Source organism: Microtetraspora sp. NBRC 13810 (assembly GCF_030268685.1).
Taxonomy (GTDB): domain Bacteria; phylum Actinomycetota; class Actinomycetes; order Streptosporangiales; family Streptosporangiaceae; genus BSRQ01.
Genome location: NZ_BSRQ01000005.1, coordinates 283,199 through 396,734 on the forward strand (window position 1 = coordinate 283,199; position 113,536 = coordinate 396,734).

108 protein-coding genes and 1 tRNA gene (2 of these 109 cut by a window edge) are annotated in these 113,536 nt (G+C 72.0%); 66 read left to right on the forward strand and 43 right to left on the reverse strand.

The features are described 5' to 3' along the window. On the reverse strand, positions 1-290 hold the 5' portion of the coding sequence (locus tag QSK26_RS13100; RefSeq protein ID WP_285775356.1) for a DUF1003 domain-containing protein. Its footprint begins 196 nt before the window's first position; 290 of the gene's 486 nt are visible here — the first part of the coding sequence; its start codon is at positions 288-290; its stop codon lies off the left edge, out of view. Next, complete coding sequence (locus QSK26_RS13105) at positions 280-1,515, reverse strand: magnesium transporter MgtE N-terminal domain-containing protein (protein WP_285775357.1); 1,236 nt, start codon at positions 1,513-1,515, stop codon at positions 280-282. Before QSK26_RS13105 ends, QSK26_RS13100 begins: the two co-directional genes overlap by 11 nt. A gap of 104 nt (positions 1,516-1,619) precedes the next feature. Here QSK26_RS13105 and QSK26_RS13110 point away from each other — a divergent pair, with 104 nt between their 5' ends. From QSK26_RS13110 to QSK26_RS13120, 3 genes are read left to right on the forward strand one after another with little or no spacing between them, the layout of a single operon-like run. Further along, positions 1,620-2,210 carry a carboxymuconolactone decarboxylase family protein gene (locus QSK26_RS13110; protein WP_285775358.1) on the forward strand — a complete coding sequence of 197 codons (591 nt, stop codon included), beginning with the start codon at positions 1,620-1,622 and terminating at the stop codon, positions 2,208-2,210. Continuing rightward, positions 2,197-3,063: an RNA polymerase sigma-70 factor gene (locus QSK26_RS13115; protein ID WP_285775359.1), complete on the forward strand. Its 867-nt coding sequence runs from the start codon at positions 2,197-2,199 to the stop codon at positions 3,061-3,063. The genes QSK26_RS13110 and QSK26_RS13115 overlap by 14 nt, the downstream gene beginning before the upstream one ends. Positions 3,064-3,117: 54 nt before the next feature. Next, entirely contained in the window at positions 3,118-4,080 is a 963-nt protein-coding gene (locus tag QSK26_RS13120) for an EamA family transporter (protein WP_285775360.1), read from the forward strand. On the opposite strand, the gene QSK26_RS13125 is transcribed toward QSK26_RS13120, so the two are convergent. From QSK26_RS13125 to QSK26_RS13135, 3 genes are all read right to left on the reverse strand, one after another. After that, positions 4,064-4,426 carry a hypothetical protein gene (locus tag QSK26_RS13125; protein ID WP_285775361.1) on the reverse strand — a complete coding sequence of 121 codons (363 nt, stop codon included), beginning with the start codon at positions 4,424-4,426 and terminating at the stop codon, positions 4,064-4,066. The genes QSK26_RS13120 and QSK26_RS13125 overlap by 17 nt on opposite strands. Then, a complete protein-coding gene (locus QSK26_RS13130; protein WP_285775362.1) occupies positions 4,423-4,779 on the reverse strand; it encodes a response regulator transcription factor in 357 nt (118 codons plus the stop codon). Before QSK26_RS13130 ends, QSK26_RS13125 begins: the two co-directional genes overlap by 4 nt. Before the next feature lie 207 nt (positions 4,780-4,986). Beyond that, entirely contained in the window at positions 4,987-5,565 is a 579-nt protein-coding gene (locus tag QSK26_RS13135) for a biotin transporter BioY (RefSeq protein ID WP_285775363.1), read from the reverse strand. Positions 5,566-5,733: 168 nt separating this feature from the next. Between QSK26_RS13135 and QSK26_RS13140 the strand changes: the two genes are divergently transcribed. The 6 genes from QSK26_RS13140 to QSK26_RS13165 all read left to right on the forward strand — a co-directional run bounded on the left by QSK26_RS13140 (position 5,734) and on the right by QSK26_RS13165 (position 17,539). Continuing rightward, complete coding sequence (locus QSK26_RS13140; RefSeq protein WP_285775364.1) at positions 5,734-6,672, forward strand: HpcH/HpaI aldolase/citrate lyase family protein; 939 nt, start codon at positions 5,734-5,736, stop codon at positions 6,670-6,672. Positions 6,673-6,901: 229 nt separating this feature from the next. Continuing rightward, positions 6,902-8,461, forward strand: coding sequence for a lanthionine synthetase LanC family protein (locus QSK26_RS13145; RefSeq protein ID WP_285775365.1), 1,560 nt, complete (start codon positions 6,902-6,904; stop codon positions 8,459-8,461). 766 nt (positions 8,462-9,227) lie between these two features. Further along, entirely contained in the window at positions 9,228-10,163 is a 936-nt protein-coding gene (locus QSK26_RS13150; RefSeq protein ID WP_285775366.1) for a CPBP family intramembrane glutamic endopeptidase, read from the forward strand. 3,468 nt (positions 10,164-13,631) lie between these two features. After that, positions 13,632-15,908, forward strand: coding sequence for a hypothetical protein (locus QSK26_RS13155; RefSeq protein WP_285775367.1), 2,277 nt, complete (start codon positions 13,632-13,634; stop codon positions 15,906-15,908). A 134-nt stretch (positions 15,909-16,042) separates the two neighbouring features. Beyond that, positions 16,043-16,321 carry a hypothetical protein gene (locus QSK26_RS13160; RefSeq protein WP_285775368.1) on the forward strand — a complete coding sequence of 93 codons (279 nt, stop codon included), beginning with the start codon at positions 16,043-16,045 and terminating at the stop codon, positions 16,319-16,321. A gap of 45 nt (positions 16,322-16,366) precedes the next feature. After that, positions 16,367-17,539, forward strand: coding sequence for a hypothetical protein (locus QSK26_RS13165; RefSeq protein ID WP_285775369.1), 1,173 nt, complete (start codon positions 16,367-16,369; stop codon positions 17,537-17,539). Positions 17,540-17,568: 29 nt separating this feature from the next. On the opposite strand, the gene QSK26_RS13170 is transcribed toward QSK26_RS13165, so the two are convergent. Beyond that, on the reverse strand, positions 17,569-17,964 hold the full coding sequence (locus QSK26_RS13170; RefSeq protein WP_285775370.1) for an NUDIX hydrolase: 396 nt from the start codon (positions 17,962-17,964) through the stop codon (positions 17,569-17,571). Positions 17,965-18,037: 73 nt separating this feature from the next. Between QSK26_RS13170 and QSK26_RS13175 the strand changes: the two genes are divergently transcribed. The 3 genes from QSK26_RS13175 to QSK26_RS13185 all read left to right on the forward strand — a co-directional run bounded on the left by QSK26_RS13175 (position 18,038) and on the right by QSK26_RS13185 (position 20,519). Next, positions 18,038-18,679, forward strand: coding sequence for a DUF6758 family protein (locus tag QSK26_RS13175; RefSeq protein ID WP_285775371.1), 642 nt, complete (start codon positions 18,038-18,040; stop codon positions 18,677-18,679). 92 nt (positions 18,680-18,771) lie between these two features. Further along, positions 18,772-19,470: an MBL fold metallo-hydrolase gene (locus tag QSK26_RS13180; protein ID WP_285775372.1), complete on the forward strand. Its 699-nt coding sequence runs from the start codon at positions 18,772-18,774 to the stop codon at positions 19,468-19,470. 92 nt (positions 19,471-19,562) lie between these two features. Beyond that, positions 19,563-20,519, forward strand: coding sequence for a RecB family exonuclease (locus QSK26_RS13185; protein WP_285775373.1), 957 nt, complete (start codon positions 19,563-19,565; stop codon positions 20,517-20,519). Here the strand turns inward: QSK26_RS13185 and QSK26_RS13190 are convergent. The 5 genes from QSK26_RS13190 to QSK26_RS13210 all read right to left on the reverse strand — a co-directional run bounded on the left by QSK26_RS13190 (position 20,489) and on the right by QSK26_RS13210 (position 27,804). Further along, a complete protein-coding gene (locus tag QSK26_RS13190; protein WP_285775374.1) occupies positions 20,489-21,415 on the reverse strand; it encodes an oxygenase MpaB family protein in 927 nt (308 codons plus the stop codon). The two genes, QSK26_RS13185 and QSK26_RS13190, sit on opposite strands and share 31 nt — an antisense overlap. Positions 21,416-21,472: 57 nt before the next feature. Then, positions 21,473-22,819, reverse strand: a complete 1,347-nt coding sequence (locus QSK26_RS13195) for an extracellular solute-binding protein (RefSeq protein WP_285775375.1) — start codon at positions 22,817-22,819, stop codon at positions 21,473-21,475. After that, entirely contained in the window at positions 22,816-24,846 is a 2,031-nt protein-coding gene (locus tag QSK26_RS13200) for a vWA domain-containing protein (RefSeq protein ID WP_285775376.1), read from the reverse strand. The genes QSK26_RS13195 and QSK26_RS13200 overlap by 4 nt, the downstream gene beginning before the upstream one ends. 149 nt (positions 24,847-24,995) lie before the next feature. Further along, positions 24,996-25,874 carry an alpha/beta fold hydrolase gene (locus QSK26_RS13205; protein ID WP_285775377.1) on the reverse strand — a complete coding sequence of 293 codons (879 nt, stop codon included), beginning with the start codon at positions 25,872-25,874 and terminating at the stop codon, positions 24,996-24,998. 163 nt (positions 25,875-26,037) lie between these two features. Next, positions 26,038-27,804, reverse strand: coding sequence for a DEAD/DEAH box helicase (locus QSK26_RS13210; RefSeq protein ID WP_285775378.1), 1,767 nt, complete (start codon positions 27,802-27,804; stop codon positions 26,038-26,040). A gap of 388 nt (positions 27,805-28,192) precedes the next feature. Between QSK26_RS13210 and QSK26_RS13215 the strand changes: the two genes are divergently transcribed. Further along, the gene (locus tag QSK26_RS13215) at positions 28,193-28,858 is read left to right on the forward strand and encodes a ferritin-like fold-containing protein (RefSeq protein WP_285775379.1); all 666 of its coding nucleotides are present in this window, start codon (positions 28,193-28,195) and stop codon (positions 28,856-28,858) included. Between the two features lie 389 nt (positions 28,859-29,247). Here the strand turns inward: QSK26_RS13215 and QSK26_RS13220 are convergent, their stop codons facing one another. The 5 genes from QSK26_RS13220 to ligD (QSK26_RS13240) all read right to left on the reverse strand — a co-directional run bounded on the left by QSK26_RS13220 (position 29,248) and on the right by ligD (QSK26_RS13240) (position 32,429). Then, complete coding sequence (locus QSK26_RS13220) at positions 29,248-29,478, reverse strand: DUF3107 domain-containing protein (RefSeq protein WP_285775380.1); 231 nt, start codon at positions 29,476-29,478, stop codon at positions 29,248-29,250. Positions 29,479-29,632: 154 nt separating this feature from the next. Beyond that, complete coding sequence (locus QSK26_RS13225; protein WP_285775381.1) at positions 29,633-30,253, reverse strand: TetR/AcrR family transcriptional regulator; 621 nt, start codon at positions 30,251-30,253, stop codon at positions 29,633-29,635. A 62-nt stretch (positions 30,254-30,315) separates the two neighbouring features. After that, positions 30,316-30,549, reverse strand: coding sequence for a hypothetical protein (locus QSK26_RS13230; RefSeq protein WP_285775382.1), 234 nt, complete (start codon positions 30,547-30,549; stop codon positions 30,316-30,318). Between the two features lie 60 nt (positions 30,550-30,609). Continuing rightward, the gene (ligD, locus tag QSK26_RS13235) at positions 30,610-31,491 is read right to left on the reverse strand and encodes a non-homologous end-joining DNA ligase (RefSeq protein ID WP_285775383.1); all 882 of its coding nucleotides are present in this window, start codon (positions 31,489-31,491) and stop codon (positions 30,610-30,612) included. After that, entirely contained in the window at positions 31,488-32,429 is a 942-nt protein-coding gene (gene ligD, locus QSK26_RS13240; protein ID WP_285775384.1) for a non-homologous end-joining DNA ligase, read from the reverse strand. The genes ligD (QSK26_RS13235) and ligD (QSK26_RS13240) overlap by 4 nt, the downstream gene beginning before the upstream one ends. 117 nt (positions 32,430-32,546) lie before the next feature. Here ligD (QSK26_RS13240) and ku point away from each other — a divergent pair, with 117 nt between their 5' ends. Beyond that, positions 32,547-33,461, forward strand: coding sequence for a non-homologous end joining protein Ku (gene ku, locus QSK26_RS13245; protein ID WP_285775385.1), 915 nt, complete (start codon positions 32,547-32,549; stop codon positions 33,459-33,461). 170 nt (positions 33,462-33,631) lie between these two features. On the opposite strand, the gene QSK26_RS13250 is transcribed toward ku, so the two are convergent. Next, positions 33,632-33,826 carry a CsbD family protein gene (locus tag QSK26_RS13250; RefSeq protein ID WP_285775386.1) on the reverse strand — a complete coding sequence of 65 codons (195 nt, stop codon included), beginning with the start codon at positions 33,824-33,826 and terminating at the stop codon, positions 33,632-33,634. Positions 33,827-34,303: 477 nt separating this feature from the next. Here QSK26_RS13250 and QSK26_RS13255 point away from each other — a divergent pair, with 477 nt between their 5' ends. The 10 genes from QSK26_RS13255 to QSK26_RS13300 all read left to right on the forward strand — a co-directional run bounded on the left by QSK26_RS13255 (position 34,304) and on the right by QSK26_RS13300 (position 46,179). Further along, positions 34,304-34,636, forward strand: coding sequence for a hypothetical protein (locus QSK26_RS13255; protein WP_285775387.1), 333 nt, complete (start codon positions 34,304-34,306; stop codon positions 34,634-34,636). A 509-nt stretch (positions 34,637-35,145) separates the two neighbouring features. Beyond that, positions 35,146-36,072, forward strand: a complete 927-nt coding sequence (locus QSK26_RS13260) for an alpha/beta fold hydrolase (protein WP_285775388.1) — start codon at positions 35,146-35,148, stop codon at positions 36,070-36,072. A gap of 86 nt (positions 36,073-36,158) precedes the next feature. Continuing rightward, positions 36,159-37,340, forward strand: a complete 1,182-nt coding sequence (moeZ, locus tag QSK26_RS13265; protein ID WP_285775389.1) for an adenylyltransferase/sulfurtransferase MoeZ — start codon at positions 36,159-36,161, stop codon at positions 37,338-37,340. Positions 37,341-37,530: 190 nt separating this feature from the next. After that, complete coding sequence (locus QSK26_RS13270) at positions 37,531-38,313, forward strand: hypothetical protein (protein ID WP_285775390.1); 783 nt, start codon at positions 37,531-37,533, stop codon at positions 38,311-38,313. Continuing rightward, positions 38,307-39,623, forward strand: a complete 1,317-nt coding sequence (locus tag QSK26_RS13275; RefSeq protein WP_285775391.1) for a S8 family serine peptidase — start codon at positions 38,307-38,309, stop codon at positions 39,621-39,623. Before QSK26_RS13270 ends, QSK26_RS13275 begins: the two co-directional genes overlap by 7 nt. 631 nt (positions 39,624-40,254) lie before the next feature. After that, positions 40,255-41,124, forward strand: a complete 870-nt coding sequence (locus QSK26_RS13280; RefSeq protein WP_285775392.1) for a hypothetical protein — start codon at positions 40,255-40,257, stop codon at positions 41,122-41,124. Next, positions 41,118-42,347, forward strand: a complete 1,230-nt coding sequence (locus QSK26_RS13285; protein WP_285775393.1) for a S8 family serine peptidase — start codon at positions 41,118-41,120, stop codon at positions 42,345-42,347. Before QSK26_RS13280 ends, QSK26_RS13285 begins: the two co-directional genes overlap by 7 nt. A gap of 122 nt (positions 42,348-42,469) precedes the next feature. Further along, positions 42,470-42,838 carry a hypothetical protein gene (locus QSK26_RS13290; RefSeq protein ID WP_285775394.1) on the forward strand — a complete coding sequence of 123 codons (369 nt, stop codon included), beginning with the start codon at positions 42,470-42,472 and terminating at the stop codon, positions 42,836-42,838. After that, positions 42,826-43,146: an MGMT family protein gene (locus tag QSK26_RS13295; RefSeq protein WP_285775395.1), complete on the forward strand. Its 321-nt coding sequence runs from the start codon at positions 42,826-42,828 to the stop codon at positions 43,144-43,146. Before QSK26_RS13290 ends, QSK26_RS13295 begins: the two co-directional genes overlap by 13 nt. A 126-nt stretch (positions 43,147-43,272) precedes the next feature. Further along, a complete protein-coding gene (locus tag QSK26_RS13300) occupies positions 43,273-46,179 on the forward strand; it encodes a CDP-glycerol glycerophosphotransferase family protein (protein ID WP_285775396.1) in 2,907 nt (968 codons plus the stop codon). A gap of 21 nt (positions 46,180-46,200) precedes the next feature. Here QSK26_RS13300 and QSK26_RS13305 read toward each other — a convergent pair whose 3' ends face one another. Beyond that, the gene (locus QSK26_RS13305; protein WP_285775397.1) at positions 46,201-46,851 is read right to left on the reverse strand and encodes a putative glycolipid-binding domain-containing protein; all 651 of its coding nucleotides are present in this window, start codon (positions 46,849-46,851) and stop codon (positions 46,201-46,203) included. 83 nt (positions 46,852-46,934) lie between these two features. Between QSK26_RS13305 and QSK26_RS13310 the strand changes: the two genes are divergently transcribed. Together QSK26_RS13310 and QSK26_RS13315 are read left to right on the forward strand one after the other, a co-directional pair. Then, the gene (locus QSK26_RS13310) at positions 46,935-47,501 is read left to right on the forward strand and encodes a CGNR zinc finger domain-containing protein (protein WP_285775398.1); all 567 of its coding nucleotides are present in this window, start codon (positions 46,935-46,937) and stop codon (positions 47,499-47,501) included. A 122-nt stretch (positions 47,502-47,623) separates the two neighbouring features. Next, complete coding sequence (locus tag QSK26_RS13315) at positions 47,624-48,547, forward strand: aldo/keto reductase (RefSeq protein ID WP_285775399.1); 924 nt, start codon at positions 47,624-47,626, stop codon at positions 48,545-48,547. 384 nt (positions 48,548-48,931) lie between these two features. Here QSK26_RS13315 and QSK26_RS13320 read toward each other — a convergent pair whose 3' ends face one another. Beyond that, complete coding sequence (locus tag QSK26_RS13320) at positions 48,932-49,339, reverse strand: TetR-like C-terminal domain-containing protein (RefSeq protein ID WP_285775400.1); 408 nt, start codon at positions 49,337-49,339, stop codon at positions 48,932-48,934. Positions 49,340-49,575: 236 nt separating this feature from the next. Between QSK26_RS13320 and QSK26_RS13325 the strand changes: the two genes are divergently transcribed. The 5 genes from QSK26_RS13325 to QSK26_RS13345 all read left to right on the forward strand — a co-directional run bounded on the left by QSK26_RS13325 (position 49,576) and on the right by QSK26_RS13345 (position 58,290). Beyond that, positions 49,576-52,992: an ATP-dependent helicase gene (locus QSK26_RS13325; RefSeq protein ID WP_285775401.1), complete on the forward strand. Its 3,417-nt coding sequence runs from the start codon at positions 49,576-49,578 to the stop codon at positions 52,990-52,992. A gap of 26 nt (positions 52,993-53,018) precedes the next feature. Beyond that, positions 53,019-56,486, forward strand: a complete 3,468-nt coding sequence (locus tag QSK26_RS13330; RefSeq protein ID WP_285775488.1) for an ATP-dependent helicase — start codon at positions 53,019-53,021, stop codon at positions 56,484-56,486. Positions 56,487-56,615: 129 nt separating this feature from the next. Beyond that, complete coding sequence (locus QSK26_RS13335) at positions 56,616-56,999, forward strand: YbaB/EbfC family nucleoid-associated protein (protein WP_285775402.1); 384 nt, start codon at positions 56,616-56,618, stop codon at positions 56,997-56,999. Continuing rightward, positions 56,996-57,346, forward strand: a complete 351-nt coding sequence (locus QSK26_RS13340) for a hypothetical protein (RefSeq protein WP_285775403.1) — start codon at positions 56,996-56,998, stop codon at positions 57,344-57,346. Before QSK26_RS13335 ends, QSK26_RS13340 begins: the two co-directional genes overlap by 4 nt. Positions 57,347-57,348: 2 nt before the next feature. Then, on the forward strand, positions 57,349-58,290 hold the full coding sequence (locus tag QSK26_RS13345) for a hypothetical protein (RefSeq protein WP_285775404.1): 942 nt from the start codon (positions 57,349-57,351) through the stop codon (positions 58,288-58,290). On the opposite strand, the gene QSK26_RS13350 is transcribed toward QSK26_RS13345, so the two are convergent. The 3 genes from QSK26_RS13350 to QSK26_RS13360 form a co-directional block, all read right to left on the reverse strand. Continuing rightward, positions 58,268-59,947: an IucA/IucC family protein gene (locus QSK26_RS13350; RefSeq protein WP_285775405.1), complete on the reverse strand. Its 1,680-nt coding sequence runs from the start codon at positions 59,945-59,947 to the stop codon at positions 58,268-58,270. The genes QSK26_RS13345 and QSK26_RS13350 overlap by 23 nt on opposite strands. Positions 59,948-59,964: 17 nt before the next feature. Continuing rightward, positions 59,965-61,593, reverse strand: coding sequence for an IucA/IucC family protein (locus tag QSK26_RS13355; protein ID WP_285775406.1), 1,629 nt, complete (start codon positions 61,591-61,593; stop codon positions 59,965-59,967). 61 nt (positions 61,594-61,654) lie between these two features. After that, positions 61,655-62,818, reverse strand: a complete 1,164-nt coding sequence (locus QSK26_RS13360) for an ATP-grasp domain-containing protein (RefSeq protein ID WP_285775407.1) — start codon at positions 62,816-62,818, stop codon at positions 61,655-61,657. Between the two features lie 241 nt (positions 62,819-63,059). Here QSK26_RS13360 and QSK26_RS13365 point away from each other — a divergent pair, with 241 nt between their 5' ends. The 5 genes from QSK26_RS13365 to QSK26_RS13385 all read left to right on the forward strand — a co-directional run bounded on the left by QSK26_RS13365 (position 63,060) and on the right by QSK26_RS13385 (position 66,661). Next, a complete protein-coding gene (locus tag QSK26_RS13365) occupies positions 63,060-63,398 on the forward strand; it encodes a hypothetical protein (protein ID WP_285775408.1) in 339 nt (112 codons plus the stop codon). 2 nt (positions 63,399-63,400) lie between these two features. After that, positions 63,401-64,807: a sensor histidine kinase gene (locus tag QSK26_RS13370; RefSeq protein WP_285775409.1), complete on the forward strand. Its 1,407-nt coding sequence runs from the start codon at positions 63,401-63,403 to the stop codon at positions 64,805-64,807. Further along, entirely contained in the window at positions 64,804-65,463 is a 660-nt protein-coding gene (locus tag QSK26_RS13375; protein ID WP_285775410.1) for a response regulator transcription factor, read from the forward strand. The genes QSK26_RS13370 and QSK26_RS13375 overlap by 4 nt, the downstream gene beginning before the upstream one ends. Before the next feature lie 104 nt (positions 65,464-65,567). Beyond that, complete coding sequence (locus tag QSK26_RS13380) at positions 65,568-65,810, forward strand: hypothetical protein (protein WP_285775411.1); 243 nt, start codon at positions 65,568-65,570, stop codon at positions 65,808-65,810. 122 nt (positions 65,811-65,932) lie between these two features. Further along, complete coding sequence (locus QSK26_RS13385) at positions 65,933-66,661, forward strand: hypothetical protein (RefSeq protein WP_285775412.1); 729 nt, start codon at positions 65,933-65,935, stop codon at positions 66,659-66,661. Positions 66,662-66,859: 198 nt separating this feature from the next. Here the strand turns inward: QSK26_RS13385 and QSK26_RS13390 are convergent, their stop codons facing one another. Both QSK26_RS13390 and QSK26_RS13395 read right to left on the reverse strand, forming a co-directional pair. Next, positions 66,860-67,957 carry a DUF1700 domain-containing protein gene (locus QSK26_RS13390; RefSeq protein WP_285775413.1) on the reverse strand — a complete coding sequence of 366 codons (1,098 nt, stop codon included), beginning with the start codon at positions 67,955-67,957 and terminating at the stop codon, positions 66,860-66,862. Next, positions 67,954-68,283, reverse strand: a complete 330-nt coding sequence (locus tag QSK26_RS13395) for a PadR family transcriptional regulator (protein ID WP_285775414.1) — start codon at positions 68,281-68,283, stop codon at positions 67,954-67,956. Before QSK26_RS13395 ends, QSK26_RS13390 begins: the two co-directional genes overlap by 4 nt. A 188-nt stretch (positions 68,284-68,471) precedes the next feature. Here QSK26_RS13395 and QSK26_RS13400 point away from each other — a divergent pair, with 188 nt between their 5' ends. The 11 genes from QSK26_RS13400 to QSK26_RS41790 all read left to right on the forward strand — a co-directional run bounded on the left by QSK26_RS13400 (position 68,472) and on the right by QSK26_RS41790 (position 80,713). Next, entirely contained in the window at positions 68,472-68,612 is a 141-nt protein-coding gene (locus QSK26_RS13400; RefSeq protein WP_285775415.1) for a hypothetical protein, read from the forward strand. Further along, positions 68,609-69,943, forward strand: a complete 1,335-nt coding sequence (locus tag QSK26_RS13405) for an amidase (protein ID WP_285775416.1) — start codon at positions 68,609-68,611, stop codon at positions 69,941-69,943. Before QSK26_RS13400 ends, QSK26_RS13405 begins: the two co-directional genes overlap by 4 nt. Before the next feature lie 309 nt (positions 69,944-70,252). Continuing rightward, positions 70,253-70,966 (forward strand): hypothetical protein, encoded by a 714-nt coding sequence (locus QSK26_RS13410; protein ID WP_285775417.1) that lies wholly within the window; start codon positions 70,253-70,255, stop codon positions 70,964-70,966. A 1-nt stretch (position 70,967) separates the two neighbouring features. Next, the gene (locus QSK26_RS13415) at positions 70,968-71,666 is read left to right on the forward strand and encodes a class F sortase (RefSeq protein ID WP_285775489.1); all 699 of its coding nucleotides are present in this window, start codon (positions 70,968-70,970) and stop codon (positions 71,664-71,666) included. A 270-nt stretch (positions 71,667-71,936) separates the two neighbouring features. Continuing rightward, a complete protein-coding gene (nudC, locus tag QSK26_RS13420; RefSeq protein ID WP_285775418.1) occupies positions 71,937-72,935 on the forward strand; it encodes an NAD(+) diphosphatase in 999 nt (332 codons plus the stop codon). Positions 72,936-73,038: 103 nt separating this feature from the next. Further along, positions 73,039-74,034, forward strand: a complete 996-nt coding sequence (locus QSK26_RS13425; protein ID WP_285775419.1) for a sugar-binding transcriptional regulator — start codon at positions 73,039-73,041, stop codon at positions 74,032-74,034. A 256-nt stretch (positions 74,035-74,290) separates the two neighbouring features. Further along, positions 74,291-75,373, forward strand: coding sequence for a substrate-binding domain-containing protein (locus QSK26_RS13430; RefSeq protein ID WP_285775420.1), 1,083 nt, complete (start codon positions 74,291-74,293; stop codon positions 75,371-75,373). A 54-nt stretch (positions 75,374-75,427) separates the two neighbouring features. Next, complete coding sequence (locus QSK26_RS13435) at positions 75,428-76,228, forward strand: ATP-binding cassette domain-containing protein (RefSeq protein ID WP_285775421.1); 801 nt, start codon at positions 75,428-75,430, stop codon at positions 76,226-76,228. Further along, positions 76,225-77,481 carry a sugar ABC transporter permease gene (locus QSK26_RS13440; protein WP_285775422.1) on the forward strand — a complete coding sequence of 419 codons (1,257 nt, stop codon included), beginning with the start codon at positions 76,225-76,227 and terminating at the stop codon, positions 77,479-77,481. Before QSK26_RS13435 ends, QSK26_RS13440 begins: the two co-directional genes overlap by 4 nt. A gap of 14 nt (positions 77,482-77,495) precedes the next feature. Then, on the forward strand, positions 77,496-78,983 hold the full coding sequence (locus QSK26_RS13445) for an FGGY-family carbohydrate kinase (RefSeq protein ID WP_285775423.1): 1,488 nt from the start codon (positions 77,496-77,498) through the stop codon (positions 78,981-78,983). Beyond that, entirely contained in the window at positions 78,980-80,713 is a 1,734-nt protein-coding gene (locus QSK26_RS41790) for an NAD(P)-dependent oxidoreductase (protein WP_352244321.1), read from the forward strand. The genes QSK26_RS13445 and QSK26_RS41790 overlap by 4 nt, the downstream gene beginning before the upstream one ends. A 197-nt stretch (positions 80,714-80,910) precedes the next feature. Here QSK26_RS41790 and QSK26_RS13460 read toward each other — a convergent pair whose 3' ends face one another. Both QSK26_RS13460 and QSK26_RS13465 read right to left on the reverse strand, forming a co-directional pair. Then, positions 80,911-81,180, reverse strand: a complete 270-nt coding sequence (locus QSK26_RS13460; protein ID WP_285775424.1) for a mycoredoxin — start codon at positions 81,178-81,180, stop codon at positions 80,911-80,913. A 115-nt stretch (positions 81,181-81,295) separates the two neighbouring features. After that, complete coding sequence (locus tag QSK26_RS13465; RefSeq protein ID WP_285775491.1) at positions 81,296-82,243, reverse strand: alpha/beta hydrolase; 948 nt, start codon at positions 82,241-82,243, stop codon at positions 81,296-81,298. 184 nt (positions 82,244-82,427) lie between these two features. On the opposite strand from QSK26_RS13465, the gene QSK26_RS13470 reads away from it, so the two are divergent. From QSK26_RS13470 to QSK26_RS13490, 5 genes are all read left to right on the forward strand, one after another. Continuing rightward, positions 82,428-84,491 (forward strand): ATP-dependent DNA helicase UvrD2, encoded by a 2,064-nt coding sequence (locus QSK26_RS13470; protein WP_285775425.1) that lies wholly within the window; start codon positions 82,428-82,430, stop codon positions 84,489-84,491. An 8-nt stretch (positions 84,492-84,499) separates the two neighbouring features. Continuing rightward, the gene (locus tag QSK26_RS13475; protein WP_285775426.1) at positions 84,500-85,372 is read left to right on the forward strand and encodes an acyl-CoA thioesterase; all 873 of its coding nucleotides are present in this window, start codon (positions 84,500-84,502) and stop codon (positions 85,370-85,372) included. A gap of 118 nt (positions 85,373-85,490) precedes the next feature. Further along, positions 85,491-85,808: a hypothetical protein gene (locus QSK26_RS13480; RefSeq protein ID WP_285775427.1), complete on the forward strand. Its 318-nt coding sequence runs from the start codon at positions 85,491-85,493 to the stop codon at positions 85,806-85,808. Positions 85,809-85,934: 126 nt separating this feature from the next. Next, on the forward strand, positions 85,935-86,204 hold the full coding sequence (locus QSK26_RS13485; protein WP_285775492.1) for a WhiB family transcriptional regulator: 270 nt from the start codon (positions 85,935-85,937) through the stop codon (positions 86,202-86,204). Positions 86,205-86,246: 42 nt separating this feature from the next. Then, positions 86,247-86,441, forward strand: coding sequence for a putative WhiB-interacting protein (locus QSK26_RS13490; protein WP_285775428.1), 195 nt, complete (start codon positions 86,247-86,249; stop codon positions 86,439-86,441). Between the two features lie 441 nt (positions 86,442-86,882). Here QSK26_RS13490 and QSK26_RS13495 read toward each other — a convergent pair whose 3' ends face one another. After that, positions 86,883-87,971, reverse strand: coding sequence for a zinc-dependent alcohol dehydrogenase family protein (locus QSK26_RS13495; RefSeq protein WP_285775429.1), 1,089 nt, complete (start codon positions 87,969-87,971; stop codon positions 86,883-86,885). A gap of 130 nt (positions 87,972-88,101) precedes the next feature. Here QSK26_RS13495 and QSK26_RS13500 point away from each other — a divergent pair, with 130 nt between their 5' ends. After that, a complete protein-coding gene (locus QSK26_RS13500) occupies positions 88,102-88,887 on the forward strand; it encodes a helix-turn-helix domain-containing protein (RefSeq protein ID WP_285775430.1) in 786 nt (261 codons plus the stop codon). Between the two features lie 319 nt (positions 88,888-89,206). On the opposite strand, the gene QSK26_RS42100 is transcribed toward QSK26_RS13500, so the two are convergent. Beyond that, positions 89,207-89,419, reverse strand: a complete 213-nt coding sequence (locus QSK26_RS42100; protein ID WP_502888697.1) for a zinc finger domain-containing protein — start codon at positions 89,417-89,419, stop codon at positions 89,207-89,209. A 650-nt stretch (positions 89,420-90,069) separates the two neighbouring features. Here QSK26_RS42100 and QSK26_RS13505 point away from each other — a divergent pair. Together QSK26_RS13505 and QSK26_RS13510 are read left to right on the forward strand one after the other, a co-directional pair. Next, a complete protein-coding gene (locus QSK26_RS13505) occupies positions 90,070-90,726 on the forward strand; it encodes a C39 family peptidase (protein ID WP_285775431.1) in 657 nt (218 codons plus the stop codon). Between the two features lie 17 nt (positions 90,727-90,743). Then, positions 90,744-91,328: a hypothetical protein gene (locus QSK26_RS13510; protein ID WP_285775432.1), complete on the forward strand. Its 585-nt coding sequence runs from the start codon at positions 90,744-90,746 to the stop codon at positions 91,326-91,328. 327 nt (positions 91,329-91,655) lie between these two features. Here QSK26_RS13510 and QSK26_RS13515 read toward each other — a convergent pair whose 3' ends face one another. From QSK26_RS13515 to QSK26_RS13525, 3 genes are all read right to left on the reverse strand, one after another. Continuing rightward, the gene (locus tag QSK26_RS13515; RefSeq protein ID WP_285775433.1) at positions 91,656-91,991 is read right to left on the reverse strand and encodes a DUF4158 domain-containing protein; all 336 of its coding nucleotides are present in this window, start codon (positions 91,989-91,991) and stop codon (positions 91,656-91,658) included. 117 nt (positions 91,992-92,108) lie between these two features. Continuing rightward, positions 92,109-93,431 (reverse strand): ABC1 kinase family protein, encoded by a 1,323-nt coding sequence (locus QSK26_RS13520; RefSeq protein ID WP_502888698.1) that lies wholly within the window; start codon positions 93,429-93,431, stop codon positions 92,109-92,111. Positions 93,432-93,602: 171 nt separating this feature from the next. Continuing rightward, positions 93,603-94,754, reverse strand: coding sequence for a ThiF family adenylyltransferase (locus QSK26_RS13525; protein ID WP_285775435.1), 1,152 nt, complete (start codon positions 94,752-94,754; stop codon positions 93,603-93,605). A gap of 302 nt (positions 94,755-95,056) precedes the next feature. On the opposite strand from QSK26_RS13525, the gene QSK26_RS13530 reads away from it, so the two are divergent. The 3 genes from QSK26_RS13530 (at position 95,057) to QSK26_RS13540 (ending at position 97,126) form a co-directional block, all read left to right on the forward strand. Then, the gene (locus QSK26_RS13530) at positions 95,057-95,842 is read left to right on the forward strand and encodes an enoyl-CoA hydratase/isomerase family protein (protein WP_285775436.1); all 786 of its coding nucleotides are present in this window, start codon (positions 95,057-95,059) and stop codon (positions 95,840-95,842) included. Between the two features lie 142 nt (positions 95,843-95,984). Further along, the gene (locus QSK26_RS13535; RefSeq protein WP_285775437.1) at positions 95,985-96,500 is read left to right on the forward strand and encodes a M48 metallopeptidase family protein; all 516 of its coding nucleotides are present in this window, start codon (positions 95,985-95,987) and stop codon (positions 96,498-96,500) included. A 20-nt stretch (positions 96,501-96,520) separates the two neighbouring features. Next, positions 96,521-97,126, forward strand: a complete 606-nt coding sequence (locus tag QSK26_RS13540) for a glycosyltransferase family protein (protein WP_285775438.1) — start codon at positions 96,521-96,523, stop codon at positions 97,124-97,126. 68 nt (positions 97,127-97,194) lie between these two features. On the opposite strand, the gene QSK26_RS13545 is transcribed toward QSK26_RS13540, so the two are convergent. From QSK26_RS13545 to QSK26_RS13555, 3 genes are all read right to left on the reverse strand, one after another. After that, a complete protein-coding gene (locus QSK26_RS13545; protein WP_285775439.1) occupies positions 97,195-98,202 on the reverse strand; it encodes an endonuclease/exonuclease/phosphatase family protein in 1,008 nt (335 codons plus the stop codon). A 140-nt stretch (positions 98,203-98,342) separates the two neighbouring features. Beyond that, positions 98,343-98,888, reverse strand: coding sequence for an NUDIX hydrolase (locus tag QSK26_RS13550; RefSeq protein WP_285775440.1), 546 nt, complete (start codon positions 98,886-98,888; stop codon positions 98,343-98,345). Next, entirely contained in the window at positions 98,885-100,150 is a 1,266-nt protein-coding gene (locus tag QSK26_RS13555; RefSeq protein WP_285775441.1) for a zinc-dependent metalloprotease, read from the reverse strand. Before QSK26_RS13555 ends, QSK26_RS13550 begins: the two co-directional genes overlap by 4 nt. Positions 100,151-100,280: 130 nt before the next feature. On the opposite strand from QSK26_RS13555, the gene QSK26_RS13560 reads away from it, so the two are divergent. The 6 genes from QSK26_RS13560 (at position 100,281) to QSK26_RS13585 (ending at position 106,609) form a co-directional block, all read left to right on the forward strand. Then, positions 100,281-101,354, forward strand: a complete 1,074-nt coding sequence (locus QSK26_RS13560) for an NAD-dependent epimerase/dehydratase family protein (RefSeq protein WP_285775493.1) — start codon at positions 100,281-100,283, stop codon at positions 101,352-101,354. A gap of 43 nt (positions 101,355-101,397) precedes the next feature. Further along, positions 101,398-101,823 carry a molybdenum cofactor biosynthesis protein MoaE gene (locus QSK26_RS13565; RefSeq protein WP_285775442.1) on the forward strand — a complete coding sequence of 142 codons (426 nt, stop codon included), beginning with the start codon at positions 101,398-101,400 and terminating at the stop codon, positions 101,821-101,823. 51 nt (positions 101,824-101,874) lie between these two features. Next, on the forward strand, positions 101,875-102,924 hold the full coding sequence (locus QSK26_RS13570) for a YlbL family protein (RefSeq protein ID WP_285775443.1): 1,050 nt from the start codon (positions 101,875-101,877) through the stop codon (positions 102,922-102,924). Positions 102,925-103,128: 204 nt separating this feature from the next. Beyond that, the gene (locus QSK26_RS13575; protein WP_285775444.1) at positions 103,129-106,083 is read left to right on the forward strand and encodes a UPF0182 family membrane protein; all 2,955 of its coding nucleotides are present in this window, start codon (positions 103,129-103,131) and stop codon (positions 106,081-106,083) included. A 55-nt stretch (positions 106,084-106,138) separates the two neighbouring features. Beyond that, a tRNA-Met gene (locus tag QSK26_RS13580) sits at positions 106,139-106,212 on the forward strand. Between the two features lie 262 nt (positions 106,213-106,474). Further along, positions 106,475-106,609, forward strand: coding sequence for a hypothetical protein (locus QSK26_RS13585; RefSeq protein ID WP_285775445.1), 135 nt, complete (start codon positions 106,475-106,477; stop codon positions 106,607-106,609). Positions 106,610-106,618: 9 nt separating this feature from the next. Here QSK26_RS13585 and QSK26_RS13590 read toward each other — a convergent pair whose 3' ends face one another. The 4 genes from QSK26_RS13590 to QSK26_RS13605 form a co-directional block, all read right to left on the reverse strand. After that, complete coding sequence (locus QSK26_RS13590) at positions 106,619-107,182, reverse strand: dihydrofolate reductase family protein (RefSeq protein ID WP_285775446.1); 564 nt, start codon at positions 107,180-107,182, stop codon at positions 106,619-106,621. 62 nt (positions 107,183-107,244) lie between these two features. Then, on the reverse strand, positions 107,245-108,201 hold the full coding sequence (locus QSK26_RS13595) for an RNA polymerase subunit sigma-70 (RefSeq protein WP_285775447.1): 957 nt from the start codon (positions 108,199-108,201) through the stop codon (positions 107,245-107,247). Further along, positions 108,198-108,383, reverse strand: coding sequence for a hypothetical protein (locus QSK26_RS13600; RefSeq protein WP_285775448.1), 186 nt, complete (start codon positions 108,381-108,383; stop codon positions 108,198-108,200). Before QSK26_RS13600 ends, QSK26_RS13595 begins: the two co-directional genes overlap by 4 nt. Positions 108,384-108,521: 138 nt before the next feature. Continuing rightward, positions 108,522-108,902, reverse strand: coding sequence for a winged helix-turn-helix transcriptional regulator (locus QSK26_RS13605; RefSeq protein WP_285775449.1), 381 nt, complete (start codon positions 108,900-108,902; stop codon positions 108,522-108,524). Between the two features lie 128 nt (positions 108,903-109,030). Between QSK26_RS13605 and QSK26_RS13610 the strand changes: the two genes are divergently transcribed. Further along, positions 109,031-109,435: a RidA family protein gene (locus QSK26_RS13610; protein WP_285775450.1), complete on the forward strand. Its 405-nt coding sequence runs from the start codon at positions 109,031-109,033 to the stop codon at positions 109,433-109,435. A 323-nt stretch (positions 109,436-109,758) separates the two neighbouring features. Here QSK26_RS13610 and QSK26_RS13615 read toward each other — a convergent pair whose 3' ends face one another. Genes QSK26_RS13615 through QSK26_RS13625 form a run of 3 tightly spaced genes read right to left on the reverse strand, consistent with a single transcriptional unit; the run spans position 109,759 to position 111,359 of the window. After that, positions 109,759-110,727 (reverse strand): NAD(P)-dependent alcohol dehydrogenase, encoded by a 969-nt coding sequence (locus QSK26_RS13615; protein ID WP_285775451.1) that lies wholly within the window; start codon positions 110,725-110,727, stop codon positions 109,759-109,761. Positions 110,728-110,738: 11 nt separating this feature from the next. Next, positions 110,739-111,008 (reverse strand): hypothetical protein, encoded by a 270-nt coding sequence (locus QSK26_RS13620; protein ID WP_285775452.1) that lies wholly within the window; start codon positions 111,006-111,008, stop codon positions 110,739-110,741. Next, positions 111,009-111,359, reverse strand: a complete 351-nt coding sequence (locus QSK26_RS13625; protein WP_285775453.1) for an ArsR/SmtB family transcription factor — start codon at positions 111,357-111,359, stop codon at positions 111,009-111,011. 366 nt (positions 111,360-111,725) lie between these two features. Between QSK26_RS13625 and QSK26_RS13630 the strand changes: the two genes are divergently transcribed. Next, positions 111,726-112,382 (forward strand): ankyrin repeat domain-containing protein, encoded by a 657-nt coding sequence (locus QSK26_RS13630; RefSeq protein WP_285775454.1) that lies wholly within the window; start codon positions 111,726-111,728, stop codon positions 112,380-112,382. A gap of 34 nt (positions 112,383-112,416) precedes the next feature. Here QSK26_RS13630 and QSK26_RS13635 read toward each other — a convergent pair whose 3' ends face one another. Then, complete coding sequence (locus tag QSK26_RS13635; RefSeq protein WP_285775455.1) at positions 112,417-113,235, reverse strand: ABC transporter ATP-binding protein; 819 nt, start codon at positions 113,233-113,235, stop codon at positions 112,417-112,419. 3 nt (positions 113,236-113,238) lie between these two features. Continuing rightward, positions 113,239-113,536, reverse strand: the end of a protein-coding gene (locus QSK26_RS13640) for a FecCD family ABC transporter permease (RefSeq protein ID WP_285775456.1). 803 nt of this gene lie beyond the right edge of the window; 298 of the gene's 1,101 nt are visible here — the last part of the coding sequence; its start codon lies beyond the right edge, outside the window — the gene reads right to left on this strand; it ends in the stop codon at positions 113,239-113,241.

A 113,536-nucleotide genomic window follows, 5' to 3' on the forward strand; every position in this document is an offset into this window, starting at 1 on the left:
TCGTCCTGCCGGTTCTGCGCGAGCAGGATCAGCGGCGCCGCGTACGACGCCTGGAGCGAGAGGATCAGCGTCAGGAAGATGAACGGGTAGGGGTCGAAGTGCAGGGACTCGGGCACCAGGGCGTTCCACACCACCCAGACCACGATGAATCCCGTCATGTAGACCAGGAAGCGCGCGGTGCCCAGGAACCGGGCGATCTGCTCGGACAACCGGCCGAACGCCTCGGGGTCGTAGTGCGGCCGGAGCGTGCGGCGCAGGTCACGCGGCTGGTCCAGCCGTTCAGTCGCCATGGCCGGCCTCGTCCGGTTCGCGCCAGTCGTCGGGCAGCAGGTGGTCCAGCACGTCGTCCACCGTGACCGCGCCCACCAGCCGGCCCAGCTCGTCCACCACCGGCGCCGCGACCAGGTTGTAGGTGGCGAGGTAGGAGGTCACCTCGGGCAGCCGCAGCTCGGGTTTGATCGGGTCGATCGAGTCGTCGAGCACGGCGCCGAGCAGCGTGGACGGCGGGTCCCGGAGCAGCCGCTGGAAGTGCGCCATGCCGAGATAGCTGCCGGTGGGCGTCTCGGTCGGCGCGCGGGTGACGTAGACCTGCGCGGCCATCGGCGGCGGCACCTCCTGCTGGCGGATGTGCGCCAGCGCCTCGGCGACCGTGGCGGTGGGCGGCAGGATCACCGGCTCGCTGGTCATCATGCCGCCCGCGGTGTCCTCCTCGTAGGTGAGCAGCCGGCGCACCGGCGCGGCCTCCCGCGGCTCCATCAGCGTCAGCAGGGCCTCGGCCTGCTCGGCCGGGAGGTCCTGCAACAGGTCGGCGGCGTCGTCGGGGTTCATCGCCTCCAGCACGTCGGCCGCCCGCTCGGCCTCCAGCACGCCGAGGATGTCGATCTGGTCGCTCTCCGGCAGTTCCTCCAGCACGTCGGCGAGCCGGTCGTCGTTCAGCGCGGCGGCGACCTCGCCGCGCCGCTTGCCGGGCAGCGAGTGCAGCGCGGTGGCCAGGTCGGCGGCGCGCAGCGACTCGAAGGCGGCCAGCAGGCTGGCCGCGCCCTGATCCCCCTGCACCACGCCGAACCCCTTCACCTCGCCCCAGTCGACGATGCGCGTCTCACCACGCCGCCGCAGCCCCAGCCCGATCGCGCCCTTGAGCACGGCCACCTTCGTGATCAGCCACTGGGACGGCCGCACCTCCTCCATCCCCAGGTCGAACACGGTCATCCGGGTGTCCGCCACCTCGACCGTGAGGTCGAGCAACTCGCCGATGACCAGCGTCTCTGCCGCGCGCTGCTCGAACCGGCGGGTGTTGATCTTGCCAGTGAAGATCACCGCGCCGGCCTCGATGCCGCGCACCCGGGTGATGGGCAGGAACACCCGGCGGCGCGGCTGCATCTCGATCACCATGCCGTGTACGGCGGGCGGCGCGGTGCCGCGCAGCCCGGCCACGATGTCGCGCACCCGCCCGATCTGGTCCCCGGCGGGATCGAAGACCGGCGTGCCGGCCAGCCGCGCGATGAAGACCCTCACCTCGCAAGCGTAGAACGCGGGCGGCCGGGGCCCCCTCCGGCCGCCCGGCGTGTCACGTTTTCTGGCGGCGGCTTGTCCCCCCTGGTGAGAAAGAGGAGGAGAACATGGCTCGCATCTCGCTGGACGTCCCCCGCGGCCCGTTGTGGCGGCTCGCCGAGTGGTACTCCCGGCACAGGTACGGCGCGGTGCTCGATCCCGGCCGCGCCTACGGGCACAACACCAGGGTGGCCGTGACCTACGTCCGGCTGGAGCAGCGCGTCGCGAAGTGGCGTGCCGCCGACCCGCTGCTCAAACACCTCGCCGTGATGGTCTCCGCGGTGCGGATCGGCTGCTCGTGGTGCGTGGACTTCGGCCACTGGGAGGCGAACGAGCTGGGCCTGCCCGCGGACAAGGTACGGCTGGCGCTCGACTGGCGGGAGTCCCCCGAGTCGTTCACCGAACTGGAGCGGCTGGTCATGGAGTACGCCGAGGCCATGACCGAGACCCCGCCCGCCGTCACCGACGACATGGTGACCCGGCTCCTGGACCGGCTGGGGGAGGCGGCCGTGGTGGAGATCACCGCGCTGGTCGCGGTGGAGAATCTGCGGTCCCGGGTGAACAGCGCGTTCGGCCTCACGTCCCAGGGCTTCTCGGACCGCTGTGCCGTACCGTTGGCCGGGCGGGAGCGGCGGGGGGCGGACGATGAAGCCGGGTGAGCGGACGCGGGTCTTCGAGGAGCACCGGCCGATGCTGTTCGGCATCGCCTACCGGATGCTGGGCTCCGTCACCGATGCCGAGGACATCGTGCAGGACGCCTGGCTGCGCTGGAACGACACGACCACGCCGGTGCGCGAGCCGCGGGCCTACCTCGCCAGGACCGTGACCAACCTGTCGATCAACCGGCTGCGTTCGGTGGCCGTCCAGCGGGAGTCCTACGTGGGGCCGTGGCTGCCCGAGCCGCTGGTCACCACGCACGACGCGGCGGACGAGGTGGAGCTGGCCGAGTCGATCTCCATGGCGTTGCTGGTCGTGCTGGAGAGCCTGTCGCCGCTGGAGCGGGCGGTGTTCGTGCTCAAGGAGGTGTTCGGGTTCTCCTATGTCGAGATCGGTCAGGCGCTGGGCCGTGCCGAGACGGCGGTGCGGCAGGTCGGCCGCCGGGCGCGGTCGCACGTGGAGGCCAGGAGGCCGCGCTTCGAGTCCTCCCCGGAGGTCAGGCGGCGGGTCACCGAGGAGTTCCTGAACGCCTGCCTGGGCGGCGACATCAACCGGGTGATGGAGATGCTCGCGCCGGACGTGACCGCCTGGACGGACGGCGGCGGCAAGGTGCGGGCGGCGCTGCGCCCGATGCGCGGCGCGGAGGTCGTGGCCCGCTGGCTCGTCGCGATGATCGACCAGGGGCGGGCCGCGTGGGGTTTCCGGCCCGCCGAGATCAACGGCATGCCCGGCCTGCTGATCACCACCGTCGGCGGCGTGGACTCGGTGAGCGCCATCGACGTCACCGATGGCAAGATCAGCACCATCTGGCTGGTGCGGAATCCCGACAAGTTCAAAGGTGTTGCCCACGTCTGATCCGGTATGACAGCATCCAACTCGTCATACGGTCATTACACGGGCGGATCTGTCATGAGAAAAACGGGGCTGGCCATCGCGGTCACGTCGGCCTGGTGCTTCGCGTTCTCCGGGCCTATGGCCAAGTTCCTCGGCGCGGCGGGGCTGGCGCCCATCGAAGCCGTCTGGATCAGGATGACCGGGGCGGGCCTGCTGCTCGTCGCCGTGCTCGCGGTCTTCCGGCCCCGCGCGCTGCGCATCCCCAAGGACCGCCTGCTGTTCACCGCCGCCTACGGGCTGATCGCCATCGCGGCGGTGCAGGCGCTGTTCTTCCAGGCGATCACGCGGCTGCCGGTCGGCGTGACGCTGCTGATCGAGTACACCGCGCCGGTCATGGTGGTGCTCTGGGTGCGGTTCGTCCGCCGGATCAGGGTGCCGCGCTCCGCCTACCTCGGAGCCGTGGTCGCCGTCGTCGGGCTCGGCATCGTCGTGGAGGTGTGGCAGGGGCTGCGGCTGGACGGCGTCGGGCTGCTGCTCGCCTTCGCCGCGGCGGGCTGCTGCGCCGGGTACTTCCTGCTCAGCGACGCCTTCGGGGACGACGTCGACCCGCTCGGGCTGATCGCCTGGGGTCTCGTCGGCTCCGCGGTGGTGCTCGTCCCGCTGTCCCGGCCGTGGAACATCGACTGGGCGGTGCTCAGCCGTACCGCGACCCTCGACGGGACCACGCTGCCGGTGGCGGGCGCCGCGCTGTGGCTCATCCTGGTGGCCACCGTGCTCGGCTACATCACCGGCGTCACCGCGGTCCGCCGGCTGTCGGCCGCCGTGGGCTCCACGGTGGCCACGCTGGAGGTCATCGCCGGGGCGATCGTCGCCTGGGTGCTGGTGGGCGAGGCGCTCGGCGGCTTCCAGATCGTCGGCGGGCTCATCGTGATCGGCGGCGCCCTGCTGGCCCAGACGGCCACCGCGAGGCTCCCGCACGCCGACGGGCCGGTGGTCGCGCCGGAGGCACAGCCCGCGATGCTCAAGGCAGAGGCGTGAGCCGTACGACCTGGGAGGCGGCGGCCCAGCGGCCGGTGAGGCCGGCGCCGTCCACGGCGTTGAGACGCTCCTTGGCGAGCGCGGCCACCGCGTCCGCGGCGGCCTCCTGATCGACCACCTCGACAGCCGCCTCGAACGCGACCAGCTCGGCGCCGTTGTCCTTGCTGCGCAGCGTCACCCGCACCCGGCCGGCCTCCGCCAGGCCGGGCAGCCGCTGCTCACCGCCCCCGGTGACCAGGTAGATCGACCCGTCGTGCCACGCGTGCCAGGCCAGCCTCGGCCGGTCCAGCCAGACCCACAGGACGCTCGACTTCTTGGCGCCCTCTTCGATCAGCGGCAGGCTCACCAGACGACTCTACGTCCGCCGCCCGGCCCGAGGGCGCGCACCTGGGCGATCAGTTCCGGGTAGGTGAAGGGCTTGGACAGGTACGCGTCGGCCCCGGTCGGGCCGGGGACGCTGCCCGCGGCGGCGACCAGGAGGATCCGCGCACTGCCCCTGGCCAGCTCGCGGCGTACCTGCTCGTCGCCGAGCGCCGGAGCGTCCCGGTCGACCACGATCACGTCGTAGGCGTAGGCCGAGGCGAGCAGTGCGCCCTTGTCGCGGTCACAGGCGACATCGGCGCTGATGCCCTCGTCGCGCAGGCCCTCCGCCACGATGCCGGCGGGCGAGGCTTGGTCTTCGACGATGAGGACGCGCATGGACGTGGCTCCCCCCATTCCGTGCGACGAGCATGACACCCGTCTGAAGCAGGCGAAACGCCCGCTCCCCCCACAATGCCGGACTCTTCGTCAAACCCCCGTTAGAAGATGTCCTGACATACTTGGCCGTATCTCTCGCAGCGTAGCCGCGGCCGGCGCCCCCGGCCAATGCGGGGGGCGCCGGCCGCGGCCACGGTGCCAGGGAGGTCAGGCGTCCGGCGCGCCCCTGCGCACCAGCTTCCACGCGGCGGGCAGCAGCCCGGCCGCGATCAGCACCTTGAGCCCGTCGCCGATCAGGAAGGGCACCACGCCCTGCTGGAAGGCCGTCCCGAGGTCCGCGCCGGTGGCCACCATCAGCCACGGCACGCCCACGGCGTAGATGAGCACGGTGCCGCCCGCGATCGTGGCCAGCGTGCGCAGCGGCGTACGGTCGCCGCCGCGCCCGGCCAGGGCGCCCACGACGGTCGCGGCCAGCACGAAGCCGACGATGTACCCGAGCGTCGCGTTGCCGCCGGACGGCGCGAACCACGGCAGGCCGATCTGGCCCATGACGAGGTAGAGGGCCATGCCGAGGAAGGCGCGCGTCGGGCCGAGCGCGGCTCCGGACAGCAGCACCGCCAGCGTCTGCAGCGTCATCGGCACCGGGGTCCCCGGCAGCGGGAAGCTAGCCTGCGCGGCCAGACCGGTCAGCCCCGCCGCGCCGGCCACGAGCACCACGTCGCGGGCCCACGCCCCCGGCAGCAGATCGGTCAGTACGGCACGCCGCGCCGCGTAGACATTTGCCATGTTCTTACTCCCTTGTCTGGCTTGAAGCCCATTTTGCTGCTCGCCGGGCCGAAGGCGAACAGGGTACGCACCAAGAACGTCGCGTTCGCTTTGTGGGGCTTTCACTACGGGGCCGTCCGGGCGGGGCGGGCTGTCCCGGTCCGTGCCGCCCCCGCTACCGTTGGGGCCATGCGCTCACGACGCTCGTGCCTCGCCGTGCCCGGCAGCAACCCGCGGTTCCTGGAGAAGGCGCAGGGGCTCCCCGCCGACGAGGTGTTCCTCGACCTGGAGGACAGCGTCGCCCCCTTGGCCAAGGAGGAGGCCCGCAAGAACATCGTCGCCGCGCTGCGCGAGGGCGACTGGACCGGCAAGGTCCGGGTGGTCCGGGTCAACGACCTGACCACGAGCTGGACCTACCGGGACGTGATCGAGGTCGTCGAGGGCGCGGGCGAGTTCGTCGACTGCGTGATGCTGCCCAAGGTGCAGGACCCCACCCAGGTGGTCTGGCTGGACACACTGCTCACCCAGATCGAGAAGACGATGGGCTTCGAGGTCGGCCGCATCGGCATCGAGGCCCAGATCGAGGACGCCAGGGGCCTGGTGAACATCGACGCCGTCGCCGCCTCCTCACCACGCCTGGAGACCCTGGTCTTCGGCCCCGCCGACTTCATGGCGTCGATCAACATGCGCACCCTGGTGGTCGGCGAGCAGCCGCCCGGGTACACCGAGGGCGACGCCTACCACTACATCCTCATGCGCATCCTGATGGCCGCGCGCAGCCACGACCTCCAGGCCATCGACGGCCCCTACCTCCAGATCAGGGACCTGGACGGCTTCCGCCGCGTCGCCGCCCGCGCCGCCGCCCTCGGCTTCGACGGCAAGTGGGTCCTGCACCCCACCCAGATCGAGGCGTCCAACGAGATGTTCTCCCCGGCCCAGGAGGACTACGACCACGCCGAGCTGATCCTCGACGCCTACGAGTACTACACGACCGTCGAGAAGCGGGGTGCGGTCATGCTGGGCGACGAGATGATCGACGAGGCGTCCCGCAAGATGGCCCTGGTGGTGGCCGCCAAGGGACGCGCCGCCGGCCTCACCCGCACCACCTCGTTCACTCCTTCCGCGTAGCGCCGGTCGCCCGCCGTCCCCGGTGTGTCCTCCGGGCGCGCTGTGTCGCCTGATGGATACAAGGAGTTACCATGGGGGCGGAGTCGGTTGCCGGGTTCCCCCGTCCACTGCTGGTCCTTCCGCCGGTCCTCGCCGCCCGGGGTGAAGGGCGCTGCCGTGAGGCTTGGACACGGCAGCACCCCTCCTCAGTCTGACATCTACCGATTCGCCGGATGCAGTGAGGAAGAGCATGCCGCCCACATTCGTCACGCCGACCGGCCGGTCCGGCGCGCCCCCGGCCTCGCGGGCACGCGAGTACGCCCGGCTGATCGTGGAGCGCACCGCCATCGCCCACTTGCTCGCGGGTGACCCTTCCCGCGCGTCCGGCGGGCGTTCGCTCCCGGCGGGCCTCGGTCACGGCCACGCCGGTCTCGCCCTGCTCCATCTGCACGCCGCGCGGGCCGGTATCGGAGACCACGCCACCGCCTTCGCCCACATCCGCGAGGCGGTGACCATCGCGCACCGGGAGCCGTACCCGGGTGCCGGGCTGTTCGACGGGGCCGGTGGCGTCGCGATGGTGCTGGCCGAGTGCGCGCGGGACGAGCCGCGTTTCCGGCCGAGCCTCGTCCGGCTGCACGAACGGCTCGCCCGCCAGCTGCTCGACACCCCCTTCCCCCAGGTGCTCGGCGTCCCCTCCCGCCGGGCCTCGGGGGCCCGCGCCGGCTACGACCTGCTGAGCGGTGCCGCGGGTACGCTCGTCCACCTCGCCTCCGTCGAGACGCCGGGCGCAGCCGTCACCGCCGCGCTCCACCACCTCACCGACGCCCTCATCCACCTGACCGCGACACTCCCCGGCACTCCGACTCCCGGCACCTCCGCCGCCTTCGGGTCCGACTTCGCCTCGGGGTCCGACTTCGCCTCGGGGTCCGACTTCGCTTCGAGGCTCGGCCGACCTTCGGCTGCCTCCGTCGCGTGCGGTCTGGCCGGGGTGGCCGCCGCGCTCGCCGCGGCCTGGCGGGCCGGTCACCGGCGTCCTGGGCACCGGCAGGCCCTCGACATCCTCACCCGGCGGATCCTCGACGCCGCCACCGTCGACCGGCACGGCCCGCTCTGGCCGGACGGCCTCCCCTGGCGGGCGAACGGCGACGCGTCGTCGCCCGGCGCGCTGTCCGGCGAGGGAGCGTGGGCCGACGCGTTGCCCCATGACGCGCCGGCGGCGTTCGCGCCGTCCCGTGAGGCGCCCGCGATCGGCGAGCCGGTTGGTGGGGAGCCGTCGGCAGGCGAGTGGGCTGGTGGGAAGCCGTCGGCAGGGGAACCGGTCGGTGGGGAGTCGGCGGTAGAGGGACCGGTTGGTGGGGAGTCGGCCGCGGGGGAGTCGCACTGTGGTCCGCCTGGCTGGTGTCACGGTGGTCCGGGGGTGTGCGGGGGATTGCTCGCCGTGGCCGAGGCGACCTGTGACGAAGGGGTGCGGAGGCGGGCGGTGGAGGGGTTCGAGGGCGTGTTGTGGCGGGCGCGTGACACGAAGATCCTCTCGCCTGCTCTCTGTCATGGCCTGTCCGGGATTCTGGCGCTCTGTCTGGAGTTCGCGGCCGTGAGCGGTGCGGCCCGTGAGGCGGTGCCCGAGCTGCTTGACGAACTCCTCGACCGTGGCGACCCCGGCCTGCCGTTCGTCTTCACCGATCCCGAGGCGCCCGGCGACTCCGCGGACGACCCCGGCCTGCTCACCGGCGCCGCCGGCGTGGCCCTGACCCTCCTGGCCGCCACCGCCGGCCAAAGAGCGGAATGGCCGCGCGCCTTCCTGACCCGTTGACCCGGACAACGCCGCGCTTCCGCCGAACGCGGCTGCTTCCCTCGAACGCCGCCGTGTCACCACCTCCCCACATCGGCGGTTCTCCGAAGTGCCGGGTTTCCCCCGGAGAACCCGCGCTGCCGTCGAATGCGGCCGGGCCATACTCCGGACATCGGCGACTTCCCCAGGCTGCCCCGGGCAGTCGCGATTGCCCAGTAGGGAACACGTGGAGTCCGCGTCCCGTCGCTTACTTTGGGAGCTTCGTTAGGTCTGGTGGATTACGGGGGGAAGTTTTTTATTCGTGCTGGTTTCCGGGCCCCGTGGTTTTCGGGGAGGTAAATGTCGGAGACCCGTTTCCGCCTGCGCACCTCTGACTGTGAGATCTTCTGTTGTCGTGCCCGCGGGCCGCCCCGCCGGGTTCTGATGCGTACTGCTGACCGTGGGAAGAATGGGCGATATGGGCGCACATGATGCATCTGACGAACGGCCGCCGGGCGAGCGGTCCGGGCAACCGTGGCACCCGCCCTCGGCCCCGCCCGTGATCCCGCCCGAGAGCCCGCCCCAGAGCCCGCCCCAGAGTCCGGCTCCGGGTTCGGCCGCTTCTCCTCGGTATCCGGGACCCCAGCCGGGCGCTCCCGGGCCTTACCAGGGTGCGCCCGGGCCGTACGGGCCTCCCGGGCCGTACCCGGGCGGCCCCGGGCCCTATGCGGGCGGTCCGGGGTCGTACCCGGGTGGTCCGGGGCCGTGGTACCCGGCGCCGCCGTACGGCGGTGTGCGCAGGTGGGCCGTGGGGCCGGTGGCGGGGGTGCCCTACGATCGGCTGGCGCGTACGCCGTTGCACCGGTGGTGGCGGCCGGTGGTGGGGACGCTGGCGGTCGCGGCCGGGTTCGTGGTGGTCGGCGTGGTGGTGCTGTTCCTCGGGGTGGCGGTGGCCGCGATGGCCGGGGTCCAGGTGTTCAGCCCGGTGTCGCTGGAGTTCGCCGATCCGGTGCTGGGGCTGGCGATCACGCTCGCCTCGATCGCGTTCACGCTCCCCGTCGTGTACGGCGTCGCGTGGCTGGTCCAGCGCCGGCCACCTGGCACGCTCTCCTCCGTGCTCGGCCGGCTGCGATGGCGCTGGCTGCTGCTGTGCCTGCCGGTGGCGCTCGGCGCCGGGCTGCTGGGGCAGTTCGCGGTGGTTCTGGTGCTGAGCCTGACCGGTGCGGACTCGTCGTCCGGCGGCTTCGGCTGGGTCGGATGGGAGAGGTTCCTGCCCGGGTTGCTCGTCACGCTGCTGCTGGTCCCCTTCCAGGCCGCCGCCGAGGAGTACCTCTTCCGCGGCTGGGTGCTCCAGGCGTTCGGCGCCTTCCTGCGTACGCCGTGGCCCGGGATCCTGCTCGGCGCGGCCGGTTTCACCGCGCTGCACGCCTACACCGACTGGGGCATCATCGACGTGTTCGCCTTCGGCGCGCTGATGGGCTGGCTCGCGATCCGCACCGGCGGGCTGGAGGCGCCGATCGCCCTGCATGTGATCAACAACGTGCTGGGGCTGGGCCTCAGCTCCGCGTCGGGCTCGCTCGGGGACGCGCTGCGCCAGGGGTCGGTGCCGTGGCAGTCGCTGGCGGGGACGCTCGTCCAGCTCACGATCTTCGCTGTGGCGGTGCTGGCGCTGGTCCGTCGGAGGAACATCGCCACCACCTCTCCGGAGGCCAGGGAGACGTACCCCCTCTCCGTGAATTCCTGACATAACGCCACAAAGGTCGCCTCTCTCCGAAAAATATGACTAGAGAGGTCTCGCCAGCGTGGGGGCGGGCATGCTGCTGTGGAGATACGGCTTTCGCGTCTTGACCCGGTGAGAGAGAGGTGATCGTTCTCGCTGACCGGGTATCAGTGGATAGTGCCGGGATCGGCGCACCACTGTGCAGCACGGTAAGGAACAACTGGAACGGTCCGGAATACCTCTTTTCGGGCCGGGCATGCCCCCGACGAGGAGGTGCTGAGCGTGGCCTCGGGCCCCCACGACGCGCGCTCACCACGGCGACCGCCGGCCCCACCCGGCGCCACCGAGCCGACCCCCGACCCCATCCCCCAGAACCCTCCGCCCACCCCCCAGAACCCTCCGAACTCTCCCCAGGATCCACCCCCCGCCCCATCCGCATCTCATCAGTCACCCCCACCGGACCGCCCAAACCCATCAGCCCCATCTGCCTGGGCAGTCCCATCGCACCCTCCGGTCCCACCAGGCCATCTGCCCTCATCGGACCGGCCGACCCCACCTGTACGGCCGCCGGCGCCCGTGTCGCCGGTGTCGCCGGTGTCGCCCGCCAGTCCGACGCTGCGGCACTTTCCGCCGGGGCCGTCGGAGCAGCGGGGAGCGAGTCTGCCGCCGGGGTCGCCGTGGGTCCTGCCGCCTTTCGGGGCACCCACGCCCGACGACGCTCCCGAGGCGTCCCAGGAACCTTCCGGTCCTCGACCGGCTTCAGGCGGTGCGCAGGGATCCGAGGTGCCGGGCTCGGGGACGTCCGAGGCGCCAGGCTTGGGGACGCCAGGCTCGGGGATGTCGGGCTCGGGGATGTCCGAGGTGCGCGGCCCGGGGGGATCAGAAGCGCGCGGCTCGGGAGGGTTCGAGGCGCAGGGCTCGGAGGGATTTGAGGCGCAGGGCTCGGGAGGGTCCGAGGTACAGGGCTCGGAGGGATTTGAGGCGCAGGGCTCAGGGCGCTTTGCGGCGCAGGGCTCAGGGGGAGTCGAGCCCGGTGGTCGCGGGGCTTCGGGACACCCGGATGCGAGCCAGCCCACACAGCCACGCCGCCGCCCGTACGCCCAGCCCTACGGCCGCTTCCGCCCGGCCCCTCCCGCAGGCCCGTCCTCCAGCCTCTCGCCGCCGGTTCCGCCCACGCCCGGCTACGGCGCCCCTGACCAGCCCCCGCCGGTCCCGGGATCACATGGGCCGGGATCACAGAGGTCGGGAGGCGCTGGCGGCCTAGACGGCCGTGACGTCCCAGGTACCCATGGCGGCACAGGCAGCCGTGGCGGCTCAGGTGACTATGGAGGCTCTGGTGCCTCGGGCGGTCGCTCCGGGGAGGGTGGTGCTTCGTCCGGTTCTCCGGGGCCGTGGTCATGGGGTGCGGCGGGGCCGTCCAGGGGCGGGTCGGACGACCCGCTGTTCGGCCCTCGCACCGGGGAAGGCGGCACATCGCCGACTCGCGGGGAAGGGGCCGTTCCTGGGGGAGGAGCGTCTCCGGTAGGAGGAGCATCTCCCGGGGGAGGAGCGTCTTCCGTGGGAGGGGCGTCTTCTGTGGGAGGGGCGTCGGCGTCCGGTCGTGGGGAGGGGGCGCTGCCGTTCGGTGGTGGTGAAGGAGCGCCGCCGCCGGGGCGGATGTCGCCCGGTACGGACGAGAGTGAGCAGAGGCCCCCGAGGCGGATCGTGAACAGGCCGGACAAGCTCGTCGCCACCGGCCCTCCACGCTCCCCTTCCCGACGCCCCAGCCCGCCCCCGGCCAGGCCACCGTTCCCTCCGAACGCACCGGCGGCCCCTCCGGCCCCGGTGCCCCCGAACGCACCGGCGGCCCCTCCGGCCGCCTTGCCCCCGATCCCCCCGGCGACCCCTCTGGCTCCTCCGGCCGCTGTGCCCCCGATGCCGCCGGCGGCACCGTCGGCTCCCACAGCGCCCGCCGGTACACCCGAGCACACGGACACCGGACTAGGCGGCCCGCACCATGCCGAGCCCGCGCGCCCCTCGTACGGCCAGCCCTCGCCACGCCAACCGGCACCGGGCCGCCGCCGCAAGCCGGACCAGCCCGTCGGCGAACCTCCCACCTCGCCGTGGGCAGGAGTCCAGTCCGGCTTCCGCGAGGAGAAACCCCCAACGCCGCCGGAGTCGCCGCACGAGGTTCGATCCGCCGATCCGCACGGGTCCGCGTACGGCGACCCGCTTGCCCCTCCACAGCGGCCCGTGTACGGGGCGGCACCCGCCCCCGCTCACCCGGGCGAGGACCGGCCTGACGGTCCGCAGGGGCCGGGCTCTGAGCAGGGTCGGTCCGCCGATCCGCACGGGTCCGCGTACGGCGATCCGCTTGCCTCTCCGCAGTACGGGGCGGCACCCAGTCCCGCTCACCCGGGCGAGGACCGGCCTCGTGGTCCGCAGGGGCCGGTGTCCGAGGAGGGGCGGTCTGCCGGTGCGCACGGGGTCGTGTACGGCGATCCGCTTGCCGGGGCGGCGCAGGAGGATCCGTATGCCGGTCCGCAGAAGCCCGTGTACGGGGAGGGGCGGTCTGCTGTCGCGGGGAGGCCGGTTTATGGCGGTCTGCCCGGTGGAGGGCACGGGCAGGGTGAGGCCGATTCCATTTCTGTGCTGGGACCCGATGGGGCGGAGGGCTCGGGGGGTGGTGTGCCGGGGCGTGATGCCGGTGGGGCCCAAGAGGCCGAAGGGGGAGGCGCGGGCCGGGAGGAGCCGGTTGGCGGAGCGGTGGCCTGGGGTGGGGGCGACGTAGCGGCTCCGCAGGCAGGGGCGGATGAGACGACGCATCGGGTCGGGCGGCCACCGGGGGGACGGCCTGCGCGGCCGGACCGGCTGGTGGCGCAGGGGCCGTCGCGCCGGCCGTACGGGGCTACGAGGGACGACGCGGACGCGGCCTCCCGCGGATCGGGCGGCCCCCAGACGGTAGGACGCGGAGACGACGGCGCCCGGGGGCCCGCAGACGCGGACGCGCAGGAGAGCCCTGTGGCCGGGCGCGAGAGGCGCGGCGCCTGGCACGAGGGGCGCGGCAGCGAGCACGGGAGCCACCCTGCCGGGCAGGAGGCACGTGATGCCGGGCAGGGAAGTGATGCCGGGCAGGGAGCACGTGGTGCCGGGCAGGAGGGGCCTGGGGGCGGGTGGAGGAGTGAGGGCGGGGGTGCGGCTTCCGGTCGCAGGCGGCTTGGCGGCGGGGAGGACGTAGGCAGCGGCCGGGGCGGTAGGGCGGCAGGCGGCAGCGGCGGATCAGGCGGCGGCAGATCAGACAGCGCCAGGGCAGAGAGCAGCGCCAGGGCGGAAGGCGGCGTCAGAGGAGAGGGCGGCGCCAGGGCGGAAGGCGGCGCCAGGGGAGAGGGCAGAGGTAGGGGAGTAGACGGTGGGGGAGACGACGGTGGGGGAGTTGCGCGGGGAGGTGTGGCGCCGGCGGGGTTGCGGCGGTCGAGTCCTACGCGGAGGCGTGGGCGCGGGCGTGGGCGGCGGATGGCCACGCCGTTGCTGCTGGTGATCGTGCTGGTCGCGGCGGTCGGGGCCGGAGTGGTGGGGTGGCAGTGGGTGAGCAGTCCAGTGACGGCCGGGTTGCTGCTCGCGGCGGGTGACGGTGGCTCCGGGGACGAGGCGTTCGCCGTGCCGGCGGGCGGGGCCGGGTCCAACCAGGTGCTCAACGCGGTCGCCTCGGCGGGCGACACGATCGTGGCCGTGGGCAGCGACACGACGAGCCCGGTGCCGCGCCCGCTGTTCCTGACCTCCGCCGACAACGGCGGCACCTGGCGGCTGGGCGACGTCACGGGGCAGGGCGGGCCGGTGGCCGGGCCGAGCACCGTGGGCCGCGTGGCGGGCGGTGAGGGCCGCTGGGTGGCGGTGGAGAACGGCGAGGCGGCGACCGCCACCCGTGGCGTGTGGACGAGCACCGACGGCCACGCGTGGTCGGCCGTGCCCGCGTCGGGGCTGACCGCGTTCCGCCGCGAGGACCGGGTGCACGACATCGCCCGGACCGGGACCGGGTTCGTCGCGGTCGGTTCGACCACCCTGGGCGACGGCACGGTGGGCCCGATGGCCTGGGTGTCCCCGGACGGCACGAGCTGGACCAGGCTGGAGAGCAGGAACATCGGCACCCCGGACAAGCTGCGCGGCATCAACACCGTGATCGCCAGGCAGGACGCGGTGGTGGCGCTGGCCGATCCGCCCGCGGGCACCTCCAGTTCGGTGGTCCTCCGTTCGCCGGACGGCGGGCGCAACTGGCTGCGCACCGGGGCCGAACTGGCGGGCGTGATGCCGCGGCCGGGCGCGCTCGCGGTGGTGCCGGACGGCTTCGTGCTGGTGCCGGCCCGGCAGCGTACCGACGAGGGCGAGGTGCGGGTCTTCTGCTCGCCGGAGGGCGCCGAGTGGTCGCGGTGCGGCTCGATCAAGGGGCTGCCGCGCGACAGCACGGGCGTGACGGGCCTGGCCTCGTCGGCGGCGGGCCTCGCGGCGGTGGCCGAGACCGGCTGGGACCGGTACGCCGTCTACACCAGCGGCGACGGGCGGAGCTGGACCAAGGGCACGGACCTCGGCGCGGTGCCCGGCACGGTGCGCGCGCTGGCCGTGTCCGACTCGGGGACCCTGGTGGTCGGCGGTGACCGGAGGGCCACCGACGTGGACAACCAGCTCGTCCTGATGACCGCCCCCAGGGGCCGCGCGGCCACACCGGTACGGCTGGGCGACATCGAGGGCCTGACCAGGGTGGCCCGCGAGACCACCAGGATCACCGCGGCCGACGGCCGGTACGTCGCCGTCGGGGCGGCGGCCGGGGACGCCGGCATCTGGACCAGCGGCGACGGCCAGAGCTGGGCGGCGGCCGGTGGCGGGGCGCTCGGCGGCCCGAACAAGCAGACGCTGAGCGACGTCGCCTACGGCAGGGCCGGCTGGCTGGCCGTCGGCGGCGCGATGCGCGACGCCTACTCGTCGGAGCCGCTGCTGGCCACGTCGGGCGACGGGGAGTCGTGGAACAGGGTCCCGGTGGCGGACGCGCTGGCGCCCGCGCAGGGGCACTACTTCCTCGTGCCGCACGCGGTCGCCGCGGGCCGGTCGGGGTACGTGGTGGCGGGTGAGGACCGGGACCAGGGCGGGGCGGTGCCGGCCATCTGGTTCAGTGCCGACCTGCGACGCTTCACCAGGGCGGCCAAGCTGCCCTCGGGCGGCACGGGCGTGCGCGTGCACGACGTGGCCGCGACCGGGCTGGGTTATGTCGCGGTGGGCGGTTCGAGCACGTCGGGCCATGAGAGCGGCGTCGTGTGGGTGTCGAAGGACGGCCTCAACTGGACGGCGCGCAAGCGGGTGACCCCGCCCGGCGTCAGCGAGGCCGGCCTGCGGCATGTCGTCGCGGTGCAGGACCGGATCATCGCCGTCGGCGCGGCGGTGGACGAGAACGGCGGGCGGCGGGCCTTCTCGGCGGTGTCCGAGGACAACGGGGAGACCTGGGAGTTCGGCCGGCTCCCCGCCGAGCAGGCGGCAGCCGTACAGGATCTCGCTGCGACGCCGGAGGGGATGGTGGCGGTCGGCTGGCACGGCGCGCCGGCCGAGAGTGACAGCGCGGCGTGGACCTCGGAGGACGGCCTGGACTGGCAGCGGCAGACCTTCGACCAGGACGGCCTGAGCGGGGCCGGGGCGCAGTGGCTGGGCGCGGTGGCCATCTCCGGCGGCGAGGTCGTGTCCACCGGCCGGTCCACCGGCTACAGCGTGGATCACCTCACGTTGTGGCGGACGACCTTCCGCCGATGATCGTTCGCTTGACGATCACTTGGCCCGCTTGCATGATATGTGCATGATCGTGGCGGTCCAGGAGGTTCCCGGCGTTATAGCTCATTGCGGGCGATGACATCGACGTCCACGCGAAGGAGCTCAGTGACGCCGCGTTGATCTGCGGCGCGGTCGCTCGCGTCCTCGGGCCGCCCGCGGAGACGTTCGCGGCGGACGCGAAGCCCGTCGAGGGCTGTTTCGGTCTCGTCGAAGGCGCGTCGGAGCAACTCGGCTCACATTACGAGACGTTCTACACCGAGGTGCGAGACTTCGCGGCCGACCTGCACCAGAAGCTGGGGAGCGTCGGCGCGGCCTTCATGGAGGTCTCCAGGGCCATGTCGGAGAGCGAGGCGCACAACGAGTCGGAGATGGCCCGGCTCAACGGCGGCGACTGATCGACTCCGACGACCCGCGGCCCGTCGTCGAGCGAGGGGAGAGCCATGGCCGACGTGTACGACGCCCCCCTGGACATGATCAAGCTGCTCTACCACGCGGTGCGCAGCTTCACGAGTGACGAGGACGTGCGCCGCCTGCGGACCATGGCCGAGGCGTGCCGGACGCTTCATCTGGGCATGTCGGCCGCGCACGAGCAACTCGCCCCGGTCGACGGCCTGCTGGTGAGGTGGGAGGGGGCGGACGCCGACCTCTTCAAAGAGAACTGGGGGCGACTGCTCGATCCCGCGTACCGGGTGGAGGCCATCGAACGGCTCGACCAGGCGGCGAACCTGCTGGAGGTCGCCGCCGACGTGTCGGCCGAGACCAGGAGGGCGTTCGAGAAGCTCCTGCAGGGCCTGGTCGCCTCGGTGGTCATCGGCGCGGCGGTCTCGGCCGCCTCCGCCGGTGCCGGTGCCTGGTGGGCGTGGGCGCGGACGGCCGACACGACCGTGAAGACGGGGTACTTCGCGGGACAGGCGATGGGCAGGTTCCGGAGCCTCTACACGACGGTCGGCGACCTCATGCGAACCGGTGCGGTCGATGTCGGCCGGTCGCGGTTGGTCCGCGGCCTCGGCCCGAAGGGTGCGGCGGACCTGACCTTCAAGGCGATGATGAAGGAGTCGCAGCGCGTCTACTGGCAGGTTTACCGGTGGAGCCTCGGCAGCAATCTCGCCGTCATCGCCGCCTCCAACAGGATCCGTGGCCTGGACCCGTTCGACCGGTCCCTGGCGTCGATCGCCCAGGCCGTCAACTCGGCCGCCGTCGGCGGCGCCGCCGGCATCACCGGCGGGACGTCCGCGCTCGGCGGCATGCCCGCCTGGCGGCGCAATTTCGTCGTGGGCAGCAGCGCCGGCGCGGTCTCCCAGTTCTGGAACGAGCGGACCGCAGGCAACTCGTGGGCCGAAACCGTCAGGAACACGGCCCAGGCGGCGCTCATGGCAGGCGGTTTCAACGTGCTCTACGTCGGTGTCGGCGCGAGCAAAACGGTGGGCGATGCCGTGTCGAAGTACGGCTCGCAGACGTTCGGAAGGTACTGGCACCGGCTGTCCCCGCAGGCACAGGGGAGTGCTGTTTCTCTGGCCCCGAACACCTCGATGCGGGTCATGCTGCCGTTCGTGGACAAGCCGGCCCCGCTGGACCTGCCCGAGACGGGACCGCTGCCCGGCGACGGCGGCTGACCGGGCGGCTGACCGGGTGGCCGGCCGGCTCAGCCGAGGACCCGCCAGCCGCGCAGGATGTCGAGGAGGCCGCCGGTGAGCGGTAAGGAGGCCAGTTCGGCGCCGTCGCACCAGCGGACGTCCGCGGCGTCGTCGCCCGCGGCCAGCGCGCCGCCGACGACCGTGGCGAGGTAGTCGCGGATCTCGTACGTCTCGCCGGGCCGGAAGCCGGGACGGTCCAGCGTGCCGGCGAGCCCGCCCACCTCGACCAGCAGGCCGGTCTCCTCCAGCAGTTCGCGCCGCAGGGCGTCGGCGTCACTCTCGCCGGGCTCGACCCGCCCGCCGGGCAGCGACCACAGGCCCTCGCCGGGAGGCCGGCCACGCCGCACCAGCAGCAGGCGGCCCTCGTCGTCGAAGACGATCCCCCCGACACAGAGAATGCGCATAGGACAACATTAAGGTCGGATAACGGTAAGCGCCCTTGACGGATCGGGTCATCTCGACGCACCGTGAATAGTCGTGAGAGCCGCGCCCATCTGCCCACGGTGTTTCGGTTCGATCCGGGCACCGAGTGCGTGGTCCAGCGCATGGCGCTGTGGCACGCACGGAGACGTCCTGCCACTTCAGCCGCCCCGCCCGCCGGCCCGCTGGGCGCTTGAGGCGGTCCGATCGAACGCCAGGGTGCCCGTCTGGCTGCCGTGGCCGCTGCCGCCGGGCTGGCTGGTGACCGGGTTCGCCGAGGCGGGGGACGAGCGCACCGGGACCAGGGCGAGCGTGGTGGCCCTGGCCGGCCCCTCCGTGACCCAGGGCCCGGCCGACCTGCTCGTCGTGGCCGAGGAGCCGGGCGTGGGGCTCGGCGCGGCGCTCGCCGGGCTGGACGGCCCCGACCCCGGCGAGGGCTTCGACAGGGGACCGGCGCACGCCAAGGTGCACATCCTCGGCCACCCCACCCCGCTGTGGTGCGTCGGCGGCCCGCAGGACCGCGCGGTCTACGCGGGCGAGGCGCTCGGCAACTGGCTGTGGACGGTCGCCTGGCCCGCCGAGGCCGGCTGCCTCATCGCTCTCTCCCAGCTCGCCCTGCGCGACCTGAGGGACAACGACCAGGAGCTCGACCTGCCCTACGGCGCGTCGTCTCCGAGGCTGCCCGATGACGGCGACTGAGCGAGGACGCGGCGACGTTGAACGCCGTGAGATTCGAATCTCCGGCCGGACGGGATAGGGTCTGCACCGTGACAGCGCGTATCGAGCGAGTGGTGACTGAAGGCGTCGTAGACGTCGACGGCGTCGAGCACAAGGCGGAGAACAACACCTGGATCATAGGCGACGACGAGGAGGTCATCGTCGTCGACCCCGCGCGTGACGCGGAGGCGATCTTCTCGAAGGTCGGCGAGCGGGAGATCCTCGCGGTGGTGTGCACCCACGGCCTGGCCGACCACGTGGGCGCGGCGATCGAGGTGGCGGCCCGGGACGAGGCCGTCGTCGCCCTGCACACCAAGGACCGCCGCCTGTGGCGGGAGACCTGGACCGAGACCTGGCCCGACATCGAGATGGAGGACGAGGGTCTCTTCGGGGTCGCCGACGTCGAGCTTGAGGTGATCGCCACCCCCGGGGTGACCCAGGGCGGCGTCTCCCTCTACTGCGAGGCGCTGGGCGTCGTCTTCAGCGGCAAGACGCTGCTGGCCGACGGCCCCGGCAAGCTGGGCGGTGAATACCCCGCCCTGGCCGACCAGCTCACCTCGATCGGCGAGCGGCTGTTCACCCTGCCGCACAAGACCAGGGTGCTGCCGGCGCACGGCGAGGAGACCACGATCGGCGACCTGGAGCGTCACTTCGACGACTGGATCTCCGGTTCGCTGCTCCGCGCCCCCGGCGAGGAGCCCGTGACGGACGCCGGACCCCTGAGCGACGGGACCCGCGCGGCCGGCATCAAGATCAATCTCGACGAGGACTAGCCTCTCCCCGCCGGACGGGCGGCGCGGACGCCCGCGCCGCCGCCGATCCTGTCGGCGGGGCGGCGTAGCGTGGAGATCTGTACGGGATCCTGATGCGGAAGGGGCGCCGGTTGGAGCAGCTCGGGCTTGAGGGGATGCCACGCCGGCTCTACTCCTGCACACCGTCCCGGCTCAACACGTGGCTCGACTGCCGCAGGCGCTACCGGTTCACCTACCTCGACCGGCCTGCGCCGCAGAAGGGCCCGCCCTGGGCGCACAACAGCGTGGGCGCGAGCGTGCACAACGCGCTGGCCGCCTGGTGGCGGGAGCCCTACGACCGGCGCACGCCGTCCATGGGCGGCATCCTGCTGTCGGGCGGGTGGATCACCGAGGGGTTCCGCGACGCCGAGCAGTCGGCCGCCTGGCGTGACCGTGCCCGCGAGATGGTGACGGGATACGTCCGGACCCTCGACCCCTCGGACGACCCGGTGGGCGTGGAGCGCACCGTCGCGACCCGCACCTCCGTGATCACCGTTTCCGGCCGGATCGACCGGCTCGACCGCCGCGGCGACGAGCTGGTCGTGGTCGACTACAAGACCGGCCGCCGGCCGCTGACCACCGACGACGCCCGCTCCTCGCTCGCACTGGCGATCTACGCGGTTGCCGCCTCGCGGATGATGCGCCGCCCCTGTCACCAGGTCGAGCTGCACCATCTGCCCACCGCCTCCGTGGTGACCTGGGAGCACACCGACGAGTCCCTGGGCCGGCATCTGGGCCGCGCCGAGGAGGTCGCCCTGGAGGCGTCCGAGGCCGACGAGCGCTACCGCGCCTGGTCGGGCGCGGGCTCCCGCACAGTCGGCGCGCGGTCCGGGCGAAGCGGGGGCCCGGCGCCCGCCGGGGCCTCCCGGGAGGCGGTCCGCACGCCGCCGGCCGTGCCGGCCGAGGTGGACGCGCTCTTCCCGCCCAGCCCCGGGCCGGTGTGCTCGTGGTGCGACTTCCGGCGGCACTGCCCGGAGGGGCAGCTCGCCGGGCCCGCCCGTCAGTCCTGGGACGGCCTGGCCGACGCCTGAGTCGGCCAGCGGCGCGGGTCGGTCAGGCCCTTGAGCCCCTTCGAGGTGTCGTAGCCGGCCGCGGCCAGGCGCTCCCTGGAGGCGGTGAGCATGGCCCGGGTGGCGGGCATGAAGGCGTGGTCGTGCAGCGGCTCGGGCAGCGCGTTCAGGCCGAGCCGCCAGGCTTTCAGCGCCGCCGTCACCGCCGCCGAGGGGATCTCGGGCAGCACGCCGTACATGTCCCTGGCCCATCGTGGCAGCGTGAGGTAGCACAGGGCGCCGAAGGGGAAGTACAGCGGTTTGCCGGGGTTGAGGAACCGGAGGCGGGCGGGGAGGCGCGGCCAGAGCAGGAAGCGCACGGTGGCGGCGGCCTCGGGAGTGACCCGCAGCCGCGGGCGGACCTCGGCGAAATAGGCGGCCATCTCGGCCGCCGAGCCGGGCACGTCCTCGGCGTGCAGGCCGACGTAGGCGGCGCTGCGCCGCTGCTCGGCGAAGTACCGGTCGGCCTGCCGGTCGGTGAGGCGCAGGCCGCCGCGCCTGGCCACCTCCAGATAGGACGACACCTCGGCGCAGTGCACCCACAGCAGCAGCTCGGGGTCGTCCACCCGGTGCGTGCGGCCGGTGTCCGGATCCTTGATCCGCAGCCGCCGGTGGATGTCACGGACCCGCCTGCCGATCTCGTCGGCGTCCGCGGGCCCGCCGAAGGTGACCCGCCCCACGAAGTCGGCGGTACGGCGGAGCCTGCCGAAAGGGTCGTCCTGGAAGTCGGAGTTCTGCCAGACGCCGCGCATCGCCAGCGGGTGCAACGCCTGGAGCATGAGCCCCCTGACCCCGCCGACCCACATGGCGCGGTCGATGTGCACCCGGAACGTCACACTCCGCGGCGGCTGGACGACGAGGTCTTCGGTGCTCGGCATGGTGAGTCCGAGGATGGCACGCCCGCCCTCCGCCCGGTTCGCCGGGGCCGCGACCGGCTAGCCCCTGCACATGTCCTTCGCGGTCCGCCGTCCGGCCATGGCCTCGCGCAGGGCTTCGCCGTACCGGTCGAAGTCGAGCTCCTGGGGCGGCAGCGCCCCGCTGACCACCTGGTGGGCGCAGGACCTGAACACCTCGCTGAAGGTGATGTAGTGGGCCGCCCGCGGGCGTGGCACGGTGTTCCTGACGGCGACCGCGATGGCGTCCGCGAACTCCTGGAGCGCCTCGCGGGGGATCTCCAGGTCGGGATCGGTGGCCGCCTCCGGCCTGCCACACCGGGGGTCGGCCCGGTAGGCGTCGTAGACGGCCGGCAGCACGGGGAGGTAGCCGCCGCAGGCGAGCAGGTCGCGCTGCGACTCGGCCGAGACGAGGAACCTGATGAGGTCGTGCGCGGCGGTGGGGTCCGGCGACCGGGCGGCGACGGCGAGGTTGAAGCCGCCGAGGACGCCCACGCCGGGCAGCGGGCTCACCGTGAAGATCGGCCCCTCGTCGTCGCGCATCGAAGGATCCATGATCAGCCGGGGGAAGGCGAACGGCCAGTTGCGCATATAGCCGGGCCGCTTCCTGAACGCCTGGAGGCTGCTCTCCTCGCGCAGGTCGGTCGGCGACCCCAGGTCGTTCAGCACGGTGTTCCAGGCGGTGAGGGCGGAGAGCGCCTTCTCCCGGTTGCCCGGGCGGTCGAGGACCACCTCGTCGCCTTCCACGATCTTCGCGCCGTAGGAGAGGATCGTCTCCTGGAGGTTGACCGACCCTCCCTCGTAGTCGGCGAACTGCCCGGTGTACCCGTGCCGCCTGCCCAGCTCGGCCAGCCGCTGCGGCGTGCCGGGCAGCGGGAGGTCGCGGCGCCGGTAGAGCAGCGGGGCGTCGGCCGCGAACGGCACGGCGTACTGCCTGCCGTCGAACCGGCCGGTCTCCAGCATGTTCGGCAGGAATGGCCCGACAGATTCGAGAATTTTGGCGGGGATCTCCTGGAGATAACCGTTCGCGGCGAATTCGGCGGTCCAGGCGACGTCCACGACGTAAATGTCGTAACGGCAACTTCCCGACTGGGCCGAGGCCGCCATTTCGGCCCGTTCCTTATCGGTGTAGTCCGCGATTTCCACGAGTTCGGCCGGTACGACGTTGGGCCGCCGGTTCCACTGCTGGATGAGGTCGCGGCGGAAACTGCCCGCGCTCACGTCGCTCCCGGTGGCCAGGGTGATCTTGTTGTCCGAGGCGCACTCCGCGACCTTCGCGGGCAGGCTCCGGGCCACGCCGACCGTGAGGGTCACGAGCAGGCTCGCGACGAAGGCGGTCACCGCCACCAGGCGCCTCGCGGAGCCCGGCCGCCGCGGGCGCCCGGTCATCGGGTCCACCCCCGGATCGTCGCGACCATCCTCGTCAGCGCGCTCTCCACGTCCTGGCCCGCCTCGGCGCAGACGATCGGCTTGCCACCGGCCTGCGCTCCGGCTGCCTGCGGTCCACCGGCCTCCGCCCCGCCTGCCTTCGGTCCGCGGGCCTGCGGTCCGCCGGGCGGGAACCTGTTCCCGCAGGAGCCGTCGCCGAGCACCAGGATGTAGAGACCGTGCACCCGCCCGGCCGAGCCCAGCGCCTTCGCGATGGCGTCGTCCGCCGTCTCGTCGTTGAACAGGCCGCCGTCGGTGAGCACGGCGACCGACGCGCCGGGCGGGTCGATGGCCGGGGAGAGCCGCCCGAGCATGTCGGAGACGCGGGCGTCCGACCCGTGCGGCAGCCGGTCGAAGCTCAGGGTCAGCCGGTGCAACTCGTCCCGCCCGGCCTGGCCGCCCGGCTCGGTGACCCGGAGACCGCCGCCGGCCACGGAGAACGCGCCGAGGGCGACACGGTCGTCCGGGATGAGGGTCCTGCGCATGAAGGGCAGCGCCTCCCTGGTCTTCAGCGCCAGCACCGACGGCGGCACCGACATCGACTCCGACCCGTCCAGCATGAGCGTCAGGGTGACCTCGGGCAGCACGTTGTCCAGCCGCTCCCGTGCCCTGTGCAGGGCGGCGTCGTCGCTGACCTGGGCCTGTCCCTGCGGCACCGGGGAGTGGAACAGCCCGTTCGCGGCCAGCCACCGCATGAGGTCGCCGAGCACCCGCCGGTCCGCCGCCGGCCGCGGCTCCGCCCGCCAGTCCACGGTGACGAAGGGGTAGTCCAGGGCCGACAGGTCCGGCGAGGCGAACTCGTGCAGGGCCTGCCCGCCGTACGGCACCGCCCCCGGGCAGCCCTCGTCCACCAGGCTCCGGCTGTTGTAGTCGTGCAGGCTGTGGGACGGCACGACCATCGCGATCTTCTCACGGTCCGGCGTGGCGGGGTCCTTGAGGCGGCACAGCATGGCGCTGACGTCGTCGTCGAAGGCGATGCTGGCGGCGGTGTCGGCCGACATGTCCAGCCCGGCGAACTCCGACAGGGCGATCAGGCCGGCGGAGGAGAGTCCCGGCTGGGGATAGCTCAGGAGCAGTTCCCTGGTCCCGCGGGCCACCTCGACCAGGTCGCCCAGCGGGTAGCCGCCCGGCTGCGGCTCGCCGAGCTCCACGGCGACCCCGTCGGCGACCGTGCCCAGCATCCCGACCACGAGCCGGTCCCGGTCCACCGAGAGCCCGCGGGTGAGCGTGACCTCGGCGGTGTTCACCCGGTTCCTGACGTACTCGGCCTCGCCGGTGCTGGACGGGATCCAGGCGGCCGGTCGCGGGCCGAGGAGCCGGACGAAGGGCTCGTTGTCCCCCCGCACGTCTCCGCGCCGCCAGTCACGCTGGAAGCCGTCGATCATCTCCTCCATCGAGGGCGCCGGTCCCACCGAGATCCGGTGCTCCGGGCAGCGGCCCCCTTCCCGCTCCCGCAGGAACCTCGCCACGGCGGTGCGCAACGCGTGCGTGTTCTCCGGCGCGGTGATGACCTGTAACTCCCTGGCGGGATCGCAGGGGCCCAGCCACGCCACGGCCCGCCCGCCTGCCCAGGGCAGCAGCAGCCCCGCGACCGCCCCGGCCACCACGGCCACGTATCCGATCGCCACCAGGGGCAGCGCCCGGCGCAGCCGCGACCTGGCTCGCTCGGTCCGCCCGCCGGTCGGCAGGAGATCCCTGACCAGATCGCCGGCGGAGGTGAGCGGGCCGGCCACCTTCTGCCAGAGCGGGGCGATCCTGGGCTGGCGCAATAGCAGGGTGAGGGCCAGGCCGATCGCCAGGGCCGGGACGAGCCAGCCGCCGGGGAGTGACGCGACCACCGTGTTGACCCCCGGCCAGAGGCTTCCGCCGATCCCCGCGACGACCGTGGTGATGACCGCGTCCCGGACCGCCAGAGCGAGAGAGGACCGGCTTGCGGGATTATCGGCCTCGGTGTTCTCTCTCGACGGTGAGGGGGACGGCGAGGTCATGGGAATTACCCATTCGACGATTTCGGCGAGAATTTCCTGACGTTACGGCCGGCCGTTGACACCGACGGTAATCATGATAGTTCGATCCTCGCCGGGAAATGCTTTCATTTCCATGACGACCTTGGTCGCCGGCTCGTTGTCCGATCTTGTTATGCGGCGGACGGCCGGCGGGATTCGGCGAAGTTCCAGAAACGGGTGAGGGCGGCGGCCGTGGTCTCCGGGGCCTCGACCGCCGGGGAGTGCGCGGCGCCGGGCAGCACGACGCAGTCGGCGCCGAGGCGGTGGGCCATCTCCGACTGGACCAGCGGCGGCCAGCCGTCGTCGTCCTCGCCGCACAGGACGAGGATCGGCAGCTCGATCTGGGCCAGGTCGTCGATCCGGTCGGGGGCGTTGAGCGCCTGGTCGGCCATCATGGTCAGGCCGACGACCGAGTTGGACAGGAGCCGCTTGCGGAGGAACGTCATGATCTCGTCGGGCACCCCGGCGGCCAGCGCCTCGGGCTCCATCCGGTTGACCCAGACGTACTCCACGCCGTGCTCGGGCACCTCGCGGACCATGACCCGGCCGGCCTTCTCCCGCGGCCCGATGATGCCGGCGGGTCCGGAGCTCATCAGCGTGTAGGAGGCGAACTTCGTGCGCCCGTCGATGACCGCCTCGCGGGTGACCAGCCCGCCGAAGGAGTGGCCCACCAGGTGCAGCGGCTCGTCGGGGGAGACGGCCTGGGCGAGCGCGTCCACGTCGGAGCCCAGCGCCGCGCACGTGTAGGCGGCGGGGTCGTCCGGGCCCGGGGTCTCGTACTGCCCGCGCATGTCGACGGCGATCACCCGGCGGCCGGACTGGGCGAGGGTCTGCATGACGGCGAGGAAGTCTTCCTTGCTGCCGGTGAGCCCGGGGACCAGGAGCGCGGGGAGGCGCTCGGGGAGGCCGGTGACGGGTAGCGCTTCCAGAACCGCGAACGGTCCGGCAGCGGTCTCGATCTGCTGCGCGCGGACGCCTGGAGGCATGGTCAGAAAACGCGGCGTGCTCACGTGGGACCACAATACCCAGCGGTTCCCGGATCGACACCGCCAAAGAGATTATGACGGTTCGGGGGATCATGTCCGCTCGCGAGGTTTTTGCGAAGCCTTGGCATCGAAAAGGGCCGTCCGGATCCCTCCGAACGGCCCTTCTGGTGGAGCTCGGGTCAGCGCGTCATCGGCGCGGACCGCGGGGCCGGTTGCCCGGCCTGCGCCGCTGCTGCGCGCGCTCGGTCGCCGCCGAGGGCGCGATTTCGTCCTCGTCGGTCGCCAGGTCGGGTGACTGGAAGATCACCGTGAACGGGCTGGCCGGGACGATGCGCTCGGGTTCGGGGCGAGTCTGTGTCCTCTGATCCACTTCGTCGTCCATCTCCTCGAAGGTCGGCTGGGTAAAGGTTCGGTCATCGCGTGACGGAACGTCGTTCGCGACGTCGCCGAGGCTCACCCGGGGGTTGAGCCCCGTCGAGCGGGTGCGCGCCGCGCGGGTGCGGGCCGCCGGAGCGGACCGCTCGACCGGCGCCCGCTCGACGACGGGCTCGGCCACGGGCTCCGCCGCCACGGGCTCGGGCGCCACGGACTCGTGCGTCACGGGCTCGGGCGTCACGGGCTCGGGCGTCACGGCCACGGCCTCCTGGACGGCGTCGCCCGGCTGGAGCTCGGCCTCGACCGGCTCGTCCGCGCTTCTGCCACCCCTGGTACGGCGGCGCTGGCGGGTCTTGGCCGGGCGCTCGCGACGGCGCTCGGTCTCCTCCTTGCGCCCGCCGCGGGTCCGGGTGCGGCCGGTCTCGCCGAGATCCTCGATCTCCTCGGCGGCGAGCCCGGCACGGGACCGCTTGGCGTGCGGCAGCACGCCCTTGGTGCCCTCCGGGATGCCCAGGTCGGTGAAGATGTGCGGCGAGGTCGAGTAGCTCTCCACCGGTTCCGCGAAGGCGAGGTCCAGCGAGTTGTTGATGACCTTCCAGCGGGTGAGGTCCTCCCACTCCACGAAGGTCACCGCCACGCCGGTGCGCCCGGCCCGGCCGGTGCGGCCGATCCGGTGCACGTAGGCCTTCTCGTCCTGCGGGCAGTCGTAGTTGACCACGTGCGTGACGTCGTCCACGTCGATGCCGCGGGCCGCCACGTCGGTGGCGACCAGGACGTCCACCTTGCCGTTGCGGAAGGCGCGCAGGGCCTGCTCACGCTGGCCCTGGCCCAGGTCGCCGTGCACGGCCGCGGACGCGAAGCCGCGCTCCTGCAGTTGCTCGGAGACCATGTCGCAGGCGCGCTTGGTCTCGCAGAACACCATTGTGAGCCCGCGTCCGTCGCACTGGAGCAGCCGGCCGAGGATCTCGATCTTGTCCATCCGGTGCACGCGCCACACGAACTGCGTCGTCTGCGGAGTCGCCTCCGCCTCGATGTCGTTGTTCTGGGCCCGCACGTGCGTGGGCCGGTTGAGATAGCGCCGGGACAGGGTGACGATCTCGCCCGGCAGCGTGGCCGAGAAGAGCATCGTCTGCCGGGTGTCCGGCACGAGCTTGAAGATCCGCTCGATGTCGGGCAGGAAGCCGAGGTCGAGCATCCGGTCGGCCTCGTCGAGGACCAGCATCGTGATCGCAGTGAGATCGAGATGCTTCTGCTTGACGAGGTCGAGGAGCCGCCCGGGGGTGCCGACGATCACGTCGACGCCGAGCTTGAGCGCCTCGATCTGCGGCTCGTAGGCGCGCCCGCCGTACACGGACAGGACGCGCGAGCCCAGCTTGCCGCCGGCGGTGATCAGGTCCTCGGTGACCTGGAGCGCCAGTTCCCGCGTGGGCACGACCACGAGGCCGCGTGGCTTCTTGCGGTTCTTCCTGGGTTTGCCGATGCGCTGCAGCATGGGGATGCCGAACGCGTAGGTCTTTCCGGTGCCGGTGCGGGCCTGACCGATTACGTCATGGCCGTTCACGGCTAGCGGAAGTGCCATCTCCTGGACGGGAAACGGCGTCGTGATGCCCTCTGTCGCGAGGGCATCGGCGATCTCTGGTATGACTCCGAGGTCTCGGAACGTCGTCAGCGTGGGCCTGCCTAAACTCTTCGTCGAAGGCGGGCCGCGCCGGGACCGGCCGTAAGATTCCCCCGTGCCGGGGTCCTCGCGGAAGGGCCTACCCTCATCAGTCTCAAAACGCGACCGCTAGAGCCAAGAACATGGGGGCATCCGGGAGCTGCCTCTCGGATATACACAGTGCGGTCGCACTCTCATCGGGTCCAGTGTACTCGATACCATAACAGAGAACAGATTTCTGTTTGTTCCCGATGATTCAGGCCGCGTTTCGGGGGCCGACGATCAGGCCCGATGCTCGTACGCTGCATGCATGAGTGATAGCCCTCCCGCCACGGGTGTCGCCGACCTCCTCGGCGTGCTCGCCTACGCGGAGCTGACCGCCTTCCTGCGTCTGGCCGAGGACGCCGCGCGCCTCGCCCCCTCGCTCACCGACCGCGCCGCGCTCAGCGGCCTCGCCGCGACCGAGTACGGCCACTTCCGGCTGCTCGGCGACCGGCTGGCCGAGCTGGGGGCCGACCCGGAGGCGGCGATGGCGCCGTTCGTCGAGGCGCTGGACGACTGGCACGTGCAGACCAGGCCGGGCGACTGGCTGGAGGCGCTGGTCAAGGCTTATGTGGGCACCGGGATCGCGCTCGACTTCTACCGGGAGGCGGCCAGGCACGTGGACCCCGTGACCCGCGGGCTGGTGGAGGAGGCGCTGGTGGACGAGGGGCGCTCGGAGTTCGCCGTGGAGCGGGTCAGGGCGGCGCTGAAGGAGGATCCCAAGGTCGGCGGCAAGCTCGCCCTGTGGGCCAGGCGCATGGTGGGCGAGGCGCTGAGCCAGGGGCAGCGGGTGGCCGCGGCCCGGCCGGCGCTGGCCAAGCTGCTGGTGAACGGCGGGCAGGAGGACCTCGCGGAGATCGGCCGGCTCTTCGCCAGGCTCACCGAGGCGCACGGCAAACGGATGGCGGCCCTCGGCCTCACCCCCGGCCCCTGACCCACCCCGCCCCCTGGACCCCACCCCTGCCCCTGACCCCACCCCTGCCCCTGACCTCACCCGGGCCTGACCCTTCACACCGGGCCTGACCCCAAAGGACCCGGACGGGACCGAAAAGGTATCTGGTCTGCCCATCGAGCGGCGCGAGGACGCCTGGCGGTTGTACCGTGCCAGACATGAGGGCCTCGCGCCGCTACGGCAGTTCCTTGACGAGATGTGGGCCGAATCGCTGGGTGTCACGCGCTGTGCTGAGAAGGGGAAGCGCGGGTTGTCCGACCATCAGCCGAAGACAGGCTGAGCAAGACCACGCCGAGCGGCCCCATCGCCCGCCCGGTTGCCTGCTGGGCGAGCGGGGAGCGTGCCCCGGAGGCTGACCCGTCAGGGACGTGTCAGAGTGTGCCGCCGAAACCGACCGGGCGGCTGTCTTCTTCGCCGATCTCCACGAATCCGAGAGCGGCGACGGGCACGATCACCTTGCGGCCCTTCACGTCGCTGATGCTGAACACGCCCCGCTCGGCCGCCAGCGACCTGCGGAGCTCTTCTTCGATCTGCTCGGCCGTGAGCTCGGTTTCCACCACGAGCTCACGGTGGAGGGACCGCACGCCGATCTTGATTTCCATTGTGCTGCCTTTCGACAGAGGGCTGCTCGTCCCATCGTCACCCCATCCGAGCGGTGACGCGCCCGTTGATCGCCTCAAGCGAACATCGCGTCAAGCGAACACCGGGCCGGGGCAGCCGGGTCGGGGCAGCCTGGGGTGGGGCAGCCGGGTCGGGTCAGCCGGTGCGCGGGAAGCCGCTGATGCCGCGCCAGGCGAGGCGGGCCATCAGCTGGGTGGCCGCCTCCTTGGGGATGGATCCGTCGCTGGTGAGCCAGTAACGCGCGCTCACCTCCGCCATGCCGACGAGGCCGACGCCGAGGAGGTGGGCCTCGTCGCTGGAACAGCCGGTGTCCTCCTGGATGACCTGGCTGATCATCTCGGCGCTCTCCTGGAGGGAGCGCTCCACCCGCTGCCGCACGGGCGCGACGTTACGCAGGTCGGACTCGAAGACCAGGCGGAACGCCTCGCCCTGGGTGGAGACGAAGTCGAAGAACGCGCCGATGGCCGCCTGCACCCGCTGCTTGTTGTCCGTCGTGGAGGCGAGCGCCTCGCGGCAGCGGGTCACCATGTCGTCCACGTGCAGGTCGAGCAGCGCCAGGTAGAGGCCGAGCTTGTTGGGGAAGTGCTGGTAGAGCACCGGCTTGCTGACCCCGGCCCGCTCGGCGATCTCGTCCATCGCCGCCGCGTGGTAGCCGTTCTCCACGAACACTTCCTGCGCCGCGTCGAGCAACTGGCGGCGGCGGGCCATCCGGGGCAGCCGGGTGCCCCGGGGCTTGGCGTCCGGGGAAGCGGTCACGGCGATCTCCTAGGCGGGGATGGTCGTAGGTCTCGCGACATCCTACGCGCGGGTAATTCGGCTCAGCGATAGTCGTCTTCGTCTAGATCGATGGTCCGACCCTGGTCCGCGGCGTCGGCGGGGTCCACGTCGAACGGAATCTCGCGATAACGCCACGTGTCGTTGCCCTCGCGGAGAGTCCTGTGCTGCTCGGCGCGATCCGCCTCGGCGGTCTCGATGCCGATCTCCCCGGGCGCCACGTCGTCGTCGTTCGCGCGCTCGACGAGGTCGTCTCCGCGCACGTCCATCTCTGACATCTGGCTTCTCCTCCATCAATGAACCGGACACGTCCACACTACGGCCCCTCGCCAGGGGCGCTAAGGGGCGAGGGGCGCGAAAAGGTCTCCGTGTCGCTCGACTCTGGCCAGTACGTCGGCCGCGGTGAACGAGAGCCTTTCCGCGCTGTCGCAGTCTTCCAGCTCTTCCCAGCTCAGCGGCGTGGAAACCGTGGGCGTCTCGCGGGCGCGCAGCGAGTAGGGGGCGACGGTGGTCTTCGCCGGGTTGTTCTGGCTCCAGTCGATGAACACCTTCCCGGTCCGCGCCTTCCTGGCCATCACACTGACGATCAGGTCCGGCTGCCGCGCCTCAAGCCGCCGCGCGAGCTCCTTGGCGTACGCGGCGGGCTCGGGGCCGCGGTCCCAGGGCGCGTAGAGCTGCATGCCCTTGCTGCCGCTGGTCTTCGGGCAGGCGGCCAGGCCGTCCCTGCCGAGCTCCTCGCGCAGCAGCAGGGCGACCCGGCAGCAGTCCACGATGGTCGCGGGCGCGCCGGGGTCGAGGTCGAACACCAGCGTGTCCGGGTCGTGCGGATTCCCTTCGGGGTCCACCCGCCACATCGGCACGTGGATCTCCAGCGCGGCGAGGTTGGCGTAGAAGACCAGGGTGGGCAGGTCCTCGATCACGGCGAAGTCGATGGTCTCGCGGTTCTTGGTGCTGCCGGGGCTGGGCAGGGTGACGACGCGGATCCAGCCGGGGATGTGGCCGGGGGCGTTCTTCTCGAAGAAGGAGGAGCCGGTCACGCCGTTCGGGTACCGCTTGACCGTGAGCGGCCTGCCGCGCAGGTGCGGGAGGAGCACGGGGGCGATCCGGGAGTAGTAGTCGAGCACCTCGGCCTTGGTGAAGCCGGTCTCCGGGTAGAGGATCTTGTCCAGGTTGCTCAGGGACAGGCTGCGGCCGTCCACCTGCACCGGCACGCGTTTCACAGGACGACCTCCGCGGGGATCTTGTCGGGGCGCAGGCCGCGCCAGACGGGGTGGCGCAGCCGGCGTTCCACGGTCCACATGGTGTAGGCGACCTCGCCCACGAGTTCGGGGCGGGCCCAGCGGGCGTGCCGGGAGATGTCGGCCGGCAGCCTGTCGGCGAACGGGCTCTGCCCGGTCTCCAGCGGCAGCAGCATGGCGTACAGCTCGTCCAGCGCCGCGTCGGTGAACCCGGTGCCGACGTGCCCGGCGTAGACGAGTCCCCGTTCGCCGAAGGCGCCGACGAGCAGCGAGCCGACGCCGCCGGCCCGGCGGCCCTTGCCCGGCCGCCAGCCGCCGACCACGACCTCGCGCACGTCGAGGTTCTTCACCTTGATCCACCAGTCCGAGCGCCGGCCGGGGCGGTAGGGCGCGTCCAGCCGTTTGGCGATGACGCCTTCGAGGCCCTGTTCCCTGGTGGCGTCCAGCAGTTCGACCGTGTCGCCGGGGAACCTGGGCGGAACGTCGAGCCCGAGGCCCTCCAGCAGCGTCCTGCGCCGGTCGTAGGGGAGGTCGAGCAGGTTCCTGCCGTCCAGGTGCAGCAGGTCGAACGGCATGTAGGTCACCGGTACCAGGGTGGTCAGCCGGGCGGCGGCCGGGTCGGTGACGTGCATGCGCCGCTGGAGCCGTTCGAAACTGGGCCGCCCCCGCTCGTCGAAGGCGACCAGCTCGCCGTCCAGGATGACGCGGTGTGCGCCGAGCAGGGTGCCGAATGCCGATATTTCGGGGTATCGCGGGGTGAAGTCGGCGCCGTGCCGTCCGGTCACCCGGACCGTGGGACCGGGGCCCTCCTTGTAGACGATGGCCCGGATGCCGTCCCACTTGATCTCCAGCGCGTACCGGGAGCCGTCCTGCGGGAGCTTGCCCGGCACGGCCAGCATCGGTTCGACTGGATATGGCATCGGATCCACCATGACGGGTATCTGCCCAAATGGTTAGTGATTCGATCCGAGCGTAGCATTTCGAACTTCAGTGCGAAAAAATGGCTAACGTTACTCGGCGGCAGTGAGAGGCAGCCAATGCGCAGCATCTGGAAGGGCGCGATCTCCTTCGGGTTGGTCACGATCCCCGTCAAGCTGTATTCGGCGACCGAGCAGAAGGACGTCAGCTTCCACCAGGTGCACCGCGAGGACGGCGGGCGGATCAGGTACAAGCGCGTCTGCACCGTCGACGGCGAGGAGGTGCAGTACGCCGACATCGCCAAGGGCTACGAACTGCCCACCGGCGACATGGTCGTGCTCACCGACGAGGACTTCGAGGACCTGCCGCTGTCCACGTCCAGGCGGATCGACGTCCTCCAGTTCACCCCCGCCGAGCAGATCGACCCGATCTACTTCGCCAAGTCCTACTACCTGGAGCCGGACGCCCAGGGCGCGAAGCCGTACGTGCTGCTGCGCGACGCGCTGGCCCGGTCGGGACAGGTCGCGGTGGTCAAGGTGGCGTTGCGGCAGCGGGAGTCGCTGGCGACGCTGCGGGTGCGCGACGGCGTCTTCGTGCTGGAGACCATGCTGTGGCCGGACGAGATCCGCGCCGCCGACTTCGCGTTCGTGGACGAGGAGGTGGACGTCCGGGCGCAGGAGCTCCAGATGGCCGAGTCGCTCATCGAGACGATGGCCGCCGACTTCGACCCGACCGAGTACCACGACGCCTACCGCGAGGCGCTCCAGCAGGTCATCGAGGCCAAGATCGCCGGCAAGGAGGTCATCCCCGCCGAGGCCCAGCCGGAGGCGCGGCCCGCCGGTGACCTGATGGCCGCCCTCCGCGCCAGCGTCGACGCCGCCAAGAAGGAACGCGAGGGCGCCAAGCCGCGCCGGGCTCCCGCCAAGACGGCCGCCAAGGCCGCCGCGAAGTCCGCGGGCGGCGGCAAGGACGCCGACGCCGCCAAGGACGAGAAGCCCGCCGCCTCCCGGCGCAAGCCCCGCAAGTCCGCCTGACTCCGTCTCCCTGTCTCCCCCCGCGTCCCCCTCCGCACACGGGACACCGGCCCGCGGAACACCGGCCCGCCGGAGACTGGCCCGCGGGACACCGGCCCGCGGGACAACAGGCCGAAGGGGGCGTCGGTGCCGGCGATGGGCCGGCCGTGCGCCCCCTTCAGTGGCCTGGGTCACTTCTTGAAGGTCTTCTTGACGTTGGAGGCGGCGTCCTTCACCTTCTCGCCGGCCTGCTTCATCGTGCCCTTGGCCTCGTCCCTGCGGCCTTCGCCCTGAAGCTTCGGGTCGTCGGTGGCGTCGCCCACGTTCTTCTTGACCTTGCCCTTGAGCTGCTCGGCCTTGTTGCGAAGCTTGTCTTCCGCGCTCATGGCGCTCCCTTCGTCGTCACACGCCGGTAACCCTTCCCCGGTCCAGAGGGGCAAACGTGCGGCGCCCGGCGGGGAGGCGGGAAGCGCTGCGTGGGCGGGGAAAGTGGTCGCCCGGCGCCTGTCCGCGATCCCGATCCCGAGGCTCTGGGACCGGCTGCGGTTCGATTTCGGGGGCCTGGGGACCGGCTGCGGTTCGATGTCGAGGGGCCTGCGGCTGGTCGGCTTCGACCGGCCGGTGGGCATCTTGTGCGCGGTCGCCTTTTACGGCGGCCCGGTGAGTGCGTTTCCGGCGAGTTCTCGGTGGGGCGTCGGCTCGTGTACGGCGGTGCCGCGCGTTAGTCCCGAACGCCTGGTTCCGGAATTCGCGCAGGCGGAGGCGAGGGCCTGGTGGATATCGGTTCCACCAGGCCCTCGCTGTGAACTCAACCTAGGTCAGGCGAATTCGCGACTCGGTTAGAAGCCGCCGCCGAAGCCGCCGTGGCCGCAGTGGTGGTGATGGTGGCCGCAGTGGTGGCCGCCGAAGCCGCCACCGAAGCCGCCACCGAACCCGCCACCGAAGCCGCCGTGGTGGCCGCAGTGATGGTGGCGGAAGCAGCCGCAGTGGTGATGGTGGCGGAAGCAGCCTCCGCCGCAGTGGTGACGACGGCCGCCCCACTCTCCACCGAAGCCGCCGCAGTTCGCGACGGTCACGCCGGCGTTCGCGGCGCTCGCGCTCGCCGTGCCGAGGGCGACGGCTCCACCGGTCAGAGCGGTGGTGAGGGCGACGGCTGCGGCGAGTTTCTTGATGTTGGGCATATCGATCCCCTTTGAATGGCATGGTGGCCCTTTTGGGGTGTTTGTCCGGACTGATGGACAATCACCCCGGGATAACTCTGCGAGCAGGTCATCCTGGTTGTGTAGTTTTCCGGCTGACCGTGCCGATAAACGGTAATCTCGCACCTTTACGCGCTAATAGAGGCCATATTGCTCTCGTTAAACTAATATCCATTGATTTATGGTGATAAGTCCTAAATGTCCGAATTGGATTTCGGGGTTGGCGGCCCGACGGGGCCCGACGAGGCCCGACGAGGTCAGGGGCGGTCAGGGGCGGTCAGGGGCGGTCAGGGGCAGACTTGCGGGGGGATGGCGGTGGAAGCGGATGGGGGGCGCGAGGTGCGGGGCTGTGGCGGTGGGGTGTCAGGGGGGCGGGGGTGCGGTTCTTGGCGGTGGGGGGCGTTCGGGGGCCTGAGAGGGGTGGGATCGGGCAGGGGATGTGGTCAGAGGGCGGGGTTATCGTCGGAACATGGGGTGGAACGCCGTGGGACGGGAGGGGGCGTGGGATGAAGGAGCCGATTCCCCACTGGCCGGGGCAGCTCATCGACCTTCCGGAGAAGCAACAGGTGTACGTGCGGTCGGCGCCGGGCTCCGGCACCGAGACGGCCTTCTTCGTGCACGGCCTCGCCGGATCCGCCACCAACTGGACCGATCTCATGGACCTGCTCAAGGGCGTCGCGGCGGGGCACGCCATCGACCTGCCCGGCGCGGGCTTCTCGCCGGCGCCGCCTGACGGCGACTACTCCGTGGTCGCGCACACGCGCGCGGTGGCGGCGTCGATCGAGCGGATCGCCGGCGGGCCGGTCCACCTCTTCGGCAACTCGCTCGGCGGCGCCGTGTCGGTGCGCGTCGCGGCCACCCGCCCGGACCTCGTCCGCTCCCTCACGCTCATCTCACCCGCCCTGCCCGACCTGTTCCCCAGGTACGGCCCCGCCCGGGTGGCCATCTCGGCGCTGCCGGTCATCGGGGAGTGGACGTTCGCCCGGCTGTGCGCCCTGCCGCCGGAGCGACGGCTCAAGGCCACGCTGGAGCTCTGTTACGCCGACGCGACCGGCGTGCACCCCGAGCGGTTCCGGGAGGCGGTGGAGGAGCTGCGCCGCCGCGACGGCCTGCCGTACGGGGGGACGGCGATGCTGTGCTCGGCGCGGGGGATCGTGGCCGAGTACTTCCGCAGGGGCGAGGAGAACCTGTGGCGGCTGGCGGCCAAGGTGGCGGCGCCCACGCTGGTGATCCACGGGCGGCACGACCGGCTCGTGCACCCGCGGATGGCGGCGCGCGCGGCGCGTACGTTCCCGCGGGTCCGGCTGGTGCTGCTGCCCTCGGCCGGGCACGTGGCGCAGATGGAGGACCCGGAGACCGTCGCCCGCGAGGCGCTGCGCCTGATCGGGGAGTCCGCCGTGCGCACCGCGTCCCGCGGCAGACGCGGCAGGTGAGGCACGCGCCGCCGGTCTTTGGGAATGCCCCGCCTCCCGGTTAGGTTGAGAAGCGAGAAGACCCCCTGAAACGGGAGCGTAAAACTGTGTCCTTGCCACCGCTGGTAGAGCCGGCAGCCGAGCTGTCCGTTGACGAGGTGCGGCGCTATTCGCGTCATTTGATCATCCCCGACGTGGGGATGGCCGGGCAGAAGCGCCTGAAGAACGCGAAGGTGCTGTGTGTGGGCGCGGGTGGCCTGGGATCCCCGGCGCTGATGTATCTCGCGGCCGCGGGTGTCGGGACCCTCGGCGTCATCGACTTCGACGTGGTCGACGAGTCCAACCTGCAGCGCCAGATCATCCACGGCCAGTCCGACGTGGGCCGGCCGAAGGCCGAGAGCGCCGCGGCCACGGTCAAGGAGATCAACCCGCTGGTCGAGGTGATCGTCCACAATGTGGCGTTGAGCACCGACAACGTCATGGAGATCTTCTCCGGCTACGACCTCATCGTCGACGGCACGGACAACTTCGCCACCCGCTACATGGTGAACGACGCGGCCGTGCTGCTCGGCAAGCCCTACGTGTGGGGCTCGATCTACCGTTTCGACGGCCAGGCCAGCGTGTTCTGGGCCGAGCACGGCCCCTGCTACCGCTGCCTCTACCCCGAGCCGCCGCCTCCCGGCATGGTCCCCTCGTGCGCCGAGGGCGGCGTGCTGGGCGTGCTGTGCGCCTCGATCGGCTCCATCCAGGTCAACGAGGCCATCAAGGTCATCACCGGTATCGGCGAGCCGCTGGTCGGCCGTCTGATGATCTACGACGCCCTGGAGATGCAGTACCGCTCGGTCAAGGTGCGCAGGGACCCGGAGTGCGTGCTCTGCGGTAAGAACCCGACGGTCACCCGGCTGCTCGACGACTACGAGGCGTTCTGCGGCACGATCTCCGACGAGGCCGCGGAGGCCGCCACCGGCGCCACGATCACGGCCGCCGAGCTGAAGGAGATGCAGGACCGCGGCGACGACATCTTCCTGATCGACGTCCGCGAGCCCAACGAGTACGAGATCGTCTCCATCCCCGGCGCCACGCTGATCCCCAAGGGCGAGTTCCTCAACGGGTCGGCCCTGGAGCGGCTGCCGCAGGACAAGAAGATCGTCCTGCACTGCAAGTCCGGTGCGCGCAGCGCGGAGGCCCTCGCCGTGGTGAAGAGCGCCGGTTTCTCCGACGCCGTGCACGTCGGCGGCGGCGTGCTGAGCTGGATCAAGACGGTCGACCCGAGCCTGCCGACTTACTGATCCCGGTCGGCGACTGTTCCAAATCTTGTCGCATATCCGCCGTTCCGTCGGCTTTGGCTGACCCGTTCAGCGGGAACCGCTTTCAGCACGGAACGGCGGATGCCCCCCGGCTGCCCGCATTAAGGTCGAGAAAGTTGTGGAAGCCGATGGGGACGTGCAGCCTGCGGTCGTGGCCGGCGAAGGAGGCCGTGTGAGCGAGCATCCGGGGGCCGGCCCAGGCGATCCTCCGGCCCGGCGGACCCGCACGTGGCCGGTCCTCCTGGTGGCCTCCGCGCTCACCCTGATCTGCGCCGCGGTGGCGGGCGTGGCCGCGAGCGCGGCCGGCGCCGAGCTGACCCGCGGTCCGAACCCCGGGGAGCTGGAGCGGGCCGCCAGGGAGGAGGTCGCTCGGCGCTGGGAGTCCTGGCCGACCGGCCGGATCTTCCCCGAGACGCTGCCCTACGCCGCCGAGCAGGGCGGCGAGGAGCGTGCCCGGCGGGTGGGCATCGCCACCGACACCCGCTGCGGCACGGCGGTGGACAAACGGCTGGGCGCCCCGCTGCGCGCGGCCGGCTGCCGGGCGGTGCTGCGCGCCACCTACCTCGACGCCCTCCAGGGCGTGGTGGTCACCATCGGCGTCGCCGCCTTCCCCGACGAGACCCACGCGATGCGGGCCGGGGCCGCCTTCCCCAAGGGGGAGCGGCCGAGCCCCGGCCTGCGCGCGCTGGCGTTCCCCGGCACGGTCGCCGACCGCTTCACCGCCGCCGGCCGCCAGGCGGGCCTGGTACGGCAGGCCGGGCCTTACCTGGTGATCGCCACGGTGGGGCAGGTCGACGGGCGTCCCGCGCGGATGGTCGGTGAGCAGCGGCCGACGATGTTCGCCTTCGCCACCGACATGGCGGAAAAGGTGCTCACGGACCTGGTCACGCCCAGCCTGCCGTACTGCCCCGAGGATTCCCCGGCGGCGCCCACACCCCTGGAGTGGCGGTGCTGAGGCGGCCGGGGGCGGTGCGCAGGGCCGGCGCGGCGCTCGCGGGCCTCGGCCTGGTCGCGGCGGTGGTGGCGGGGCCGGCCGGTCCGGCGGTCGCCGACCAGGTGCGCGGCAGCCAGCAGCCGGTGCTGCAGACCCTCCGGGTGGACGAGGCGTGGCAGGTCACCAGGGGCAAGGGGGTGACCGTGGCCGTGCTCGACTCCGGCGTGGACCCCTACCACCGTGACCTGGTGGGCTCGGTCCAGGAGGGCAAGGACTTCACCGAGGGGGCCAACCCGCCGGGCGTCCGGCCGAGGCGGCTGCACGGCACCTACATGGCCTCGCTGATCGCCGGGCACGGGCACGGCGTGGGCAACGGCGACGGCGTCATCGGGGTCGCGCCGGAGGCCAGGATCCTGTCGATCCGGGTGATCCTGGAGGACGAGGAGCCGGGTTTCAGGGTGTTCAACTCCGACGAGCGGTACGACAACGTGGTGGCCCGCGGCATCCGGTACGCCGTGGACCACGGCGCCGACGTGATCAACATGTCGATCTCCAAGGAGCTGGCGACCAAGGAGGAGCGGGCGGCGGTCCGCTACGCGATCGGCAAGGGCGTCGTGCTGGTCGCCGCCGCCGGCAACGAAGGGGCGGACAAGCCGGGGCCCGACGGGTTCGCGCCCTACTCCTATCCGGCGGCCTTCCCGGGCGTGGTGTCGGTGGGCGCGGCCGACCGGGGGCTGCGGCGGGCGTCGTTCTCCAACTTCAACCCCTCGGTGTCGGTGGCCGCGCCGGGAGTGGACATCCTCGGCGCGGGGCCGGGGGACGAGTACTGGGTGGGCAGGGGGACGTCGCAGGCGAGCGCCCTGGTGTCCGGGGTTGCCGCCCTGATAAAGGCGAAATATCCGAAGATGTCGCCGCCGTTGGTGGTGCAGGCGCTCACCGCCGGGGCCAGCAGGAGACCTTCCGGCGGCTACGACACCGGCATGGGCTTCGGCGTGGTCAGCGCCGCCGGCGCCCTGCACGAGGCGGCACGCGTGGCCAGGCACACCTTCACGGCCGCGGGCCGGGGCGTCGCCGACCCATCCCGTTCGCTGGCCGGTGAGGCGCTGCCCCCGGTCCAGGTGGTGCGCCGGGACCGCCACGCCATCACGGTCTACGGCGGCGTCGCCGCGGCGGCCGTCATCGCCGCGCTGACCTGCGTGGGCGTGATCGCCACCGTGGTGGGCAGGGTGCGCAGGACGGGCTTCGCCGGCCGGGGCGCGCACGCCGTACGGGCGGAGGCGGGGGACCGGTGGCCGTTCGAGGGGCCGGACCTGGACCGGCGCGCCTACTGACGGGATGGTGTCACCGGATGCTCAGGAAAGTGAGGAACCGCTGATGGGCGGCCCGGTCCGGCGACGTAACATCGGAGGTATGTCGCAGCCCGGGCGGTCCGAGAAGCCCGCGGGGCACCCGGAGATCGTTCCGGCGCCACCGGCTCCCGCGCCACATGGCACGCCGCCCCCGGCCGCGCGCCGGGGCGAGCCCCGCACGCGCGACGGCCTGCCACGCGCCGCAGCCGACGACGAACGCGAGCCCCCACCCGGGCCACGCCACCGCCCGGGGTCACCGGACGGGCAGGGCCGCTCCGGGCGGTCAGGCGGCGCGTCGGACGGCCAGGGCCGTTTCGGGCGGCCGGACCGTGCGCCGGACGGTCAGGGGCGTCCGGGCCGGTCGAGCGGCGCACCGGATGGTGACGGCCGTTCCGGCCGGTCGGGCGGTGCGTCGGACGGTCAGGGGCGTTCCGGCCGGTCGGGCGGTGCGTCGGACGGTCAGGGGCGTTCCGGCCGGTCGGGCGGTGCGTCGGATGGTCAGGGGCGTTTCGGGCGGTCGGGTGGGGCGGGGGCGCGGGGCGCAGGGGAGGGGCAGGTCCGGTTCGGGAGGACCGGTGGCGCGGCGCGGCCGTGGCCGGTGCGGCGCGGGGCCGTGGGCGGCCGGACGGGCGGCGCGGGCGGGTTCACGGGCGGCGTCTCCGGCGGCCGGATGCCGGGCCGGGTGCGGTCCTGGCCGGCGGCGAGCCGGGTGCGCCCGAGCGACCTGCGGGCCGCCGCCGAGCGTGACGAACTCGCCAGGGGCGTGCGCAACCGCAGCATCTTCCTCGCGATGGTGGGCACGATAGTGGCCGTGGCGGCGGTGACGGTCTTGATGGGCACGGTGGGGCTCCTGCGCGAGACCCGGTCGCGCCCGCTGACCAACGCCGAGCGCGCCACCTACGTCAAGGAGGACATCGCCCGCCGCTGGCAGGCGTGGCCGGCCGGCCTCGTCTTCCCCGACGAGCTGGAATACGTCGGCCTCACCCGCACCCAGCAATATGCCCGCAGGGTGGGCATCGCGCCCGAGGTGCGCTGCGGCGCCGGGGTGGACCGCCCGGTGGCCGGCGTCCTCGACGAGCACGACTGCCGCACCCTGCTCCGGGCGACCTACGTGGACCAGTCGAAGACCTTCGTCATCACCGTCGGCGTCGCCGTGCTCCCCAGTGAGGAGGAGCGCGAGCGGGCGGCGGAGAAGCTGCCGGTGGACGACCGGGTCGGCGTCCGGCCGGTGGCGTTCCCCGGCACGGTGTCCGACCTGTTCGGCGCGGCCCAGCGGCAGCGGAGCGCGTGGGTGGCGGCCGGGCCGTACATCGTGTTCTCCACCGCGGGCTACGCCGACGGGCGTACCCGGGAGTCGGTGCCGACCGAGGAGATCCTGCACAGCGAGCTGTGGCCGACCGCCCAGTCCATCGCGGGCCGGATCGCCCGCGCGCTCGGCGAGCCCCCCAGCGTCCCGCGTTGCACCCAGGGGAACGTGTGCTGAAGCCGACCCGGGGCCGCGGGAGGCCGATCGCGCTCGTCCTGGCGGCCATGCTGGCGCTGACCGGCACCGCCGCCGCCGCGCCCGAGCCGGCGCCCACCGAGCCGGTGAGCCTGCGCCAGCAGTGGGTGCTCCGGACGCTCAACGCCGAGCGCGCCTGGACGGTGACCAAGGGGGCGGGGGCGACCGTCGCGGTCATCGACAGCGGGGTGGACGACCAGGTGGCCGAGCTCCGGGGACGGGTCATCCAGGGCCCCGACCTGCGTCCGCCGATGCGCGACGGCAAGGTCAGGGTCGGCAACCACGGTACGGCGATGGCCTCGCTGATCGTCGGCTCCGGCGGGGAGGACCGGATCCAGGGCATCGCGCCGGAGGCCAGGGTGCTCGCCCTGCCGGTGCTCAACGACCAGCCGCTGGAGGGCGAGGACGCCGAGCCCGAGCTGCGGCGCGACACCGGCGACGACAACCTGCTGGCCCGCGCGATCAGGTATGCCGCGGACCGGCAGGTCGATGTGATCAGCATGTCCCTCGGCGGCTACGGCCCGCAGTCGGCCGAGCGGGAGGCGGTGTCCTACGCGCTGTCCCGCGGCGTCGTGCTGGTGGCGGCGGTCGGCAACGACGGCAACCTGGAGTCCAGCAAGGAGAGCGGCACCACCTTCTGGAACTTCCCGGCGGGTTACTCCGGCGTGATCGGGGTCGCCGCGGTGAGCCGGGAGGGGGCGTCCGCGTCGTTCAGCAGCGACAACCTGTCCGTCCTGGTCGCCGCGCCGGGGGCGGGCGTGCCGGTGGTGCTGCCCGGCGGCGGGCACCCCGCGGCGGAGGGCACCAGCCCGGCCACCGCCCTGGTCGCCGGCGTCGCGGCGCTCATCAAGGCAAAATATCCCGACCTGTCGCCCGCCCTGGTGGCCAGGGCGCTCACCAGCACCGCCAAGGAGGTCCCGGCCGCGGGCTACGACGACGAGGTCGGCTTCGGCGTGGTGGACGCGGCGGCGGCCCTCGACGCGGCGGGCCGCCTCGCGGGCCGGGACCGCACACTGGCGGTGCCGGAGGGCCGGCACTTCGGAGCCGGCCCGGCGGGCGAGGCCCCTCGGCCGCCCGGCCCCGATCTGTTGCGGCTGTGGCTTTATGCCGGTTCCACGGTGATCGGCCTGCTCATCTTCGGCGCCGCCGTGATGGTCCTCACCAGGCGGGCCGAGCAGAAGACCGGGGTCAGGCCCCCTAGTTGATCACGCGGTTGCGTCGGTTCGAGCGCGTTTCAGATGCGTTTTATACACAGTTCGGCTGCGGACGGCTGGATGTTGTGGTTTCCGGTCCCGGCGTCGTAGGGAGATCGCTACTCTCGCCCGTCATGGGGTACGAGTTGCGCGTCAAGCGTGAATCGCCGCTCGCCTACGCAGAACTCGCGAACGCCGTCGAGCGGGCGGGTTTCGAGCTGCGGGGGTCGCACGAGGCCGGCGAGGTTTTCGCGCGCCACGGCGAAGAGGCGCACGCCGTGGCGGCGTGGCGGGACGGCCTGGCCGGGGAGCCCGCGTCCGACTGGCAGGTGGCCCAGCTCATCCGGCTGTGCGAGATGGTCGGCGGCAGCCTGGTCGGCGAGGACGGCGAGGTCTACGCGGCCCGCGACGGCATCGTCGAGCAGGTGAACAACGGGACGAGCTACGAGTTCGGCAAGATGGACGAGATCCTCGCCGCCGGACCCGCACAATGGAGTCAGTGACCTCCTCTCCCACGGATCCCACCCCCTTCGCCGAGCGGGTGCTCGACCTGGTCGAGCGCATCCCTCGCGGCAGGGTCATGTCCTACGGCGACATAGCCGAATTCCTGGGTGAGGGCGGCCCGCGTCAGGTCGGCAGGGTGATGTCCCTGTGGGGCGGCGGCGTGCCCTGGTGGCGGGTCGTGCACGCGGACGGCACCCCGCCGCCGGGCCATGAGGAGCCGTGTCTGCGCAGGTGGCGGACGGAGAAGACGCCGCTGCGCGGGTCACGCGCGGACATGCGCACGGCCCGCTGGGACGGCCTCCCGTAACGATCGGATGACTCAGGCCCTTCTCAGGAGATCTTCAGCTTGCAGGGAGAGACCGCGTGACTCCCAGCCCATTACCATTGATTGGGACAGTGACGGCGACCCGTCTGAAAGGCGGTGCCCTCTCCCATGGCCACCGGCGCCATCCCGGAGCGCCCGAGCGGCGACTTTCTCAGCGACCGCCTGCGTGCCGTCGCGGACCTCTGCGAGCGAGGGGAACCTCTTGACGACGTCATGGCGCTCGTCAGGGCCGAGGGTCTGACCCCGGCCGATCGCCACACGTTGGACGCCGAGGTGCTGGGCGGGCCGCTGGGGTCCCGCTTCGACACGGCGGTCAAGCGAGGCCCGGCCCGCCGACGCGAGATGCTCTCCCATCTCATCCCTTATCTGCGTTCCGTCGACCCGCGGGTCAAGCGCGAGCTTCCCGTGGCCAGGCGCCTCGCCTACCACCTCGTCGAGACCCGTGACGAGGCCGAGCTCATCGACGGTGACGCGCTGGAGAAGGTCGTGCTGGCCGCGGCCGAGCCCTCCAAGCGGGTGCGCAAGGGGCTGCGCTGGTACGCCGACCTGCCCTTCCGCGGCGAGCTGCCGGAGGACCTCTACCGGCTGCGCCGCGCCGACCTGGTGCCGGTCACCCAGATCGACGACATCTCCTGGCAGGACGGCAGGCTGCGGATCACCGGCCACGCCTATCTCGCCGGCCTGTCGGTCCGGCGGCGCAGGTTCAACCGGGCCACCGTGGTGCTGCGCGGCCCGCGTTATCTGCCCCCGGTCCGGCTGCGCACCCGGCGGGTGCTCCGGCCGGAGGCCACGCACGGCGCGCGCGAGCCGGGGTGCAACTACGACTGGTCCGGGTTCGAGGCCGAGCTGCGGCCATGGGCGCTGCGCTGGCGCGCCGGGCTGCGGGCCATGGTCCGGGGCATGAAGCGCCTGCTGCGCCGCCGTCCCACCGTCAAGGACACCAGCACCTGGCGTGCCGACATCGTGATCTGGAGCCGCAGGGCCCGCGCGGTCGGCCTGCTGCGCGGCCCGGTCGTGGGCAGGACCGAGCGGCCGGGCGGCCTGGAGGTGAAGCCGCGCTGGTGGGTGCGCCCGGTGTGGACGTCCGACCGCGCGCTGCAGATCGTGCTGCAGCCCAACCGCGCCGAGCTGACCGGCGTCCGCCACCAGGGCGACCGGCTGGAGCTGACGGTCTTCCTGCCCGGCAGGGGGGTGTCCAAGGGGCACGCCCGGCTGGGGGGTCACCGCATGGCGGCCGACTTCACGCCGGTGGAGGGCGGCACCGAGGTCGTGGTCGCGCTGACCACGCACGCGCTGCTCGCCGAGAAGGACGGCAGGCGGCTGTGGGTCGAGCCCAAGGGCGACCCGGCGGCCACCGTCATGCTCGGCGGCGCGCAGGAGAGCCGCGCCCTGGTGGACGACAGGGAGATCACGGTCCTCGCCGACCGGCGCGACCGCCTGGTCATCTCCGCCCACCGCATCCGGCCGGTGATCAGCTCCGTGACCTGGGGCGACGACGGCGTGGTCACGCTCAGGGGCGACTACGCGGAGCCGGGCGACGACGAGCGCGCCTTCACCCTGCGGCACCGCACCGGGCTGACCTACCTCGTGCCGATGGAGCGCTCGGGATCGTCCTTCACCGCCCGCTTCGCGCCGGGCGCCATGCCCAGGTACGGCGCGGCCGTGCCGCTGGCGACCGGGACGTGGAGCATGTCGGTCCGGCACCCCGCGGGCGAGATCGTGCCGGTGCGCTTCGACCACGCCCTGCTGGCCTCGCTGGACGAGGGCGAGCACGTCAGGGACGGCCGGGAGTACCAGCTCGTGGCCACCCGCTTCGACGTGCCGATGCTGGTGGTCGACGAGGCCAAGCCCGACGACGAGAAGGGCGCGGCCGGCCTCTACGGCCTCCAGCGCGCGTTCTACCCGGCCCAGCGGAGCGAGACGTTGCGTGAGGCGACGGTCTACGTCGCGGGCGACGGCAGGCAGTACGAGGGCAACGCGCGCGCGATCTACGAGGAGCGGCTGCGCAGGGGCGACGACGGCCAGCACATCTGGGTGGTCAAGGACGGCGCCTTCGTCCCGCCCGGTCCCGCCGAGCTGGGACTGGGATCCGGCCCGGCGCCGACCGTGGTCCGGGCGGGCAGCAGGCAGCACTACGAGGTGCTCGCCCGCTCCCGGTACGTCGTGGCCGACGCCTTCCTGCCCGCGTGGTTCCGCGCCCGTGAGGACCAGACCGTGGTGCAGACGTGGCACGGCACCCCGGTGAAGAAGGTCGGCAACGACCTGGCGCACATGTCCCGTGACCCGAGGCCGCCGAGCTGGCACCGCCAGGCGGCCGAGGTGCGCGGCTGGGACCTGCTGGTCTCGCAGAGTTCGTGGGCCACGCCGGTGCTGCGCCGGGCCTTCGGCTACCAGGGCGAGATCCTGGAGTCCGGCCAGCCGCGCAACGACGTGCTGTCCGCGCCCGAGCGGGAGGAGCTGGCCGCCCGGGTGCGCCGCCGCCTGGGCCTGCCCGAGGGCGCCAAGGTGGTGCTGTACGCGCCGACCTACCGCGACTTCGACCGGAAGAACAGCCGGGTCAAGCTCAACCTCGCCCAGGCGAGGAAGCAGCTGGGCAAGGACCACCAGTTGCTGGTGCGGTTCCACTCGATGCAGGCCACACCGGTGGTCCCGGCCGACGGCTTCGCCCACGATGTCACGACTTATCCGGATATGGCGGATCTGTTGTTGATCGCGGACGTGCTGATCACGGACTACTCGTCGGTGATGTTCGACTTCGCGGTCACCGGCCGGCCGATCGTGCTCTTCGCCCACGACCTGGACCGCTACTCCGCCAAGCGCGGCATCTATCTCGACCTGGACGCCCAGGCGCCCGGCCCGGTGCTGAACACCTCGGCGGAGGTCCTCGACGCGGTCCGCAGGATCGACGCCGTCACCGCGGAGCACCGCGACCGGTACGACCTCTTCCGCAGCACCTTCATCCCGCGGGACGACGGCAAGGCCACCACCCGGGTCGTCGACCACGTGTTCAAGTAAGCCCCCTTCCCGGCGGCCGGCTCACCGACCGGCCGCCGGTTCCGTTTCCCGGTGGGCGGGGCCGCCGGTCGTGCGGTGGCCGATGCCGGGGTAGTCGGCGACGAGGCCGTCCCGGTCGAAGCGGATGGTTGCGGTGAAGTCGCCGGAGACGAAGCCGATCAGCGCGCCGCCGTCCGGGGTCGCCGTCCCGGCGGTGTAGCGCTGGGGTGACGCGTGCACGGTCAGGCCGGGCACCGACACCCACGCGGCGGTGATGGCGGCGGTGGCCCGCTCGCCGCGCCGGGCCGCGTCCAGCAGGCCGTGCCGGAGCACCGGCATGGTGTTGGTGAGCGGGCACAGGGCGAGGTCGCAGTCCGTGGCGCCGCGCAGCCAGGCCGGATCGTGCAGATCGCCGGGGATGTCCACCCCTTGCCCGTCGGCCTTGCCGTACCAGGAGCCGCCGGGGTCGCGGCGCAGCAGCAGGGAGCGCCACCAGCCCGCGCCGGTCGCGCGCACCGCGAGGTGGCGGGTGATCCAGCCCGGTCCGGTCTCCAGCTCGTAGGTCAGCACGTAGTCGCCGGTGACGCTGCTGCCGCGGGCGGTCAGGGCGTCGTCGCCGAGCGACACGGACACCGCCTCCAGGCGGTCGGGGTCCACGCCGAACCAGGACGGCAGCCGCTCTCGACTCGTCACGACGATCCTCCTTTGTTAACTTGCTAAACGCTTAGCAGGTTAACCAGGCTTCTTGTAACCGGTCAACGGTTATGCTGGTGAACATGTCCAGTGACGGTACGGCGCCCGGCGGCCTGGAAGTGGTCAGGGCGTTCCTCAACACCTGGGAGATTCCCAACGACACCCGTGTGCCGGTGGACCGCCTCGACGCGCTCGCCGCGGTCCCCGCCCGCTGGGAGGAGGCGCTGCCCGGCCTGCCCGCGCCCGCGCCGGAGTCGGTCGACGACCTGCGCCGGCTGCGCGCCGGCCTGCGCGAGCAGCTCGGCCGCACGCACCCGGCCGGGCTCGCCGCCCACCTCGACCGGCACCCCCTCGTCGTCACCCTGGGCGCGGCCCCGCCCGAGCCGCCCGTACGGCTCCGCCCCGCGACGCCCGGCACCGCCGGGGTGCTGCTCGCGCACGCCGTCGGCGCGATCGGCGACGGCCTGTGGCACCGCCTCAAGGCGTGCCCGGACTGCCGCTGGGTCTTCTACGACACCACCCGCAACGCCGGCCGCGTCTGGTGCGCCATGACCGCGGACGGCCCCGGCCGCCGTGGCTGCGGCGCCATCGCCAAAACCCGCGCCCACCGCGCCCGCGCCCGCGCGGCCCACTGGGAGGCCACCTCCTGAACCCGCCCGCGCGGCTCACTGGGACGCCACCCCCTGAACCGCCCGCGAGGTCCGTCGGGACGCGGTCGGCCGGTGGTGCGCGTGGCGGGGAATAAGCAGTGCCACGTCATGTTGCATGGGTCATGAGCAATACTGCGCCCCTCGGCTCCCTCCAGGTGAGCCGTCTCTCGCTCGGTGGCAACGTCTTCGGCTGGACCGCCGACGCCGACACCTCCGTCCAGATCCTGGACGCCTACCTGGCCGGCGGCGGCAACTTCGTCGACACGGCCGACCTGTACGCCGGCGGCCAGTCGGAGACGATCATCGGAGACTGGGTCGCGTCCCGCGGCAACCGGGACGACGTGGTCATCGCGAGCAAGGTCGGCCACCAGCGGAACGCCGTGCACCAGGGGCTGGCCCCCGCGACCATCCGGGCCGCCACGGACGAGTCCCTGCGCCGCCTGCGTACCGACCACATCGACCTGCTCTACACCCATATGGACGACGAGTCGGTCGAGGTGGGCGAGATCATCACCACCCTGGACGAGCTGGTCCAGGCGGGCAAGGTTCGCGAGATCGGCGCGTCCAACATCTCGCCGGCCCGCCTCGAAGCCTCGCTCGCCTTCTCCGAGGCCGAGGGCAAGGCCCGTTATGTCGCCCTCCAGCCGCACTACAACCTGGTCTCCCGGGACACCTACGAGGGCGAGCTGCAGGACGTCGCCGCGAAGTGGAACCTCGGCGTCGCGCCGTACTTCGCGCTCGCCATGGGCTTCCTGACCGGCAAGTACCGGCCGGGCGCGACGGTCGACTCCCCGCGCGCGGACCGGGCGAGCCAGTACCTGGGAACCGAGCGCGGCACGCGGGTGCTCGCCGCCCTGGAGCAGGTCGCCGCGGCGCACGGCGTCGCGCCGGCCTCCGTCGCGCTGGCCTGGCTCGACTCCCGCCCGCAGGTCGTCGCCCCGATCGCCAGCGCCCGCAACCTGGAGCAGCTCCAGCCGCTGCTGGCCGCGCTCGACCTGACCCTCACCGCAGCCGAACTCGCCGAGCTGACCGCCGCCTCCGAGTGACGCCCCCGGCGTCCGGTGTGTCGTGGCGCGGCGCCCTTTCCGGTGCGGTGGCGCGGCACACCTGGGCCGCCGGTCAGCCGCGTGCCTCGGTCCAGGCGGGGCTCTGCACGAAGTGGTTGTCGTAGAGGTCCTGGGAGTCGAGAAGCTCCTGGAGGGTGGCCTCGCCCTTATGATCTCGGCGTCCGCCGCGCGGATGACGGCCGCCGGCGGCGGGGTGTGGATGCTCAATGACATGGTGTCCTCCGTTATGTGATGGTCTCCGCACCGTGACGTCGTACGCCGGGGCGGTCGTACAGCGCGGTTTCTGGGCGTACGGCGGGGCCGTTTGCCGTATGGCGGGGCCTGCCGGGGGGCGGACCGGACGGGTTCGGTGTGCGGGTGTGGTCAGGGGGTCGCGCCGTCGAGGGCGGTGGCGACGAGGCGTTCGGCGTAGTCGCGGCCGACCGGTTGGCCGGTGATCAGCACGCGGTGGTAGAGGGCGCCGGCGAGCTGGTCGAGGAGCACGCCGGAGTCGAGGTCGGGGCGGAGGTCGCCGCGCTCCCTGGCGCGGTCGATCAGCGCGCGGGCGAGCGCGTTACGCCGGGCGTGGACCAGGCGCTCCAGCTCGCCGATGTCGTCGTGCCGGGCCGCCGCGGCGACCAGCTCGGCCACGGTGCCGGCCGACGGGCCGTCCTCGCCCGGCGGCCTGCCCGCCGACCGCATCCGGTTGAGCCCGGCGGCGATCTTCTCCATGTAGTCGGTCAGGTCGCGCCGGATGTCCCCGGTGTCGGTGATGGCGTCGTCGTCCTGCATCCGGGCCACCACCGCGATGGCGATGGAGGAGTGTGCGGCGTGTCGGGGGGTGGGGAGATCCGGGACTCGATAGCGTGACGTTTTCGCTCGTGGTACCGATGTCTGCCTTGTTGGCCGTCCACAGCACCGGTCAACTCGGCACGATCTCCCCTTGTGGTCTGATGGAATGCTGAGTTGTGAGTGGTCAGACCTGGCGATTGGTGCGTCGTGGCACACCGGGGCCCATCGCGGCTCCCGTGCTCGACGAGCATCAGCGTGCCGTGGTGGAGCATGAGAGCGGGCCGTTGCTGGTCCTGGCCGGTCCCGGCACGGGCAAGACGACCACGATCGTGGAGAGCGTCGTCGACCGGGTCGACCGGCGCGGGCTGGATCCCGAGCGGGTCCTCGTGCTCACCTTCAGCCGCAAGGCGGCGGGCGAGCTGCGCGAGCGCATCACCGGCCGGATGCGCCGCACCACCCGCACCCCGCTCGCCCTGACCTTCCACAGCTACGCCAACGCGCTGCTCCGCCGGGAGGCCGTGCTGGCCGGTGACCCGCCGCCGCGGCTGCTCACCGGTCCGGAGCAACTGCTCGAGGTCCGCCGCCTGCTGCACGGCGAGCTGGAGGACGGCGCGGTCGCCTGGCCCTCCGACCTGCGCGAGGCGCTGAAGACCCGCGGGTTCGCCGAGGAGCTGCGCGACTTCCTGTCCAGGGCCGCCGAGCGCGGTCTCGACGACGAGGGCCTGATCGAGCTGGGCCGGCTGCACCGGCGTCCCGACTGGACCGCGGCGGGCCGCTTCCTGCGCCGTTACCAGGATCGCTTCGACCTCGATCCGGTGCCCTCGCTCGACTACGCCGAGCTGATCCGCGCCGCCGCCGGCCTGCTCACCGACGGCGAGGTGCGCGCCCGTGAGCGGGCCGCCTACGACGTCGTCTTCGTCGACGAATACCAGGACACCGATCCGGCCCAGGAGTTCCTGCTGAGCCAGCTCGCCGGGGACGGCCGTGACCTGATCGCGGTGGGCGACCCCGACCAGTCCATCTACGGCTTCCGCGGCGCCGACGTCGGCGGCATCGTCGGCTTCCCCGAGCGCTTCCGCACCCGCGACGGCCGTGAGGCGCCGGTGGTCGCGCTCCAGGTCTGCCGCCGGATGGCCCCCGAGGTCCTCACCGCCTCCCGCCGGATCACCGAGCGGCTGCCCGCCGCCCCCCTGCCCAGCGCGGGCGACGGCGGCGGCAGAGGGCACCGGGACCTCCTGGCCCTGGACGACGCGGCGCCCGGCGAGGTCAGGGTGCTCCTCGCCGACAGCGCCAGCCAGGAGGCGGCGGTGGTGGCCGACACGCTGCGCAGGGCGCACCTGCTCGACGGGGTGCCCTGGGCGCGGATGGCGGTGCTGGTCCGCTCGGCGGCCCGGCAGCTCCCTTTGCTGCGCAGGGCGCTGACCACGGCGGGCGTGCCGGTGATGGTGGCGAGCGACGAGGTCCCGCTGGCGGCCGAGCCGGGCGTGCGGCCGTTCATCACGCTGCTCAGGATGGCGCTGCACCCGGCCGATCTGGACGAGGCGGTCACCGAGGAGCTGCTGACCGGCCCGCTCGGCGGCACCGACATGATCGGCGTCCGCCGGCTCCGCCGCGCCCTCCGCATCGCGGACAACGCCGCCTTCCCCATCACCGCCTCGCCGTCCGGGGAAGGGGATGGGAGCGACGCCCCGCCGTACCGGGAAGGGGGCGGCGCGGCGCCGTATGAGGGACAAGACGGCGCGGTGTCGTACGAGGGACGGGACGGCTCGGCGTCGTACGAGGGACGGGACGGGAGGGGGCCGTCCGGCGAGGAGGCGGCGTCGTACGCGGAGGGGGGCGGTGCGGAGGCCGGTGCGGCGTCGCGTGGGGGAGAGGGCGGCGGGGGAGAGGACGGCGAGCGGGCGGGCGCGGCGGATGTGGGGGAGGAGAGCGACGGGGAGCGGCGGCGGGCGGGAGAGCTGCTGGTCGCGGCGGTGCGGAATCCGGGGGAACTCGCCGGGGTCGAGCCGGAGCATGTCGCCGCGCCCGCCCGGCGGCTGGGCAGGCTGCTCGGCGTGGCCCGGAAGGCGATCGCGGCTGGCGGCAGCGCGGAGGACGTGCTGTGGGCGGTGTGGGAGGCCAGCGGGCTCGCCCAGCGGTGGAGCGAGGCGAGCGTGTCCGGCGGGGCCAGGGGCGCCCAGGCCGACCGTGACCTCGATGCGGTGGTGGCGCTGTTCGACCACGCGGCCCGGTTCGTGGACCGGCTGCCCAAGGCCGGCCCCGAGGTGTTCCTCGAAGACCTGGCCTCCCAGGAGATCGCCGGCGACACCCTGGCCGAGCACGCGCCCGAGGGCGACGCCGTGCGCATCCTGACCGCCCATCGCGCCAAGGGCCTGGAGTGGGAGGTCGTCGTCGTGGCGGGCGTCCAGGAGGGCATCTGGCCCGACCTGCGGCTGCGCGGCTCCATGCTCGGCGTGGAGGACATGGTCGAGCTGACCCGCGGCTCGGAGCTGGCGGCGGCGGACGCCGCAGCGGCCGCGCTGACCTCCAAGCTGCTCGCCGAGGAGCGCCGCCTGTTCTATGTGGCGGCGACCAGGGCGAAGCGGCGGCTCGTGGTCACCGCGGTCGGCGGCGAGGACACCGACGAGCGGCCCTCGCGGTTCCTCAACGAGCTGCTCCCCGGCGCGGTCGAGGAGGCGGGGGCGCTGGATCGGGCGCGCTGGCTGAGCATGTCCGCGCTCGTCGCCGACCTGCGCCAGGCGGTGTGCGACGCGGGCCGCCCGGAGCCGATGCGGATGCGGGCCGCCCGGCACCTCGCCCGGCTGGCCGAGGCCGGTGTGCCCGGCGCGCACCCCGACGAGTGGTACGGCCTGACCCCGATCTCCGACGACCGCCCGCTCGGCTGGCCCGACGACATCGTGCGCGTCTCCCCGTCCGCCGTGGAGAGCTTCACCAAGTGCGGCCTGCGCTGGCTGCTGGAGACGTCGGTCGGGGCGGGCACCACCAGCGGCGCCCAGGGCCTCGGCAACGTCATCCACGCCCTCGCCGTGATCGCCGCCTCCGGCATGCCCGGCGAGGAGACCCTCGCCAAGCGCCTCGACGACGTCTGGCACGAGCTCGACTTCGGCGGCGTCTGGTACAACCGCAAGCAGCGGGTGATCGCCGAGCAGATGCTGGGCAAGTTCGTCCGCTGGCAGGAGGGCAACGGGCGGGAGCTGGTCGCGACGGAGGAGGCGTTCACCGTCTCCCTCGGCGAAGGCGTGCAGATCACCGGGCGGGTCGACCGGGTGGAGCGCGACGAGCGGGGCCGTGCCGTGATCATCGACATCAAGACGGGCTCCGCCAAGCCCGCCGACACCGATCTCGACCGGCACCCTCAGCTCGGCGTCTACCAGCTCGCCGCGCTGCTCGGCGCGTTCCGCCGCCACGAGCTGGCCGAGCCGGGCGGCGCGGCGCTGGTCCAGGTGGGCAAGGCGGCGGGCAAGGACGCCAAGGAGCAGTCCCAGCGACCGCTCGGCGACGACGAGAAACCCGGCTGGGCGCGTGACATGGTGGACACCGTCGCGCTCGGCATGTCCGGCCCCTTCTTCCAGGCCACGGTGAACGACGGCTGCCGCACCTGCGCGGCCCGCGGCAACTGCCCGGTCAACGACGACGGGGGGCAGGTGTGCTGAGCGGGGAGGACGGGGCGCGGCCGGGAGTGCTCGGCGCGGTCGAGCTGGCCGAGCGGCTGGGGATCCTGCCGCCGACGCCGGAGCAGGCCGCCGTCATCGAGGCGCCGCTCGAACCCGTGGTCGTGATGGCCGGCGCGGGGTCGGGCAAGAGCGAGACGATGGCCGGGCGGGTGGTGTGGCTGGTGGCGAACGGGCTGGTGCGCCCGGAGCGGGTGCTCGGCCTGACCTTCACCCGCAAGGCCGCCTCCGAGCTGGCCGCCCGGGTCCGCAAGCGTCTCGCCGGGCTGGCCGAGGCCGGGCTGGTCCCCGCCGAGCAGCTCGACGAGGAGCCCACGGTCTCCACCTACCACGCGTACGCCGCGCGGCTGGTCACCGACCACGCCCTGCGCGAGGCGCTGGAGCCGACCATGCGCCTGGTGCCGCCGGCGGTGAGCTGGCAGCTCGCGAGCAGGGTCGTCAGCCTCTACGACGGGCCGATGGAACAGGTCGAGTGGGGGCCGGCGACGGTGACCAGGGCCGTGCTGGAGCTGGCCGGGGAGATGTCGGAGCACCTGGCGGACGCCGCCGGCGTGCGCCGCGCGGGCACGTGGCTCGCCGACCGCCTCGCTGAGCTGAAGGGCCGCACGACGCTCGCCCAGCGCAAACCGGTCGCGACCCAGCTCGTCCGGGAGCAGCTGCTCCCCCTGGTGGAGGCGTACGGCAGGCTGAAGCGGTCCAGGGAGGTCATCGACTACGGCGACCAGATGGCGCTGGCCGCCCGGATCGCGGCCAACCACGCCGAGGTGGGCGCGATCGAGCGCGGCCGGTTCTCCGTGGTGCTGCTCGACGAATACCAGGACACCAGCCACGCCCAGCTCGTCCTGCTGCGTTCCCTCTTCGCCGGGGGGCATCCGGTGACCGCCGTGGGCGACCCGTGCCAGTCGATCTACGGCTGGCGTGGCGCGTCGGCGGGCAACCTCACCAGGTTCCCCCGCGACTTCCCCGTGGCGGGGGGCGAGCCGGCCCCGGTGCGGCAGCTCTCGGTCAGCTTCCGCAACGGCGACCGGGTGCTCGACGTCGCGGCCAGGGTGCAGCTTCCGCTGCGGATGGAGGCGCGCGAGGTGCCGGTGCTGGTGCCCGGCAAGAACCGGGTGGACCGCGGCCGGGTGCTGTGCGCCTTCCACCCGACCGCGCAGCACGAGGCCGACTGGGTGGCCGAGCAGGTGGTGCGCCTGCTGGGCGAGGAGACCGCGCCGGACGGGCTGCCGTGGGGCGAGGGCGAGCGGGACAGGGCCAAGCCCAGCGCGTGGGGCGGGCCGCAGTCGCTGCAACCGGCGGATGTCGCGATCCTGGCCCGCAAGCGGTCGCAGTTCCCCGCGCTGCGCAAGGCGCTGGAGGAGCGCGGCGTGCCGGTCGAGGTGGTGGGCCTCGGCGGTCTGCTCACCGTGCCCGAGGTGGCCGACGTCGTGGCGACCCTGCGGGTGCTCTACGACCCCACGGCGGGTGACGCGCTGGTCCGGCTGCTCGGCGGGCCGCGCTGGCGGATCGGTCCCGCCGACCTGAAGGTGCTCGGCGACCTGGCACGCGAGCTCAACCGGGAGACGCGCGGCGGGTCCAGGGCGCAGGAGGACCCGCTGGACCAGGTCGTCTCGGACCTGGCCGAGGAGCGGGGCAGCCTGGTGGACGCGCTGGACGAGCTGCCCGACAGGCCGGAGTGGCTGGAGCCGTTCTCCCCGCTCGCCCGGATCCGGCTGGTCGCGCTGGCGCAGGAGCTGCGCGTGCTGCGCGCGCACGCCGGGCAGCCGCTGCCCGACCTGATCACCGAGGTGGAGCGGCGGAGCGGCCTCGACGTGGAGGTGGCCGCCCAGCCCGGCGCGGGCGGCGCGTTCGCCGCGCGGGCCGACCTGGACGCGTTCCTCGACGCCGCCGCGAGGTTCGCCGGTGACGCGGAGGATCCGACGCTGGGCGCGTTCCTCGCCTATCTCAAGGCGGCCGACGAGGAGGAGAAGGGGCTCGACGCCGGGCGGGTCGGCGAGAGCAACAGCGTCAAGCTGATGACGATCCACGCCTCCAAGGGGCTGGAATGGCCGGTCGTGGTGGTGCCCGGCATGTCGCAGCTGCGTACCAAGGCGGGCGCCCTGGCCACCGGGACCATCTTCCCCGCCAAACCGGTCACCGCCCCCCGGTGGACCGAGAATCCGCGCAAGCTGCCCTACCCGCTGCGCGGCGACGCCCGTGACCTGCCCCGGCTCACCGGGCTGTCCAAGGAGGAGCTCGCCGACTTCGACGAGCAGTGCCGCGAGCGCGACCTGATGGAGGAGCGCCGCCTCGCCTATGTCGCCGTCACCCGGGCGCACTACCTGCTGATCGCCTCCGGTTACCGGTGGGGCGGGGCGGCCAAGCCGCTGGAGCCGTCCGACTTCCTGCTGGAGATCCGGGACACCTGCGGGCGGGTGGCGCACTGGACGGGGGAGCGGGAGGAGGGCGAGACCAACCCGCTGCTCGCCGAGCCCGCCGAGGCCACCTGGCCGGTCACCCCCGAGGGCCCCACGTACGAGGCGGTGCTGGACGGCGCGCGCATGATCGAGGCCATCCTCGCCGAGCCTCTCCCCGACGACGAGGCCGAGCCCGCCACACCGACCGACGCGTCGGCCGATCACGCGCCGACCGGGCGTGCGGAAGACGGGCAGGTGGAGGCCGGTCACGCGCCGACCGGGCGCGCGGAGGACGGGTGGGTGGAGGACCGTGTGGTTTCCGGTGGGGAGGCGGCCGATCGGCGGGGGGCGCGGGACCGGGAGCGGATGGCGGCCTGGGAGCGGGACATCGAGCTGCTGCTCCGGGAGCGCGACCAGGATCGGCGGCGGCCCGGCACGCTGGTCGAGCTGCCCGGTTACCTCACCGTGTCCTCGCTGGTCACCCTGGCGGCCGACGCCAAGGAGCTGGCCAGGCGGATCCGGCGTCCGGTGCCGGCCAAGCCCGCGCCGCTGGCCCGCCGGGGCACCGCGTTCCACCGCTGGCTGGAGGAGCGCTGGGGGCAGCAGCGGCTGATCGACGACTTCGAGCTGCCGGGCGCCTCCGACGACCTGGCCGATGCCGACGTGCAACTGTCGGAGCTCCAGGACCGGTTCGAGGAGAGCGAGTGGGCCGGGCGGGAGCCGGTGGACCTGGAGGTGCCGTTCGAGACGATGATCGGCGACCGGCTGGTGCGCGGCCGGATGGACGCGGTGTTCCGCGCCCCCGACGGGCGGTTCGAGGTGGTCGACTGGAAGACCGGCGAGCCGCCGCGCGGCAAGGCGGCGGACGCGGCGGCCGTGCAGCTCGCCGCCTACCGGCTCGCCTGGTCGGAGTTGTCGCTGGTGCCGCTGGACCAGGTGCGCGCGGCCTTCCACTACGTCCGGGCCAACCAGACGGTCCGCCCGGTCGACCTGCTGGACGGGGCCGGCCTGGTCGCCCTCATCGAGTCGGTTCCCGTCCTCGGCGGCTTCGCGCCCCCCCAAGGGGACAAGTCGGAATGATCCATTAACTTCCTGTAAACTTCACGATCTTCGCAGGGTGGTGCGAAGCTCTTGAGTAAAATCCGGCAGGATCATTGCCCTGTTTCAACATCGCCGCAACCGGGTGCGGAGTTAGGTGCGAGGCTCCAGATGAGTGATGAACCCGCGGATCACGGGAATGTGCTGGAACAGTTCGCCGCCATGCAGGAGACGGGCGAGGCGGCGAACGGCTGGGTCAAGGTACAGGTGGACGGCACCGGCGACATGACAGGGCTGGTGATCGAGCCGAGGGCAATGCGCCTCTCCTCGCACGAGCTCGCCGAAGCCGTCAGGGAGGCGTTCGGCCAGGCCAGGGCCGCGGTGAATCAGCGGGTCGAGGAAGCCATGCCGGAGGTCATGCGGCAGAGCGCGCCCGAGCTTCAGGTCACCCTGAAAGAGGTCGAGGCCAGTGCCCAGCGTGGCCTGAACGAGATGCTCACCCTCGCCGGCGAGCTGTCCGGCAAGCTGGACCGGCTGATGCGGCAGAACCCGTGAGCGCCCCGGGCGGATCGGACGGCCTGAACGTCGTCCCGGGCAGCCGCCTGGTCGCCGCGGACGGGCTGTCCGGTGCCGCGGACGAGCTGGAACGCACCATGCGGGCCATGCTGTCCGCGGTCGCCGCTCCGGGACAGCAGACCGGTCACCCCGACTGGCCCGGCACCGAACTGGACAAGGAAGCCGTGAAATTCGTCCAGACGGCGCAGCAGGCGTTCGGCACGGCCCTGCGGCAGTTGCGGGACGTCGCCGGCGGAACGGCCCTGATGGACGTGAACCACAACCGCGCCGAGCAGGCCAACGTCTCCACCATGAACACGACGAAGACGGCGATCGAGGAGATCTGACCTTGGAACTTCCTGCCCAGTTGCAAGAGGTCTACAAGATGGTCGAGCCGGACGCCCCCTGGCCCGGGTCGGAGGAGGACGACCGGCAGCGTTTCGCCCGCGCGGGGGGCTTTCTGGACGCCTCCGCCGGGGTTCAGAAGACCACGGCGCTGGCGGACCCCGCCGCGGCTCACGTGCGCCTGGCCGGCAACACCGGCCAGGACGTCGACGCGTTCGACGAGTCCTGGGGCAACGAGGGCGTCAGCAAGGAGTTGCAGGCCCTCGGGAACGGGACCGCGCAGGCCGGCATCGCCACCTTCATCGAGGTGGTGTGGCGGAACATCTGGAAGTACATCGTCATGTACGCGTGCCTGTCGTTGCTGGTCAGCTTCATCCTGGCGTTCATGTCCGGCCCGGCCGCCATGAGCCTGGTGCGCGAGGCGCGCACCCTGGCCACGCGCAAGGGCCTGCGCGCCGCGCTCGAACTGGTGCGGAAGCACATCGGCGACCTCGCCGTCGGCACCATGTCCAGGGCCGCGCGCAACATGGTCGGAATGCCCGTGCTCATCTCGCCCGGCGTGGTGCACGCGGCGGACATCGGCGCCGGGGACAACGACCCTTTCATGCAGGAGGCGACCGAGGCGGTGCTGAAGGAGACCCCCGAGGGGCGGGAGGCGCTCGCCTGGGCCAAGGAGCACAACGTCAGCGTTCTCTACCAGAAGCGGAGCCACACGGAGGGCGAGGACTCGACCTACGACCCCTACCTGAACTCCATCCTGCTCAACACCGGGTTCAGCGCGTCCGACCCGTTCGCCCCGTCCCCCGGTCACAACTCGCCGCACGGGCTCGCCGAACGGTTTATCGGCGAGGTCGCCAACGCCAAGACGCGGACCGAGCAGCTCAACACGGACGGCCCGCTGGAGACGCTGCTCTACGCCCCCTTCACCGCGTCGATGTTCCGCTAGGCCGCAACGGGTTGCCGATCGGCACGTAGCCCGCCGCCCGGTCGGCGGAGCGGGCCCAGCGTACGGAGAGGTTCGCCTTGGCGGGCAGGGGCGCGCCGCCGAGCAGGTCGCGCAGCCTGCCCGCCCGGCCGTGCCCTTCGGCGTAGCCGGTCAGGACGCGCCCGGCCGTCGCCCACAGCTCCGGGAGCAGGCCGGTGCCGTGCGCGACGGTGGCGGCGATCTCGGCCAGGTGGTTGACGAAGAGGCAGTAGGCGACGCGGTTCCAGCCCCGCTCGGCGTCGTAGGTGAGGGCCGCGCGCACCTCGGCGGGCAGGGCGGCGGGCAGCGGGCGGCCCGGGAACCTGGCGTTCTCCGGGCCGGGGGGCGCGGTGCTCTCCGGGCCGGGGGGCGCGGTGCTCTCCGGGCCGGGGGGCGCGGTGCTCTCCGGGCCGGGGAGCAGCTTGGTGCCCTCCAGGTCGCGGAAGACGGCCTCGGCGGGGAGGCCGTCCGCGTCGAGGCCGACGAGAACGTTCTGCAGGTGGGGTTCGAGGACGACGCCGTGGGTGAGGTAGGCGTCGAGCGCGGGGAGGGCGACCCGCCGCACGTAGGCCGTCCACCAGGCCACCGGGTCCGCCCGGCAGGCGGGCGGGAGGTGGCCGGCGGCGAGCGCCCCGGAGAGGACCGGGGTGACGCCGGGGGAGACCGCCGACCGGGGCCCGGTACGGATGATCACGCCCAGCCCTTCCAGCAGGGCGGTGCCGAGCCCGGCCGAGCGGTAACCGGGTTCCGGCAGCCAGCGGGTACCGGGAAACCTGGCGGACAGGTCGCGGAACACCGGGTCGAGCAGGGCGGTGAGCGCCACCGCGCCTTCCAGTTCGTACCACGCGTTCTTCCGCACGCAGTTCGTGATCCGGACGTTCAGGCTGAACTTCAGGCAGGTTCCCGACTCCGGTTCGAACACCGTCCGCACCGACGACGTGGGCGTCACCGGGGCGCGCCCGTCGCCGAGGTCGAGCAGCCGCCCGTCGCCGAGCGGCCCGGCCAGCGCGCCGCCGAGCAACTCCACCTGCCACGGGTGCGCGGGGAGCAGCGTGTACCCGGGCGGGGCGTCGCCGAGCCCGTCGAGCACGGCGGTCTCGCCGCGCGACACCACGACGTCGTCCCGTACGGCCAGCAACCTGAGCGGGAACGCGGCGTGCGCCTCCGGGGCGTAGGCGAGCCAGTCGTCACCGCCGCGTGCCTTCGGCGCCGGGTGGAACGGGTGGCCGAAGAGCAGCGCCTGTTCCGAGGCGAGCCACGGGTCGGCCGGCGGTTCGGCGTCCAGGCGGGCCTTGGCCATGGCGGCGATCGCGTCCTGGCTGGCGGCGACCTGCCCGGCGAACTCCTCGTTGCCGCCGTCCGGGGTGGACAGCTCCGTCTCGACCAGCCGGACCAGCCGGTCCACGCCGAGTGGCCGCCACGCGTCGCCGTCCAGCCATTCGGCCGGACCGGTGAACCGCAGCGCGAGCCCGCCGCCGGCGGGGACCCGCAGCCGCGTCCCGGCCAGGCGCAACGTCAGGTACGGCCCCTCCGTGCGCGCGCCCGGCCCGGCCAGCTCACGCGCGCAGCAGCGGAGCAGGGCGGCCAGGGTGGCTTCTTCGGCGAGCGTGACGGGGGAACCGGACACGAGGCTGTCCACGGATGGAGGTGCTCCCTTCACTGGGTCGGGCGGAAGGCGCGGCGCAGGTAGTTGGGCCCGCTCGTGCCGTAGTACTTGTTCACGTCGGCCGCCCCGGTGCGCGACTTGGCGACCAGCGTCCCGGCGATGATCATCGACTTGCCGACCAGCCGCGCGGCGTCGAGGGTGCGGGCGCGCAGCAGCCGGGCCATCGGGTCCTCGCCGTGTTCGTCCAGCGCCGCGGCCAGCGTCCCGGCCACCATCCGGCGGGCCTGCCCGGCGGGCAGCGCGCCGAAGGCCACCGCCGCCGCCGCGAGGTGCAGCGTGATGGTGACGAACACGTCGGCGAGCGCGTGCGGGTCGCGGGTGAGCAGCCGCCGGTCGGCGAACTCCGGCACGGCGTGGCCCGCCGCGCGCAGCCGGTCGGGCAGGACGAGCAGCCCGTCGTTGTCCTTGACCAGCAGCTTCATCCCCCCGTCGAACAGCAGGGACAGGTTCTGCTGGTGGGCCTCCAGCGCGACGCCGTACCGCACCAGCAGCGTCACGTTCCAGCGCAGCAGCAGCGTCAGGTACTCCTGGAGCAGGCCGGCGACGTCGCCGCCGGAGAGCTCCTCGATCACCGTCCGGCCGCCGGGGGCCGGGGCGAGCAGCGCCGCCACCGGCACGATCCGTCCCCGGGGCAGCCTGCGGACCATCCAGCCGAGGTATTCGTGACCGGCGTGCCCGTAGGTCTGCTCGTCGGCGAGCACGATCCCGCCGAAGCCCGCCGCGATCTCGCGCAGCAGCGTCTCGGCCCGCGCGCCGTCGGTCAGCGTGCCCGGCTTGATCGACCGCCGGTTGCGCAGCCCCAGCGTGCTCGTGGCCAGCGGCAGCTTGAGGTGGGTGTCGCGGCGCACCTGCACGGTCCGCATCGACAGGGTGGGCCGCACCGCCAGGTACGGCTCCCGCCCCACGGTCACCCCGGGGATCGCCGCCACCTCCGGCACGCTGAGCGGATGCACGGGGAACAGCACGTGCGAGTCCGCGAGCCTCCCGTCCAGCCCCACCTGCACGAACCCCGGCCGCCACGGCGGCGACGCGCCGTGCACCCGCTCCGCGGGCACCGCCGCCCACCGCAGCTCGAAGCCGGGCGCGAACTCCGGCGCGTAGGCGAGGAGCTGCGCGTCCGACAGCCCGTGCCGGGCCCGCGCGGTGGGGTAGACGGGGTGGTCAGCGAAGGCGGCGAGGATCTCGTAGTCGATGGGGTCGCGGTCGTCCGGGGTGCGGCCGATCCGGGGCAGCACGGCGTCGCGGTGGGCGTCGTGCAGGTCGAGGGCGCGGAGGGCCGCGTGGCATTCCGCCGCGAACGCCGTCACCCCGGCCGCGTCCGCCGGGTCGGCGAACTCGGCCAGCGCGCGCAGCACGTCGTCCAGCGCGAGCGACTCCGCCGGGTCCACGACGAAGTCCTGGAAGAGCGCCGCCGGCATCAGCTCCTCGGACACCGCCGGCGCGAGCCGTACGTCGATCCCGCCGGGCAGTTCCAGCACCACGCGGTCCTTACGTCGCCGCACCCGCCCGCTCAGCCCGCGGTAGTCCTCCCTGAGCAGGGCGTTCAGCACCCGCGCCGCGAGGTAGCCCTCCCGTCCGCGCCCCTCCGCGTGCCGCCCCGCCGGCCTTCGGCCGCTCACGCGGCCCTCCGCGACGGGGGCGTCCCCGGCGGGCGTCCGGCCGCCTCCCCGGGGGGCGGCTTCATGCCACCACCCAGGGATGCCGGGCGCGGAACGACTCCAGGGTGGCGTTCACGTCGTCGCGGTCCGGGCCGATGGCGCGGATGATGCCGAGGTAGTCGCGGTTGGTGCCGGAGTGCTCCACGTGTTCGCCCACGGTGCGCAGCGGCCGGTGCCACAGCCGTACCTTCTCGCCGTCCGCGGGGGTCAGCTCGGGCGGCGCGGCCGTGATCGTCCCGGACCGGCCCGCGGTCAGGCTCACCGCCGCGCCGAACGTCCCGGACACGGGCGGCACCGGCACCGGCTCGCCCGCGTGCACCCGCAGGATCCACTCGAACAGCGGCACGCCGAGCAGATCCGCGAGCAGGAAGTCGCAGTGATCCCCGATCGCCCGGTAGTTGACCTCGACGATCCGCGGCCCGCCGCCGGTCAGCACGTACTCGGTGTGACACGCGCCGAACCCGACGCCCAGCGCGGCCAGCGCGTGCAGCACGTGCTGCTGCTCGGCGGCGTCCGGCGGCGCCCAGTCCAGGCGCTCCTCCACGAACCGCGGCGGCGGCCCGAGCGTGGTCGCGAACCCGCCGAGCACCCGCGTCGTACGGCTGTCGCCGAGCGTTTCCAGTGTGCGCAGCGGCCCGCGCAGGTACTCCTCGACGACCAGGGCCTCGCCCGGCCGCCGTGCCCGGATGTCCCGCACGGCGGTGACCAACTCGGCCGTGTCGCGCACCAGGATGACGTCCTCGCTGGCCACCCCCTCGCGCGGCTTGACCACCGCGGGCAGCGGCGCCTCGTCCGGCACCGGGTCGCCCGGCGCCAGCCGCGCCGACCACACCCGCTCCACGCCGGCCTCGGCGAGCCGGCGCCGGGTGAGCGCCTTGTTCTTGGCCGCCGCGCAGGCCCGCCAGTCCTTGCCCGGCAGGCCGAAGTAGTCGGCGGCCAGCGCGGTCTCCGCCTGGACGTGGTCGGAGTTGCTGAAGATCGCGTAGGGCCGGTGGTGGTGCGCGATCACGTCGATCACCGCGCGGGGATCGCGAACGTCGCAGGCCAGCACCTCGGCCCCGCCGTCCCGATATCCGTCCGGCCGATCGGTCAGAATGGTCACGTCGAACCCCAGGGCCCGCGCGGCGGGCAGGAAGCCGTGCGCGACCGAGTCCGTCGGTTTGAGCGCGGTCAGGTACAGCCGCACGCAGAGCACCCCTCAGATCAGGTAAGCCTAACCTAACTCGATGATCCTAGCTTGATCGAGATCTCGCCGTGTGGCGAGTAACGAATGTCGCTTATTTCCCTTCCTTGTCGTCGGGGGCATCGGTGAGGGGGCAGGTAGATGAGAGGCTTCTCATGGTCGTCTCACGAAGTTCTCCTGTATGGCGACCTACCGTGGGGTCATGACCCGCCGGATGGCTTTGATCGCAGTACTGGTTGGGGCGATGGCCGCTGTCGCCGCGATGGCGGGCCTCGTCTGGGCGATGGGCAGCGACCCGCCCGACCTCGGTGGCACCGTGGTCGTCTCCGACGAGCCGCTCGGGACCTCCCCCGCCTCGCCGGCCTCCCCACAGCCCTCGTCGCAACCTTCCACGGACCCTCCGACGGGCACCCCCTCGGCCACCCGGCCGCCATCCCCCTCCCCGACCCCGAACCGGTCGAAGGCGACCGAGGGCGGCGGCCAGCCGGTCAAGCCGCCGCCACCGCCTCGTGGCGGCGGCGATGACGACGATGACGACGACCAGGGCGACGACGATGACGATGACGACGGCGGGGATGACTGAACGTGAGTGCACGGGCCCGGATCGTGGGCTGGATGCTGCTCGTCGTCGCCCTGGCGCTGCTCATCTCGGTCTTCGCGACCTGGACGATCATGCTCGGCCGGTTACAGGGCCAGGTGGACGTGGAACTCAGCAACGAGAAGGAGAAGCTGGCGACCTATATCGACAAGACCGTGGAGACGACGGGGACGCGGGATCTCGGGGCGCTGCTCGAAGGGCACCTCACCTTCAACGTCCCCGACCGCTATGAGACGTTCTTCACGATCCTCGACGCCAAGCCGCACAAGCGCACCTTCGCCACCCCGCCCGACACGCTGGACAGCGACCCCGAGTTCATCGCCAAACTGGCCGCCGTCGACCGGCCCATGTACGACTGGGTCGAGAGCGACGCGGGCCGGGTCCGCTACGCGGTCTTCCCGGTGCGGTCCGGCGCGCAGCGCGGCGCCTTCGTGGCGGCGATGTTCTACGACTTCCGCCGCGAGGACGTGGTGGAGGCGGTGCAGGCGCAGGGCATCACCGCGCTGGTGGCCCTGGCGATGGCGGGCGGCGTCGGCTGGTTCGTCGCCGGCCGGGTGCTCGCCCCGGTACGGCTGGTCCGCCAGACGGCCGAGCGGATCAGCGACTCCTCCGACCTCACCCGGCGGCTCGACGTCCCGGGCAACGACGACGTCGCCGCGCTGGCCCGCACGTTCAACCACATGCTCGACCGGCTGGAACGCGCCTTCGCCGCGCAACGCGAGTTCGTGGACGACGCCGGGCACGAGCTGCGCACGCCCATCACCGTCATCCGCGGCCACCTGGAGTTGATGGGCGACGACCCGGCCGACCGGATCGAGACCATCGCCCTCGTCACCGACGAGCTGTCCAGGATGAACCGCATCGTGGACGACCTGCTCACGCTGGCCAAGTCCGAACAGCCCGGCTTCATCGCCATGGACGAGGTGGAGGTGGCCGACCTGACCGTCAGCGTCCTCGCGAAGGCGCGGGCCCTCGGCGAGCGGAACTGGCGGGTGGACGAGGTGGCCGACCTGAGCATCCTCGCCGACCGCCAGCGGCTCACCCAGGCGCTGATGCAGCTCCTCGCCAACGCCTTCCGGCACACCGCGCAGGGCGACCTGATCGCGGTCGGCTCCGCCGTACGGGGGGCGTGGGTGGAGTTGTGGGTGCGCGACGCCGGGCCGGGCGTGCGGCCGGAGGACCGGGAGAAGATCTTCGGCCGGTTCGTCCGGGCGGGCAGCCGCCACCACGAGGGCGCCGGCCTGGGGCTGGCCATCGTCCGGTCGATCGCCGAAGGCCACGGCGGCAACGTGCGGGTCGCGGACGCCGACACCGGCGGCGCGCTGTTCACCATCTCCATCCCCCTCGGCGCGGCCCCGAGGGTTTCCCCCGTCTACGCCGAGGAGACGAGTTGAACCGCATCCTGATCGCCGAGGACGAGCTCCGGATCGCCTCGTTCCTGGAGAAGGGGCTGCGCGGCAACGGTTTCGTCACCACCGTCGTCGAGGACGGCATCGCGGCCTTCGACTACGCCGTCAGCGGCGAGTACGACCTGCTGATCCTGGACATCGGCCTGCCCCTGCGCGACGGCTTCACCGTGCTGCGCCGGCTGCGCGAGGCCAGGACCACCATCCCGGTCATCATCCTCACCGCGAGGGACAGCGTCGCCGACACGGTCGCCGGGCTGGAAGGGGGCGCCGACGACTACATCGCCAAACCCTTCGCCTTCGAGGAACTGCTGGCCCGGGTACGGCTGCGGCTGCGCGCCGACCGGGTGCCCGAGGTCACCGTCCTGCGCGTCGGCGACCTGTCGCTGGACCTCAGAGCCCGCCGGGTGCACGTCGGCGACCGCGCGGTGGACCTGTCCACCCGCGAGTTCGCGCTCGCCGAGGTCTTCTGCCGGCACCCCGACCAGGTGCTCACCCGCGAACAGCTCCTCAGCCACGTCTGGGGGTTCGACTTCGACCCCGGCTCCAACATCGTCGACGTCTACGTCCGCTACCTCCGCCGCAAGATCGGCAACGAGCGGATCCAGACCGTCCGCGGCACCGGTTACCGCCTGCGCGCCTGACTTCTCCGCCGTCGTCCGGCGATCGGCGACTTCGGTCGCTGGTCGCCGGAACCGGTCCCCGGTTACGTTCGACACGTGATCGACGACGACTCGGGGAGGGCGTGATGGACGAGGGGCGGTACCGGCTGGCCATGCTTCTTGTGCTGGCCGCGGGCGTCTGGGAGGGGCCGCTGGCGATCGTCTTCCGGCTCTTCACCGACAAGGCTCCCACCGTGCTGACCGCGGCCAACTACCTGCCCGCACCCTGGTGCTACGTGGCCGCGTGCGCCGCCGTGCTCGCCGCCCTGGCCGCGCTCGCGCTCCTGAACACCGGCCACAAGAAGGCGCTCGCACGGGCGAAGGGCTGACCACCTACGGCCGGCGGCCGGATGTGAAGCCTCTCATGTAGAGCTCACAGCGGACTCACGGGCCCGCTCGAAGCTTGAGTCATCCGCGGAAAGGCCGCGGGGATCGACTCAGGAGGAACATCATGACTCTCGCGCTTCGCCGGGCCCTGATCACCGCCGGCCTCGTCCTCGGCACCGGCGCCACCGCCGGCGTCCTCATCACCCCCGTCCCCGCCTACGCCGCCACGATCGCCTTCGACGACCGGGATGACCGCGATGACCGGGATGACCGCGATGACCGGGACGACCGCGATGACCGGGACGACCGGGACGACCGCGATGACCGCGATGACCGCGATGACCGGGACGACCGCGATGACCGCGATGACCGGGACGACCGCGATGACCGCGATGACCGGGACGACCGCGATGACCGCGACGACCGCGATGACCGTGACGACCGGGACGATGACCGCGACGACCGCGATGACCGCGATGACCGCGATGACCACGATGACCGGGACGACGACCGCGATGACGACCGGGACGACCGTGGTGAGGTGGCCGGTGCCGGGGGTGGGGTGTCGGGTGACGACGACGCTGCCCGGGGTGGGGTGGCCGCCGGTGAAGGCGGTACCGCCGGGGACGACGTCGCCGCTCAGCGCGGTGGGGTGGCCGCGAGCACGGTTGGCGGGAATGGTGACGACGCCGCTCCGCGTGGCGGGGTGGACGCGGGCGCCGGCTGGGTGAAGACCTCGGCGGCCGAGGAGCAGGGTGTGCCCGCCGCGCTGGTGATCGGCGGCATCGCCGGGATCGGCGTGCTCGCGGGCGGCGGCCTGTGGCTGCGGCGCAGGGTGGAGTCGGGCATCTGAACGACATGACCCGCACAGCAGAGACGAAGACGCTCCCCCAGGCCGCGACGGTCGCGAGGCTCCCCGCCCCGCGGCCGTCGCGGCCGTTCGCAGCCTGTGCCGTCCACGGCGAACGGCGACGCGCCGGCGCCGGAGACGTCCCCGGGTGCGCCTCCGCGCCGGACGGGGGCCGGAACCACGGCGCGGTGCCGCGGCCGGCTAGGACCCGCCGGACGAGGGCGAGGGGGACGACGGCAAGGCCGGGCTGGGCGAGGCGGATGCGGTCGAGGCCGGACCGGGCGCCGCTGGGATCGGTCCAGGCGTCCCGGGCGTCGCGGGGTGCGGCGGGGGTGGGGTGTCGGCCGGGGGCGCCTCCGCCAAGGAGGCCGGGCCGGGCGACGGGCTGGGGCAGATCGACTGCGGACCGGGGAACACCCCCGTCGCGTCCGGCTGCGTCGGCTCCATCGGTACGTCGGAGAAGTAGGAGAAGAGCCGGAGCGGATACTCGTTGGCGAGCGGCGGGTCCGCCAGGCAACGCTGGTCGAGCGCGTATCCATACATTTCGGGGTCCAGCGTGAGCGGCCGGCCATCCTGGTCGTACAGGCGAATCCCGTGCAGCGGAGTGCCGTCCTCGGCGTACGGATAGAGGTTGTAGACACCGTCGAACGCGCTGACCGGTACGGGCGCTTTCATCTGCGCCGCGTACGGTCTCGGCTCGGAGTTCGTGGTCGACACGGTGAGCAGCACGCCGAACAGCAGCACGCCGCCCGCCGCGTTGGCGGTCACCGCCGTGAGCCGCCACCAGAACCTGGGCCGCTCCTCCAGGGTGCGCCTGCCCAGCCACACCGACACCCAGACCACGCCGAGCGCGAAGGCCCAGGCGGCCACGTCGTCGGGCACCAGCACGGTCGACCGGTGCAGAACGGACAGTGCGAGAGCGGCGATCACGTACCCGCGCACCACCCACCAGCCGGGCCGCAGTTCCGGTAGGAAGGCCGTGAGCTGCCGGTACGGCGTCAGCCGGAGCAGCCGGTCGTGGGTGTGCCGCGCGGCGCCGGTCACCCGGTCGCGCACCTGGGAAGCCACGCTCCGCCGGTCGTGACGTGTCTCGGCGCCCGCGGGCTTGCCTTCGTAGGCGGCCCGGAGCTCGGCCGCGTACGCCTCGGGGGTGCCGAGCCGCTCGTCCAGCGGCACGTCGGACTCCGCGGCGACCTCGGCGAGGTGGTCGTCAAGGTCCTCCAGCAGCTCGTCCCGGTCGGCCTCCGGCAGATCGGACAAGGCGTCTCGTACGGCTTGCGCGTATTCGGGCGGGTTCATCGCGCACGCAGCTCCTTGAGCAGGTGGTCCATGGTTTCGGCGAATGCGGACCAGGTCTTGGCCGAGGTGGCAAGGAGGTCGCGGCCGTTGTCGTTGAGGCCGTAGTACTTGCGATAGGGACCCTCGTCGGAAGGCACCACGTAGGACGTGAGGGCGCCGGCCTTGAACAGCCGGCGGAGCGTGCCGTACACGGAGGCGTCGCCGACGTCTTCCAGGCCGGCCTCGCGGAGCCGGCGCACGACGTCGTAGCCGTAACTGTCCCGCTCGTTGAGGACGGCGAGCACGGCCACGTCGAGCACACCTTTGAGCAATTGGCTACCATCCACGCGATGCACGGTACTGCGCTATGCGTAGTACCGCAAGATCGTCCCCCGGTTCCGGAGCTTCGGGGTGGGCCTCAGATGGACTTGACGTCGTGCCGGTTCTCGCAAGACGATAACCCGAACGAATGGGCCAAACGTTTGGGCAATCGGTAACCCAAACGTTTGGCCAGGAGAAGGGACGAGGCGACGGGATGCGTGTGAGTCCGGTACGGGTGGGCGGGTTCGGCCCGCAGGTGGGAGTCGGCGACCGCGAGCGCGGCGCGGCACGGCCGCCGGAACCGGCCCGCGCGGTCCTGCCCGGTCACCGTCCCAGCCCGGGCTTCCCCCGGTGACGCGGGTGCACGAGAACACGATCGCCGAACTCGCCGCCCGGTTGCGGTCCGGCGCGGTCTCCGCCGCCGAGCTGGCCCGCCGTACCCTGGACGCCGTCGCCGGGCGGAACGCGGAGCTGGGCGCGTTCGCGGCGGTGGACGCCGAGGGGGCGCGCGAGGCGGCCCGGCGGGCGGATGCGGAGCTGGCCGCCGGGGTGGACCGCGGGCCGCTGCACGGCGTCCCGGTCGCGGTGAAGGACAACATCGACGTCGCCGGCCTGCCCGTCACCAGGGGGTCCGCGCACTTCGCCGGGCGCGTCGCCGAGCGGGACGCCGAGTGCGTACGGCGGCTGCGTACGGCCGGCGCGGTGATCGTCGGCACGACCACCATGCACGAGGTCGCCTACGGCCCCACCGGTGACCGGTCGGTGCACGGACCGGCGCGCAACCCCCGCGACCCCGCCCGGATGTCCGGCGGGTCCAGCGGCGGCGCGGCGGTCGCGGTCGCGGCCGGGCTGGTGCCGCTGGCGGTCGGCACCGACACCGGCGGCTCCGTCCGCATCCCCGCGGCGCTGTGCGGCGTGGCCGGCTTCAAGCCCGCGTTCGGCGCGCTGCCCACCGGCGGCGTGTTCCCGCTCGCCGCCACGCTGGACCACGTCGGCCTCATCGCGGGCACGGCCGCCGACTGCCTGCTCGCCTACCGGGCGCTCGTCCCGCTTCCCGGGCCGCCGCGCCGGGAGACGCCCGCCAGGATCGGCTGGGCCGAGCCCGGTCCCGGCCTGCCGATCGCGCGGCCGGTCGCCGCCCTGGCCAGGCGGGCGTTGCTCGGCCAGGACGTGACCGGCGTGGAACTGCCCGCCCTCGACGAGCTGCACCGCGACTTCGCCGCCGTCCAGAGCAGCGAGGCGTACGCCGTGCACGCCGACCGGGTCGCCGGCCGCCCCGAGCTCTTCGACCCCGAGGTGCTGGACCGCCTGAAAGGCGCCGCGGCCATGCCCGGCTGGCGATACGTGCGGGCCCTGGCCGCACGGGATGGGCACCGCGCCCGGTTCGACGACCTCTTCGCGCGTTTCGACCTGCTCGCGCTGCCCACGGTCGGGATCACCGCCCCGCCCCTGGACACCCGGCAGGTCGAGATCGACGGCGTCACCGTGCCGGTACGGGACACGCTGCTGGCCCTCACCAGCCCGTGGAACCTCACCGGCCTCCCCGCGCTCACCGTGCCCGCCGGCACGCTGGACGGCCTCCCCGTGGGGCTCCAGCTCGTCTGCCCGCCGGGCCGCGAGCACATGCTCTTCGCCGTGGCCGATCTCCTCCGGCCGGCCGCCCTGGAAGGAACCCTCGACGCGTGACAGCCCAGGTCACAGCAGCAGGTTGAGGATGAGTGTGAGCAGCAGGGACAGCAGGAGCGACACGGCGATCATGGTGAGACAGCCGGCCGCCCCGCCGAGGAAGCGCACGTCCCGGTTCCCGAAGCGCATGTGATCCTGCTACCCCGGACAGGGCGGTCCAAGGGGCGCCGGGGCGAGATTTGGAGAACGACCTACCGACCGACAGATGGATGGGAAGCCTCTCATATCGGGCTCACCTTGGGCTCACGGGTCCACCCAAAGCTTGAGTCATCCGCGGACAGGCCGCGGGTTCCGACCAGGAGGAACATCATGACTCTGGTACTTCGGCGGGCCCTTCTCACCGTCGGCCTCGTCGTCGGCACGGGCGTCACGGGCACCGTCCTCATCCCCCCGGCCCCCGCCCTCGCCGCCCCGTCCCTGGCCGACGCCCGAGACGATGACGACGACGCCCCGCGCGGCGGCGTGGACACCGGCAAGGGCGGCGTCTCGCGGGACGACGATGACGATGACGACTGCGCTCCGAGGGGTGGCGTGGACACCGGTAAGGGTGGCGTCTCCCGCGATGACGACGATGACGACGACGCCCCGCGCGGCGGCGTGGACACCGGCAAGGGCGGCGTCAGCCGGGACGACGACGATGATGACGACGGCGCTCCGAGGGGTGGGGTGGACACCGGCAAGGGCGGCGTTTCTCGCGATGACGACGATGACGACGACGCCCCCAGGGGTGGCGTGGACACCGGTAAGGGTGGGGTCAGCCGGGACGACGATGACGATGACGACGGCGCTCCGAGGGGTGGGGTGGACACCGGTAAGGGTGGCGTCTCCCGCGATGACGACGACGATGACGACGGGTCCGCTCCCAGGGGTGGGGTGGACACCGGTGCGGGTGGTACCTGGGTCGAGGTGTCGGCCGAGTCCGGCGGGGTGCCGGCGGCGGCGATCGCGGCCGGGCTCGTCGGGCTCGGGGCGCTGGCCGGCGGCGGCATCTGGCTGCGCCGCAGGAACGGGGCGGGTGCCTGAGATGGAGCCGCTCCGCACGGGCGCCGGTGCCGGGCGCGGGACACGCAACCCCGCGGCCGTCGCCGCCCTCACCGCCGTCATCGCGATCACCGCCGCGGGATGCTCCGCGACACCGGTCACCGGCGCCGCCGCGCCGCCCCCCTCGGCCGCCGGGAACGCGGTCGAGATCCCCCTCGCCGTCTCGAACGGCGCCGCCGAGGCCCAGGTCGTCACGCCCGCCGTCAGGCAGGCGGCCGCCCCCAGGGACGTCGCCAAGCCCGTACGGCTCCGCGTACCGGCCATCGGCGTCAACACCGGGGTCATCGGCCTCAAACTGGACAGGTCGGGACGCCTGGTCGCCCCCAAGCGGTTCGACAACGTCGGCTGGAACGTCGCAGGGCCGGAACCCGGGGAGCCGGGCGTGGCGGTCATCGCCGGGCACGTCGACTCGCGCACCGGACCGGCCGTCTTCTACCGCCTCCGGCAACTGAAGAAGGGCGACACCATCCGGGTCGAGCGGGCCGACGGCAGCGCGGTCACCTTCAAGGTCCAGCGCCTGGCCCGCTACCCGAAGAACCGCATCCCCAACGCCCAGGTCTACGGCAGGAGCAGTAAGCCCGAACTGCGGCTGATCACCTGCGGCGGCACCTTCGACCGCAGCCGCGGCAGCTACCGGGACAACATCGTGGTCTACGCCGCCCAGGCGAAGGAGGTCCGCTGATCCCTGGCCCGCCCGCCCGCCGTACCGCCCCCGCCGCCCGGCGGAGCGGACGGCGGGCGGCCGGCTTTCCGGACGGCGCTCCCCCCGGACGGCGCTCCCCCGGACGGCTCTCCCCCCGGATGGCTTTCCCCCGGGAGGTTTTTCCTCGGGAGGTTTTCCACAGCCCGAGGCGCCACGCGCGGTCCTCGTCCACCGCCGGCGCGGGTGGAGAAAGAGATGCCCATGGGGCGACATAGGATGGGCCACGGCTCATAAAGGGGTGGGGCGAGCTTGGAGATCGTGGCAGACGAGGGCCTGTTGGGACCGCTGCTTCTTGCGCGCAGTGCGATCGACCGGTCGGCGCTGCTCCGCAACGACGCGGAGTGGCTGAAGCGGGTCTGGGCCGACGAGGCGACCAGGGTGCTGGTCGTGGACGAGGGCAGGTCGCTGGTCAGACGGACCGGCGAGCAGATCGAGGTCGTCCTGACCACGCCGGGGGAGGCGCCGCAGGGTGAGCGTTACCTGCTGGGCGTGGACCCGGGCGGGGTCGCCTACTTCGCGGTCTCGGCGCCGCTCCCGGGGACGGACCCGGGGCGCGAGCAGGGCAACGGCGCGGCGCAGCCGCCGCGGATCGTGGCCCCGGTGCGCCCGGCCGACCTGGGCGAGGGCGAGACCGTGCCGGCCGGGCTGCGGCAGGTGGGCTCGCTGCTCGGAGACCGCGACGCGGGGCTGATGGTCTACGCGGTGGCGCTGGAGGCGTGGCACGCCACGCACGAGTTCTGCCCGCGCTGCGGCAGCCGTACGGTGGTGAAGGCGGGCGGGCACATGCGGTCCTGCCCGCAGGACGGCAGCCAGCACTTCCCCCGGGTGGACCCCGCGGTGATCATGCTGGTCCGCGACGACGACGACCGCTGCCTGCTGGCCCGCGGGCCGGAGTGGCCGGAGGGGCGGTTCTCGGTGCTGGCCGGGTTCGTGGAGCCCGGCGAGTCGCTGGAGCACGCGGTGATGCGCGAGGTCGCCGAGGAGGTGGGCGTCAAGGTGCGCTCGCCGCGTTACATGGGCAGCCAGCCGTGGCCGTTCCCGAGGAGCCTCATGCTCGGCTTCTTCGCGCACGCGGTCTCCACGGAGATCGAGTGCGACGACGACGAGATCGCCGAGGCGCGCTGGTTCACCCGTGCCGAGCTGGTCGCCGCGATGCGGTCCGGCGAGATCCGGCTCCCTCCGGAGGTCTCCATAGCCCGCCGCCTGATCGAGACGTGGTACGGCGGTCGCCTGGAGGGCGACTGGTAGGGCTGACCTGGGGCTAAGCTGTGTCCCCTCGGCGCGGCGATATAATCGAGCGCATCCGTTCAGCACACATGTTCAGCTGACCGCGGGAACAGGAGCACGCGCGATGAATGCCGCCGATCCCCAGCAGCGCCCTGTTCCCGACCCGGCCGACGGGCAGGGTTCCGCGCGCTTCCCCCAGGAGCTGATGTACGCCGCGGCCACGCAGTACTACCTCGACGACGCCACCCAGGCCGACATCGCCAAGCGGCTCGGCGTGAGCCGGGCGACGGTCAGCCGGCTGCTCACCGAGGCGCGGCGGCAGGGGATGGTGGAGATCCGGGTGCACCGCCCGGCCGGTGTGGAGAACGGGCCGCTCGCGACCGAGCTGGCCGACGCGCTGAAGCTGCGGCGGGTCTACCTGGTGCCGAAGGCCGGCGGCCCGCGGGTCGGTCCGTGGCTGGCGCCCGGCCTGGCCCGCGCGGTCGCGGCGGCCGGGCTGGAGTCCGGCGACACCGTGCTCGTGTCCTCCGGCAGCACCGTCTACGAGTGCGCCCAGGAGGGAATCGGCCACCTGCCCGGGGTCACCATCGTCCCGGCCGTGGGCGGCATGGAGGAGCCGCAGCCCTGGTTCCAGACGAACGAGACGACCCGCATCCTGGCCGAGCGCGTCGGCGGGGTGCCGAGCTATCTCTACGCGCCGGCCCTGCCCGGCCCCGAGCTGTTCAACTCGCTCCAGCACGAGCCCTCCGTGCGCCGGGTCATGGACCTGTGGGCGCACGCCCGGTGCGCCATCATGGGCGTCGGCTCCGCGCCGCTCTCCCGTCAGGTGACGCCGGCCTTCGTGCCCTCCGACGCGCCCAGCCTGCGGCACGCCGTGGGCGACGTGTGCTCGCGGTTCTACGACCGAGACGGCGAGCCGGTGGGTTATCCCGGCAGTGACCGCCTGGTCGCGGCGAGCCTCGCCGACCTGCGCCGCATCCCGGTGTCGATCGCGGTCGCGGTCGGCGCGGAGAAGGTCCAGGCGATCATCGCCGCCGCCCGTGGCGGCTATTTCAACCAGCTCGTCACCGATGTGCTCACCGCCGAAGGGCTCCTCGCCGCCCTCCGCCGGGCCCGGTAACCGACGTCTTCTCCCAGCTCACCGCATGGGTGACGCATGGGTGAAATCCCTGAACACTTTTGCTGGACAAACGTTCTGGGCCCGCGCTAGCGTGAGCGGAACCACAGGAGGTGCCCGTCGCCGCCTACGTTTCACGAGGTGGTGGGGCCGCCCGTCTTGTCGCGCTCGGGGAGCACCCGAGGGGTGCGGAGCGGTGTCTCCGGCGACCGGCGAGCGTTCGGATCGTCCGTGAGGACGGAGCAGTGAGGAAGAATCCGTGATCAAAGCTCAGGTACGGGTGACGGCGATCGCCGCACTGGCCCTCGTCGCAGGTTCGGCGCTCTCCGCGTGCGGTGGATCGGACGCGGGCGGCGGGACGACCGGCGCCGGGAGCGCGGACGGCGCCAAGATCGCCTTCCTCATGCCGGACCTCGCCTCGACCCGGTACGAGCTGGCGGACCGGCCGCTCTTCGAGGCCAAGATCAAGCAGCTGTGCGCGTCGTGCTCGGTCATCTACCAGAACGCCGACTCCGACGCCGCCAAGCAGCAGCAGCAGGCGAACTCCGCGCTGGCCCAGGGCGTCAAGGCGATCGTCATCGACCCGGTGGACTCCGCGGCGGCGGCCACGATCGTGAAGACGGCGCAGTCGCAGAACGTCCCGGTCATCGCCTACGACCGCCCGATCCCGGCCACGCCCGCCGACTACTACATCTCCTTCGACAACGAGAAGATCGGCGCGATGATCGCCCAGTCCCTGGTGGACCACCTCAAGCAGGAGAAGGCGACGGGCGGGATCCTCCAGGTCAACGGGTCCCCGACGGACGCGGCGGCCGGTCTCATCAAGAAGGGCATCCACAGTGCGGTCGATCCGAGCGGCCTGAAGCTGCTGGCGGAGTACGACACGCCCAACTGGCAGCCGTCCTCGGCCCAGGAGTGGGTCAGCGGGCAGATCACGAAGTTCGGTGACCAGATCGCCGGAGTCGTCGCCGCGAACGACGGCACCGGCGGCGGCGCGATCGCCGCGTTCAAGGCGGCCGGCGCGAAGGTGCCCCCGGTGACCGGGAACGACGCGGAGGTGGCCGCCGCCCAGCGCATCATCGCCGGCGACCAGTACAACACCATCTCCAAGCCGATCAAGATCGTCGCCGAGGCGGCCGCGGATGTCGCCTACCAGTTCGCCCAGGGCAAGAAGCCGGCGGGCAAGACGACCCTGTACGACACGCCCTCCCAGCTCTTCGTCCCGACGGTCGTCACCAAGGAGAACATCAACGAGGTGCTGTTCCAGAGCGGGATCATGAAGGCCGCTGACGCGTGCACCGCCGACTACGCCACGGCCTGCGCGGACCTCGGCATCAAGTAGCGGCCCGTGCTCCGCCCGGGAGCGCGGACCCCTCATCCACCTCAGGGAGTCCCTTTGTCCGCACAACCACCACCCGGCGTGCTGTCCCTGCGCGGCATCAGCAAGACGTTCGGAGCCGTCGCGGCCCTCACCGACATCGACCTCGATGTGGCGGCGGGACAGGTCGTCGCCGTGGTCGGGGACAACGGGGCGGGGAAGTCCACCCTGGTCAAGGTGCTCGCCGGGGTGCACCCGCCGGACGCGGGAACGATCACCTTCGAGTCGCGGGTGGTCGAGGTGCCGACGCCCGCCGCCGCGCACCGGCTCGGCATCGCGACCGTCTTCCAGGACCTCGCCCTGTGCGAGAACCTCGACGTGGTGGACAACCTGTTCCTGGGCCACGAGCTGCGCCCGTTCCGGCTGGACACGGTCGCCATGGAGACCCGCTCCTGGGAGTTGCTCCGCCAGCTCTCCGCCAAGATCCCCACCGTGCGGATCCCGGTCGCCTCGCTGTCCGGCGGCCAGCGGCAGACCGTGGCCATCGCCAGGTCCCTCCTCGGCGACCCGAAGATCATCATCCTGGACGAGCCCACCGCCGCCCTGGGCGTCGCCCAGACGGCCGAGGTGCTCAACCTCGTCGAGCGGCTCAGGGAGAACGGCCTCGGCGTCATCATGATCACCCACAACATGGCCGACGTGAAGGCGGTCGCCGACACCGTGGCCGTCCTGCGGCTCGGCAGGAACAACGGCCTGTTCGACGTGCGGGACGTCTCCACCGAGGAGATCGTCGCCGCCATCACCGGGGCGAGCGACAACGTGGTCGCGCGGCGCGCGGCCCGCCGTACCACCACCTCCGAGGAAGGACTTCCGTCGTGAGAAGCACCGGCAGCCCCGCCGCGACGGCGGTCGCCACCGACCTCCAGGACGAGCGCCTGCGGTCCCGCGAGGGACTGGGCGGCGCGCTGACGGCGATCGCCGACCGGGCGCGCGGCGGGGACCTCGGCATGATCCCGGTGGTCGTCGGCCTGGTCGTGATCTGGACCGTGCTGCAGATCCTCAACCCGGTCTTCCTGTCCAGCGCCAACCTGGTGAACCTGGCGATGGAGTCCGCCGCCGTCGGCGTCATCGCGCTCGGCATCGTCTGCGTGCTGCTCGTCGGCGAGATCGACCTGTCGGTCGGCTCGGTCAGCGGCCTGTCCGCGGCCGTCGTCGCCGTCCTCTTCGTCGGCCACGGGCTGCCCGCCTGGATCGCGGTACTGGCCGCCGTCGTGATGGGCGCCGTCATCGGCTGGATCTACTCGCAGATCTTCAACCGGTTCGGCGTGCCGAGCTTCGTCATCACGCTCGCCGGCCTGCTCGCCTTCCAGGGCCTCATGCTGTACGTGCTCGGCAGCAAGGGGTCGATCAACCTGCCCTTCGACTCCGGCCTGGTGAACTTCGCGCAGCTCTCCTTCGTCCCGCCGTGGCTGTCCTACGTGTTCGGCGTGGTCGCGGCCGGCTGGCTCTTCCTGACCGGGTTCCTGCACGCCCGCGAGCGCCGGGCGGCCGGGCTGTCCGCCAAGAGCCTCACCCTGCTCGTCATCCGCAGCGCGGCGGTCCTGGCCGCCCTCACGGTCGTCGCCTGGTACCTGAACCAGACCCGTGGCGTGGGCTGGATGTTCGTCCTCTTCGTGGCACTCGTCCTGGTCATGCACTACCTGTTGTCCAGGACGAAATGGGGTAAGTCCGTCTACGCGGTGGGTGGTAACACCGAAGCCGCCCGCCGGGCCGGTATCAACGTCAAGGCGGTGTACACGTCGGTCTTCGTCCTGTGCAGCACCTTCGCCGCGGTCGGCGGCGTGCTCGCCGCGGCCAGGCTCGCGGCGGCCAACCAGAGCAGCGGCGGCGGCGACGTCAACCTCAACGCGATCGCCGCGGCCGTCATCGGCGGCACCAGCCTCTTCGGCGGCCGGGGATCGGCCTTCGGCGCGCTGCTCGGCATCATCGTCATCCAGTCCATCTCCAGCGGGCTGACCCTGCTGAACCTGGACTCCTCGATCCGGTTCATGGTCACGGGAGGTGTCCTGCTGCTGGCGGTGGTCGTGGACTCGCTCTCCCGCAGGTCGCGGACCTCCCGCGGCAGGGCTTGAGAGGAGCCGCTCCCATGGCAGTCATCTGCGTCGACGCCGGCACGACGATGATCAAAGCGGTCGGGTACGACCGCGCCGGCGCCGAGATCGCCGTCACCCGGCACGAGGCCGGGGTGACCCGCCCCGCGCCCGGCTGGGCCGAACAGGACATGGGCGCGGTGTGGGACGCGGTCACCCGGGTGGTGCGCGAGGTCGCCGGGTTCATGGGCGAAGGCGTCGACTTCATCTCCGTGACCGCCCAGGGGGACGGCTGCTGGCTCGTCGACGAGGCCGGCGCCCCCACCGGTCCGGCGATCCTGTGGAACGACGGCAGGGCCGCCGGCATCGTCGACGCGTGGACCAGGTCCGGGATCGTGGAACGCGCCTTCCGGATCAACGGCTCGCTGACCGCCTCCGGGCTGCCGAGCGCCATCCTGTCCTGGCTCGGCCGGCACGACCGGGACCGGCTCGACCGCTCCGCCGCCATGCTCACCTGCGGCGGCTGGATCTTCTCCCGGCTCACCGGCGAGATCGCCTGCGACGAGTCGGACGGCTCCGCGCCCTTCATGGACCCGCGCACCCGGCGCTACTCCGCGGACCTGTTCGACCTGTTCGACCTGGGCTGGGCGGCCCGGCTGCTGCCCGAGCCCCGCGACGACGCGCACCGGGTCGCCGGGCTGACCGGGGAGGCCGCCGCCCTGCTGGGCCTGCCCGAGGGCACCCCGGTGGTCATGGCCCCCTACGACATCGCGGCCACGGCGATCGGCGCGGGCGCGGTGGAGGTCGGGCAGGCGTGCAGCATCCTCGGCACCACGCTGTGCACGGAGATCGTCGTGGACCGCCTCGACCTGGACGGCGACGCGTCCGGCATCACCGTGGCCTCCGGCGTCCCGGGCAGGCACCTGCGCGCCTTCCCCACGTTCGCCGGGGTCGAGGTGATCGAGTGGGCCTGCCGGCTGCTCGGCCTCGGCGGCCCGGCCGAACTCGGCGAACTCGCCGCCGCCGGCGCACCCGGCGCGGGCGGGCTGGCCTTCCTGCCCTACCTGTCACCCGCCGGGGAACGGGCGCCCTTCCTCGACCCGCTGGCCAGGGGATCCTTCCTCGGCCTGTCCTTCGAACACGGCCGCGAGCAGGTCGCCCGCGCCGTGTTCGAGGGCCTCACCCTGGTCATCCACGACTGCCTGGCCGCCTCCGGCGTACGACCGCGCGAGCTGCGGCTGTGCGGGGGCGGCGCGGCCAGCGCGCTGTGGCGGCAGCTGATCGCCGACGTCACGGGCACCACCGTGTTCCGGTCCAGGGACGCCGAGGTCGGCGCGCGCGGCGCGTACCTGGTGGGCCTGGTCGCCACCGGCGCCGCCGCGTCCGTCGAGGCCGCGGCCCGCGAGCACGTACGGCTGAGCGACGCCGTCGAGCCGGACCCGGCCGGATCGGCGAGGTACGCCCGCATGTACGAGGACTTCCTCGCCCTGCGCGAGGCCAACGCCGCCGCCTGGCCGCTGCTCGCCCGAGGGCGCGGCGCATGACCGTCTGGATGGGGTTCGACCTCGGCACGCAGAGCGTCCGGGCGATGGCCGTCACCGGGCGGGGGGAGGTGATGGGCAAGGCCAGGCGCGCCCTGACCAGCGATCGGAACGGTCCACGGCACGAGCAGGACCCCGAACAGTGGTGGCGGGAACTGTGCGCCGCCTCCCGCGAGGCGCTCCGCGACGTGCCGCGCCGGGAGATCGGCGGCGTCGCCGTCACCGCCACCTCCGGCACCATCCTGCTGACCCGGCCCGGCGGCGCCCCGCTCACCCCCGCCCTCATGTACGACGACCGGCGCGCGGAGACCGAGGCCGGCCTGGTCAACGAGGCCGGCGCCGCCCTGTGGTCCCGGCTCGGCTACCAGAGCATGCAGGCCACCTGGGCGCTGCCGAAGCTGGTCTGGCTGCTGCGCGAACACGCCGGCGCCGTCCCCGGCGCGCGGCTCGCCCACCAGAACGACTTCGTCAACCGGCGGCTGGTCGGCCGCGACGTGCCGACCGACCTCAGCAACGCGCTGAAGACCGGCGTGGACCTGATCGCCGAGAAGTGGCCCGCGGCCGTCCTCGCCGGACTTGACCGGCTTGACCGGCTTGACCGAAACGGTGACCGGCCCGGTGCGGTCGGCCGGCGTCCCGGCGTCGAGCCGGATCAGCAGTTCCATTCACCCCGTATGCAGTTGGAGCCCGTTGTGACAATCCGCGTCCTCGCCGCCGGCGACCACTTCGTCCTCAACCGGTTGCTGATCGACGCCCTCAGGCGCGAGGTCCCCGGTGAACTGGACGTGCGCGAGCTCACGTTGCCCTGGCCGGTGGTGCCGTTCGGGAGGGTCGCCGAGGTGGACGAGGCGTCCGACGTGGAGGCCGAGCTGATCGAGGCGCTCCAGGGGGTCGAGGTCTGCCTGACCCAGATGGCGCCGCTGACCGAGCGGGTGCTCGCAGCCTCGCCCGACCTGCGGCTGTTCTGCGTCAGCCGGGGCGGCCCGGTCAACGCCAACCTGGAGGCGGCGACCAGGGCGGGGGTCGCGGTGACCTTCGCGCCCGGCCGCAACGCCGAGGCGACCGCCGAGCACACCGTGGCCATGCTGCTCGCCGCCGCCCGCCGCATCCCGCCGACGCACGCCGACCTCGCGGCCGGCACCTGGCGCGGCGACTACTACATGTACGACCGCGTCGGCCCCGAGCTGGAAGGGAGCACCGTGGGCCTGGTCGGCTACGGGGCGATCGGCATGCGGGTCTCCCGGATGCTGGCCGGGTTCGGCGCCCGCGTGCTGGTCCACGACCCCTACGTCGCGCCGGAGTCCCTCGGGCACGGGGCGGAGATGGTGGAGCTGGACGAGCTGCTGACCCGGTCGAGGTTCCTCTCCCTGCACGCCCGGGTGACGCCGGAGACCAGGGGGATGATCGGCGCCGCCGCGATCGCCGCCATGCCGGCCGGGTCGGTCATCGTCAACTGCGCCAGAGGGGCGCTGCTGGACTACGACGCCCTCTGCGACGCCCTGGACTCGGGACACCTCTTCGGCGCCGCGCTGGACGTCTTCCCGCAGGAGCCGATCCCCGCCGGGTCGCGGCTGCTCACCACGCCGAACATCGTGATGACCCCGCACCTGGCCGGCGCCAGCAAGGAGACCGCGGCCAAGGCGGCCCGGATCATCGCCGAGGACGTCGCCCGCTACGTACGGGGGGAGCCGCTGAAGCACTGCGCCAACCCCCAGCCGGCCGACGCCGTCTGAACCGGCGCGCAGAAGCCGCCCACGGGCACCCACCCAGCCGGAGCCGACCGGCGTAAGCGGGCCCGCCGGAGCCGAGCCTGCCGGAACCGACGGGCGTAAGCGGGCCTGCCGGAGCCGAGCCTGCCGGAGCCGCGCCCGGTGAGCCGGGCGCGGGTGTCAGCCCCCGCCGTGGGCGGGGGCTTGTTCCGCCTGTGCCGTTACCGGAGGGGCTGGGGGGCGGTGGTGCCCGCCAGCATGGCGCGCACCTCGGCGACGCTCGGGTTGGTCCGGACCTGGCGGCCGTTCGGCGAGTCCACGACGACGGTGGGCACCGTGCGGTTGCCCTGGTTCACGCTCTCCACGAACTCGGCCGCGCCCGGGTCACGCTCGATGTCGACTTCTTCGTAGGCGATGCCTTCGCGGGTGAGCTGGCTCTTCAGCCGCTTGCAGGGCCCGCACCAGGTGGTGCTGTAAATCGTGAGCGCCATGTCCGGATATATCCCTTCACGTCCAGGTGGCGTAAGCGCTCATTGCTAACAACGCGCGGGTCGCCCGTCTTCCCCGCAGGTCCGGCGGATCCCCCGTAGACCGCGCGGATCCGGCCTAGCGCAGCTTGGCGGCGATCCACTCCTGGACGCCCGTGGTGACGTTGGGCATCCGGTAGACCGGGGAGCTGTGCTGGTCACCCGGCACGATCCTGATCGACATGCCCACCCCCACCTTGGCGAGCTGCTTCTTCAGCAACTCGCTCTGGTAGGCCGGCACGAACTCGCCCTCCGAGTGGACCGTCAGCACCGGCGCGTCGCCGCGGCTCGCGAGCCACGGCACCTCCATGCTCGCCCACTGCTTGGCGCACCTGCCGGTCGGCTCGCAGCCGCCGGCCAGCTTGATGGCGGACGCCCGCAGCTTGCGCTTGTTGACGTCCTTCGTCTCCTCGCCGTCCGCGTAGGACGTCAGGGGGGAGACCACCGGGGAGATGCCCACGACGCCCTTGAGACCGGGCAGGCCGTCCTTGTAGACGCCGGCCATGGTGGCCAGGTGGCCGCCCGCGGAGAAGCCCAGCAGCACGTAACTGTTCGGGTCGAAGGCCCACCGGGCCGCGTGCCGCCGCGCGGTGGCGATCGCGTCCAGCGTGTCCGTCCGCTGGGCGGGCCAGGCGGCGTCGCCGGACAGCCGGTAGTTGATGTTGAAGACGGTGTAGCCCAGCTCGGCGTAACTCTGCGCGATCGAGGTCATCGACTTCTTGTCGCCGGAGGACCACCAGCCGCCGTGGATCACGAAGACCGCCGGGTGGCGCTGGCCGTCCGGCTGCCACCACACGTCCATCGCCTGGCGGCGGTGCCTGCCGTACGACACCGTCTCGCTCGCGGTGCCGGGGAGCTTGAGGTCGGCGGTGGGGATGGGCGCGGGGACCGGGATCGGCGGCGGTGTGGGCACCGCCGGGGCGACCATCCGCGTGGCCGTCGCGGCTGTCGCGGTGTGCGCGAAGGCGGGCACGGGACCCGGGGCGAACACGAGGACTGCCAGCGCGAGCGCACCCACCGACACCACAGTTCGCAAGGGTCACTTCCTTCCCCGTCGCATGACCGCCCCCATTGTGGGGTACCTGACCCTGTTTTCGCATCTTCACGGTCGGCTTCGGGCAGAAAGGTTTGTTCATCGGAGGACGCGGCCGGCGTCGCCGGGCTGGGAGGATGGTGGCGGAAGAGGCGTTCGGCGGATGTAAGGAGTTCGCGTGGATGCGCATGACGTTCTGGCCGGACTCGATCCCGAGCAGCGGGAGGTCGCCGAGGCCGTGCGCGGGCCGGTGTGCGTGCTGGCGGGGGCCGGGACCGGCAAGACGCGGGCGATCACCCACCGCATCGCGCACGCCGTCCGCTCCGGCGTGGTCGACGCGCCGAGCGTGCTCGCCGTGACGTTCACCACCCGGGCGGCGGGGGAGCTGCGCCAGCGGCTGCGCGCGCTCGGCGCGCCCGGCGTGCAGGCGCGCACCTTCCACGCGGCGGCGCTGCGCCAGCTCACCTACTTCTGGCCGAGGGTGATCGGCGGGGATCCGCCCTCGGTCATCGAGTCCAAGCTGCCGCTGCTGATCGACGCCTGCCGGTCGATGCGGCGCAACCCCGACCGGTCGGAGCTGCGCGACGTCGCGGCCGAGATCGAGTGGGCCAAGGTGACCCAGGTGGGTCCGGAGGACTACGCGCAGGCGGCGGTCAAGGCCGGCCGCAAGCCGCCGGTGCCCGGCGAGGAGGTGGCCCGGCTCTACGACGCCTACGAACGGCTGCGCCGCGACCGGCACCTCGTCGACTTCGAGACGATCCTGGAGCTGACCGCCGCCGTGATGACCGAGCACCAGGAGGTCGCCGGCCAGATCAGGCAGCAATACCGCTACTTCGTCGTGGACGAGTACCAGGACGTCAACCCGTTGCAGAAGCTGCTGCTCGACACCTGGCTCGGCGGGCGCGACGACGTGTGCGTGGTCGGCGACCCCAACCAGACGATCTACTCCTTCACCGGCGCGACCCCGCGCTACCTGACCGGCTTCGCCGTCGAGCACCCGGACGCGACGGTGGTCAGGCTGGTCCGCGACTACCGCTCCACGCCGCAGGTGGTCGGGCTCGCCAACAGCGTGCTGGCCAGGTCGAAGACCCCGCACAAGCTGGAACTCCTCGCCCAGCGTCCCGACGGCCCCGCCCCGGTCTTCGCCGAGTTCGACGACGAGCCGGCCGAGGCGGTGGGCGTGGCGCGGGCCGTCCGCAAACTGGCCGACTCCGGGGTGCCGCTGCGCGAGATCGCCGTGCTGTTCCGGGTCAACGCCCAGTCGGAGGCGTACGAGAAGGCGTTCACCGACGCGGGCCTGCCTTACCTGCTGCGCGGCGCCGAGCGTTTCTTCGAGCGGCCCGAGGTGCGTCAGGCGGTGGTGCTGCTGCGCGGCGCGGCCCGCTCGGCGTCCGCCGACGAGCCGCTGGCGCCGACCGTGCACGCCGTGCTCGGCGGGATCGGGCTGACCGCCGAGCCGCCCGGCGGCGGCACCGCCAGGGAGCGCTGGGAGTCGCTGCGGGCCCTCGCCGAGCTGGCGGAGGACATCGCGGCACAGGGCGGCGACCTGTCCGCGCTCGTCGCCGAGCTGGAGCGCCGGGCCAGCGAGCAGCACGCGCCGCCGATCGAAGGCGTCACGCTCGCCTCGCTGCACGCCGCCAAGGGCCTCGAATGGGACGCCGTGTTCCTCGTCGGGGTCACCGACGGGATGCTGCCGATCATCTACGCCGAGACGCCAGAGCAGATCGAGGAGGAGCGCCGCCTCCTCTACGTGGGCGTCACCCGGGCCCGCGCCCACCTGCACCTGTCCTGGGCGCTGGCCCGCTCGCCCGGCGGGCGCAGGGCCCGCCGCCCCTCCCGCTTCCTCGACGGCCTCACCGGGCGCGGCCCCGCCCAGCCGCGCGCCGGCGCGACCGCCTCGGGCCCGGTCCGCGAGCGCCGCCAGGTGGCCGCCTCCGTGCACTGCAGGGTCTGCGCGAAGACGCTGGTCGGCGGGGCCGAGCAGAAGCTCGGCCGGTGCTCGGCCTGCCCCGCCGACCTCGACGAGGCGCTGCTGGAGGCGCTCAAGGCGTGGCGGGCGGACACCGCCAAACAGGCCAAGATCCCGCCCTACGTCATCTTCACCGACGTCACCCTCCAGGCCATCGCGGAACGCGTGCCGATCGCGGAGACGGACCTGCTGGCGATTCCGGGAATCGGACGCGTCAAACTGGACCGATACGGCGAAGCGGTCATGTCGCTCTGCCGCGAGGTCCGGGAGTAGGAGGCGGCGTGAACGAGGCGCTCAAGGAAGTGCTCGACCTGCTCGACCTGGAGCAGATCGAGCTCGACATCTTCCGGGGACGCAGCCCCGAGGAGCGCATCCAGCGGGTGTTCGGCGGCCAGGTGGCCGCACAGGCGTTGGTGGCCGCCGGCCGTACGGTGCCGGACGACCGCCTGGTGCACTCGTTGCACGCCTACTTCATCCGGCCGGGCGACCCGGCCGTCCCCATCGTCTACAACGTCGAGCGGATGCGCGACGGGCGGTCCTTCACCACCCGCAGGATCACCGCCATCCAGCACGGCAAGGCCATCTTCACCATGTCGGCGTCCTTCCACATCGAGGAGCGCGGCGTGCACCACCAGGCCGCGCGGATGCCGTCGGTGCCGCGGCCCGAGTCGCTCCGCCCGCAGCAGGACCGGATGCGGGAGCTGTTCGGCGACGACCCGCACCTCGCCGACCTGGTGTCGCGCCCCCGTCCGGTCGACGCGCGGTACGTCACCCCGCTGACCTGGGAGGCGAACCGCGACCCCGCGCTGCGCAGCTCGGAGACGCAGGTCTGGTTCCGGTACGACGCCGACCTGCCCGACGACCCGCTGCTGCACGTCGTGCTCGCCGCCTACGCGTCCGACTACACGCTGGTGGACACCGTGCTGCTCGCGCACGGCATGGCCTGGGGCGCCTCCAACGTCACCGGCGCCTCGCTGGACCACGCGATGTGGTTCCACCGTCCCTTCCGCGCCGACGAGTGGCTCCTCTACGCACAGGAGTCGCCGTGGTCCGCGTCCGGCCGCGGGCTCGCCAGAGGGCAGATGTTCACCCCCGCCGGGGACCTCGTGGTGTCGGTGGTACAGGAGTGCCTGATTCGCGTTCCCGACGCGTAAAACTGCAGGTAGAAAATATGTTGCCCGCCCCCGGGGCGGGGGTTTAGGGTCATGCTCAAGCGAGTCGGAGACAACTGTCCGGCTCGGTCGCACACACAGAGAGATGGAGGTGAGTCCGGTGGTCGTTAACAAGATGCCTCAGATGCCGTGGCTCACTTCCGCTTGCCACGGCACCGCCGTGTCCCCGGGCAGAGTCGACCTTCTGCTCACCGTCAGTGGCTCGGCCGAGCTGCGGCGCCAGGATTCCGTCTTCTTCGCCACGAAGTCCGCCCTGTCCGGGCGCGGGCCCGTCGTGGGCGGCGACGCAGGCGTGATCCGTGATGGCGCCCGTCAGGTCGAGGCCGAGCGCCCGCGTTACCAGCAGACCCAGCTTTTCGCCAACGCCAATGGTGGACTGCGAGGTCCAAGTCCCTGGAGAGATCCGGTCACAACCTGACCGGGTGACAACCTCCAGGGCCGCGGATCCGCAGACAGGATCCGCGGCCCTTTTGATTTCCGCGAACCCTGACCCCCACCCAAGAGGTAATCCGACAAGATCGATCGATTCAGAGAGGTGACGCAGATGGGGGCCAAGACGATCATGGACCTGATCGACGAAGCCGACATCCCCTGTCGTACCGACCCCGACCTGTGGTTCGCCGAGTCTCCGGAGGACGTGGAGTTCGCCAAGGCGCTCTGCGGAGGCTGCCCGATCCGAGACGCCTGCCTGGCCCGCGCGCTGGAGCGCGAGGAGCCCTGGGGCGTCTGGGGCGGCGAGCTGATCCTGAGGGGGGCCATCGTCCCCCGCAAGCGGCCTCGCGGGCGTCCCCGTAAGACGCCGGTCGCCGCCTGACACATCCGAGCACACATCAGCAATACCGAAAGGACCCCACCGATGAGCACGTTCATTGGCCGGAGCAACGAGATCCCCTCTATGTATGAAGAACTGGTGCAGGACCGAATACGGACCCTTCACCGGGAGGCGGAGGAGCAGCGCAGGGTGACCCACATCCTCCGCGCGCGGCGCGCCCGCCGCGACGCGGAACGCGCCTCCACCCGCCTCCGCCACGCGCTGATGCGCCTGGTCTGATCTTCCCCCCGGCCTCCGGCAGGCCGAGCGGATCTCGCACCACCTCGTCCCCGCCCACCATGCGGGACAGGCCCCCACCGGCCCCTTCCCTTCCGGGAAGGGGCCGGTGCTGCTTTTGGGTCGCTGGTAAGGCATTCCGCCCGGTGGTGCCGTGTCTGCCCTGTGGGCTGGTGACTTTCCGCCACCCTGGCTGGTGCCGTGTTCGGCCCGGTGGTGCCGCTTCCGCCCCTTGGGCCGGTACCGCGTTCCGCCCCGTGGGCCGGTGTCGCGTTTGGGGCGGTGGTGCCGTGGCTGGGCTGTGGGCTGGTGCCGCGTTCCGCCCTGGGCCGGTGTGGGGTTTCGCCCGCTGGGCTGGTGCTCTGGCTCCTGTTTGTGAGGGTTGTGCATCCGTTGGGGGTGGGAGTCGGGCCCACGCCCATTCGCGGGTTGGGTGGGTGGGGGTCAGGGGATGGTGATGACCACCTTTCCGAAGGTCTTGCCGGTGAGGTAGTGGTGGAAGGCTTCGTGGGCGGCGGTGAAATCGAAGGTGCGGTCGATGACCGGGTGCAGGCGGTGGGCGGAGACGGCGCGGTTCATCGCCTCGAAGTCGGCGCGGCTGCCGACGAAGACGCGCCTGATGGTGGCCATGCTGGAGGCGTAGGCGCCGTCGGAGATCGTGAGGCCGGTCCCGTTGCCGCCGGGCTTCGTCGCGCGCAGCAGCACGATCTGCCCGTGGAACGCCGTGGCCCTGACCGACTGGTTAATCGTCTCCGGGCCGCAGGTCTCCACGACGACATCCGCCCCCCGGCCACCGGTCAGCTCGCGCACCGCCTCCGACCACGCCGGCACCTTGGCGTAGTTGACCACGTCGTCCGCGCCCACCGCCTTCAACCTGCCGACCTTCTCGTCGCTGGACGTGGTGGCGATGACCCGGCAGCCCAGCATCTTGCCGAACTGGATCGCGAACAGCGACACCACCCCGCTGCCCAGTGTCAGCACGGTCTGCCCGGGAAGCACCGGCTCTCCGCCGGTGACCGAGTTCCACGCGGTCAGCGCGGCGCACGGCAGGGTGGCGGCCTCCTCCCAGCTCAGATGGTCCGGTACGCCGACCGCCGCCTGCTCGTCCAGCACCACGTACTCGGCCAGCATGCCGTCCACCGTGCAGCCGAGCTGGTCGAACAGTCCGTCCCGCAGACGGCCGTCGAGCCACTGCGGCCAGTAGCCGCCCATGACCCGGTCGCCCAGCCCGAACCGGGTCACCTTCTCGCCCACCGCGACGACCTCGCCCGCGCCGTCGCTCATCGGCACCACCCCCGGCGCGGGGGCCAGCGGATAACGCCCGCTCAGGATGAGCTCGTCGCGCCGGTTGATCGACACCGCGCGGACGCGCACCACGACGCCGGTCGGCCCCGGCACCGGCACCTCCCGCTCACGCAGCACCATCCCGCCGACGTTCGTGTCGGTGGAGCGCGCCGCTGGGCCGGAGGTCTCCGGTGCTTCCAGGTGGTAGGACCTGCCGATCGTGATCGTGGATCCCTGGGTCTCAGACATGACGTCCCCTCCGTGAAAGGGCAGGCGGATCGGCCTCCCCGTGCCGGAAGAGCCTGCGGCGGCGGAGGGCGGGCCCGCAATACCTCGCAAGGAATGGTGAACGTGGACATCGTGGGCTAGAACTGCGGTTATGGACACGAGGGTGGAGCCGAACCGGTTCGCGGGCGAGCTGCGGCGCTGGCGCGGCGCGCGCCGGTTGAGCCAGTTGGAGCTCGCCATCCGGGCAGGGACCACGCAACGGCATCTCAGCTTCATGGAGCGGGGCCGCTCCCGGCCGGGCCGCGCGATCGTGGTCCGCCTCTCGGAGTCGCTGGGCCTCTCGCTGCGGGAACGCAACGCCCTGCTGCTCTCCGCCGGGTACGCGCCTTCGTACGCCGAGTCCCGGCTCGACGATCCCGGGCTGCGTCCCGTCCGGGATGCCCTGACCGGCATCATCGACGGTCACATGCCGTACCCGGCGCTGATCCTGGCCCCCTATGGCGAGGTCGTCGCCGCGAACGCCGCCACCGGCGTGCTCACCGAGGGCGTCGCCCCCGGCCTGCTCGAACCGCCGGTCAACATGCTGCGGATCATGCTGCATCCGGACGGCATGGCCTCGCGGGTCGAGAACCTCGGCGGGTGGGGCAGGCACGTGCTGGAGAACCTGCGCGCCCAGGCGGCCAGGAGCCCCGACCCGCGCCTCGACGACTTGGTCGCCGAACTGGCGGGCTACGTCCCGCCCGCCGCCCCGGATCCGGGCCATCTCGGCTTCGCCGTGCCGCTCCGGCTGCGCCGCGAACAGGGCGAACTACGGCTGATCACCACGTTGACGTCCTTCGCCACCGCCGTGGACATCACCCTCGCCGAACTCCACCTGGAAGCCTTCCTCCCCGCCGACCTACAGACCGCCCACATCCTGCACACCGGCGCCATCTGAACAGCCACCCGCACCACCCAGGCAACTTCCCGCACACCCCAAGCACGGCCCCACCACCCAGGCAGGGCCGGCCTCCGGGGAGGATCGGACCGGAGATCGGCGCTACGGCCGACCGCTGATCGGTGCCAGACTCAGTCTTGTGGCGATCACTGCGTTGCCCTCTGTAGTGCCCTCGCCACCACGGAAGCCGGTCCTGGACAACGTGTCTGAGCTGCAGACGCTGGCCCGGCAGGTTGCCGTGGACGGGGTGTGGGGCCGGATCTGGCTCAGGTGCCGGCCAGGGAGGGGTTCTCGCCCTTGCGTTCCCCGGTCGGGATGATCAGATTCTCAGCCGGGGGATCTTGGTGAAGCGGCCGGTGTGGTAGGCGCCGGCCACCGCGCCCGAACGCGACCGGCACGGCGAACCGGGCGCGACCGCACATCGCGGGCACGGGTGGCGCTCGACCTCATCAGCGTCACGGGTGTGTTCCTCGGCGATGGCAGACAGATGAGCTGATTCGGCGTGTTCGCGGGGTTCCGGGGCCTCGGCCATGCCCCAGGTGCTCTCACAAACCTTTCCCAGAATCCGGAGATCCGCAGATGCTGCGGACCGAGCCTTGTGGTCCGTCCCAGATCACGCCATACGGCATCTCACCTCTCTGGGTACCGATGAGGTCCTCAGTGGAACATGTCGGCGTCCAGGAGAACCAGGGCCGTGTGCTGTCCACATCGGGCTAGCTGCAACCGTCCCACCGAACTCGACGCGTCTCAGTCTCTCGATGGTCAGGAACGAGGCGTGACTGTATCCCAAAGATCGCTATCGGGTTCAGCGACAGCCGCCAACGGATCTACTCCAGGCAAGACCCAAGAAAGCATTCGCTCGGTTGCCGAATCCCGTTCCGGATCTCGCTGACCTCCTATTCGGCGATATGAACGGGCCGCGTCAATTAGCGGGGGAGGCCGGTTGTGGACATGCGGGCGCATTGACGCGGTCCGCGCGAGGGGAAACGCTGGGGTCCTCGGGGACACGACAAAGGGGGGGTTTTCATCGCGGGCTCAGGATTCCCTGCTCAAGCGTGCGGCGCCGTTTAGGGCGGCGCACGATAACTAAAGGATGCCGTTGATCATCTACACGAAGACGGCGACGACGTGACCGGCGTAGCGAAAGGATGACATCGAGTGCCACAATTAGACGAGAGCGTCATGATCAAGAGTCTCGGCTCGACATACTGGCGCTGGATTCAATACCAGGAGAAAACACTCTGGTGTTGGAACGCGACGACGATCAGCGTCGCGAACTTCTACGCCAACGCGGAGGTTTGGACCCAGTGCGGATTCGCCGCCGCAGTCCTCAACAGGGACGACTCCCGGCTCGCTGACCAGCGGCCGTTCCGCTGCTGCCCGGGCGACGAGTTACGCGGGGACTGCAACCAGGGCTGGTGGCCGGATTTCGGGCCGCTGCAGCAAGCCGGGATTCAGGTCCCGGTTGCCGCAGGCGACAGGCATCGCGTCGACGCGACGTGGGTGGGCGGCAGGTGGGTGGAGGTCAGAAGGCTCACGGAGCTGACGAAGAACGAGGTCAAGGCGGAGATAGACGCCGGACGCCCGATCATCATGAACATCGGCTGGGGTGGCGGCCTGTCCGGCCACATCGTCAACATCTGGGGATACAGCTACCGCCCGGAGACCGGTGAACTGGTGCACGTATGGGTGCATGACCCGTGGGAGGACACGGGGGGCGTATACGAGGGCATGGAGGACACTCCCATCATGTGGGTAGCATGGGAGACGCTCTTCGGCGGTTACCCGGGCGGCCCGAACGGCACCTGGAACAGGACCTTCAAAACTCGGCGCAACTAGCCTCAGGGAGCTTCGCAATGCCGTTGAACACGCCTGAACCGCCGGGACGGATTCGCGACGAAACGCGCTCCCATCTCGGCCAAATCGCCAGAGCCAGCGGAGACGGCCCGAAACTGCTGGGCGAGATCGCCCCGGATGACGTGGAGGTGTCCACCCCACACCGGGTGTTCGCACTGCTCGTCCGAGACATCGAGAACGACGGCGGCCTGGAAAAGGCGCAGCCGGTGGGCTGGCGATTCCTGCTGGAGTCCGGCGGCAAGGTGCTCGCCGGCGCCGAGATCTCCGAAACGCCGGAACGCACTTTCCCGCCAACGTTCTATAAAGGCTCATCCGTTGGAGCCACCGCGACCGCGGTCAAAGCCGCACGAGCCCTGCCGCAGCTTCAACTGGCCGGGTTCGACCTCCGGCTCCTGCGGATCCCCGAGCTCTACCAGACTGCCCTGTGGTTGCACTCACCCAACACCGACCTGCTCATACCGCTGGCACCCTCCCCGATCGGGCGCGAGGGCCAGGTCACACCACCACCGGTGTTCTTCCGAGAACTCACCGCCCGTGCCCAGGACTACAGAGCCCGCCAGCCCCGCGACCGGGAGTCGGCCTGACGCAATCCGCTCACCCCTCCTGGAGGTGATCGCAAAAGACCGCGGTCGGCGTGAGCTGCTCTTGGGAGCGGGGGTGATTTCATCGCCCCCGCTCCCAAGGCCGTGGTGCCCGCGCACATCATTCCCAACCAGCCCCCGGCCGGGGGCTCAGCCGCTCTCGACAGCGCCGTCGTGGCAGGGACGCAATCCCCGGCCACGTCGGCGCGGGAGAAGGCGTAGCGGCCCAGGAAGTTGACGTGCTCGAACTGGATCGGCGACAGCCGCGCACATTTCCTCGGTGACCGGGAACCTCTCGCTCCGGCGGACGCACTTCGCTGATCAGCCGGGTCAGCGTGGTGATGTCCGCAGAATGCCCTCACGCAGCATGTGCACGACGGCGCGGTCGAACAACGCCCACGGCCCCTCGATCGTCGACCACACCCGGGCGGCCAGGTAGTCGCGGACCTCCTGCTCGCGTTTGGAGAACTCGGCCAGCTCCAGCAGGTCCCGGATCTCCCACGCGTGCTCGTAGGCGGTCTTCGGCCGACTCAGGTACCCCGGCGCGCACACCGTGTGGATGCCGATCAGGTACTCCGGCGCGCACACCGCGTGGATGCCGAGTTGCTCGGCGACGAACTCCAGCACCTCCTCCAGCACGTTGAGGGGCCGGGCCTCACCGCCCAAGCGGGGACCCCCATCGCCCAAGCAGGCTCCCGCACCGCCCGAGCGGGGTTCCGCACCGCCCGAGCGGGGTTCCGCACCGCCCGAGCGGGGTTCCGGGCAGCCGGGGTGTGGGAGGGGTCAGCCGGCGACGAGGGGCTGGGGTTCGGCGTCGGTGCCGGGGTCTTCGCTGAAACCGGGGACCCAGCGGATGACCTCGTCGCGAAAGCGGGCGGTGGTGCCGAGCTGGCACAGCACGCCCACGCCGGCGGCGTGCACCCGGTGGATCAGGACGTAGGACGGGGGCAGGTTGAGCTGGCGCACCACGTTGCCCGGACGCAGGTCGGTGGCGGTGGCCGCCTGCTGCTGGAGCCACTCGCGGCTGAAGGTGAACTCCTCCACCTGGGTGGGCTCGACGTAGGGGGCGAGGAAGGCGCGCAGGGCGTCGGCGTCGATCTCGATCTGCGGGCGGATGAACCCCTCGTCCCGCAGGCCCTGCATGACGGTCTCCATGTCGCCCTGGTTGAAGATTCGGGTGAGCTGGCCGAACATCGGCGGGTAGCCGTCGGGGAGGCGGTTGACCGCGCCGAAGTCGAGCACGCCCAGCCGGCCGTCGGGGGTGATCCGGAAGTTGCCCGGATGCGGGTCGGCGTGCAGCATGCCGACCCGGGCGGGGGAGGAGAAGAGAAAGCGCACCAGCAGCAGCCCGGCCCGGTCACGCTGCTCCTCGGTGCCCTCGGTGATGATCCGGGACAGCGGCGTGCCCTCCAGCCACTCGGTGATGAGCACCTGCTCGTTGGCGGCGATCACGTCGGGCACGGAGAAGTCGGGATCGTCCTTGTACTCCAGGGCGAAGGCGTGCTGTGCCTCGGCCTCGTGGAAGTAGTCGAGCTCCTCGACCACCCGCTCGCGCATCTCCGCCAAAACGGCCTTGATGTCGAGACCGGGCAGCAGGACGGAGAAGAGCTTGCCGAGCCGGGCGAGCTGGTTGAAGTCGGACAGCAGCGCCTTGCCGGCCCCCGGATACTGGATCTTGACGGCCACCGTACGGCCGTCATGCCAGACCGCCTGATGCACCTGCCCGATGGAGGCGGCGGCGGTCGGCCGGTCGTCGAAGGAAAGGAAATTCTCCCGCCAGTCGTCGCCGATCTGCTCGGCGAGCACGCGGTGCACCGTCGAGACGGGCAGCGGCGGCGCGGCGTCCTGGAGCCGGGTGAGGGTCGCGCGGTAGGGCCCGGAGATCTCGGCGGGCAGCGCGGCCTCGAAGATCGAGAGCGCCTGCCCGAGCTTCATGGCGCCGCCCTTGAGCTCGCCGAGCACTTTGAAGACCTGCTCGGCCGTGCGCTGCTGGATCTCCTGGGCGACGATCTCGGCCGACTTGCCACCGATGCGTTTGCCCAGGCCCATGGCCGTCCGGCCGGCGAACCCGAGGGGAAGGGTCGCCAGCTTGGCGGATCGCGTCACGGCGCGGTGTGGAAGGTCACTCATCACGGCCCGCGGTGTGACTCTGCGGGATGCCCGATGGAGACACCGCTCCCTCCCTTCACTCCTTCGCTCTCACTGTTGGCGGGCACGGCCCCGTGCCCCCCGATCGTGAGGCCCGTCGGCGTGAGCAGCCGACCCGACCATTCTTAGCTATGCGAACTGCTTTCGGGAACAGCCACATTTGGGGTGCAAACTCCAGGATCGACGCCTCCATCCCCAATCAGGCAGTACATCCAGTGTGCCGTTGGTCACAGCATCCTTGGTACCGTCGAGCCAGCCGAGGGCGTGGCCCGCTGCGGCCGCGGCGATTTCGGTGCCCTGCACAGTGCCGCAGGCGACCTCTCCCACCGGGTATCCGCCCAGCCTGGCGCTCACCGCCGGCCAGGTCGGATCACGGTCCCGCCGGATGAGGTCGACGCACCCCAAGCATGCCGTACGCCCCGGCAGCACGAGTGGGCCGACCGATCCGCAGCCCTCGAAGGCCGACACCAGCAGATGCGGCACCCCCGCCTCGACGAGCGCCCGCGGCAGCAGCCCGTCGAGGGGCTCCACCGGGGCGAGGATCGCCAGGTCGGGCGGGGGAGCGCCGTCGGCGGGATGGGAGGCGCGCTCGCCGGTCCAGGCGTTGACGCTGGGGGCGAGGCGCGTGGCCACCGCCGCCGCGCCGTCCTGCCGGGTGCCGCCGACCTCCGCCCAGGTCAGGCCGCCGGGCACGACGTCCTGCGGCTGGACGGGGGAGGGGTCCACCACGCACAGGTGGCCGATGCCGGCCGCGGCGAGCAGGGCGACGATCTGCGCGCCCAGCCGGCCCGCGCCGTACACCCGCACCTGGGTGGCGCGGCGCCGGGTCAGCAGGCCGAGGCCGCCGTCGGTGGTGCCGGGGTCGAGGGACAGCGCGTCGAGGTCGGGCCTGAGCCGGTCGCGCTCGGCCACGCCGAGCGAGCGCAGCGGCACGGGGGCGGTCGCCGCGTCCTCCACCACGCCGCGCCTGATCAGCATGTCCAGCAGGGTGCGCGCCTGATCCTCGCCGAGGCCCTCGGCGGCGGCGTGGCCGATCACCTGGCGCAGGTCGCGGGTGCCGTCGAGCCCTTCGATGACCCGGAGCACGACGGGCTCCAGGTCGTGCAGCACGACGGCCCGGCGCGGGTGCACGCCGAACTGCAGGGTGCGGCTGTCCCGCGCGAAGCGGCGCAGCGCGGGTTTCAACCTCGGCCGCGCGATCTCCTCATGGGGCCGGGGCGCCCGCTCGCGAGTCTCCGAGGGGTCTGGTGTGCGTGGCAGGGGGACGGTGGGCCGGGGCATCTGTGCGGCTCCTCTCGGACCGGGGACGGGGCGCGGCGCAGGGCCACTCTGGCACGCCGTACACGGGCCCGTGGCGGCCCGCGCGCCGCCTGTGGACAACGCCGCGGGGCCGCCCCGGAGCTGTGGAAAAGTGGCCGACGTGGCGGACACCGTGGCGGACGCGGACAACGTGGCGGACACCGTGGCGGACACCGTGCGCGGGCTGGAGCGGCGCCATCTGCCAGGGCTGAGGAGGACCGTGGAGACCCGGGGAGGAGATCCGCCCGGGGGCGCAGGGAGGTGGGTGGTTACGCTGCCGGAGCATGAGCGAGGTTCTGATCGAGCGGCGTGACGACGGCGTGGTGTTCCTGACCCTGAACCGGCCCGAGCGGCGCAACTCCATGTCCGACGAGATGACGGCGGAGTGGCGGCGGGCCATGGCCGATCTCGCCGTGGACCGGGAGGTGCGGTGCGTGGTGGTGACCGGGGCGGGCAGCGCGTTCAGCTCCGGCGGGGACCTGTCGTGGCTGGCCGAGCGCGGCGAGGAGAGCGTGCCCGCCCTGCGGGACCGGATGCTGGGCTTCTACCGTTCCTGGCTGGCGATCGCGGAGCTGGAGGTGCCCACCATCGCCGCGGTGAACGGCGCGGCGGTCGGTGCGGGACTGTGCGTCGCGCTCGCCTGCGACCTCGTCTACGCCGCGCGGGACGCCAAGCTGCTCGCCCCCTTCACCTCCCTCGGCCTGCACCCTGGCATGGCGGCGACGCATCTGTTGCCGCACGTCGCGGGGGTCGGCGTGGCGCGGGAGATGCTTCTCACCGGGCGTACGATGCTCGGCGCGGAGGCTGCGGAGGCGGGCCTGGTCACCCGCGCCTACCCCGGGGAGCGGCTGCTGCACGAGGTCGGGGAGATCGCCGGACGGGTCGCCGCCAACGCCCCGATCGCCACCCGGCTCACCAAGGTGGCGCTCGCCGGAGGCGGTCACCCGGACCTGGAATCCGCCCTTCGGTGGGAATCGCTCGCACAACCGGTCACCATGACGTCCGCGGATATGCGGGAAGGGATCAAGGCGCAGAGGGAACGCCGGAGACCGCGTTTCAGCGGATCATGAGTCCCCTGTTAAGCCTGTGAATTCGGATATGTCGCCCCCATAACCGTTCGGTACCGGTGAACATTACGCGAACGGTGACTGACCAGGGAAAACAGGACTCACCCCCTGTTGGAATTTCCTGTCTCTCGGCTACCGTGCATATGTGCCCCCCGAGACAGTCGAGGTCCGTCGAAGTTCTCGTCGCAGGCGGACCGTTTCGGCATACCGTGACGGTGACAAGACGATCGTGCTGCTGCCCGCTGGGCTGAGCCGCACCGACGAGGAGCAATGGGTGCGCCGCATGCTCGACCGCCTTGCGGCCAAGGAGCAGCGCAGACGCCCCTCGGACGCGGAGCTGCTGGAGCGGGCCAGGGACCTGTCGACGCGCTATCTCGGCGGGAAGGCCGATCCGGTGAGCGTGCGGTGGGTGGACAACCAGCAGCACCGCTGGGGCTCCTGCACCCCGGACAACGGCACGATCAGGATCTCCACCCGGCTGAGGGGCATGCCGGCGTGGGTGGTCGACTATGTGATCATGCACGAGCTGGTGCACCTGCTGGTACCGAGCCACGGGCCGCGCTTCTGGGCGCTCGTCGAACAGTACCCGAAGGCCGAGCGGGCGCGCGGCTTCCTCGAAGGGTTCTCGATGGCGGCCAACGGCGCGCCCGAGGAGTGCTGAGCGGCGATAGCCTGCCAGGCGTGGAGCGAATCGCGGCCGTCCTGGTCACCTCGGCGGCAGAGCGCGCCGCGCCCCCCGGCGTCGACGCGCGGGACTTCCTGACGGCGCTGGCCGAGGACACCTACGAGATCGTCGCCGGTCTCGACCTCGTCAGTCCCGCCGTGGTGACCACCGTGCCGGGCATCGAGGAGATCACCTGGCCGGGCACGCCCGTGCTCACCGTGCCCGAGCTGGCGGGCGGCGCGCTGGTCAGGGCGGCGTTCGCCGCGATCGCCGACGCCCTTCCGCAGGCGGCGGAGGCGGTGCTGGTCAGCGCAGACGCGCCCGACCTGCCGGGCCTGCTGATCGGCAAGCTCTTCCGCGCGCTCGGCAGGTCCCAGATCTCGGTCTGCCCGGCCGACGGCGGTGGCGCCGTGGCCGTCGCCGCGCGCCTGCCGTACCCGGAGTGGGCCGGCGCCGGGATGGACGACCGGGAGATCGTCCCGCTGCTGCGGGCGGCGGCGCCCGGGCCGCGCACGGTGGCCACCGGCCCCGGCTGGCACCGGCTGCGTGAGCCGGGCGACCTGCGGCTGCTCGATCCCGGCCTGGAGGGCTGGGACAACACGCGGGTGCTGCTCTCCGGCTGATCGCCGGGCGGAAAGGGCTGGGACAACACGCGGGTGCTGCTCACCGGCTGATCGCCGGGCGCAGGCGGTCAGACGGCGGGGACCCGCAGCTCGGCGAAGACCGCGCGGTGGTCGGTGCCGCGTACCGTGTGCACGCTGACCCGGCTCACCCCGCCGCGCTCGTCCATCAGCACGTGGTCGATGGTGATGAGCGCGGGCACGCCCCGGTTGGCGGGCCAGGTCGGCACCAGGCCGAGCCCCGCCCGGTCGGCCGCGTCGACGTATCCCCGGCCGAGCAGCCTGCGCATCGGCGCGTGGTCCAGGCTCGCGTTGAAGTCGCCGGCCAGCACGCGGACCCGCTCCCGCGACGGACCGGGCAGCGAGTCGAGCGCCGTCGCCCACTCCTGCACCTGCGCGCCCAGCGGCGGGTAGGGATGCACGTCCACGATCTCGACCGGGTCGCCGCCGGGAAGGGCCAGCGTGGCGGCCGGCATGTTGTGCCCGACCACCTGGAACAGGCCGTTGAGCGGGGTGAGCGGATACCTGGAGAACAGGCCGCTGCCGGCCGCGCTCCACTCGTCCTCCAGCACGCGGTGCGGCATCAGCCGTGCCAGCCCGGCCTCGTCCAGCCGTTCCACCGCGCCGGGCGTGAGCTCCTGTGCGCTCAGCACGTCCGGATCGAGCCGTTTCACCAGGTCGAGCACGGCGCCGGGATCGGCCCGGCCGAACAGCAGGTTGAGCGTCAGCACCTTGAGCGGCCTGCCGGTCGCCGGATCCGCCGAGCCGAACGCCCGCGGCAACACACTGAGCCCCAGCGCCGCCGTGGTCACCAGCGCCACCGCGGTGGCGTACCGGTTGCGGGCCAGCGCGCCGATCAGGACGGGCAGCACGGACGCCGCCGCGACGTACGGCGTGCCGGTCATGAGCTGGGTCGTCAGTGAGCCGCGCTCCAGCCCGCCGACCCGGGCCACCGCCCAGGCGGCGAACGGCGCGACGGCCATCCAGGCGAGCGCGCCCGGCACCCGCCAGCGCCTGCGAACCGGAGTCACGATCACGCCGCCCACGGGGTCGTCGGTCTTGCCAGCCGCGATGTCCACCGGTTCGCCCAGCCTCGTCTCATCAACACGTGTGCCTTGAAACTAGCGGTGCGAGGCATCCGGCGCGTAGAGGTCCCGGGAACGGTCCACCGGCGGGCCCGGCCGACGCCGCCGCCCAGTCGCCGCCGCTCAAGCGCCGCTCAGGCGCCGCGTAGCACCGCCCGCGCCCGTACGGCGAGCCGCCGGGTCGCCTCGTCGCTGAGCTCGGGGATCGCGTCCACCGGGAACCAGCGCAGGTCCAGCGACTCGTCGCTGATCACCGGCTCCACCCCGGCCGGGGCCACCGCGCCGTACTCGACGTCGAGATGCCAACTGCGTGGCGGATGGCACCACACCTCGTGCCGGTCGAGCGCGAGCGGGCCGGGCAGCAGCCGCAGGCCGGAGATGCCGGACTCCTCGGTCGCCTCGCGCAGCGCCACGGCGCCGAGGGAGGCGTCGCCGGCCTCGCAGTGGCCGCCCATCGGCAGCCACATGCCGGCCTTGGGATGCAGGGTGAGCAGCACGAACTCGCCGTCGTCGGACAGCACCGCCGTGGTGGCGGTCAGGTGGCCCGGCGCGCACGCCCGCCACATGGCGTCGTCGTAGGCGTGCAGGTGCTCCAGGAACTCCTTGCGGAGCACCTCTTCCTCGGCGCTCGGCGCACTCCACGCGGACAGCACGGCCCGCGCGTCGGCGTGCAGTGTCACCTGTCGTCGCCCTCGGAGTCCTCCGGCCTCTCAGGAGACGCCGGCTTCTCAGGTGACTCCGGCTTCTCGGCGGACGGTGGCCTCTCGGCGTCCAGCGCCGACAGGTCCAGCTCGACGCCGCCCCGTACGAAGCTCTCGGGGTCGTCGAGGTCGTCGGCCCTCGGCATCAGGTCGGGGTGGCCCCACACGGCGTCGCGGCCTTCGAGACCCCGGGCCGCCTCCACCGCCTGCCACAGCGCGGCGGCCTCGCGCAGCCGGCGGGGACGCAGTTCGAGACCGACCAGAGTGCCGAACGTGCGCTCGGCCGGCCCGCCGGACGCCCTGCGCCGCCGTACGGTCTCCGCCAGCGCCGCGGCGCCCGGCAGCTTGCCCTCGGCCGCCTGGTCCACCACGGTCGCGACCCAGCCCTCGACCAGCGCCAGCATGGTCTCCAGGCGGGCGAGCGCGGCCTTCTGCCGCTCGGTCTCCTCCGGCTTGAGCAGCGCGCCGCCGGTCAGCGCCTGCTGCAACTGCTCAGGATTGCTGACGTCGAGTCCGCGCAGCTGCTCCTCCAGCGCGGACACGTCGACCTTGATCCCCTTGGCGTACTCCTCGACGGCGCCGAGCAGGTGCGCGCGCAGCCACGGGACGTGCTGGAACAACCGATGATGAGCGGCCTCGCGCAGCGCGAGATAGAGCCGGATCTCGTCGGCGGGCAGCTCAAGGCCCTCGCTGAAGGACGCGATCCCGCCGGGAAGCAGGGCCGCGGCGTCGGACAGCGGCAGGCCGATGTCGGTGGTGCCCACGACCTCGCGGGCGAGCGTGCCGAGGGCCTGGCCGATCTGGCTGCCGACCATCATGCCGCCCATCTGCTTCAGCATGCCCATGAGCGGGCCCGCCATCGCCTGGGCCTCGGCGGGCAGACCGGCGGAGCCGAGCGACCCGCCCATCGTCTCCACCATGCGCGCCGCGATCGGATCGCAAAGTTTTTGCCAAATCGGGACCGTTTTCTCGATCCACTCCGAACGGCTCCACGCCTGGGGTGACGTCACCCCGCTCGGCAGCGTGGTCACCTGGTTGAGCCACAGGTCGGCGAGGCTCAGCGCGTCGACGATCTGGCGGCGCTCGCCCTCCATCACACTGGGATCGCCTTCCGCGACCACGGCGTGCCGGGCGATGTTCTTGGCCATGTCCCAGTTGACCGGCCCGGCGCTCTGCGGGGCGGACAGCATGTCGGCGAACTGGCGCATCGCCGCGGCGATCTGCTCAGGGTTGCCGAACATGGCGAACGGGTTCTCGTTTGGGTCGTTTTCGCGACCTGGCAGGTCAGTCACCGGTCTACCTCGTGCAGGATGGAGGAGTCCACATCCGCCACGTTATCCGTCGTGGGGCGGATCAGTGCAAAGTGAGGACCTGGTGCCTACCTCGAATCGTCACCGCCCACCTGTCGTCGCCGTCACCGGCGCGGCCTCGGGACTGGGCCGGGCGTTCCTTGCCCACGTGGCCTCGTCTGCGGATTTCCGCCGCGTCGTGGCCATCGACGAGCAGCGCGGCGACGTCGCGGACGTCACCTGGCGGGTCATCGACGTTCGGGATCCGCTCTTGGCGAACCGGCTGTCGGACATCGACGTGCTCGTGCATCTTGCCGCCGGCTACGCCCTCGACGCCGACCCCACCGAGCGGCGTGCCTACAACCTGCGCGCCGCCGAGACCGTGCTCACCGCGAGCGCGGCGGCGCGGGTCCGCCGGGTCGTGCTGGTGACCAGCGCGATGGTGTACGGCGCGGCGCCCGACAACGACGTGCCCCTCGCCGAGGGCTCCCCGGTGGCCGCCGAGCACGACACCGGCGTCGTGGGCGACTACCTGGAGATCGAGGCGCTGGTCCGGCGTTCCCGGCGCAGCCATCCCGGCCTCGAGGTGACCGTGCTGCGCCCCGCCGCCGTGGTCGGGCCGGACACCGACACCGTGGTCACCCGGCACTTCGAGGCGCCGAGGCTGCTCACCGTCAAGGGCTGCGCGCCGCGCTGGCAGTTCTGCCACGTGGACGACCTGGTGACCGCGCTGGAGCTCGCGGCGCTCGGCGCCGTCTCCGGCGTGGTGGCCGTCGGCTCCGACGGCTGGCTGGAGCAGGAGCAGGTGGAGGAGATCTCCGGGCTACGCCGCTTCGAACTGCCCGCCGCGCTGACCTTCGGCACCGCCCAGCGGCTGCACCGGCTCGGCATCACCCCGGCGCCCGCCACCGACCTGCACTACGTCGTCTACCCGTGGGTGGTCGAGTGCGCCGCGCTGCGCGCGGTCGGCTGGAAGCCGGTGTGGAGCAACGAGGCTGCGCTCGAACACCTGCTGGAGCTGAGCGCGGGCAGGCACGCCGTCGTCGGCCGCCGCCTGTCGGGCAAGGAGGCGACGATCACGGCCGCGGGCGCCACCGTCGCGGTGATCGGCACCGCGGCCATCGTCCGGCGGGCGCGGCGCAAGCGGCGGGTCTAGCCGCGACCGGGCGACCGCGACGACGCGGTTGTAGGCTCGGGGCGTGGAAAACATCCGTCTGCTGGGGATCCGCGACCAGACGCTCTCCGTCGACGAGGTGCTGGCCGCCGTCGGTGACAGGTCCGCGGGCGGTACCACGCTCTTCGTCGGCACGGTCCGCGACCATGACCAGGGCAAGTCCGTGACGCGGCTGTCCTACTCCGCGCACCCGACCGCCGAGGCCGAGCTGAGGCGGGTCGCCGAAAAGGTCGCCACCGACTTCCCCGTCACGGCGCTGGCCGCCGTGCACCGCGTCGGCGACCTCTCGCTCGGCGACATCGCGGTCATCGTCGCCGTGGCCTGCCCGCACCGCGGTGAGGCTTTCGAGGCGTCCAGGCGGCTCATCGACGACCTCAAACGCGAGGTGCCGATCTGGAAGCACCAGCTGTTCGCCGACGGCTCCAGCGAGTGGGTCGGCGCCTGCGCATGACGATCCACAGGCCGGGCCGCGTCCCGGTGCGCAACGCATAGGCTTCAGGTCATGTCCCGACGTGCGCTGACCTTGATGGTGGCGAGCATGCTGACCCTTGTGCTCGCGCTGGCCGGCGCCGTCATGCCGGTGCCCTACGTGGTGCTGAGTCCCGGCCCGACGGAGAACACGCTGGGAGCGGTCAAGGGGCAGCCGGTCATCACGATCAAGGGCCACGAGACCTATCCCGTCAACGGCAAGCTGAGCCTGGTCACCGTCGCCTACCAGGGCGGCCCCGGCGCGCGGATCGACCTGCTCACGGCGCTGCGCGGCTGGGCCGACCCGAGCGTGGCCGTGGTCCCGGAGGAGACGATCTTCCCGCGGACGAGCACCGCCGAGCAGGTCGAGCAGCAGAACACCCAGGAGATGACCACCTCCCAGGACGACGCGACCGCCGCCGCGCTCACCCAGCTGAAGATCCCCTTCACCTCGGTGGTCACCGTCATGTCCACCGAGAAGGGCAAGCCCGCCGACGGCAGGCTCAAGCAGGGTGACGAGATCACCGCCGTGGACGGCAAGCCCATCACCGACGTGGAGAAGGTCGCCGGGGCGGTGCGCGCGCACAAGGCGGGCGAGGAGGTCGCCTTCACCGTCACCCGCGGCGGCAAAACGCTCACCGAGCAGGTCCCCACCGTCGCCGGTCAGGACGGCAACGTCATGGTGGGCGTCGTCATGCAGTCCCGGTTCAAGTTCCCCTTCGACGTCGACATCAGCGTCGGCGACGTCGGCGGCCCGAGCGCGGGGCTGATGTTCTCCCTCGGCATCCTCGACAAGCTCACGCCCGGCCCGCTGACCGGCGGCAAGTCCATTGCAGGCACCGGCACGATCACCCCCGACGGCCAGGTCGGCCCGATCGGCGGCATCCAGCAGAAGATGGTGGGCGCGCGCGAGGCGGGTGCGACGATCTTCCTCACCCCGGCGGGAAACTGCGCCGAGGCCGTCCAGGCCGTGCCCGAGGGCCTGCGGCTGGTGAAGGTCGACACGCTGGGCACCGCCGTGCGGGCCATCGACGTGTTGCGCGGGGGTGGTTCCGGCCCGGTGCCCACCTGTTCGGGAAGTTGACCCACCCGTGATGCGATTCGGGCACTCAGATGTCATCCCGTGCGTTGGGCCTAGCAGTTCCGACGGTGGAGCGTTGTGGCCGGACCGTGCCCGAGAGGCACACCGCGACCGATGCTTCGCCGGTGTAGGTTGCCAGACACGGACCGTTGCTCTTAAGACAAGGGGTTGGCCTTGAGCTTCCGGACCCCCGGATCCGGCAGGGCGATGCGATTGCCCCGCCGGCCGCGCCTTCTGCTGCCCGTCGTGATCGCCCTCGTGGTGCTCGTCGCGCTGTTCTTCCTGTTCGCCGGCATTTTCACCGACTACCTGTGGTTCGACTCGATCGGGTTCACATCGGTCTTCTCCGGCGTGCTCCTGACCGAGATCATGCTGTTCGTGGTCGGTGCGCTGCTGATGGTCGCCATCGTCGGCGGGAACATGATGCTGGCCCACCGGACGCGGCCGATGTTCGGTCCCGCGATGTTCGGTGGCTCCAGCGGCGCCGACCGCTACCGGATGGCGCTCGACCCGCACCGCAGGCTGATCTTCCTGATCGGCATGGGCGTGCTGGCGCTGTTCTCCGGTTCGTCGCTGGCCGGCCAGTGGAGTACCTGGCTGCAGTTCGTGAACGGCGCGCCGTTCGGCGAGACCGACCCCTTGTTCAACATGGACAAGTCGTTCTTCATGTTCACCTTTCCGTTCCTGCGGATGGTGCTGACGTTCCTGTTCACCGCCGTGGTGGTCTCCGCGGTGATGGCCGCCATCGTGCACTACCTGTACGGCGGCTTCCGCCTCCAGTCGCCCGGCGTGCACGCCACCCGCGCGGCCCGCGCCCACCTGTCCGTCCTGCTGGGCGTCTTCGTGCTGCTCAAGGCCATCGCCTACTGGATCGACCGGTACGGCCTGGTCTTCTCCGACCGGGGCTTCCGGGACGGCGCGTCCTACACCGACGTCAGCGCGGTGCTGCCCGCCAAGACGATCCTGGCGATCATCGCGCTCATCTGCGCCGGCCTCTTCTTCGCCGGCGTCGTGCGCAAGGGCGGCATGCTCCCCGGCGTGGCCTTCGGCCTGCTCGTCCTGTCGGCGGTGCTGATCGGCGGCGTCTATCCGTCGCTCGTCGAGCAGTTCCAGGTCAGGCCCAACCAGCAGGCCCGTGAGGCGCCCTACATCCAGCGCAACATCGACGCCACCAGGAAAGCCTTCGGCATCGACACCGCCAAGGTCACCGACTACAACGCGCAGGGCGATCCGAGCAAGGTCGACGTCAACTCCGACTCCTCGATCTCCGGCGTCCGGCTGCTCGACCCGACCCTGGTGTCCAAGACCTACCAGCAGAAGCAGCGGATCCGCGGCTTCTACGACTTCCCCGACCAGCTCGACGTGGACCGCTACCCCGACGCCTCCGGCAAGGAGCGCGACACCGTGGTGGCCGTCCGCGAGCTCACCGGGCCGCCGCCGGAGCAGGACAACTGGATCAACCGGCACCTGGTCTACACGCACGGCTACGGCATCGTGGCCGCGCCCGGCAACGAGGTCGACTCCGAGGGCCTGCCCGACTTCGACGCCAAGGACATGCCGGTCACCGGCGACCTGGCGCAGCGCACCGGCCTGAAGCAGCCGCGGATCTACTTCGGCGAGTCCTCCTCCACCGAGTACGTGATCGCCGGCGGCTCCACCACGAGGACCAAGCAGGAGCTCGACTACCCGCTGAGCGCAGGCGCCAGCGGCCAGCAGAACACCACGTACGACGGCAAGGGCGGCGTGCCGGTCGGCTCGTTCTTCAACCGGCTGCTCTACGCCACGAAGTACGGCGAGATCAACATGCTGCTGTCGGGGGACATCAACCCCAGGTCGCAGATCCTCTACGTGCGCAACCCGCGTGACCGGATCGAGAAGGTGGCGCCCTTCCTCCAGATGGACGCCAACCCCTACCCGGCGATCGTGGACGGCAGGGTGGTGTGGATCGTCGACGGTTACACGACGTCCGACAACTACCCCTACTCGCAGAGCAAGAGCCTCGGCGACATGGTCCGCGACACGGCGACCGACACCCGGGCGATCCCGCAGCAGCCGCGTGACGAGATCAACTACATCCGCAACTCGGTGAAGGCCACGGTCGACGCCTACGACGGCACCGTGACCCTCTACGCCTGGGACGACAAGGACCCGGTGCTGCGCACCTGGCGCAACGCCTTCCCCGGCATCGTCAAGCCGGCCAGCGCGATGAGCCAGGACCTGCGCAGCCACCTGCGCTACCCGGAAGACCTCTTCAAGGTGCAGCGCGACATGCTCTCGCAGTACCACATCGTGGACCCGGGAGCCTTCTACAGCGGCCAGGACTTCTGGAACGTCCCGAACGACCCGTCCCTGCGTGACGGCGACGTCAAGCAGCCGCCGTACTACCTGTCGGTCAAGATGCCCGGGGCGACGGAGCCGACGTTCTCGCTGACGACGACGTTCGTCCCGCGCGAGGGTCCCAACCTGGCGGCCTTCATGTCGGTGAGCGCGACGCCCGGCCAGGACTACGGCACCCTGCGCATCCTGCGCATGCCGTCCAACACCGCGATCCCCGGCCCCGGCCAGGTGCAGAACAACTTCACCAACAAGTTCTCCGGTGAGCTCAACCTGCTGGGCCTGGGCAACGCCCAGATCCGGTACGGCAACCTGCTGACCCTGCCCTTCGCCGGCGGCCTGGTCTACATCGAGCCCGTCTACGTGCAGACGACCGCGGCGTCGGGCCAGGAGCCCTACCCGATTCTGCGCCGGGTCCTGGTGTCCTACGGCAACAAGGTGGGATCCGCGGACAGCCTCGACGACGCGCTGGAGCAGGTGTTCGGCGAATCGGCCGCCCAGGCTCCGCCGCCCGAGGGAGCCCCGGTCACCTCCGGCGAGACGACGAACAACGCCACCGCCAACGTGCTGGCCTCCACCATCGACGAGGCCCAGCAGGCGTACGCGGACGCGCAGACGGCTCTGGCCGCCAGCCCGCCCGACTGGGTGAAGTACGGCGAGGCCCAGCAGCGTCTCCGTGCCGCCCTGGACAAGCTGAAGGCGACCGAGCCCGCCTCGGCCGCCACCACGGCTCCCACGGCGGCACCCACCCCGTCCCCGTCCGCCACCCCGAGCGCGCCGGCCAGCCCGTCGAGCACGCCGGCACCGAGTCCCGCGTCGAGCTCGTGAGCCCGAATTGATTTGCCACCACCCCGCGCTGCCGATAGTGTTTGTAACACAGCAACGCGGGGTGGAGCAGTTCGGTAGCTCGCTGGGCTCATAACCCAGAGGTCGCAGGTTCAAATCCTGCCCCCGCTACTGAGAAACACCAAATCAAAGGCCCGATCTCCGGAAACGGAGACCGGGCCTTTGATTGTTTGTCCGTGATTCGTCCGTAGGACGAGACGTCACCCCCTGGCATAACCGGGTATCGGCACGTCGCGGGCGGCAGGCTTTCGTGCCCTCCTCGGCTAGCCCGTTGAACACCGCCGCCCCCGCCGCCTAGGAGCCCACCTTCAAGGCCCAGACGCCCGGTGAAAGGTTTGATCTCTCGCTGTAGCGATGGCGAGAAGGGCAGCAGGTGGCGCGGCCGAAGCCGTGGGAGATCAGCGGTGAGTTGTGGGCGGTCATCGAGCCGTTGCCGCCGAACAAGGAACGCCGGGTACGGCATCCGGGCCGCAAGCGGCTGGATGACCGCCCGCCGTCGCCGTGGTGACGCTCGCGGTCACGGCCTGATCGGCCGGTACCGCACGCTCAGCTCGGCCGTGGGGTCGTCGGCGCCGACCCGGTGGAGGTAGTGCGGCCGGCCACCGGGGAGGTCCAGCAGCCGGATGCCCTCGCCGAGCAGCACGGGCGCGATGTGCAGGTTGATCTCGTCGAGGAGCCCGCGTTCGAGAAGCTGGCCACCGATCGTCGGCGAATGCACCTCGACGTTCCTGCCGCCGGCCGCGGCCAGCGCGATCCGTACCGCCTCGGTCACGTCACAGTCCAGGAATGTGACGCCGTCGGCGGGCGTGGCGTCCTCCGGATGGTGGGTGAGCACAAAGATGGGTCCGGTCCAGGCGCCGCCGTAGACGCTGCGGGGATCCGGGAAGTGGTCCCAGCCGCGCCGGCCGCCCAGGACCGCGCCGGTGGTCGCGACGTACTCCTCGATCAGGCCCGGCTGGGGCGAGATGCCGGTCATCATCCAGTCCATCTGGTGGTTCGGCCCGGCCACGAACCCGTCCAGGGACATGGTGAAGTGCCAGAGCACCTTGCCGTTCGCGGTCTGCGGTTCGATGTCGTTCACTGCTGTCTCCTCTGCCGGCTGATTGCCTCGTGCGGTATTGAGACGGCATCCACCGCGGAACCTCATCGGTCCAGGGTGGGTGGGAGGTTGAACGACGGGAACAGGGCCGGCTCGTGGAACGCGACGATCTCGGTTATCCGGCCGTCGCGGATCCGCAGCACGCCGATGCCGAACGGCTCGTACGCGTGCCCGCCCGGCGGACACCGGTACGTCGCCGCGGCCAACTGGCCGTTGGCGCTCGCCGGCAGCATGCGCAGCGTTCCGATGTAGTCGGGTGAGCCGGCGTCCCAGCTCGCCGACAGCGCTGCCAGCACGCCGTCGCGGTCGGCGAACCACTCCGGGTACGGCGGCATCGTCGCTCGCACGTCCCGCGCCAGCAGCGCGGCAACCTCGGTCAGGTCGCCGCGCTCGACCGCGGACATGTAGCGGCGCAGAATCCTGCGCTCCTCGTCGGTGGGCGGGGCTGACGGGGCCCAGTCCGACCGGCCGGGCGGCAGGTGGGTGCGCAGGGTGGCTCTGGCCCGCTGCAGTGCGCTGTTGACCGAGGCGACACTGCCGTCGAGGGCCTCGGCCGTCTGGCGGACCGGCCAGCCCAGCACGTCGCACAGGATCGTCGCGGCGCGCTGCCTCGGCGGCAGGTGCTGGATGGCGGCCAGGAACGCCAGTTCCAGGGTCTCCTTCGCGACCACGGCGGCCTCCGGGTCGTCGGCGCTCGGTGCCACCGGCTCCCACAGGTGGTCGGGGAACGGCTGCAACCACGGGCCGGCCGGTGAATCGGCCTGGTCGGGCAGCGTCCGCCGGCTCCGGCCGTCGAGGACGTCCAGGCAGGCGTTGGTGGCGATCCGGTACAACCAGGCGCGCAGTGAGGAACGGCCCTCGAAGCCGTCCCGGCCGCGCCACGCCCGCAGGAACACCTCCTGGACCAGGTCTTCCGCCTCGTCGAACGATCCGAGCATCCGGTAGCAGTGCACCCGCAGCTCGCCCCGGTGCCGCTCGGCGCGTTCGGCGAAGTCGGTCACCGGGTGGCCGTCCGGACGCGCAGCAGCTGGTGGGTCAGCTCGCCGCCCATCGGGGCGACCCGGGTGACGCCGTCCGCCGACCAGCCGGCCTTCTCGCAGAACCGGCGGGCCCGCTCGTTGCCCTCCAGCACCCACAGCGGGCATGTGCTCCACCGCCTGTCCGTGAACAGGGGAATCTCCATCAGGACGCCTTTCTGTGTGCGGCTGGCGGGGTGCCGGCCGGAGCGGCGGTCAATGCCTGGCGCAGGTTCTGATCGTGCAGGTCGTCGGGGATCGCAGCCGCCAGGACATCCATGGCCGGCCCCGACCAACGCGGGCTGTCAGGCGTCGAAGTGCCGGCGGGCGGTCTCGATGTGGCCGAAGTACCGGTGAGTCCAGCCGCAGATGAGATCAACCGTCGCGCGCAGGGCCTGGCCCGGCTCGGTGAGGGTGTACTCGACTCGCGGCGGCACAGTGGGATGCACCTTCCGCCGGGCCAGGCCGTTGCGCTCCAGCATGCGCAGGTTCTGGGTGAGCATCTTGTGGCTGATGCCCTCGACCTCGTCGCGCAGTTCGCTGAAGCGGAGGGTGCGCTCACCGAGAGCCTCGATGATGAGCAACGCCCACTTGTTGGCGACGTCCGAGAAGATCTCCCGCGCCAGGGAGTCCGCACGTCTCAGGTCCGCTTCATCAGCCGTGCCTGCGAACTGCTTGGTCACCATGAGGTTCCCCAGTCTCTAAAAAGTGCGTTCTTCCACGTCAGCGAACACTCTCCTATGGTTTCTGAGTAACCGCAAGAGAGCACGGGTGCCATCCGGCGCCTCGATCACGTAACCGATCAGGAGATCTCGTGGCTGTTTCGCTCATCAACCCCGACCGGCATGTCCAAGTCCCGCTCTACCACCACGTCGCGGTGGCGAGAGGGAGCAGGCAGGTCCACATCGCGGGACAGGTCGCCTGGGACGAGAACGGCGAGCTCGTGGCACCGGGCGACCTCGCCGGGCAGGTCACCCAGGTCTACCGCAACGTCGCCAAAGCGCTGGACGCGGCCGGAGCGACGTTCCACGATGTCGTCCGCTTCACGTGGTACGCCGCAGGCTGGAAGAGAGAGATGTACGACGCCTTCAACGCGGGCATCGAACAGGCGGCCCGCGAGTTCGACATCGCTACGCCGCCGGCCGCGCTGATCGGAGTTGACGTGCTTTTCGAGCCCGGCATCCTCATCGAGGCCGAGGTCACCGCGATCATCGATTGACGTGGTCATCCCGGGCGCTCGACGGTGAAGTCGAGGTGGGCGCGCTTGGTGGGGTCGGGCTGGCCTCTGAGTTGGCGCCGACCTCACCGTCAGGTGAAGCGGCTACCAGTTGCCGAGGACGAGGCGTCCGTCGACGGGGCCGAGTGCGTACGACCACGTCCGGCGCATGTGTCCCATCCACACCGCATCGCCGATTCGCTGAGACTGGTCATCCTGAATGAGGAGCAGATCACCTCAAAGGATGCAGAACGCAACCATCCGGTCACGCTACTTTGCAGTGCCGTCGGATTGCCATCGGCAGGTATCTCATAAGGCTCTCGGCCTTACACGGTGATGACGATCTTCGCCCGTGCGTGCTCCTCGCTGAAGTACCGCATCGCCTCGGCAACCTCACTCAGCGGGTATGTCCTGTCGATCGCTGGTGTGATCTGCCCGGACTCGACCATCTCTTTGAGATCGGCGAGGTTCTTCTGGCTTCGCCTCGCCATGAACGTGCGCACGCTCTGCCGTACGAACGGCGACAGCACCAGCGCCCCCAGGAGCCGGCCCACCGGCCCGAACCACCGGCCGCCTTTCGAACTGGAGAGGACGAGGGTCCCTCCGGGGGTCAACACGCGTCTGCAGTCGGACAACGAGTGATTCCCCGCCAGGTCGAAAATGAGGTCGTAGCGCCGGTCGCTCTTGGTGAAATCCTCTCGGGTGTAGTCGACGACATGGTCGGCACCGATCGAGCGGACCAGTTTCACGTTCCTCGTGCTGCACACGCCGGTCACCTCCGCCCCGAACGATTTGGCGATCTGCACGGCGAAGGTGCCCACACCTCCCGACGCCCCGTTGATCAGGACCTGCTGCCCCCGCTCTATCCCGCCACGGTCGCGGAGACCCTGCAATGCGGTGTTCGCCGCCCAGGGTATGGCCGCCGCCTGCTCGAAGGTCAGGTTGGCCGGCTTCGGGCACAGCAGGTCCTCGGAGACGCGGGCGTATTCGGCGAAGCCTCCGGCGGCGACTTCGGCATACACCTCATCGCCCGGCTGAAATCGTGTGACGTTCTTGCCGATGGCCTCGACCTCTCCGGCGATATCCCGGCCTGGGACCTTCCGCCCTGGCCGGCGCAGCCCGAATGCCAGGCGGCCCAGATACGGCAGGCCCGTCGTGGTCACCCAGTCGCCATGGGTCACCGATGTCGCGCGTACGCGCACCGTGACCTCGTCGTGGCCGGGCACCGGCTTGTCGATTTCACCGAGTCTCAGAACCTCGGCCGAGCCGTACTTCTCTTGGACGATCGCCTTCATCGTGTTTCTCCTTACTCGACTGTCCGCAGGATCTGCTCGATCGAGGCCGCGCGCGTTCGCAGTTCGGAAAGGTCGTTCGCCATCCGCTGCTGGGCGTCCAGGGTGTTCTCGGCGAGTTGCTCGTAGCGGCGCACGAGCTGGCGCAGGTCCTCCTGCACGGCGGCGGATATCTTCAGCTTGCGGAACTCGAGGACCGTCGCTGCGATGCCGATGAGCAGGATCAGGGCCAGGAACCACAGCCCCAGGATCAGGACCGTGCCCGGCCAGGTCGTCGCGTCCATTCAGGACCTCTCCTTGGGTGCGGGACCCTTCTCCGGGTCCGATCGGGTAAGGGTCTGGACCGCCTCGGCCACGGTCGAGGCGGTCAGGTGCAGGTGGAAGTCCGTGACCTCGTAGTACTTCATGGCCTTGCCGTCTTCCGACAGCTCAAGGCTGCCGACGATCAGCCCGGCCGCCTCCAGCCGCTGCAGGTGCATGTGCAGGAGCGGTCGGCTGATCCCGATGTCGCGGGCCAGATGGCTCACGTAGTCACGCCCACCGGCGAGCCTTGCGAGGATGCGCAGCCGTAGCGGGTTGGCCAGCGCCGCGAGCATCACGACCAGTTCGTCGCCGGCCGGCACGGCCACTGTCATGACACTCCTTCACCTGAAAGAATCTTCTTACATGTGAAGGATAACGCGTACAGGGCGAATCCGACCAGAGCCGTTACGGGGGAGGACTTGGGTCGCCAGGCCCGCGACTACGGGGATGATGCCGAGGAAGGCGAAGGCTGGGAGGAAGCAGAGGCCGAGGGGGGCTACTGCTTGGACTCCGACAATTCGGGCGGCGGCGGAGGCTGATCGGGTGGGGCGGCGGGCGGCGTCCGCGAGGCGGGTTAGGACGTCGGCTATGGGGGCTCCGCTGTCTACTGCCCTGGACATCGTGCGGGCCAGGGAGGCCAGGGGGCGGTCCTCGGCTGGGTGGGAATGTAGGCTGGGGTGGGCGTTCAGGGCGCTCTGGTGCCCATCCAGCGCCTGCCCGGCAACCCCAGCCTCGAACGGCTCCGGCAGAACGCGAAGACGCTGCTTCGGTCCGTGCAGGCGGGAGTCCCCGAGGCGCTCGGGCTCGTCACCGAGTTCCGCCGCGGACGCTCAAACTGTCCGACGCGCAACTGGTCACCGCCCGCATGTACGGCTTCGCTGGGCGAGCATCCGGCGTACGGCGGACGCACACCCTATGAGCTCGCCCTGCTGAACGGGCACACCGAGGTCGCGGAGATCCTCGCCGCGGCAGCCGCCTCGGCGGTCCTGGACGAGACGGAGGCGTTCGTCGCGGCCTGCATGCGCGCCGACACCGACGCGGTGGCCGGATTCGGCCCGGAACCGCCGGCGCGAGCGCTCGCCCGATCCCCCGAGCTGATCAACAGCGCGGCCGGGCAGCGCAGGCCCGAAGCCGTACGGCTGCTCGCCGGTCTCGGCTTCGGCGTGAACCACCTGCGGCGATCCACCCCGCTGCACGCGGCGGCCTGGAACGACGACGTCGAGACGGCCGCGACACTGATCGAGCTCGGCGCCGATCCGACGATCAAGGACACCGAGTACGACTCGACCCCGCTCGGCTGGGCCGAGTACGGCGGCAGGCACCAGGTGGCGGCTTACCTGCGAAGTCTGGGCTGAGAACGGTCACCCGGCCGCGGGCGCCGTACCGACGTCAGAGCGGCGTTCGCGTCAGGTGATGGTGGCGGCCGATCGGGATGATCAGGGGGGTGCCGCTGACCGGGTCGGCGGAGACCTGGCAGCGCAGGTCGAAGACGTCCTCGATGATCTCGGCGGTGACGACCTCGGACGGGGCGCCCTGGGCGGTGATCCGGCCGGACTTCATGGCGACCAGGTGGTCGGCGTACCGGCACGCCTGGTTGAGGTCGTGCAGGACCATCACGATCGTGCGGTTCTCCAGCCGGTTGAGGTCCGTGATCAGGTCGAGTACGTCCACCTGGTGGGCGAGGTCGAGGTATGTCGTGGGTTCGTCGAGCAGCAGCACGGAGGTGCCCTGGGCGACGGCCATGGCGATCCAGGCGCGCTGCCGCTGGCCGCCGGAGAGCTCGTCCACCGGGCGGTCGGCGAGCGCGGTCATCCCGGTGGCGGCCAGCGCGGCGTGCACCGCCTGCTCGTCGGCCCGCGACCACTGCCGCCACCAGGTCTGGTGCGGCGAGCGGCCCCGGGTGACCAGGTCGGCGACGGTCAGGCCCTCCGGCGCCACCGGTGACTGCGGCAGGATGCCCAGGCGTTGCGCGAGCTCCCTGGTGGGGATGGCGTGCAGGGCGCGGCCGTCCAACTGGACGGCGCCCTGGCGGGGGGTGAGCAGCCGGGCCAGCGCGCGCAGCAGGGTGGACTTGCCGCAGGCGTTGGCGCCGACGATCGCGGTGATGCGGCCCGGCGGGATGGTCAGGTCGAGGTCCTCGACGACCACCCGGTTGTCGTAGGCAAGGCGCAGGCCGTTCGCCCGCAGGTCCGGGTCGGTGTTCGACATGGTTCAGCCTCCTGAGCCGGCGCGGTTGGCGCGGACGAGTAGCCAGAGCAGGATCGGCGCGCCCAGCACCCCGGTGACCACGCCCACCGGCAGCTCCAGACCGGAGATGAGCGTGCGCGCGAGCAGGTCGGAGAAGAGCACGACGACGGCGCCGGTCAGGCCCGAGGCGACCAGGGGAGGCCAGGCGGTGCCGGCGAGCCGCTGGGCGATCTGCGGCGCGGCGAGCGCGACGAAGGCGATCGGGCCGGCGGCGGCGGTGCCGAAGGCCACCAGTCCCACACCGGCGATGAGCAGGGCGAAC

Bases quoted from the DNA above. Each gene is read 5' to 3' on its own strand.
- QSK26_RS13110 (WP_285775358.1), top strand. From the start codon at position 1,620: ATGGCTCGCATCTCGCTGGACGTCCCCCGCGGCCCGTTGTGGCGGCTC.
- QSK26_RS13115 (WP_285775359.1), top strand. From the start codon at position 2,197: ATGAAGCCGGGTGAGCGGACGCGGGTCTTCGAGGAGCACCGGCCGATG.
- QSK26_RS13120 (WP_285775360.1), top strand. From the start codon at position 3,118: ATGAGAAAAACGGGGCTGGCCATCGCGGTCACGTCGGCCTGGTGCTTC.
- QSK26_RS13130 (WP_285775362.1), bottom strand. From the start codon at position 4,779: ATGCGCGTCCTCATCGTCGAAGACCAAGCCTCGCCCGCCGGCATCGTG.
- QSK26_RS13135 (WP_285775363.1), bottom strand. From the start codon at position 5,565: ATGGCAAATGTCTACGCGGCGCGGCGTGCCGTACTGACCGATCTGCTG.
- QSK26_RS13140 (WP_285775364.1), top strand. From the start codon at position 5,734: ATGCGCTCACGACGCTCGTGCCTCGCCGTGCCCGGCAGCAACCCGCGG.
- QSK26_RS13145 (WP_285775365.1), top strand. From the start codon at position 6,902: ATGCCGCCCACATTCGTCACGCCGACCGGCCGGTCCGGCGCGCCCCCG.
- QSK26_RS13155 (WP_285775367.1), top strand. From the start codon at position 13,632: ATGGCCACGCCGTTGCTGCTGGTGATCGTGCTGGTCGCGGCGGTCGGG.
- QSK26_RS13165 (WP_285775369.1), top strand. From the start codon at position 16,367: ATGGCCGACGTGTACGACGCCCCCCTGGACATGATCAAGCTGCTCTAC.
- QSK26_RS13170 (WP_285775370.1), bottom strand. From the start codon at position 17,964: ATGCGCATTCTCTGTGTCGGGGGGATCGTCTTCGACGACGAGGGCCGC.
- QSK26_RS13185 (WP_285775373.1), top strand. From the start codon at position 19,563: ATGCGGAAGGGGCGCCGGTTGGAGCAGCTCGGGCTTGAGGGGATGCCA.
- QSK26_RS13190 (WP_285775374.1), bottom strand. From the start codon at position 21,415: ATGCCGAGCACCGAAGACCTCGTCGTCCAGCCGCCGCGGAGTGTGACG.
- QSK26_RS13195 (WP_285775375.1), bottom strand. From the start codon at position 22,819: ATGACCGGGCGCCCGCGGCGGCCGGGCTCCGCGAGGCGCCTGGTGGCG.
- QSK26_RS13200 (WP_285775376.1), bottom strand. From the start codon at position 24,846: ATGACCTCGCCGTCCCCCTCACCGTCGAGAGAGAACACCGAGGCCGAT.
- QSK26_RS13210 (WP_285775378.1), bottom strand. From the start codon at position 27,804: ATGGCACTTCCGCTAGCCGTGAACGGCCATGACGTAATCGGTCAGGCC.
- QSK26_RS13215 (WP_285775379.1), top strand. From the start codon at position 28,193: ATGAGTGATAGCCCTCCCGCCACGGGTGTCGCCGACCTCCTCGGCGTG.
- QSK26_RS13220 (WP_285775380.1), bottom strand. From the start codon at position 29,478: ATGGAAATCAAGATCGGCGTGCGGTCCCTCCACCGTGAGCTCGTGGTG.
- QSK26_RS13230 (WP_285775382.1), bottom strand. From the start codon at position 30,549: ATGTCAGAGATGGACGTGCGCGGAGACGACCTCGTCGAGCGCGCGAAC.
- ligD (WP_285775384.1), bottom strand. From the start codon at position 32,429: ATGCCATATCCAGTCGAACCGATGCTGGCCGTGCCGGGCAAGCTCCCG.
- ku (WP_285775385.1), top strand. From the start codon at position 32,547: ATGCGCAGCATCTGGAAGGGCGCGATCTCCTTCGGGTTGGTCACGATC.
- QSK26_RS13250 (WP_285775386.1), bottom strand. From the start codon at position 33,826: ATGAGCGCGGAAGACAAGCTTCGCAACAAGGCCGAGCAGCTCAAGGGC.
- QSK26_RS13260 (WP_285775388.1), top strand. From the start codon at position 35,146: ATGAAGGAGCCGATTCCCCACTGGCCGGGGCAGCTCATCGACCTTCCG.
- QSK26_RS13290 (WP_285775394.1), top strand. From the start codon at position 42,470: ATGGGGTACGAGTTGCGCGTCAAGCGTGAATCGCCGCTCGCCTACGCA.
- QSK26_RS13295 (WP_285775395.1), top strand. From the start codon at position 42,826: ATGGAGTCAGTGACCTCCTCTCCCACGGATCCCACCCCCTTCGCCGAG.
- QSK26_RS13300 (WP_285775396.1), top strand. From the start codon at position 43,273: ATGGCCACCGGCGCCATCCCGGAGCGCCCGAGCGGCGACTTTCTCAGC.
- QSK26_RS13310 (WP_285775398.1), top strand. From the start codon at position 46,935: ATGTCCAGTGACGGTACGGCGCCCGGCGGCCTGGAAGTGGTCAGGGCG.
- QSK26_RS13315 (WP_285775399.1), top strand. From the start codon at position 47,624: ATGAGCAATACTGCGCCCCTCGGCTCCCTCCAGGTGAGCCGTCTCTCG.
- QSK26_RS13320 (WP_285775400.1), bottom strand. From the start codon at position 49,339: ATGCAGGACGACGACGCCATCACCGACACCGGGGACATCCGGCGCGAC.
- QSK26_RS13335 (WP_285775402.1), top strand. From the start codon at position 56,616: ATGAGTGATGAACCCGCGGATCACGGGAATGTGCTGGAACAGTTCGCC.
- QSK26_RS13365 (WP_285775408.1), top strand. From the start codon at position 63,060: ATGGCCGCTGTCGCCGCGATGGCGGGCCTCGTCTGGGCGATGGGCAGC.
- QSK26_RS13380 (WP_285775411.1), top strand. From the start codon at position 65,568: ATGGACGAGGGGCGGTACCGGCTGGCCATGCTTCTTGTGCTGGCCGCG.
- QSK26_RS13385 (WP_285775412.1), top strand. From the start codon at position 65,933: ATGACTCTCGCGCTTCGCCGGGCCCTGATCACCGCCGGCCTCGTCCTC.
- QSK26_RS13390 (WP_285775413.1), bottom strand. From the start codon at position 67,957: ATGAACCCGCCCGAATACGCGCAAGCCGTACGAGACGCCTTGTCCGAT.
- QSK26_RS13400 (WP_285775415.1), top strand. From the start codon at position 68,472: ATGCGTGTGAGTCCGGTACGGGTGGGCGGGTTCGGCCCGCAGGTGGGA.
- QSK26_RS13410 (WP_285775417.1), top strand. From the start codon at position 70,253: ATGACTCTGGTACTTCGGCGGGCCCTTCTCACCGTCGGCCTCGTCGTC.
- QSK26_RS13415 (WP_285775489.1), top strand. From the start codon at position 70,968: ATGGAGCCGCTCCGCACGGGCGCCGGTGCCGGGCGCGGGACACGCAAC.
- QSK26_RS13425 (WP_285775419.1), top strand. From the start codon at position 73,039: ATGAATGCCGCCGATCCCCAGCAGCGCCCTGTTCCCGACCCGGCCGAC.
- QSK26_RS13445 (WP_285775423.1), top strand. From the start codon at position 77,496: ATGGCAGTCATCTGCGTCGACGCCGGCACGACGATGATCAAAGCGGTC.
- QSK26_RS41790 (WP_352244321.1), top strand. From the start codon at position 78,980: ATGACCGTCTGGATGGGGTTCGACCTCGGCACGCAGAGCGTCCGGGCG.
- QSK26_RS13460 (WP_285775424.1), bottom strand. From the start codon at position 81,180: ATGGCGCTCACGATTTACAGCACCACCTGGTGCGGGCCCTGCAAGCGG.
- QSK26_RS13485 (WP_285775492.1), top strand. From the start codon at position 85,935: ATGGGGGCCAAGACGATCATGGACCTGATCGACGAAGCCGACATCCCC.
- QSK26_RS13490 (WP_285775428.1), top strand. From the start codon at position 86,247: ATGAGCACGTTCATTGGCCGGAGCAACGAGATCCCCTCTATGTATGAA.
- QSK26_RS13495 (WP_285775429.1), bottom strand. From the start codon at position 87,971: ATGTCTGAGACCCAGGGATCCACGATCACGATCGGCAGGTCCTACCAC.
- QSK26_RS13500 (WP_285775430.1), top strand. From the start codon at position 88,102: ATGGACACGAGGGTGGAGCCGAACCGGTTCGCGGGCGAGCTGCGGCGC.
- QSK26_RS42100 (WP_502888697.1), bottom strand. From the start codon at position 89,419: ATGGCCGAGGCCCCGGAACCCCGCGAACACGCCGAATCAGCTCATCTG.
- QSK26_RS13505 (WP_285775431.1), top strand. From the start codon at position 90,070: ATGATCAAGAGTCTCGGCTCGACATACTGGCGCTGGATTCAATACCAG.
- QSK26_RS13510 (WP_285775432.1), top strand. From the start codon at position 90,744: ATGCCGTTGAACACGCCTGAACCGCCGGGACGGATTCGCGACGAAACG.
- QSK26_RS13525 (WP_285775435.1), bottom strand. From the start codon at position 94,754: ATGCCCCGGCCCACCGTCCCCCTGCCACGCACACCAGACCCCTCGGAG.
- QSK26_RS13530 (WP_285775436.1), top strand. From the start codon at position 95,057: ATGAGCGAGGTTCTGATCGAGCGGCGTGACGACGGCGTGGTGTTCCTG.
- QSK26_RS13555 (WP_285775441.1), bottom strand. From the start codon at position 100,150: ATGTTCGGCAACCCTGAGCAGATCGCCGCGGCGATGCGCCAGTTCGCC.
- QSK26_RS13570 (WP_285775443.1), top strand. From the start codon at position 101,875: ATGTCCCGACGTGCGCTGACCTTGATGGTGGCGAGCATGCTGACCCTT.
- QSK26_RS13575 (WP_285775444.1), top strand. From the start codon at position 103,129: ATGCGATTGCCCCGCCGGCCGCGCCTTCTGCTGCCCGTCGTGATCGCC.
- QSK26_RS13600 (WP_285775448.1), bottom strand. From the start codon at position 108,383: ATGGAGATTCCCCTGTTCACGGACAGGCGGTGGAGCACATGCCCGCTG.
- QSK26_RS13605 (WP_285775449.1), bottom strand. From the start codon at position 108,902: ATGGTGACCAAGCAGTTCGCAGGCACGGCTGATGAAGCGGACCTGAGA.
- QSK26_RS13615 (WP_285775451.1), bottom strand. From the start codon at position 110,727: ATGAAGGCGATCGTCCAAGAGAAGTACGGCTCGGCCGAGGTTCTGAGA.
- QSK26_RS13620 (WP_285775452.1), bottom strand. From the start codon at position 111,008: ATGGACGCGACGACCTGGCCGGGCACGGTCCTGATCCTGGGGCTGTGG.
- QSK26_RS13625 (WP_285775453.1), bottom strand. From the start codon at position 111,359: ATGACAGTGGCCGTGCCGGCCGGCGACGAACTGGTCGTGATGCTCGCG.
- QSK26_RS13635 (WP_285775455.1), bottom strand. From the start codon at position 113,235: ATGTCGAACACCGACCCGGACCTGCGGGCGAACGGCCTGCGCCTTGCC.